The 115,343-nt window shown below is 62.0% G+C and carries 81 protein-coding genes and 1 pseudogene (2 of these 82 cut by a window edge); 27 read left to right on the top strand and 55 right to left on the bottom strand.

The features are described from left to right. A protein-coding gene (locus ABEA58_RS03935; protein ID WP_345549053.1) for an NAD(P)/FAD-dependent oxidoreductase crosses the window boundary here: on the bottom strand, window positions 1-1,059 show its 5' portion. It extends 249 nt beyond the left edge of the window; only the first 1,059 of its 1,308 coding nucleotides appear in the window; the start codon lies at window positions 1,057-1,059; its stop codon lies off the left edge, out of view. 234 nt (window positions 1,060-1,293) lie between these two features. Beyond that, window positions 1,294-3,534: a selenide, water dikinase SelD gene (selD, locus tag ABEA58_RS03930; protein WP_345549051.1), complete on the bottom strand. Its 2,241-nt coding sequence runs from the start codon at window positions 3,532-3,534 to the stop codon at window positions 1,294-1,296. Between the two features lie 239 nt (window positions 3,535-3,773). Here selD and ABEA58_RS03925 point away from each other — a divergent pair, with 239 nt between their 5' ends. Next, window positions 3,774-9,209 carry a DUF748 domain-containing protein gene (locus ABEA58_RS03925; protein WP_345549049.1) on the top strand — a complete coding sequence of 1,812 codons (5,436 nt, stop codon included), beginning with the start codon at window positions 3,774-3,776 and terminating at the stop codon, window positions 9,207-9,209. Window positions 9,210-9,388: 179 nt separating this feature from the next. Here the strand turns inward: ABEA58_RS03925 and ABEA58_RS03920 are convergent, their stop codons facing one another. Then, window positions 9,389-10,186: an ABC transporter permease gene (locus ABEA58_RS03920; RefSeq protein WP_345549047.1), complete on the bottom strand. Its 798-nt coding sequence runs from the start codon at window positions 10,184-10,186 to the stop codon at window positions 9,389-9,391. Next, window positions 10,177-10,800 carry an ABC transporter ATP-binding protein gene (locus tag ABEA58_RS03915; RefSeq protein ID WP_345549045.1) on the bottom strand — a complete coding sequence of 208 codons (624 nt, stop codon included), beginning with the start codon at window positions 10,798-10,800 and terminating at the stop codon, window positions 10,177-10,179. The genes ABEA58_RS03920 and ABEA58_RS03915 overlap by 10 nt, the downstream gene beginning before the upstream one ends. Before the next feature lie 265 nt (window positions 10,801-11,065). Here ABEA58_RS03915 and ABEA58_RS03910 point away from each other — a divergent pair, with 265 nt between their 5' ends. From ABEA58_RS03910 to ABEA58_RS03900, 3 genes are all read left to right on the top strand, one after another. Beyond that, the gene (locus tag ABEA58_RS03910) at window positions 11,066-11,701 is read left to right on the top strand and encodes a hypothetical protein (protein WP_345549043.1); all 636 of its coding nucleotides are present in this window, start codon (window positions 11,066-11,068) and stop codon (window positions 11,699-11,701) included. Window positions 11,702-12,050: 349 nt separating this feature from the next. Next, window positions 12,051-14,297 (top strand): DNA topoisomerase IV subunit A, encoded by a 2,247-nt coding sequence (parC, locus tag ABEA58_RS03905; protein ID WP_345549041.1) that lies wholly within the window; start codon window positions 12,051-12,053, stop codon window positions 14,295-14,297. Window positions 14,298-14,692: 395 nt separating this feature from the next. Beyond that, entirely contained in the window at window positions 14,693-14,968 is a 276-nt protein-coding gene (locus ABEA58_RS03900) for a putative quinol monooxygenase (RefSeq protein WP_345549039.1), read from the top strand. A gap of 1,346 nt (window positions 14,969-16,314) precedes the next feature. Here the strand turns inward: ABEA58_RS03900 and ABEA58_RS14395 are convergent. The 6 genes and pseudogenes from ABEA58_RS14395 to ABEA58_RS03870 form a co-directional block, all read right to left on the bottom strand. Further along, window positions 16,315-17,646: pseudogene (locus ABEA58_RS14395) on the bottom strand (prealbumin-like fold domain-containing protein); the annotation flags it as partial. A gap of 819 nt (window positions 17,647-18,465) precedes the next feature. Continuing rightward, entirely contained in the window at window positions 18,466-20,049 is a 1,584-nt protein-coding gene (locus tag ABEA58_RS03890) for a hypothetical protein (protein WP_345549035.1), read from the bottom strand. 5 nt (window positions 20,050-20,054) lie between these two features. Further along, window positions 20,055-26,252, bottom strand: a complete 6,198-nt coding sequence (locus ABEA58_RS03885) for an OmpA family protein (RefSeq protein WP_345549033.1) — start codon at window positions 26,250-26,252, stop codon at window positions 20,055-20,057. A gap of 147 nt (window positions 26,253-26,399) precedes the next feature. Continuing rightward, entirely contained in the window at window positions 26,400-27,515 is a 1,116-nt protein-coding gene (locus ABEA58_RS03880; protein WP_345549031.1) for a hypothetical protein, read from the bottom strand. Between the two features lie 98 nt (window positions 27,516-27,613). After that, window positions 27,614-28,093 (bottom strand): hypothetical protein, encoded by a 480-nt coding sequence (locus ABEA58_RS03875; protein ID WP_345549029.1) that lies wholly within the window; start codon window positions 28,091-28,093, stop codon window positions 27,614-27,616. A 17-nt stretch (window positions 28,094-28,110) separates the two neighbouring features. Beyond that, entirely contained in the window at window positions 28,111-29,112 is a 1,002-nt protein-coding gene (locus ABEA58_RS03870; protein ID WP_345549027.1) for a hypothetical protein, read from the bottom strand. Window positions 29,113-30,173: 1,061 nt separating this feature from the next. On the opposite strand from ABEA58_RS03870, the gene ABEA58_RS03865 reads away from it, so the two are divergent. Beyond that, window positions 30,174-30,731 carry a GNAT family N-acetyltransferase gene (locus ABEA58_RS03865; protein ID WP_345549026.1) on the top strand — a complete coding sequence of 186 codons (558 nt, stop codon included), beginning with the start codon at window positions 30,174-30,176 and terminating at the stop codon, window positions 30,729-30,731. Window positions 30,732-30,836: 105 nt separating this feature from the next. Here the strand turns inward: ABEA58_RS03865 and ABEA58_RS03860 are convergent, their stop codons facing one another. The 4 genes from ABEA58_RS03860 to ABEA58_RS03845 form a co-directional block, all read right to left on the bottom strand. Further along, the gene (locus ABEA58_RS03860) at window positions 30,837-31,631 is read right to left on the bottom strand and encodes an SDR family NAD(P)-dependent oxidoreductase (RefSeq protein WP_345549024.1); all 795 of its coding nucleotides are present in this window, start codon (window positions 31,629-31,631) and stop codon (window positions 30,837-30,839) included. An 85-nt stretch (window positions 31,632-31,716) separates the two neighbouring features. Then, on the bottom strand, window positions 31,717-33,600 hold the full coding sequence (locus ABEA58_RS03855; RefSeq protein ID WP_345549022.1) for an MFS transporter: 1,884 nt from the start codon (window positions 33,598-33,600) through the stop codon (window positions 31,717-31,719). A 612-nt stretch (window positions 33,601-34,212) separates the two neighbouring features. Continuing rightward, entirely contained in the window at window positions 34,213-36,318 is a 2,106-nt protein-coding gene (locus ABEA58_RS03850) for a M13 family metallopeptidase (protein ID WP_345549020.1), read from the bottom strand. Between the two features lie 283 nt (window positions 36,319-36,601). Then, window positions 36,602-37,810, bottom strand: coding sequence for a TonB family protein (locus ABEA58_RS03845; protein ID WP_345549019.1), 1,209 nt, complete (start codon window positions 37,808-37,810; stop codon window positions 36,602-36,604). A gap of 439 nt (window positions 37,811-38,249) precedes the next feature. Here ABEA58_RS03845 and ABEA58_RS03840 point away from each other — a divergent pair, with 439 nt between their 5' ends. The 4 genes from ABEA58_RS03840 (at window position 38,250) to ABEA58_RS03825 (ending at window position 44,672) form a co-directional block, all read left to right on the top strand. Next, complete coding sequence (locus tag ABEA58_RS03840; protein WP_345549018.1) at window positions 38,250-38,852, top strand: cyclic nucleotide-binding domain-containing protein; 603 nt, start codon at window positions 38,250-38,252, stop codon at window positions 38,850-38,852. A gap of 201 nt (window positions 38,853-39,053) precedes the next feature. Next, a complete protein-coding gene (locus tag ABEA58_RS03835) occupies window positions 39,054-40,250 on the top strand; it encodes an efflux RND transporter periplasmic adaptor subunit (RefSeq protein WP_345549016.1) in 1,197 nt (398 codons plus the stop codon). After that, window positions 40,247-43,414 carry an efflux RND transporter permease subunit gene (locus ABEA58_RS03830; RefSeq protein WP_345549015.1) on the top strand — a complete coding sequence of 1,056 codons (3,168 nt, stop codon included), beginning with the start codon at window positions 40,247-40,249 and terminating at the stop codon, window positions 43,412-43,414. The genes ABEA58_RS03835 and ABEA58_RS03830 overlap by 4 nt, the downstream gene beginning before the upstream one ends. Before the next feature lie 319 nt (window positions 43,415-43,733). Then, window positions 43,734-44,672, top strand: a complete 939-nt coding sequence (locus ABEA58_RS03825; protein ID WP_345549013.1) for a phosphoribulokinase — start codon at window positions 43,734-43,736, stop codon at window positions 44,670-44,672. A 585-nt stretch (window positions 44,673-45,257) separates the two neighbouring features. Here ABEA58_RS03825 and ABEA58_RS03820 read toward each other — a convergent pair. After that, window positions 45,258-46,106 carry a hypothetical protein gene (locus ABEA58_RS03820; RefSeq protein WP_345549011.1) on the bottom strand — a complete coding sequence of 283 codons (849 nt, stop codon included), beginning with the start codon at window positions 46,104-46,106 and terminating at the stop codon, window positions 45,258-45,260. Window positions 46,107-46,368: 262 nt separating this feature from the next. On the opposite strand from ABEA58_RS03820, the gene ABEA58_RS03815 reads away from it, so the two are divergent. Beyond that, on the top strand, window positions 46,369-47,172 hold the full coding sequence (locus ABEA58_RS03815; protein ID WP_345549010.1) for a hypothetical protein: 804 nt from the start codon (window positions 46,369-46,371) through the stop codon (window positions 47,170-47,172). A gap of 239 nt (window positions 47,173-47,411) precedes the next feature. Here the strand turns inward: ABEA58_RS03815 and ABEA58_RS03810 are convergent, their stop codons facing one another. Continuing rightward, on the bottom strand, window positions 47,412-47,807 hold the full coding sequence (locus ABEA58_RS03810) for a hypothetical protein (RefSeq protein ID WP_345549008.1): 396 nt from the start codon (window positions 47,805-47,807) through the stop codon (window positions 47,412-47,414). A 523-nt stretch (window positions 47,808-48,330) separates the two neighbouring features. Here ABEA58_RS03810 and ABEA58_RS03805 point away from each other — a divergent pair. Further along, the gene (locus tag ABEA58_RS03805) at window positions 48,331-48,783 is read left to right on the top strand and encodes a methylglyoxal synthase (protein WP_345549006.1); all 453 of its coding nucleotides are present in this window, start codon (window positions 48,331-48,333) and stop codon (window positions 48,781-48,783) included. A gap of 187 nt (window positions 48,784-48,970) precedes the next feature. Further along, window positions 48,971-49,393, top strand: a complete 423-nt coding sequence (locus ABEA58_RS03800) for an ExbD/TolR family protein (RefSeq protein WP_345549005.1) — start codon at window positions 48,971-48,973, stop codon at window positions 49,391-49,393. 259 nt (window positions 49,394-49,652) lie between these two features. Here ABEA58_RS03800 and ABEA58_RS03795 read toward each other — a convergent pair whose 3' ends face one another. After that, complete coding sequence (locus tag ABEA58_RS03795) at window positions 49,653-50,435, bottom strand: tryptophan 2,3-dioxygenase (protein ID WP_345549003.1); 783 nt, start codon at window positions 50,433-50,435, stop codon at window positions 49,653-49,655. Between the two features lie 129 nt (window positions 50,436-50,564). Between ABEA58_RS03795 and ABEA58_RS03790 the strand changes: the two genes are divergently transcribed. The 3 genes from ABEA58_RS03790 (at window position 50,565) to ABEA58_RS03780 (ending at window position 53,947) form a co-directional block, all read left to right on the top strand. Beyond that, the gene (locus ABEA58_RS03790; RefSeq protein ID WP_345549002.1) at window positions 50,565-51,812 is read left to right on the top strand and encodes a Zn-dependent hydrolase; all 1,248 of its coding nucleotides are present in this window, start codon (window positions 50,565-50,567) and stop codon (window positions 51,810-51,812) included. A 68-nt stretch (window positions 51,813-51,880) separates the two neighbouring features. Further along, on the top strand, window positions 51,881-52,798 hold the full coding sequence (locus tag ABEA58_RS03785) for a dimethylarginine dimethylaminohydrolase family protein (protein WP_345549000.1): 918 nt from the start codon (window positions 51,881-51,883) through the stop codon (window positions 52,796-52,798). 369 nt (window positions 52,799-53,167) lie between these two features. Next, complete coding sequence (locus ABEA58_RS03780; RefSeq protein ID WP_345548999.1) at window positions 53,168-53,947, top strand: enoyl-CoA hydratase; 780 nt, start codon at window positions 53,168-53,170, stop codon at window positions 53,945-53,947. Window positions 53,948-54,302: 355 nt separating this feature from the next. Here ABEA58_RS03780 and ABEA58_RS03775 read toward each other — a convergent pair whose 3' ends face one another. The 16 genes from ABEA58_RS03775 to ABEA58_RS03700 all read right to left on the bottom strand — a co-directional run bounded on the left by ABEA58_RS03775 (window position 54,303) and on the right by ABEA58_RS03700 (window position 72,714). Beyond that, window positions 54,303-54,545: a hypothetical protein gene (locus ABEA58_RS03775; RefSeq protein WP_345548998.1), complete on the bottom strand. Its 243-nt coding sequence runs from the start codon at window positions 54,543-54,545 to the stop codon at window positions 54,303-54,305. Window positions 54,546-54,940: 395 nt separating this feature from the next. Then, the gene (locus ABEA58_RS03770; protein ID WP_345548996.1) at window positions 54,941-55,330 is read right to left on the bottom strand and encodes a DUF1622 domain-containing protein; all 390 of its coding nucleotides are present in this window, start codon (window positions 55,328-55,330) and stop codon (window positions 54,941-54,943) included. A 167-nt stretch (window positions 55,331-55,497) separates the two neighbouring features. Then, window positions 55,498-56,700: a glycerophosphodiester phosphodiesterase gene (gene glpQ, locus ABEA58_RS03765; protein ID WP_345548994.1), complete on the bottom strand. Its 1,203-nt coding sequence runs from the start codon at window positions 56,698-56,700 to the stop codon at window positions 55,498-55,500. Window positions 56,701-56,919: 219 nt separating this feature from the next. Beyond that, the gene (locus ABEA58_RS03760) at window positions 56,920-58,551 is read right to left on the bottom strand and encodes a long-chain-fatty-acid--CoA ligase (RefSeq protein ID WP_345548992.1); all 1,632 of its coding nucleotides are present in this window, start codon (window positions 58,549-58,551) and stop codon (window positions 56,920-56,922) included. A 331-nt stretch (window positions 58,552-58,882) separates the two neighbouring features. After that, window positions 58,883-60,346, bottom strand: coding sequence for a M48 family metalloprotease (locus ABEA58_RS03755; RefSeq protein WP_345548990.1), 1,464 nt, complete (start codon window positions 60,344-60,346; stop codon window positions 58,883-58,885). Window positions 60,347-60,360: 14 nt separating this feature from the next. Further along, window positions 60,361-61,029 carry a hypothetical protein gene (locus ABEA58_RS03750; RefSeq protein WP_345548988.1) on the bottom strand — a complete coding sequence of 223 codons (669 nt, stop codon included), beginning with the start codon at window positions 61,027-61,029 and terminating at the stop codon, window positions 60,361-60,363. Between the two features lie 130 nt (window positions 61,030-61,159). Continuing rightward, a complete protein-coding gene (locus ABEA58_RS03745; RefSeq protein WP_345548986.1) occupies window positions 61,160-61,849 on the bottom strand; it encodes a hypothetical protein in 690 nt (229 codons plus the stop codon). Window positions 61,850-61,874: 25 nt separating this feature from the next. After that, window positions 61,875-62,879 (bottom strand): vWA domain-containing protein, encoded by a 1,005-nt coding sequence (locus ABEA58_RS03740; protein ID WP_345548985.1) that lies wholly within the window; start codon window positions 62,877-62,879, stop codon window positions 61,875-61,877. Beyond that, window positions 62,876-63,958 (bottom strand): VWA domain-containing protein, encoded by a 1,083-nt coding sequence (locus tag ABEA58_RS03735; RefSeq protein WP_345548984.1) that lies wholly within the window; start codon window positions 63,956-63,958, stop codon window positions 62,876-62,878. Before ABEA58_RS03735 ends, ABEA58_RS03740 begins: the two co-directional genes overlap by 4 nt. Beyond that, entirely contained in the window at window positions 63,948-65,252 is a 1,305-nt protein-coding gene (locus ABEA58_RS03730; protein WP_345548982.1) for a hypothetical protein, read from the bottom strand. Before ABEA58_RS03730 ends, ABEA58_RS03735 begins: the two co-directional genes overlap by 11 nt. A gap of 96 nt (window positions 65,253-65,348) precedes the next feature. After that, window positions 65,349-66,143, bottom strand: coding sequence for a MotA/TolQ/ExbB proton channel family protein (locus ABEA58_RS03725; protein ID WP_345548980.1), 795 nt, complete (start codon window positions 66,141-66,143; stop codon window positions 65,349-65,351). A gap of 121 nt (window positions 66,144-66,264) precedes the next feature. Then, complete coding sequence (locus tag ABEA58_RS03720) at window positions 66,265-66,609, bottom strand: hypothetical protein (RefSeq protein ID WP_345548978.1); 345 nt, start codon at window positions 66,607-66,609, stop codon at window positions 66,265-66,267. A gap of 66 nt (window positions 66,610-66,675) precedes the next feature. Beyond that, on the bottom strand, window positions 66,676-68,766 hold the full coding sequence (locus tag ABEA58_RS03715) for a PEGA domain-containing protein (RefSeq protein WP_345548976.1): 2,091 nt from the start codon (window positions 68,764-68,766) through the stop codon (window positions 66,676-66,678). Window positions 68,767-69,088: 322 nt separating this feature from the next. Next, entirely contained in the window at window positions 69,089-70,657 is a 1,569-nt protein-coding gene (locus ABEA58_RS03710; RefSeq protein ID WP_345548974.1) for a tetratricopeptide repeat protein, read from the bottom strand. Window positions 70,658-70,723: 66 nt separating this feature from the next. Then, complete coding sequence (locus ABEA58_RS03705) at window positions 70,724-71,947, bottom strand: hypothetical protein (protein WP_345548972.1); 1,224 nt, start codon at window positions 71,945-71,947, stop codon at window positions 70,724-70,726. A 17-nt stretch (window positions 71,948-71,964) separates the two neighbouring features. Then, complete coding sequence (locus ABEA58_RS03700; protein WP_345548970.1) at window positions 71,965-72,714, bottom strand: hypothetical protein; 750 nt, start codon at window positions 72,712-72,714, stop codon at window positions 71,965-71,967. Between ABEA58_RS03700 and ABEA58_RS03695 the strand changes: the two genes are divergently transcribed. Further along, the gene (locus ABEA58_RS03695; protein WP_345548968.1) at window positions 72,689-73,249 is read left to right on the top strand and encodes a hypothetical protein; all 561 of its coding nucleotides are present in this window, start codon (window positions 72,689-72,691) and stop codon (window positions 73,247-73,249) included. The two genes, ABEA58_RS03700 and ABEA58_RS03695, sit on opposite strands and share 26 nt — an antisense overlap. A gap of 153 nt (window positions 73,250-73,402) precedes the next feature. Here ABEA58_RS03695 and ABEA58_RS03690 read toward each other — a convergent pair whose 3' ends face one another. Then, window positions 73,403-74,707, bottom strand: coding sequence for a hypothetical protein (locus ABEA58_RS03690; RefSeq protein ID WP_345548966.1), 1,305 nt, complete (start codon window positions 74,705-74,707; stop codon window positions 73,403-73,405). Window positions 74,708-75,350: 643 nt separating this feature from the next. Between ABEA58_RS03690 and ABEA58_RS03685 the strand changes: the two genes are divergently transcribed. Beyond that, a complete protein-coding gene (locus ABEA58_RS03685; RefSeq protein ID WP_345548964.1) occupies window positions 75,351-76,418 on the top strand; it encodes a branched-chain amino acid aminotransferase in 1,068 nt (355 codons plus the stop codon). A 471-nt stretch (window positions 76,419-76,889) separates the two neighbouring features. Continuing rightward, window positions 76,890-77,486: a Yip1 family protein gene (locus ABEA58_RS03675; RefSeq protein ID WP_345548960.1), complete on the top strand. Its 597-nt coding sequence runs from the start codon at window positions 76,890-76,892 to the stop codon at window positions 77,484-77,486. Between the two features lie 201 nt (window positions 77,487-77,687). Here ABEA58_RS03675 and ABEA58_RS03670 read toward each other — a convergent pair whose 3' ends face one another. Continuing rightward, window positions 77,688-78,320 carry a hypothetical protein gene (locus ABEA58_RS03670; protein ID WP_345548958.1) on the bottom strand — a complete coding sequence of 211 codons (633 nt, stop codon included), beginning with the start codon at window positions 78,318-78,320 and terminating at the stop codon, window positions 77,688-77,690. 221 nt (window positions 78,321-78,541) lie between these two features. Between ABEA58_RS03670 and ABEA58_RS03665 the strand changes: the two genes are divergently transcribed. Next, window positions 78,542-79,852: a parallel beta-helix domain-containing protein gene (locus ABEA58_RS03665; RefSeq protein WP_345548956.1), complete on the top strand. Its 1,311-nt coding sequence runs from the start codon at window positions 78,542-78,544 to the stop codon at window positions 79,850-79,852. Beyond that, window positions 79,845-81,008, top strand: coding sequence for an SO2930 family diheme c-type cytochrome (locus ABEA58_RS03660; protein WP_345548954.1), 1,164 nt, complete (start codon window positions 79,845-79,847; stop codon window positions 81,006-81,008). Before ABEA58_RS03665 ends, ABEA58_RS03660 begins: the two co-directional genes overlap by 8 nt. 67 nt (window positions 81,009-81,075) lie before the next feature. Here ABEA58_RS03660 and ABEA58_RS03655 read toward each other — a convergent pair whose 3' ends face one another. From ABEA58_RS03655 to ABEA58_RS03615, 9 genes are all read right to left on the bottom strand, one after another. After that, window positions 81,076-83,496 (bottom strand): transporter substrate-binding domain-containing protein, encoded by a 2,421-nt coding sequence (locus ABEA58_RS03655; protein ID WP_345548952.1) that lies wholly within the window; start codon window positions 83,494-83,496, stop codon window positions 81,076-81,078. Window positions 83,497-83,641: 145 nt separating this feature from the next. Further along, window positions 83,642-84,349 carry a TetR/AcrR family transcriptional regulator gene (locus ABEA58_RS03650; protein WP_345548950.1) on the bottom strand — a complete coding sequence of 236 codons (708 nt, stop codon included), beginning with the start codon at window positions 84,347-84,349 and terminating at the stop codon, window positions 83,642-83,644. Between the two features lie 284 nt (window positions 84,350-84,633). Further along, window positions 84,634-85,347: an electron transport complex subunit E gene (locus tag ABEA58_RS03645; RefSeq protein WP_345548948.1), complete on the bottom strand. Its 714-nt coding sequence runs from the start codon at window positions 85,345-85,347 to the stop codon at window positions 84,634-84,636. After that, window positions 85,347-86,030 (bottom strand): electron transport complex subunit RsxG, encoded by a 684-nt coding sequence (gene rsxG, locus ABEA58_RS03640; RefSeq protein ID WP_345548946.1) that lies wholly within the window; start codon window positions 86,028-86,030, stop codon window positions 85,347-85,349. The genes ABEA58_RS03645 and rsxG overlap by 1 nt, the downstream gene beginning before the upstream one ends. Beyond that, window positions 86,030-87,082, bottom strand: coding sequence for an RnfABCDGE type electron transport complex subunit D (locus tag ABEA58_RS03635; protein WP_345548944.1), 1,053 nt, complete (start codon window positions 87,080-87,082; stop codon window positions 86,030-86,032). The genes rsxG and ABEA58_RS03635 overlap by 1 nt, the downstream gene beginning before the upstream one ends. Next, a complete protein-coding gene (gene rsxC, locus ABEA58_RS03630; RefSeq protein WP_425563513.1) occupies window positions 87,082-89,169 on the bottom strand; it encodes an electron transport complex subunit RsxC in 2,088 nt (695 codons plus the stop codon). Before rsxC ends, ABEA58_RS03635 begins: the two co-directional genes overlap by 1 nt. A 71-nt stretch (window positions 89,170-89,240) precedes the next feature. Next, window positions 89,241-89,861, bottom strand: a complete 621-nt coding sequence (gene rsxB, locus ABEA58_RS03625) for an electron transport complex subunit RsxB (RefSeq protein ID WP_345548939.1) — start codon at window positions 89,859-89,861, stop codon at window positions 89,241-89,243. A gap of 10 nt (window positions 89,862-89,871) precedes the next feature. Further along, on the bottom strand, window positions 89,872-90,447 hold the full coding sequence (gene rsxA, locus ABEA58_RS03620) for an electron transport complex subunit RsxA (protein WP_345548937.1): 576 nt from the start codon (window positions 90,445-90,447) through the stop codon (window positions 89,872-89,874). A gap of 374 nt (window positions 90,448-90,821) precedes the next feature. Beyond that, on the bottom strand, window positions 90,822-91,961 hold the full coding sequence (locus tag ABEA58_RS03615) for a lipase family protein (RefSeq protein WP_345548935.1): 1,140 nt from the start codon (window positions 91,959-91,961) through the stop codon (window positions 90,822-90,824). Window positions 91,962-92,535: 574 nt separating this feature from the next. Here ABEA58_RS03615 and yghU point away from each other — a divergent pair. Beyond that, window positions 92,536-93,411, top strand: a complete 876-nt coding sequence (gene yghU / locus ABEA58_RS03610) for a glutathione-dependent disulfide-bond oxidoreductase (RefSeq protein WP_345548933.1) — start codon at window positions 92,536-92,538, stop codon at window positions 93,409-93,411. A gap of 283 nt (window positions 93,412-93,694) precedes the next feature. Continuing rightward, on the top strand, window positions 93,695-95,434 hold the full coding sequence (locus ABEA58_RS03605; RefSeq protein ID WP_345548931.1) for an N-acyl-D-amino-acid deacylase family protein: 1,740 nt from the start codon (window positions 93,695-93,697) through the stop codon (window positions 95,432-95,434). Window positions 95,435-95,469: 35 nt separating this feature from the next. Here the strand turns inward: ABEA58_RS03605 and ABEA58_RS03600 are convergent, their stop codons facing one another. The 7 genes from ABEA58_RS03600 to metG form a co-directional block, all read right to left on the bottom strand. Next, window positions 95,470-96,354 (bottom strand): NAD-dependent protein deacetylase, encoded by an 885-nt coding sequence (locus ABEA58_RS03600; protein WP_345548929.1) that lies wholly within the window; start codon window positions 96,352-96,354, stop codon window positions 95,470-95,472. 108 nt (window positions 96,355-96,462) lie between these two features. Next, window positions 96,463-97,680, bottom strand: a complete 1,218-nt coding sequence (locus ABEA58_RS03595; RefSeq protein ID WP_345548926.1) for a GNAT family N-acetyltransferase — start codon at window positions 97,678-97,680, stop codon at window positions 96,463-96,465. A 184-nt stretch (window positions 97,681-97,864) separates the two neighbouring features. Continuing rightward, on the bottom strand, window positions 97,865-98,119 hold the full coding sequence (locus ABEA58_RS03590; RefSeq protein WP_345548924.1) for a hypothetical protein: 255 nt from the start codon (window positions 98,117-98,119) through the stop codon (window positions 97,865-97,867). Continuing rightward, complete coding sequence (locus tag ABEA58_RS03585; RefSeq protein WP_345548922.1) at window positions 98,097-98,798, bottom strand: hypothetical protein; 702 nt, start codon at window positions 98,796-98,798, stop codon at window positions 98,097-98,099. The genes ABEA58_RS03590 and ABEA58_RS03585 overlap by 23 nt, the downstream gene beginning before the upstream one ends. Before the next feature lie 249 nt (window positions 98,799-99,047). Further along, a complete protein-coding gene (locus ABEA58_RS03580) occupies window positions 99,048-99,326 on the bottom strand; it encodes a hypothetical protein (protein ID WP_345548920.1) in 279 nt (92 codons plus the stop codon). A 586-nt stretch (window positions 99,327-99,912) separates the two neighbouring features. Next, window positions 99,913-100,860 (bottom strand): D-2-hydroxyacid dehydrogenase, encoded by a 948-nt coding sequence (locus tag ABEA58_RS03575; protein ID WP_345548919.1) that lies wholly within the window; start codon window positions 100,858-100,860, stop codon window positions 99,913-99,915. Window positions 100,861-101,090: 230 nt separating this feature from the next. Then, window positions 101,091-103,136, bottom strand: a complete 2,046-nt coding sequence (gene metG, locus ABEA58_RS03570; protein ID WP_345548918.1) for a methionine--tRNA ligase — start codon at window positions 103,134-103,136, stop codon at window positions 101,091-101,093. 173 nt (window positions 103,137-103,309) lie between these two features. Here metG and apbC point away from each other — a divergent pair, with 173 nt between their 5' ends. Together apbC and ABEA58_RS03560 are read left to right on the top strand one after the other, a co-directional pair. Next, complete coding sequence (gene apbC / locus ABEA58_RS03565; protein WP_345548917.1) at window positions 103,310-104,458, top strand: iron-sulfur cluster carrier protein ApbC; 1,149 nt, start codon at window positions 103,310-103,312, stop codon at window positions 104,456-104,458. Between the two features lie 436 nt (window positions 104,459-104,894). After that, window positions 104,895-106,184, top strand: coding sequence for a permease (locus ABEA58_RS03560; protein WP_345548915.1), 1,290 nt, complete (start codon window positions 104,895-104,897; stop codon window positions 106,182-106,184). 114 nt (window positions 106,185-106,298) lie between these two features. Here ABEA58_RS03560 and trhO read toward each other — a convergent pair whose 3' ends face one another. Next, complete coding sequence (trhO, locus tag ABEA58_RS03555) at window positions 106,299-107,300, bottom strand: oxygen-dependent tRNA uridine(34) hydroxylase TrhO (protein WP_345548914.1); 1,002 nt, start codon at window positions 107,298-107,300, stop codon at window positions 106,299-106,301. 209 nt (window positions 107,301-107,509) lie between these two features. Here trhO and ABEA58_RS03550 point away from each other — a divergent pair, with 209 nt between their 5' ends. Beyond that, the gene (locus ABEA58_RS03550; RefSeq protein ID WP_345548912.1) at window positions 107,510-107,758 is read left to right on the top strand and encodes a hypothetical protein; all 249 of its coding nucleotides are present in this window, start codon (window positions 107,510-107,512) and stop codon (window positions 107,756-107,758) included. 885 nt (window positions 107,759-108,643) lie between these two features. Here the strand turns inward: ABEA58_RS03550 and ABEA58_RS03545 are convergent. From ABEA58_RS03545 to ydiJ, 3 genes are all read right to left on the bottom strand, one after another. Beyond that, complete coding sequence (locus ABEA58_RS03545) at window positions 108,644-109,048, bottom strand: 3D domain-containing protein (RefSeq protein ID WP_345548910.1); 405 nt, start codon at window positions 109,046-109,048, stop codon at window positions 108,644-108,646. 636 nt (window positions 109,049-109,684) lie between these two features. Continuing rightward, on the bottom strand, window positions 109,685-110,422 hold the full coding sequence (locus ABEA58_RS03540) for a tetratricopeptide repeat protein (protein ID WP_345548908.1): 738 nt from the start codon (window positions 110,420-110,422) through the stop codon (window positions 109,685-109,687). A 77-nt stretch (window positions 110,423-110,499) separates the two neighbouring features. After that, window positions 110,500-113,562 carry a D-2-hydroxyglutarate dehydrogenase YdiJ gene (gene ydiJ, locus ABEA58_RS03535; RefSeq protein WP_345548907.1) on the bottom strand — a complete coding sequence of 1,021 codons (3,063 nt, stop codon included), beginning with the start codon at window positions 113,560-113,562 and terminating at the stop codon, window positions 110,500-110,502. 228 nt (window positions 113,563-113,790) lie between these two features. Between ydiJ and ABEA58_RS03530 the strand changes: the two genes are divergently transcribed. Both ABEA58_RS03530 and ABEA58_RS03525 read left to right on the top strand, forming a co-directional pair. After that, complete coding sequence (locus ABEA58_RS03530; protein ID WP_345548905.1) at window positions 113,791-114,768, top strand: YbgA family protein; 978 nt, start codon at window positions 113,791-113,793, stop codon at window positions 114,766-114,768. Between the two features lie 91 nt (window positions 114,769-114,859). Then, a protein-coding gene (locus ABEA58_RS03525) for a MerR family transcriptional regulator (RefSeq protein ID WP_345548903.1) crosses the window boundary here: on the top strand, window positions 114,860-115,343 show its 5' end (the start). The gene runs 521 nt beyond the window's last position; 484 of the gene's 1,005 nt are visible here — the first part of the coding sequence; its start codon is at window positions 114,860-114,862; its stop codon lies beyond the right edge, outside the window.

Below are 115,343 nucleotides of genomic sequence, written 5' to 3'. Positions count from 1 at the left end.
CCGCCCTTCGATCTGCGCAATCAGGTTGTGCTCGGCAACACCCGCCATCTGCTGGGCCGCCTGTGCCCGTGGCGGCACCCGCTGCCCGGCGGAATCGACACAGCCGGCGCAATCGCCGAGGGCAAAAATCTTGCCGTCGCTGACAGACTGCAGCTGGGTGTTGACCTTGATCTGGTTGATGCGGTTGGTGGTCAGGCCATCCAGCCCGCGGAGAAACTCTGGAGCCTTGACTCCGGCCGCCCACAAGCGGATGGCCGCGGGGATTTTGTCGCCGGCGGCGGTGACAAATCCCTCATCGCTGGCTTCCTTCACCGCGCAGCCGGTCATTACCCGCACACCCATGCGGGTGAGTTCCCGCTGTGCGTTGTTGCCGAGCCGCGCTGGCAGTGCCGGCAGCAGGTGGGCGCCCGCTTCGATCAAGGTCACTTGCAAAGCGTTTGGGGGAATATGGCCATAGCGCGCCATTTGCCCGCTAGCTTCCACCAGCTCCGCCGCCAGCTCCACACCGGTGGCGCCGCCGCCGACGATGGCCACGTCGATGGTTGCTGCGGTGTGGGTTTGCAGCTGCAGGAATCGGTCCAGCAGCTGCTGGTGAAAGCGCTGCGCCTGTTGCGTGCTGTCGAGGAACACGCAGTGCTCGCGTACGCCGGGGGTGTTGAAGTCATTGCTGTGGCTGCCCAGTGCGATCACCAGTTGGTCATAGGGCAGTTCCCGCGCCGGCACCAGTTGGCGGCCGTCGGCGTCCTCGACCGGAGCCAGTTCAATCACCTGCCGCTGGCGGTCGAGTTTCTGCAGGTGGCCCAGTTCGAAGCGGAAACCATTTTTGCGCGCGTGCACATGGTAGTTGAGGGCGTCGAGGCCAGAGTCCAGCGAGCCGGTGGCCACCTGGTGTAGCAGTGGCTTCCAGATATGCGTGCGGTTGCGGTCGACCAGGGTCACCCGGACATCGGGCGCAGTACGCCGCCGGCGCAGGATGGACTTGCCAGTGAAATAGTGGCCGAGCCGGGTTGCCAGCTGCAGGCCGCCGGCACCACCGCCGACGATAACGATATGTTGCATAGGAGGTCTTCCTGTCGGTTTATGAAAACTCGACTCCCCACTCTGTGAAGACCCATCGAAGAGAACGCCGTGGCCGTTGCTGCCGGCTCTTATGGTTGGCGCTGTTGGCCACAGTATCCCGATTGTGGCGCTGTGGCAATTTTGTGGCGAGCGAAGGCAATTGCATCCCGGAGCTTGCCCGGGCTGGGCAGCATATGGCCCGTCGTTCAGGCCGTTCTGATCAGGCCGTTCAGGTTAGAGGGCTCCGCTCAGCCTCACCGGGGTGTTGCGCGCTTGCTCTTCAAGGGCCTCCACCTCGCCAATCACCGCGGCCTCGGCATAGCCGGCCTTGCGCAGCGCCGCTATGCAAGCCTGCGCCTGCTCTGCCGGCACTGTGGCCAAGAGCCCGCCACAGGTCTGTGGGTCCACCAGCAGCGGCCAGCGCGCGCCGGCCCGCCAGGGTTCGGGGTTGGCAATGCGCTCCAGGGCGCGGGCGTTCTGCGGCTGCAGGCTCGACAGCCAGCCGCGCCCGGCGCAGGTTTCCGCGCCGGGCAGCAGGGGCAGCGCGTGCATCAACAGGGTGGCGCCCATGGGCGCCTCGCCGGCCAGGGTTTCCAGCAGGTGGCCGAGCAGGCCGAAACCGGTGACGTCGGTCAGCGAGTGCGCCTGGTGCTGCGCCAGTATTTCGGCGGCAGCGGCGTTGCTCTGCAGCATGATTTCGTGCGCGGCGGTGACCCAGCGCGGGTTGGCCCTGCCCAGGCCCTCGGCGGCGAGAATGGCGCCGGTGCCGAGCGGCTTGCACAGGATCAGCTGGTCGCCGGGTTTTGCGCCGGTCTTTGCCAGCAGCTGCGGCGCATCGGCGAAGCCGTTGACGGACAGGCCCAGTTGCAGCTCCGCGCCCTCCGAGGTGTGCCCGCCGCTCAGCACGCAGCCGTGGCGGTTCAGCTCCAGCACCGCGCCGGCCAGCAACTGCTGCAGATCCCGCCGGGTCAGGGGTTCCGCCGCCAGCGGCAGGGTCACCAGTGTCTGCGCCGTGGCCGGCCGCGCGTGCATGGCGAACAGGTCGGAGAGGGCGTGCAGGGCGGCCATGCGCCCGAACAGCCAGGGGTCGTCCACCAGTGCCCGCAGCTGGTCGGTGCTCTGTACCAGCAGCTCCCCCGCGGGCACCTGCATCACGGCGGCGTCATCGCCGATTCCGCGCTGCAGCAGTGGTGAGCGCTGCGGCGGCAATGAGGCCAGTGCGCGGGACAGGGCATCGGCGCCCACCTTGGCGCCGCAGCCATTGCAGCGCATCGGCGCCAGGTGCTGGCCGTCGCGCTGGCTGATGATCTCCCCGGGGGTTGCGCTGCCGGCAACCATCTCCACTGGCAGCTCGCTGAAGCGGGCCATGAAGCGTCTGTCGATATGGTCTTTCCACTGCCACAGGGGGCCGCCGGCGAGGGCGAGGCCGTTGCGCACCGCTACGGCGCGGCGGTCGCCGCAGGCCAGCAGCCGCAGGAAATCCCGCTGCGGGCGGAAGCGGCGCAGGGGTTGGCCGGTGAGGGTCGCGCGCAGGTTGTGAAACAGCACCGGCCCCTGACGCACGGCATAGACGCCGGCCTTGGGCAGCGGCCGCCCGTCAAAGCTGGCCACATCGCCGGCGGCATAAATATGTTCGTGCCCCGGTGCGCGCAGATAGCTGTCGACTCGCACAAAGCCGGCCGGGTCCAGTTTGAGGCCTGTATCGGCGAGCCAGGCCGGGGCGCCGGCGCCGGTGCACAGTATCACCCGGTCCAGCGGCAGGGTGCGGCCGTCCGCCGCGCGCACCGTGTCGGCCTCGATCGCCGCCACCGCCCAGCCGGTGTGCACCTGCACCCGCAGGCGCTGCATTTCCCTCGCCACCAGAGTCTGCGCCATCGGCGGGAACTGCTCCGGCACCCGCTGGCCGCGCGTCAGCAGGTGGACGGAAGCGCGGCCGGCGCGGATTGGCGCGGCCAGTGCCTGGGCCATGGCCATGGCCAGCTCGCAGCCGCCGGCGCCGCCGCCAATCACACCCAGCGCCAGCGGCTGCTGCGCCGTGTCGATATCGCTCCGCAACCGCTGCCACTGCCGCCAGAAGCCAGCCACCGGCTTGATGGGTATGGCGGTTTCGGCGCCCGGGATGGTGTGCGCCGGCGTGGAGCCCACGTCGATGGAGAGCAGGTCGAATTCCAGTCCCGGGCGCCCGGTCATGGCAATGGTGCGCAGCTCCGGGTCGATAGCGGTGACCGCCGCGCGGATAAAGCGCGCGCCGGCGGCGCGGCACAGGCGTGCCAGGTCGATATGGGCATCGTCGTGCTGGTAGTGGCCGGCCACCATGCCCGGCAGCATGCCGGAGTAGGCGGTCTGGGCCTCGGGCGAAATCAGCGTCAGGCGCACGCCGCGCAACGGGCGCATGGCCCACATCTGCAGGACGAGGGCGTGGCTGTGCCCGCCGCCGACGAGGACCAGATCCTGGTAGTTGGGGTATTGCTGCATGCTTGCTGGCCGGGTGTTCTTTCGCCGTGTTGTATCCCTGTGTCGCGGCCGCGGGCCGCGGGGATGAACTGAGGCGGCAGAGCATACCTAAAGTCAGCGGTGCTGGTCTTTACTTACGGGGCATAAATGCACCCGTATTCCGCCCGGTCCATTTCCGCGTCAGGCATATTTTCTGTGTGCCATGTGAAAAACCAGCGGAGGCGAGGTGCCCGATTCACCGCAGCCGATGAACTGACTCCATGCCGCAGCCGTCCGCCGGTTCCGCTTCCCGCGCCTATCGCCCGCTGTGGTGGCTGCTGGGCGTGCTGTTGTTGTGCGGGGCGCTCGCCATCGGCCTGTCCGCCTGGCTGCACAGCCGGGTCGAAGATGCGCTGCGCCAGCGCGGGCTGGAAGCGGAGATTGGCCGCCTGTGGTTCTCGCTTCCGCGCCTGGCGCTGCAACTGCGGGATGTGCGTGTGCGCAACCGCGAGGGGCGGGGGCTTGAGGCCGAGCAGCTGGTGTTGAACTACGGCTGGCTGGAGCTGCTGCGCGGGCGGCTGCACCTGCAGGATGCGGAGCTGAGCGGCATCGATATGGACCTGACCTCCACGGTCAGCGCCGGCGGCCGGCGCTGGGAGGTGGCCGGCTGGCTGATCGGTGGCGATGGTGATGAGGATGGCAATGGCGATAGTCGCGCCTCGGGCCAGAGTCTGGAGCAGGACCTGAACTTGCACCTCGGCATCGGCCGCCTGCGCATCCGCGACAGCCGCCTCTGTTATCTGGATCGGCCCCTGTGGCAAGCGCCCAGCTGTCTGACCTTTAGCGACCTGACCGCGCGAGACTGGTCCCTGTCGCTACAGCGTTCCGGTGGCGGGCCGCTTGCGCTGCGAGTGGGCGCCGGCGGACTGGATCTTCGCCAGCTGGCGGTGCGGCATCAGGGCGGCGCGCGCGCCCATACGGTGGTCGCCAGACTGGTTTTACAGGAGGGGCTGTTCGCCCTGCCGGGCAATCACCTGAGTATCGACGAGCTGGCGCTGCGCGGTTTCGGCAGCTGCCCGCCGGCGCGCTGGGCGCAGGTGCTGCCGGTCATTGGCCAGCTGGTGGGTCACTGCGCCAGTGCCCGCCAGCTGAGCCTGGCCGGCGATGTGCAGGCCAGCTTCGGCGAGGGTGCGGCAGTGGCCTGGCAGCGGGCGCAGGGGCAGGGAGTGCAGCTGCGTTACGCCGGCAGCCGCGGGCACAACTGGCGGGCGGAAACCATCCAGCTGAGGGAAGCGCGCTTTATTCACAGCGAACACCGCCTGCGCTGGTCGCAGGCGGGCGCCACCGGCTTCGACTGGTGTCCCGAACGCCTGCGCGATAGCCGCCATCACCTGTGCCTGCGCGCCGGCAGCCTGTCGCTGCCCGAGCCGGTGGCCTTCGACTGGCGGGGCAACCTGACAGTGGCCGCTGGCGCCGCGCGCCTGCAGCAGACCGAGCTGCAGGATCTGACGGGGCAGATTCGCGATCCGCTGACACTGCACGATATCCGCCTGGCCTCGCTCGACTACGCCGAGCGGCGCCTGACCCTGGCTGAATTACAGCTGCAGAGCGCTTCCGGCTGTGTGCCGGGAGGCCTGTGGCGCTTGCCGGACCACTGCCTGCGTATCGCCGGACTGCGCGGCGAGCGGGAGCTGCAGGTGCAGTTTGCCGATGAGGAAAGCGCGCTGCCCTGGGGTTTCGCCAGCGGCCCCCTGGCCATTGACCGGTTGCGGCTGGCGCAGGCGGATGGGGGGGGAAAGACAGCGGCGCAGCCGCTGCAGCTGCGAAAGCTGCACTGGCAGCAGTTGCGGGCCCTCGGTGGGCCGGCCTCCGCTGCGGAGCCGCTGCTGCTGCAGGACCCGCAGCTGCTATCGCTGCAGGGCTGTGTGCCCGCGGCGCTGCTGGCGGAGCGCCTGCGCCCCCTGTGCGCGGAACTGGAGAGCCTGCAAGGGCGCGGCAGCTTCGCCTGGTCCGGGGGCGAACAGGGCTATCTGATTTTCGGCGACCTGCAGTTGCAGCGGCTGCTGCTGGGGGCTGGTCAGCTGCCTGAATCTGGCCGGGCTAACAGAACCGGCGGCAGCGCGGGTGGGGCTGGTGATGGGCGAGGTGGTGCAGAAGCGGGCGGCGGACTGCTGGTGCAGCAGCTGGCGCTGGGGAGCGGCTTCCTGCGCCCGCAGGCGGGCGGCGGCAGCGGTGCTAGCGCCGGTTCTATGCGCTCCGCCGGTGGCGTGCCTGTTAATAATGATCAAGACGGGCTGGAAAAGGGGCAATTGCCGCAGCGCTCGCCAGCACAGGCCCAGCTTGCCGGGGCCGGCGCGGCTGCTCCGCTGCCGGATTTATCCGCCCCCAATCTGTACCTGTCCAGTCTCGCGCTGCGCGCTGTGGACGGCTGCCTGCCGCCCGGCTGGGCGCAGCTGCTCTACCCCCAGCCGCAAATCGTACCCGGCTGTTTCGACCTGCGCGGGCTGGTTATTGCCGCGCCGTTGCGGCTGGTGTGGCGAGAGGGTTTCGGTTTTGAGGCGGGTGCGCTGGCGCTGGAGCGGCTCGGCATCGGCGGCGCCGACGGGAGTTCCCTGCTGGAGCTGGAGCAGCTCGACCTGCCCGATGGCCGGCTGCAGGTAGCCCGGGATGGGCGCCGCTTGCACCTCTCCCTGCCGGGGCTGTCCCTGCGCCGCCTCGACGGCTGCCTGCCCTTAAGCCAGTCAGCGGCAAGCGTTCTGCTTTCCCCGCTCTTTGTGCGCTGTGTGGCAGTGGCAGACCTGCAGCTTGGCCCCGCCGCCAGTCTCAGCAAGACGCAGCGGCGGCTGGCGCTGCAACTGCATAGCGCTGAACTGGCGCGCCTGCAGTTGACCGGTCTCGGCGAAAGCGCGGCGCTGGAGTTGCGGGATTTTGTCGCCGGGCAAGTACGGGTGGACTGGCCCGGTCCCCCGGCAGCCGCCGGCGCGCTGCAATTGCGCGGACTGAAGCTGGCGAACTTGAGCGCCTGCCTGCCGGTGGAAAAACCGGCCAGTACGGGGCAGGGCGGTCAGGGCACCGTCGCGCTTCCCCGCTGCCTGGATATCCGCCACCTGCACAGCACCGCCGACACCGGCAGCCTGGTCGCCGGGCCGGTGAGCCTGAGCAGCGCGCCGGCGGCGGCCCCCCTGTGGCGTGCGCAAACGGTGATATTTGGCCGCCCCGCTGTCACCGCCGACACGGTGCAGCTGGATGCCGTGCGCCTTGAAGGGGTGCGGGTCTGCGGTCTCGACGCTCTACTTGGGGGCAAGGCTCCGCTGCCGGCCAATAGCGCGGGCGGCTGTGTCACCTGGCCCTGGCTGCAACTGGCGGCGGGCAGCCGCATCATGTTCACAGCCGACGGCCCAAGCGTACGGCTGGCGGCGCTGGAAACCGCGCCGCTGATTCTGGGCGATGGACGCCATCCGGCGCTCGCCTTCGAGAGCCTGGGCTGGTCCCGGCTCAACTGGGATGGGGGGGCGAGGCTGGCGCTGGCGGATTTTGCCCTGCGCGGCCTGCGCGCCTGCCGGCTGAACGACGACGCTAAACCCCGTTGTGTGTTTCTGCGCGAGCTGGCGCTGCCCGGCGCGGAATCCTTCTCTGTCTCCGGTCCCTTTTCCGTCAGCGGCAATATTCGCCTCAAGGGGCTGGGTTTTGGCCCGGCGGGGGCGGACGCGAAAGCTGCCGGCGCCTCTGTCAGCATGCGCGGGGCTGTCTATCGCGGTTCCGGTGCTGGTAGCGGAAATGAGACTGGCGGGGGAGCTGGCACAGCGATGGAAGACGCCGTCGGCGAACTGGCGGAGATCAGCGGCTGCGTACCGGCGGGCTGGCTCGGCGGCGATCGCCTCGCTCCCTGTTACGAAATCGGCCGGGTGGAGCTGAAGGGAATCGAGCGTGTGCAGACCGATGCCGGTACGGTGACCGAGCTGGTGGGGTTGGCCATCGATGGCCTGAGTCTGCGCCAGCCGCCGGAGGCAGGGCTGTCGAGGCAGGCTGCAGGGCTGTCAGCGGAGTTGCTGCAGCTGCAGCATGCGGCTGTGGCGCGGCTGGCGTTTGGCGGTGGGCGCGTGGCCTTCAGCGGTTTATCCCTGCAGGGGGTCGCCGGCTGTCTGCCGCCGGGAGATGTCGAGCGGCCGAATCATTGCCTGAACCTTGGCGATCTTACCGCCAGCGGCAGTGTCCACACTGGTCGCGATCTGCTGCAGCTGGCGCGCCTGGAGCTGTCTGATCTGCAGCTGCTGAGCGATGATGGCCAGCGCCTGCTGCAGACGGAAGCGGCCCTGCTGCAACAGCTGGCGCTGGAGCGTGGGCGTCTGACGCTCGGGGAGCTGCGGGTGCGCGGTTTCGGCCTGTTCGGCCGTGGCGAAGATGCACCGGAATACCAGCGCCACACCTGGCAGCTGGAGAGCGGCGATGCGCTGATTCAGCGGCTTGTGGTGGATATTGATGGGCGCCAGCTGGATTTGCAGCACGCATCTTTTTCCGAGCCCCGCATTATTCTCGCGCGCGATGCGCAGGGAAATTTTACCTTGCGCAAGAGTCTGGGGGATCTGTTCGCTGAGTCCCGGAACCCGTCAGCGAAGGCCGCGGAAAAGGCGATTCGCGCCGCGCACGAGCGCAGGCCATTTCGCTACCGACTGGGCGAACTGTACGTGGACAACGGGCGCTTTACCTGGATCGACCGGCAGAATCTGATGCGGGCAAGGCTGCCCATCCGCCAGATTAACGTGGTCGTCCGCGGCGCCAGCAATCACCCGGCGGACCCGCCAGCCGAGATTCTCCTCGGTGGCCATCCGGGAGGCTTTGGTGAAGTGCATATGGCCGGCGAGCTGGATTATCTGGCGACGGAAAAGTGGGATGCGCAACTCATTGGTTATCTCGCCAACGCCAATCTGATTCCCGCTCAACCCTATATCGCCGAACTGCTCGGCTACAAGATTCTGCAGGGACAGCTGGATTCGCGCTTCAATATTGAGGTGCGAGCCAATGAAGTGGATGCGCTCGCGCATATACGCCTCAATAAAATCCGATTGCGGCGCCTGCGCAACAGCGACCAGTTGCCGGTGGAACCGCCGCTGATTCCGCTGGATATCGCGCTGCTGCTGATGGAAGACCGCCACCGCAATGTGAATTTTCTGCTGCCGGTGAGCGGCGATCTCTACGACCCGACTTTTTCCTTCAGTTACATTTTCAGCGACCTGCTGCAGAAAGCCATCATGGAATCGCTGTTCGCTTACTTCACCCCGGTGGGCGTTTACATTCTGGCGAGTCGGGCCTGGAATCGTTTCCGGACCCTGGTGTATCTGAATCCCATCGACTTTGCGCCGGGCAGTTTTGCCCTCACTGCCGAGTCGCGGCGACAGCTGGACGAGGTGGTGGCGACGCTGGAGAAAAAACCCCAGACTCGCCCGGGAATCTGCGGTATCGCCAATGCCCGCGACTGGATGGCGCTCTACCCGGACAGCACGCCGGGCATGCGCGGCAGCCGCAGGGTGAGGGAGCGTTTTTATCGCAACCCGCCGGCAGAGATTTACTGGAAAATGCAGGAGCTGGCGCACAAGCGTGGCCGCCAGGTGGAGCGTTACCTGCTGGAGCAGGGTATTTCCGCAAACGAATTTATCCAGTGCGCGCCGGACTATGACGGCAGCGATTTTAAAACGCCGCGGGTGGAATTCTCCCAGTGAAAACTGTTGCAGCTTTTCCTCTATTGGCAAGCCTGCCAGTTATCAAAAAACAGCCCCGTTTATGACTGCATGGATGCGCAGCGGGAGTTTCGTCAGGAAGCCGGCGCGCTCAAACCTGTTACCGCGAGCGAACGGAACTGCGGCCACAATCTCGGGGAGTAAAGTGCGAGCTAGTGACGTCAGGCAGTTTTAAGGCGATCCAGCCGCAGACGTTCGTGGCCGTCGAACAGTCGCCGCGAGGCGACGCTGACGGCGATAAAAGTGCCGAAGCCGGTGCCGGCGGCAATGGTGAACATGATCAGGATCTGGTACTTCACCGCCAGCGCCGGCGCGGTGCCGGAGAGGATCTGGCCGGTCATCATGCCCGGCAGAGACACTAGGCCCGCCGCCGCCATGGCGTTGATGATGGGCATCAGCCCCGCGCGCATCGCCCCCCGGCGCAGCTCAGCGCAGGCCTCGCGCCAGCTCTGCCCCAGCATCAGGCGGCCCTCAACCAGCTGGCGCTCGCGGCGCACGCCCTCGCTGAGCCGGTCCAGGGCCAGGGCGATACCGGTCATGGTGTTGCCGAGCAGCATCCCCAGCAGCGGGATGGCGTACTGCGGTGAATACCAGGGGCTAGGGCCGATGACCACGATCAGTGTCAGCACGGTGACGCTGAAGGCCGACACAAACATGGACAGGGTGCCGATGGCAAAGCCCCAGCCGCCGCGCAGGCGGTAACTCTGCCGCGCCATCACCTCCCGGCCGGCCAGCAGCAGCATCGCCAGCCCCATCAGTGCCACCCACAGTGGCCGCCCGAGGGCGAACAGGGCCTCCAGCACAAATCCGATCAGGGTCAGCTGCACGGCGGTGCGTGCGGCACTGAGCAGCAGCGCGTTGCCGACGCCGAGCCTCGCCCGGTAGACACAGGCGGCGAGGGCGATCACCAGTGTCGCCGCCATTGCCAGTTGCCACCAGCTGAGTGCGATCACATCCATCCGTTCTGCCCCCCGGCGCTTTCGTTCAAGCGACCGCCCTCGATATGCAGGTGGCGGCTGGCCACCCGCTCGATCTGCGCCCGGTCGTGGGCCACCCACAGGGTTGGCAGTGCGCGCTGGCGAATTACCTCGCACAGCCAGCGCTCGGTTTGCCGGGTGGTGTCGGGGTCGAGATTGGCGGTGGGCTCATCGAGCAACAGCGCGCGGGGTTCATGGGCCAGGGCGCGCACCAGAGCCAGGCGCTGCTTCTCCCCCGATGACAGGCGGTCGATGGACCAGTCTGTGACATCGGCGGTAAACCCCAGTTGTCCCAGTGCCGCATCCATGGGCTTGGGCAGGTGTTCGCCCACGGTTTCATGCCACCAGGCGCTCTCCGCCGGCACCATCATCACCGCCCGCCGCCAGAGATGGCCGCGCAACGTCTGCTGGGTTTCAGCGCCGAGACTTGCGCTGCCGCCGTGGGGGTCCAGGTCGGCGACCGCGCGCAGCAGCCGGCTCTTGCCGCTGCCGGAAGGGCCGGACAGGCAGAGGATTTCGCCGGCGCGAATTTGCAGCGATACAGGTTGCAGCAGGTCGGTGCTTAGCTGGATCAGGGAGAGCGGCGGTGTTTTCAAGGAGCCTTCCAGTCTGTGCTTATCGTGGTGTCAGTGAGGTGCTTAATGGGGTGTTTAGTGGGGCGCTGTGAATGAACTGCCGCAGCGGTGTGATCATTAGTCAAAAATCTTAGGGCGTTTTATTTGTTGGCAGGAAAGCATTTTGCTTTAATCACGTCGTCTATTTAATTTCACATAATAACTTTACATATTAAATTTACATATTTTAGCTCTATACAGTTTCGCGCATCTGCGTGTTAACTCTGTATATTAGAGGAACGCTTGGATGGCTATCCTGAAAAAACTGCAACCGGCCCTGCTGGCCGCAGGCCTCATTATTTTACCTGCCGCCCTGCTCGCCACACCCCTCGCGGCGCAGACAATTTTCGACACGGGGTCCGTATACCAGAGCAGCTGGGGTGTGCAGGGTGAGAGTATCACCATCAACAGCGACACGGCACAGTTCAACGGTATTGGCGACAGCGGCTTTGGTATCGGCGGCAGTTACAATGGCCAGCAGGGTCTGCTCAATTTTTCCGTTGGCGTTACGCTGTTTTTTATCGACGACGAGGCGCAGTTCTCTCAGGGCGTGCAAAATAATCTGACCGGCGACCAGTCCACGGAAAAATCCAGCATTGACGCCGGCTCCCTGTATGTGGACGGCGGCATTGTTTACCCCTTCAGCGAGCGTTTGCAGGCCGGCGTGAATCTGGGCTGGCGCTATTTCGATGTCGAGCGCGGCATCAGTAACTGCAGCGACTGCTACAGCGAGAGCGTCGGCATCGACAGCGACACCTACATCAAACCTTTTGCACGATTCTCGTTCAACGAGCGCTACAGCGGTTCCCTGGCCTATTACAGCTACACCGGTGACAGGGGCATGGAGAACTCAGTGCAGTTCTCGTTCGAATTCCGCCGCTGAGTCCCGCAGCTCGCCGAGGGCAGGCAGGGCCGTAGTGTGTGAGAGTGAGAGTGAGAGTGAGAGCGCGAGTGCATGATGGCACTCGCCGCACTGGCGCCGCACCGGTCCCTCTTAACCTCTTACCCTTTGTACCCCTCATGTACTCCTTGTGCCCCTCTTGCTCTTCCCGCCCCTCGCCCCTTCTCTAGCGGTGCCGCCCGTTGCGGTAGCGCAGAAGCCGCCCCTGAGCGACCCCGTGACTGCCGGGAAGGCGGGTTGCCGGACACTAAGCTCCAAGTGGGCTTTGAACCCCTCGCCGCTTGCCGCCATAATCCGCTACTTCCGAACAGAATAACGAGACGGATGCAGTATGACCGAACCCTCCGTGTACGACGCGACAGAGCGCCTGCCGCTGAAGGAATATACCGAGAAGGCCTACCTGGATTACTCCATGTACGTGATCCTGGACCGCGCCCTGCCGAATATCGGCGACGGTCTGAAGCCGGTGCAGCGCCGCATCGTCTACGCCATGAGCGAGCTGGGCCTCAAGAACAGCGCCAAGTACAAGAAGTCCGCCCGCACCGTGGGCGACGTGATCGGTAAGTACCATCCGCACGGCGACAGCGCCGTGTACGAGGCCATGGTGCTGATGGCGCAGCCCTTCTCCTACCGCTACCCGCTGGTGGACGGGCAGGGCAACTGGGGTTCGCCGGACGATCCCAAGTCCTTCGCCGCCATGCGTTACACCGAATCGCGCATGGGCAAATACGCCGAGGTGCTGCTGTCGGAGCTGGGCCAGGGCACCGTGGACTGGCAGCCCAACTTCGACGGCACCATGGACGAACCCGCCGTGTTGCCGGCGCGGGTGCCCAATATCCTCCTGAACGGCACCACCGGTATCGCCGTGGGCATGGCCACCGACATTCCCCCGCACAACCTGCGCGAAGTGGTGGACGCCACTGTGCATATGCTGGAAAACCCCAAGGCCACGGTTGCCGAACTGTGCCAGTTCATACAGGGGCCGGATATGCCCACCGAGGCGGAACTCGTCACCCCCCGTGCCGATATCCACAAGGTCTACGAGACCGGTCGCGGTTCGGTGAAAATGCGCGCGGTGTGGAACAGGGAAGATGGCGATATCGTCATCACCGCACTGCCCTATCAGGCCAGTGGCGCCAAGGTGCTGGAGCAGATCGCCGCGCAGATGCAGGCCAAGAAGCTGCCCATGGTCACCGACCTGCGCGACGAGTCCGACCACGAAAATCCCACCCGCCTGGTGATCGTGCCCAAGTCCAACCGCGTGGATCTGGAGCAGGTGATGAACCACCTGTTCGCCACCACCGACCTGGAAAAGAGCTACCGCATCAACCTCAATATGATCGGTGTCGACGGTCGCCCGCAGGTCAAGTCCCTGGACGTTATCCTCAGCGAGTGGCTCAGCTTCCGTACCGAAACCACCCGCCGCCGCCTGCAGTTCCGCCTCGACAAAGTCGAGAAGCGCCTGCACCTGCTGGCCGGTTTGCTGATCGCTTTCCTCAATATCGATGAGGTGATCGAGATCATCCGCACCCACGACGAGCCCAAAAAGGCGTTGATGGAGCGTTTCGAACTCACCGACACCCAGGCGGAATACATTCTCGACACCAAGCTGCGCCAGCTGGCGCGGCTTGAGGAAATGAAGATTCGCGGCGAACAGGCGGAGCTGGAAAAAGAGCGGGATTATCTCACCAAGACCCTCGACAGCCCCCGTCGCCTGAAAACCCTGATCAAAAAGGAGCTGCTGGAGGCCGCCGCAGAGTTTGGCGATGAGCGCCGCTCGCCGCTGGTGGAGCGCGGCGAGGCCAAAGCCTTCGATGCCGCCGATTTGCTGTCTTCCGACCCCATCACCGTGGTGCTGTCCGACAAGGGCTGGATTCGCGCCGCCAAGGGGCACGAGATCGACCCCACCTCGCTCAATTACAAGGCCGGCGACCACTTCAAGCTCGCCGCCCGCGGCAAGAGCAACCAGATGGCCCTGCTGCTGGACAGCACCGGGCGCAGTTACGCCATCGCCACCCACACCCTGCCCTCGGCGCGGGGCCAGGGCGACCCCCTGAGCGGGCGCATCAACCCGCCTTCCGGCGCCACCTTCGAGGGCCTGCTGATGGGCGCGGATGAGCAGCGCATACTGCTGGCTTCCGATGCCGGCTACGGTTTCGTGGCCAAGCTCGGCGATCTGCAGTCCCGCAATAAGGCCGGTAAAGCCATGCTGAGCCTGCCCAACAATGCCCGCGTACTGCCGCCACGGGAGATCCAAAACCCGGATGAGGCTATGCTGGCGGCGGTCACCAGCGAGGGCCGTATGCTGGTGTTCCCGGTATCGGAACTGCCGGAACTGTCCAAGGGCAAGGGCAACAAGATCGTCAATATCCCCTCCGCCCGCGCCGCCAGCCGCGACGAGATCATGGTCGGTGTCGCGGTACTGGAAGGCAACGCCCAGCTGGTGATCCACGCCGGCAAGCGTCACACCAAGATCAAAATCTCCGAGCTGGATCACTACATCGGCGAACGCGGCCGCCGCGGTAACAAACTGCCGCGAGGGTTCCAGAAAGTAGATCGCATCGAAGTGCTGAACTAATTTTTCAGCCATTGCCAAAAAATGCCCGGCGGGCCGCGTGTCTGCCGGGCATTGTCTGAAAATAATAATCACGCGCGGTGATTTCAGCGCTGAAAGCACTGAGACTTATCTGTATATCCCCCGCAATCCCATTAAACCCGCAGAAAAAATTCCAGAGAGTCTCCCGCATAGCCTGCCTCAGTGAAGACGGCAGACCGCGGAATTTTTATTGAACAAAGGCTGATCGGCCACTTACCCTGGGAAACATTAGCCCCACTGATCCGAGGGCTTGGGCTTGGGCTTGGGTTTGGGTTTGGGTTTGGGTTTGGGGCTGGGTTTCGGGCTTGGTGTTTAAACAGTGCTGGGGGAGAAAACAGGATTCTGAAAATAGAGATTTCCGCGCAATAAGGAAGCTTATGTCCAAAGTAACCTTGCGGGGTTATATCCTGGTTCCGGAATCGGAGCTTGAAGTGGTAAAAAACGAGCTGGACAATCATAAACGTCCCACGCTCGAAGAGCCCGGCTGCCTGGTTTTCCGTGTCACGGAAAACCCGGAAAACCCCCTTCGCTTTGACGTTTATGAGGAGTTCGCGCATCGGGCGGCGTTTGACCTGCATCAGCAAAGAGTCAGGGCATCTCGCTGGGGGCAAGTGACGCTCAATATTGAGCGCCACTATCAGATTCATGTGTAAGGGCATTCGAGTCGGCCGCCTCTTTACTGAATCCGCGCCTTGACTGAATCCGGCCTTTACTGAATCCGCACCCTGAACGCGAATTCCGCCCAGCTGGCGTTATCGCCGGATGCCGGGGCCATGCTGCCGCTGGGGCGCATACGGATATGGCGCACCGATGCATCGAAGCCATCGGCGCCGGGGGTGGGGACGTAGCTCCAGTCTGTACCATCCCGGGAAAATTCGAGCCCATCGCTGTCGCTGTCCAGGGCGATGAACTGCCAGGACAGGGCGCTTGAGGGGGAGCCATCGGTGAATGCCACCGGCCCCTGGCCCGCGCCATTAAGATCACCCACATACAGCTCCACTGCAGCCGGCAGTGCGTCGGTTACCACCAGGCTGTCAGCATCCACTTCGCCTTCGCCGGCATTGCTGAGGCGAATGGTATAGCGGCTGTAGGATTGGGGTATGGCCTTGGGGTTGTTGCTGTTGTTGATGGGGTCCCACTCCACCTGTGCCTGTTTCACCACCGACAGTTCCGGCAGTTTGAGGCTGTTGGTGGCGGTACAGCTGATGGCGGTATCGCTGCCACCGATGGTCAGGCTGTTGCCGCTCACACCGCTGGTGCCGGAGCAGTCGAGGGTCAGCTTGTACTTGGCCGGGTCGCCGACCGAGTAGGTTTCGGTGAAGGTGGCGGACTCTCCTGCATAGACCCTGACCGGCGCACCGGTAACGGTATTGTTGCCATTGGCCTCTACCGCGCCGGTGGTGGTGTCGTTGATAAAACCATTGGAGGTGACGGTTGCGGTAACGCCATTGGGGGCATTGACCCAGGTTTTACTCAGGGTCAGGGTGGCGGAGCGGCGGGTATTGGTAAAGACACAGGCCACATCCGCATTGGGCATGGTCAGGCTGGCACTGCTGCCAGTGCCGGTGGTTTCCGGGCTGGTATCGCAGCGGTAGCTGGCATCGTAGTTTTCCAGTGCCGTACCGGTGCCGGCTTTCTCCGCAATGCTCGGGTTGCTGCCGACGTCTACTAAAGTGCTGACACTGGTGCCGTCACCGCCCGCGGCGCTGTCGGTGCCGTTGGCGCTCATGATAAACAGAGCGTTATCGCCTGCCGGCCATGGCTCCAGGGCCCGCACATAGGGTCCGAAGAATAAGCAGTTGTTGCTGCCGTCCGGGCATTCTGGCCTGTTCTCATCCCAGTGATCGTACAGAGCCTCGCGTTCCTGCTGTGTGCTCAATGATTGATCGGAACTCTCTCTCCAGCGTAGAGATCGAAAAAAGCCACTATCAGGATACGGCGGATACAGGGGAATGAGGTTTTTCGTCACGGTCAGCGTGCGCTGGCGCACGTTGGTGAAGGTGCAGTCAATATCCGCGCCCGGCTCGTTTACCGCCGCCGCATCGAGGGTGACCTTGCCGCTGGCGAGGTCGACGGCGGCGCTGCCGCCGCTGCCGAGGCCCGAGCAGCTGATATCCGCCAGCCGCCAACCGGGCTGGATTTGCTCGACCAGTTCGGTGGGTACGGCGAAATTCGCCAGGGGCCTGGTGGGGCTGCTGACCGCACTGCCCGGGGTGGTGGTGGTCAGTGTTTCGCCGCCCCAGCCGTTACCCGCGGTAAAAGAAAAACTGCCGGTATCGCCGTTGCTGACCTTGTTGACGGTGAGGGTGGGCAGCTTGCGGTTGATGAAGGTACAGGCAGCGGCAGAGTTACTCTCATCCAGCTGTGCCGACACGGTGCGGTTGGCGCTGTCGATGGTGGTGGGGGGCGCACCGCGCTGGGCGCTGCAGCTGATGAGGGCGGGGGCATCCCAGCCCGGGGCCTTCTCCTCCACTACGGTCAGTGTCTGCGCCGAGGGCAGCGCAGTGATATAGGCGCGGGCGGTCTGGCCATCGGAGAGGGTGAAGGTCGCCTGACCGGTGGCGCTGTTGAGGTCCGAGGTGAAACTGCCGTCCGCATTGCGCACGATCACCTTCGAGCCAGCCGGTCCACTGGCGGTGTAGGTGAATAGCTGCCCTTCACCACCGGGCTGGGTCTCTTTGGTGATGTCGATATGGGCACCGGCGGACACCGGCACCACGCCATCCACAAGGGCATTATCGCCCTGACACTTGGATTTGCCGCCGGGCACCACGTCTGCCGGCGATGAACACTGGCCGCCGGATTTTTGCTCGTAGGTCAGCACGTAGGGCACTTGCAGGGCGCCGGTGGAACCGTCCCCCTGACAGACCACCTTGATCTCGGTGACCCGTATGGTGTCGTCGCCGCCATTGTAAAAATCCCCGCAGGCGTTGTTATCGGCACTAAACCAGGGCGCGGGCGCAGTGGGGAAAGTCGCCACCGAGCAGCTGTTGCCCGACACCGTCGCTTGTGGATCGTTGCCCTCCTGGCCAACAAACAGGCCGATATTGTAGCGGTCGGCATTGCTGTCATAGAGCCGCACATCCACCACGAATTCGAATTCGGCACCGGCCTCGCAGAAGGGGGGGGTGCCCGGTTCGGCACTGAAGGAAGGGGAAACGGTAAATTCCTTCGCGGTACAGTTTGGGCTTGAGATGCGTTGGGCCAGGCAGGTCTGGTCCTTCCATGCGGGAGTGCCGGTGGGCGCAGTCTGGGCGAGAGAAGGCAGAGCCAGCAGGGCAAGCAGCGTCAGGCCCGCCCATCTGCAAACATCGATGCTGCGCTGTGTCATCACGGCCAACTTTATTCTCGCTAAGCTCGTTCTCGCCAACTTCGTCTTTGCCAACATCATTTTTCCCGTTTCCCTGCCTGTGCCGAAGCGGGTGTTCTGGTCGAATTTAAATCCCAGCTGCAGGTAAGGACCCTGGGCGGTATCGCGGGCGGCTTGAAATCCCGGTTGCGGAAGCCGCTCAGGTTCCAGCCCAGGGTCACCCAGCCGTCGCCGGCGGGGAGAAGCAGACCTGCCGGCCTGCGCTCCAAGAGGTTACTGCGCTGGACCAATCCAGCCAGAGGGGTTGGTCACGGCGCACTGCCCGGCCCCGCATGGTCGGTGTGGCTGGCGAATTCCTGGCCATCAAAGCTGGGCAGTACATACCTGACGTGGCAATACAGTCACCACTGCCTGCGCCCATAGCCTTGTAACAGGCTGCCGCTGCGGTTTTCTGTATCACACGGGGGGATACCCGGTTGAGGGCGAAGCTGTTGACCAGTTGGCGGCTCTGTACATCGTTGCCGGTACCGCAGTTGACGCTGAACAGACCGCCGCTGGCGGAATTTGCATCGATATGGCGCGATTTAACCGGCTTTCACCACGGAATTCAAGCTGGCTCAGCCGCGGCCTGTGGCATTCCTGCGGGGCCGCAGCCTCGATATGCTTGGCGGGAGGGGTTTCCGTGTCGGGATACCTTGTTTGGGGCTTGGGGCTTGGGGCTTGGGCCGGCGTTTGACCTTCACCAGCAGAGAGTCAAAGTGTCTCTTTGGCTAGGGCGATACCCAATGCTGAGATTGATCATAAGCTCGCCGAGTGGGCGCACCGGACTCTGCCGCCCCTTCACTTGATCCGCACCCTGAATTCGAACTCCGCCCAGCTGGCGTTGCCGCCGGATGCCGGGGCCATATTGCCGGTGGGACGAATGCGGATATGGCGTACCGATGCGTCGAAGCCATCGGCGTCGGGGGTGGGGACGTAGCCCCAGTCTGTGCCGTTCTGTGAAAACTCTACCCCGTCGCTGGCGCTGGCCAGACCGCTGAACACGTATGAGAGGGCGCTGCTGGGGGAGCCATCGGTAAATGCGATCGGCCCCTGGCCTGGGGCGGTAAGGTCGGCCACAAATAGCTCCACCTCATCCGGCAGTGCGTCCGTTACCACCAGGCTGTCCGGATCCACCCCACCTCCGCCGGAATTGCTCAGGCGAATGGTATAGCGGTTGTGGGATTGGGGGATGGCTTTGGGGTTGTTGCCGCCGTTGATGGCGTCCCACTCCGGTTGCGCCTGTTTCAGCAGCTCCAGAAGCGGCAGCTTAAAGTTGGTGATGGTGCAGGCGAGGGCGGAGTTGTTCTCGTCCAGTTGCGCGGAAACCGCGCGGCTGGCTTGGTTGATGGAGGTTGCGGGAGTGCCCCGCTGGGAGCTGCAGCTGATCTGGGCGGTGGAGTCCCAGCCCGGGGTCTGATCCTCCGCGATGAGCAGGGTCTGCGCCGTGGACAGGGCGTTGATATACACGCGCGCGCTCTGCCCATCGGACAGGGTGAACGTCACCTGGTCGCTGGCACTGTTGATACCCGAGGTAAAACTGCCGTCCGCATTGCGCACGATGACCTTGGAACCCGCCGGGCCGCTGGCGGTGTAGGTGAATACCTGCCCATCGCCAGCGGGGTCGGTCTGTTTGGTAATGTCGATATAGGCTCCGGCGGACACTGCCACCGCGCCATCCACATGGGCCGTTCCCCCCTGACACTCGTCTACCTCCACGTCCTGGGTTGATGGGCAGTTGTCGCTTCCGCGTCCTCCCTTTTCAAAAGTCAGTGCGTAGGGAATCCTTAGGGCCCCGTTCGCAGCGTCGTCCCCCTGGCAGAGTACTTTGAGCTGCTTGATCCGCACCGTGTCGCTCGCGCCTCTTCTGAAGTCCCCGCAGGCGTCTGTATCCTCATTGAACCAGGGGGATGTGAGCGTGTTGCTATTGGGATCTAGCCAGTCGGCTGTGGAAGTGGTGGGGAAGGTCGCCACAGAGCAGGATGCGATCCCCTTGTCGGTCGTTATCGGGTCGTTGCCAACCTGGCCAACGAACAGGGCGACATCGTTGAGCAACGGCTTGTTATCGGTGGGGTCGCCACTGAACACGAGATCCATATCCAGCCCGAAGACGAAATCTGCACCGGCCTCGCAGAAAGGCGCGGTGCCCGGCTCGGCGCTGAAGGATTGGGGCGGGGCAAACTCCAGCACATCACATTTTGGCTTTCCTCGGCCATTGCGGTCGTCCAGGCAGGTCAGCCCCTGTACCGCGGTCGTCTCGGTGGGGGCATTGGTCTGGGCGAGGGTCAGGTGCGCCAGCAGGGCAATCACCACAACCACAGCCAGGAATCGCAACGCTCCCGGCCACCTGAAAAAACCGATACAGCGTTGCGTCATTCCTGTCATTGTCATTATTCCCCTGAATCGCTGCCTGTACCGAAGCGGGTGTTCTGGTCGAATTTAAATCGGAGCTGCAGGTAGGGGCCCTTAGCGGTATAGCGGGCGGCCTCGAAATCCCGGTCGCGGAAGCCGCTCAGGTTCCAGCCCAGGGTTACCCAGCCGTCGCGTACGGGGGAGAAGCCCACCTGCGGGCCAAAGGAGAAACTGTGGGTGCCGGCGCTCCAGGAATTGAGGGCGCTGGCCTGCAGGCCGAGATCCAGCCAGGGGGTCAGGTCATGGCGCACTTCCAGGCCGAGCATGTCGGTATAGCCGCTGTACTCCTGGCCATCGAAGCTGTCCAGCACATACTTGGCGCCATAAAACAGTGACCACTGGCTGCGTGTATAACGCTGGAACAGGTTGCCGCTGCGCTCTTCCGCATCCCAGGGGCTGGATACCCGGTTGAGGGCGAAGTTGTTGATGAGCCGGCGGCTCTGCACGTCGCTGCCGGTGAGACTGTCGAAGCCGAACAGGCCGCTATTGAGCGTATCGACGCTGGCCGGGCTGAACAGGCTTTCGTAGCGGAATTCCAGCCGGTTCAGCAGCGACCAGCGGCTGTCCAGCGGGCGCCAGGCCCAGGACAGGTCGAGGCTCGCCAGTCTCCCCTCCACACCGCTGTCGGAGGCGTCGTGGAAGGCTTCCAGCTGGCTGGAGAAGGCGACGCCGGCGCGGGCCTGGCGCAGGAAGCTGCTGGTCAGGCCGAAGCGCTCGCTGCTGTCCGAATTCCGGGATTCCAGCCGCCCGCGCCAGCCCCAGAGGTCGCCGCGCCAGGAGGCGCCGGCACTCAGGGCGACAAAGTCGTCGCTCACCGCCGTGGCGCTGGCCTGGCCGAAGGGGCTGCTGCCGGGTTCGCTGTCCACGCTCGGCAGGGGGGCGCCGCCGTCCAGGGTGTTGCTGCTGTCGAGTCCGAATTCCAGGCGCCACTGCTCGCCGAGGGCGGCTACCTGCGACAGGCCCAGCTGGCTGTAGTGGCGGGGATCAAAGTCACCGGTGCGGCTCTGGTTGAGGGTGGAGGTGATGCGCGCCCCCTGCCAGGGCGTGACCTGCACGCCGAAGCGGGTGGCGGTGGTGTCCTGGTCGCTGCCGTCGGTGAACTCCCGCGCCAGCAGCACGCGGGTGCTGTCCGTCAGCGCGTAGGTGGCGCCCAGCACATAGCGGTCGGGGTAGTCCGCGCTCTGCGCCTGGCCGCTGTCGAGGGTGGTTTCCGCCTGCAGGGAGACATCCATGCGGCCGTCCAGCAGGCGGCGGCTGACGGCCACCAGTGCCTGGCTGGAGGCCGCTTCCTCCGCTGTGCCCAGGTCGCCGGGGAGTTTATCGGCGATATGCTGGGCGCCCAGGCTCAGGCTGCCGGCATCGCCGTCAAAGCGCAGCTTGCCGATGGCGGCATTTCTCTCGGCATCGCTGACCAGATTCTGCTGATGGTAGGCCTCGGCTTCCAGCGACCAGCGCTCGCCGAGGCGCAGCTGGCCCTGGGCGCCGGTTTTGCGCTGGCCGGCGTTGCCCAGGTTCTGCTGGTTGAGGCCGAAGTCGGCGTCCTGATGGCGGCTGTAGGCGAGCAGGTCATAGCGGCTGCTGTGGTGTTCGAGCTCCGCCAGCCAGGCCTCGCCGCTGCGCCCTGTGCCGGCGCTGCTGCCTTCGCTCTGCGCGGTTTCCAGGCGCAGTTCCGTGTCGTCGGCAAAGCGCCAGCCGAGGTCGGCGCCGGCGAGGTCGGTGCGGCCCAGGCTGCTGTCGTCGCGAAGCGCACTCACGCCCAGTTCCAGGGTGTCGTCGAACAGCTGCAGGCCGATGCGGCCACCGCCGTTGAACTGGCGGTTGTCGGCGGCGCTGGTTTCATATTCGGCGACGATATAGACCGGGTTGAAGTCGAGGTCGCGGCTGTATACCGGCTCGCGGAAAAACAGGGTGCCGGCGGCGTAGTCGATTTCGTAGTCGAGGTAGGGGGTCAGGTTGCGGGTCTCCAGCACCCGCTGCTGCTGCACGCGATCGCGGATTTCAATGCGCACCCGCTCGCTGTTGAGGACAATGCCGGGGAAACTGAGCGGGTACAGGCCGGAGGTGCCGTTGCCCTGGATCTCATCGCGGGCATAGCTCTGTTCGGTTTCCGCCGCGAACACGTTGAAGACCAGCGGGCCGGCGCCATTTTCCGCCTTGAAGCCGTTCAGTGCGCGGCTGTAGCGGGACAGCTGGGTGTTGACCAGGCCGGTTTCGTAGTCGCCGAACAGGGCGTAAAACTGGCCGCGCTCCATTTTCACGTACAGCTTGTCGCGGCTGGGGGCGCCGTAGACCGGGGTGGTGCCATCGCCGTACAGGGTGTAGTAGCGCGACGGGTCGATGGGCGACAGCAGGCCCTCCTCGCGGGTCTTGTCGCTGTCGTAGGCCATGGTCAAAAGCCAGCGCCCGAGCACCCGGCCCTTGGCGTAGAAGCTGATCTGGCCATCGGTATAAACCCCTTCCTCGTCGCCAGCGGCCAGCGGCTGCATATTCTGCTCGAGGGTGTTGTAGCCCAGGGTGCCCTCGGCGAAGCCCACGACCACCCACTCTCGCGCCGCCGGCGCCATCCACCCCTGCAGCTGCTGGGTGCGCACGCTGTCTGTGCCGGTGCGGAAGCGGAAGTCGAGGGTGAAGGCGCCGGAGTTGGTGGTGGGGGCCAGCTCGATGCGGGCGATGCCCTCGTCGCCCTGGACCAGGTACTGGGGGCGCAGGGCCTCCATGCCCGCCAGTTGGCGCTGCTGGCGGTCGTCGTTGCTCTGCCAGGTCTCGTAGGGGGCGCTGATGCCGAGAGTGCCGGTGATACCGTCCCGCACCGGATAGCCGTCGCGGTCGAGAATGCGCACCGCAATCTGGGGACGGCTGACACCGTCCGCCACCAGCCGGGACTGCTCTTCCACCAGCACCGCCCGCGCCGGGGTGTTGGCGTAGTGCACATTGCGGCTATAGCGGGCCAGTTCGCGTCCGCCGTCGTCCAGCACCCGCGCTTCCAGCAGGTTGTCCCCTTCTTCCAGCGGCAGCGCGCGCCACTTGCTGATGGCGCTGTTGCCGGAGGCCGCGGTTTCGACGCCATCGAAACTGAGCGCCGGGGCCGGCTCGCCATTGATAGAGAGTTCCACTTTCTCACCCACCCCATGGGCGATCACGGCGCGCACGGCGGGGGCGCGGGGATTGTGTTTTTCCGGCGGGAACAGCAGGCCGCTCTGGCCTCTGGCCCGCGCCAGCCAGTTCACATCGCCACCGGCGGCACTGATGGAGGAGGCTTTGGCGGGTTCGCTGCTGTCACCAGTCTCCGCCCCGGGCGCGCGGGCGCCTTTGCCATTGCCGGTGGCGGTGAGGGCGACCGCGAGGCGACCGCTGTCGAGGGTGGTGGTGGCCACGCCCGGCTCGCGGGCGCCTTGCTCTGCGCCGCCTTGCTGTCCGGTACCGGCGGGGCTGCTGCCGCCGCCGTTGTGGTCGGCGTCCCCGGGCAGCAGGGCGTCTGTCGGGCAGCCGAGGCGGTTTTCCGCCAGCGGCAGACGCAGATTCTTGCCCAGCGGCGTATCCACCAGCGCGTTCACTTTCAGGCTGGTGTCCTGCGCGCAGGTTGCGGCGGCGGTGTCGTCGCGGCGCTGCAGGGATTCGGTCTGGAAGGTGAAGTGGCGGGTGAAACGCTCGTCTCTGTCTTCATTACCGCTGGCAACTGTGTCCGGCAGGCGCCACAGCAGCATGTTGTCCATCTGGCGCGGGTCGGCTACCGCCACGCCGTCCAGTTGCGCGGTGCCGGGCAGGTAGCGCAGGCCCCCGGGCAGCATGGCGGTAATGCGCAGGTTGGAGAAGTCCCCCACGCTGGTGTCGAGGCGCAGTTGGTGGCGCAGCTGCAGGCGCTTGCCCACCACCTCGGTGGGCGGCCCGGTGCGCCCGTACACGGTTACTTCCACGCGGCGGTTCGTGGCCATGCCGGCGGCGCTGTCATTGCTGGCCAGCGGCTGATCGGGGCCCATGCCGCCGACGGTGATGCGTTCGGCGGAAAGACCCAGCGCCGCGCCGAGGGCGTCGGCGATGGTGGCGGCACGGGCCATGGCCAGGCCGTAGTTGTCCTGGAATTTGGCCGCCGCCCGCGCCGACAGGCGCTGGCTGTCGGTGTGGCCGACCGCCTGCAGGGTCAGCACCTCGCCGGTTTGCAGTTCCCGCAGCAGCGCCTGCAGCTCGGCCAAAGATTCCGGCAGCAACTGGTCATCACCGGAGGCAAAACGGCCGCGAAAGGTGAAGTTGCGCGGCGCCACCGGCTCGATCAGCGGGCTGGCGGCGGTGGTTTCGGTCTGCAGGCGCAGGCCCGCCTCGCCGGGGCGCAGCTGGAAGTCGACGCGCCACAGGCTGCCGCCGCGGGCGTCGACGAAGCGCGAGTAGCTGCTGCCGGCGGAGCGGGTGTTGTCGACGCAGGACACCGGCTGCCAGCCATCCGGCAGGTGGTCGATATCCAGCTGCACCACGTGGGTGCCCGGGCGCACACCCTGAAAGTGGTAGCGGCCGTCGCTGTCGGTGACCACATGGCTGCCGTCTTCGAGCAGCACGCGCACACCGGCGATGCCCTGGCGCTCGGCCGCGGGCGTGTCGCAGTCGCCGCCCAGCACGCTGCCCACCAGGGTAAAGCGGTCGCTGATAAAGGGCTGGCGGATGTTGACGGTTGCCTGCGCCAGGTTGGAATTCAGTGGCCGCCCGCCGGGGCCCTGGGCGCTGGCGCTGGCGCGGTTGACCGCCTCGCCGTTGGCGGTGCCGGCGGCGACTTCCACCACATAGCGCACTTCCACCTGGCCGGCGGGGGCGAGGGGGTCGAGGGGGATTTCCAGCACGCGGCCATCGGCGCTGATGGCCGGATCGGCCCGCCGCACGCCATCGATGGCCAGCGAGCCCTCGCGATAGCGCATGCCGGCGGGAAGCGTGTCGCTGATGCGACCCTGGGTGGCTTCGCGGGCGGTGAGGTTTTCCAGTTGCAGCCGGTATTGCAGGAAGTCGCCGATGGCGGCGCTGCTTTCCGACACGCTTTTTTCCAGCAGCAGGCCGCTGTTGCCCGGGTCCACCGGGATATCCACCACCAGTACCGGACCCGGCACCAGGGTGAAGACCTGGCCGCGGGAGGCCGGCACCACCTGGTAGGGGCTGCCGTCCGGGGCCGGCGGCATATCCGCATCCGCCACGGTGGATGGGGCACTGTAACCGGCCGGCGGGGTGACCAGCAGGCGGTAATCTCCCGGCGGCACGAAGGGGAAACGGAAGCCGACCATGCCATTGGCACCGGTCTGCTGCACGTTGGAGATGGGGGTGACGCCGTCATCGGCGAACACGGGTGCCGCCGAGCCGTCTGCGGCGCGCACCAGCGACACGGTGGCACCGGCCAGCGGGGTGCCGTCGACGGAATCGAACACCACGCCAAGGGGGTCTACCAGAATCGCGGTCTGGGCCGATTCCCCGTCGCACATGGGGTCGCCGTAGTCGAACTGCAGCCGCGCATTGATCCCCAGCACCAGCTGGCCGTCGCCATCCCGGGGCGTATATTGGCCGTCCGCCAGCCGGCTCTGAATCGCGGCACTGAAAATACCGGTATCGGCGCCGGTTTCCCGCAGGTAGAGGATTTCACGGTCGGGGGCGGCGCTGCTGGGATTATTGGCGCCATCACCATAAGCGCTGGCCAGGCTCACCTGCACCAGCTCGCGGATGGCCGGGTCGAGATTGCGGTTGGCGTCCTCGAGCGTCAGCAGTATCGGCTCGCCGGCGTGATACACCGTCGCCGGCACTGTGGCCAGCGCCGCCAGTGACAGGGCGCTGCCGTCCAGTGCGCTGGGCGGCGGCAGCGGTGCGTTGGCCGCGTCCGGGTCGGCGTTCGGGGCATAAGCGCCCCCCTCGAAAGCGCGCTCACGGGCGTCCGCCAAAGACTGCGCGGCGGGTACCTGCTGGTAGAAAAAGGCCGTGGACGGGGTGCAGGCGGGCACTTGCAGCAGCGGCAATGTCAGCGCGTTGGAGTCCTTTTGCACCGGAATGCCCGGGCTGCCGGGGTAAAACCAGCTGGCGCGGGCGGTATTGGTGATGCTCGGCTCGGTGGGCTGGCTCTGATTCTGAGCCTGGGCCGCGCTGGGTGCGAACAGGCTGATCAGGCTGAAAAAGAGGAAAACCAGCGGCAGCCAGACGTGCGCAGGTGCGGACACGGCTTTGTGCCCGGGCGTAGGGAATGCCGGGTGCTGCTGGGATACAGGCATGCTTGCTAACGCGGAAACAGCGGGCTTTCGTGAGCGCAGCTTGGGATGAGAACCCGCTCGACGAAAGACCGCTGTCAGATACCCGCTATGGCGTGATCAGTTGATGGTCACTTCGAAGGTGGCCCACACGCTGTTGCCTGCAGTCACATCACCAAAGTTCACAGTGATGGTTCCAGAGGATTCACTGCCCTTTACGGGATCATCGGCATTGGTGCCACAGGTGTCCCCGGTGCCGGTAGCGATACTGCTGGTCACAAAAGTGGTTTCGGCCGGAATGGCATCGGTCAGGGTGACGGTCTCAGCGGTTGCATCACCGGTGTTTTCTACCACCATGCAGTACTCAACGGTTGCTCCGGGGATGGCCTTGGGAAATACCGAGGCAGATGCGGCACCATTAATGGGATCATCGAGCACAGTGGAGCTTTTAACGATGCTCATGTCGGCATCGGTAATGATATAGGCGCCCTGGACGGTAACAATGGGGTTGCCTGAGGTGTTTTCGTCGAGGCTGTTATCAAAGACCGTTTCCAGAGCGTCGGTGTTAGCAGCATCTGTTTCCGTCAGGTCTGTGCCATCCGATGCCTTGGCGGTGGCGGTGAGTTCGACACCGATAATATCGCCGCTGTCAGCACCGGTGCCGTCGCTCGCGCGGGCTGGTACCGTGATCACAACAAATAACACGGCACTATCGCCGGCTGCGAGATCATCGACTGTGGTAACCAGCGTGTCGTTGCTGTCGTAATTGCCATCGGGGCTGCCGGTGTTAGCGGCGTCGTTGGTGTCAAGGAAGATTTGAATACCGCTGGCATCCAGATTGTCGGTGCCGAGGGAGTTTTCCAGCGCCGTGCTGTTGGTCACGTTAAGGGCCCCGAGGCCAAAATCCAGCATGTCGTTGGAGAGGTTGGTCAGGGTGTACTTGGTTGCGACGCCGGTGGCTTCCGGTGTGGTGTCGACAGGGCTGGAGCCGTCTTCGGTCAGCGTCATGTTCACGACGCGGTCAACCTGGAACTCATAGTCGTTACTGTCTACGGACTGTGAAGAGCCGCCGCCGACGGTAAAGGTGGCGCTGGCGGTATTGGTGACGGTGGTATCAGCCGCGGTTTGGGTTGAATAATCGTCACCGAGATCGGCAAGCGCCGGTGAGGTGAGCCCCAGCATCGCCAGCCCGGCCGCGGCGGCCAGAAGTGAACGGTTTTTGTTATAGGAAATCATGGTTAATCTCATCCCTTGTTGTTGATTCAGTCGATATCTGTTGTTTTGCATGCTTTACAGCGGTGGGCATGCCGCCCTATGTATTCCCGCACCGCGTGTTATTTGAGTACCGCGCGGTAGCGCACGGTGCCGGAGGTGCCCGGTGCCACAGCGCCTTCAATGGTCCAGCGCAGGGCGGTGACATCCGCCGCTTCCGCCGGGCGCAGTGCGCCATCGGCGGTCGGCACCCGCAGGCTGGCGAGGGGGCCGAAGGTGCTGCCGTCCACGGACATGGCGATCTGCGCCCGCTCGCCTTCGGCCGAGCCGCCCACATACTCCATTTGCGCCGGCACCTGGTTGTTGACCACCAGGCCCTGGGCCGGCTGGTCTCCGGTGTTGCGGTAGGTGATCACGTAGATGACTTCCTGGCCGGGGGCGGCGCTCTGCAGGGGCTCCAGCCTGGTGACCTGCTGGCCAGCGGCGTTGGTGGCGGCCACTTCGCGGAAGGCCCGGGTCTCCAGCTCCACTGCCGCCAGTGTCGGCAGGGCAGCACCGAGCAGGACGGCCGCGAGCGTTAATGAAGAGACAAGCTTGTTCACAGGTTGCTCCTGGTTGCTCAGTTGATTTCGACCTGGAAGGTCACGGTGTGGGTGGCCGGTGCGGTGACCGTGCCGATATCCACCCGGATCTGCTTGGGGGTGGTACTGCTGTCGAAAACCGCCTCGTCATCGCTGGCGGCATCGGTCTTAACTGCGCCATCGAGGGTGATGGAACCGGGCACATAGGTGGTGTTGTCGGGAATATCGTCGCTCAGGGCCAGGCCGGTGAGGTCGCCACTGCCGCTCGCTTCAAATTCCAGCGTGTAAGTGATTACCGACCCGCGAACCGCGGCGGTGCCACCAAAGGGGTCGCTGACACTCTGGCTCTTGGTGAACGTGGTTTCTACCTGGATCAGCTGATAGCCGCCCTGGTCCGAAGCGCGGGCGCCGCTGCTGCCCACGATGGCGTCGACACCACTGTCACCCTGGCCGGCGAATACACTGCCGGGGTTGTCTGCACCCACCGTCGCCTGGGCGGTGATGGATTCTGCGGTCAGCTCGACGAGGCCGATATCGCCGTTGTTGAGGGCTCCCGGAATGGTGGAGACCACAAAGACCACCAGTTTCTGGTCCGCATTCAGCTGCGGCGGCGTGGTGGTGCCGACAATAAACTGCTCGTCCGCGGCGTCATACACTTCGTCGCCATTGGTGTCGAGGAACAGTTGTACGTCCAGCGGGTCGAACTGGTCGCTGGTGAGGCTGGTATCCAGAATCAGGTCATAGGCCTCGGTGCCGTTACCGGTATTGGTGACCGTGAAGGACAGGAGGGCGCCGGTATCATCGGGCAGAACCGAGACATTGCCGGAATCGTTGCTGGACACCGTGACGTCCAGCAGCTCATCCACCGTGAGGCTGGTGGTGTTGGAGGTCACCGTGCGCGGATTGTTGTCGCTGTCGGTAAAGGTGGCGGTGGCGGTATTGGTAATCGGGGTGCCCGCACCAGTGCCCCCCGCCAGCGTTAGCTGTGGCAGCAGCAGGGTGGCGCATCCCAGCATCCAGCCGCACAGTTTCTTATTCATTTTGCTTTCCTAAAACGGTACTCAGCATGCCGCGTTGATTTGTGCGACACAAGTCACAAAAAAGACGGTTGATTTTCGCATTATCCCGCATTTAGACGCAGTTGGCATCTTTGGTCGTTACGGACGGACGTGAAGGGTGGATGAACGGTTGGTCGATTTCTGGTTTTTAGCCGCCACTGAGCGCCGGGAGTTCGGAATGGGGGGAATGACCGCTGGGCGGTCGGCTTTGGAATCACAATCCAGCGGTTTTACCGTGCCCGTCTTTGGTAGTCATTCATGGTGGTTTCTGCGTTTTACGGAGGATGCTTGGGGTAGTTCAGGGTCACCCGTCTCGCGCAAAGTGGAAAACGGCCATTTAGTGATAACCGGATAGCGGGATAAAAGAGCTAAAAAAAGCGATAAACAGCCCGGCCGGGGTCTGACTGCCCAGATGCGTATCCGGCCTTTCCTGACCCGTATCGACCGCGTGTTGATTACAAAAACACTACTGTTGGCAGCTGTCAGTACCGAACTTTATTCCTAAGGTTCTGGGTTCTGGGTTCTGGGTTCTGGATTCGGGATTGATCGGCAAGTGGCACGGGATAAACGACCAACTGGAGGATTGGTCGTTTATCCCATGGGTTGCCCGTGTGATCAGCGCGCGGGGCGCAGCACACAGACCTGATCACCGTAGTAGTTGTCCTGATAGTTGCACTCGCAGGTTTGGTTGCTGTTGCCTGTTGCTGGATTCAGTGTCATTGCGATTTCCTTGTTGGGTTGACCAATACTCTGTTAACGGGACAGCCCTGATGCTAGTGGGCTGATTTGAAACATTAAATTCAATCTTTTCTCTGGCTCTGATAATTTTTAACTATGGCTATGGCTATGGCTATGGCTATGGCTATAGCGCGGTATAGATACTGATGCTGGAGTGGCAGCTGGCCTGCTCGGCCTGCCGGCTGCGCCGTGGCCCATACTCAAAACTGCAGCGCCGCGCCGGGAGGCTCTCTGTCTGCCCGTATCCTTGTTTACCATCACTAACCGCTCAGTGACTTACTGCTGAATATCCGGGAGGAAAACCTATGGCGATCACCATGCGGGAGATAGGCGTGGCGAAGGCTGACGCGATCCGGGCCATCTGCCTGGATGCCTTCGGTACGGAAGGTGAGGAAGGCGAGGGCCCCGCAGTGGCCAGTCTGGCGGTGGCGTTACTGGCGGACGAGACCGCGCAGCCATGCCTGGCGCTGCTGGCGGAGGAGGAGGGCGAGCCTTGCGGCTGCGTAATCTTCAGCGCCGTGCGCATAGAGGGCGGCGACCCCATCAAAGCCCCCATCAAAGTTTCCATTCTGGCGCCTCTGGCGGTGAGCCGTCACCGCCACGGCGGGGGGATTGGCGGCAGCCTGGTGCGGCGCGGTCTCGAATTGCTCCGGGAGCGCGGTACTGAAGCGGTGCTGGTTTACGGCGACCCGGCCTACTACTCGCGCTTTGGTTTCAGCCACCGGCACCAGATTCAGGCGCCGTACCCGCTGTCATACCCTGCTGAGGCGTGGATGGCGCTGGAGCTGCGGCCCGGCGCGCTGGACTCCGTGACCGGTGTGGCCCGCTGTGGGCAGGCGCTGAGTGCGCCGGAGCACTGGTGATGGCAGGTGGCGATGGTTAAGGGTTTTTAGGGGCGAGCGCAGGATTTCCCGGTCCTATTATTGCTATTGGCATTGGCATTGGCATTGGCATTGGCATTGGCGGTCCTAGACAATCGATTTAATCAGGCCGCCCTCGGCTTTGATGCTGGCGCCATTAATGGCCGAGCTGAGGGGGGAGGCGATAAAAGCCACGATGCTGGCGATCTCTTCGGGCCGGATAAAGCGCTGGATCAGCGAGGTCGGCTCGGTTTTCTGGAAAAACTCGGCGACGAATTCCGCTTCGCTCTTGCCCTGCACCTGGGCGCTCTCCCTGAGCCAGTTTTTAACCCCCTCGGTGAGGGTCGGTCCGGGCAGCACCGAGTTGACGGTAATGTCCTTGCCGCTGCCCTGGGTCAGGTTGGCGAGCCCGCGGCCAATCACAATCTGCGCGCCCTTGGTCATGGAGTAGTGCACCATGCTCTCAAGCCCGCGAATGCCCGCCTCGCTGGCGATATTGATGATGCGGCCGAAATCCCGCTGCAGCATCCCGGGAAAAAAGTGGCGGCTGAGGCGCACGGTGCTCATGACGTTGACGTCAAAGAAAGTCTGCCACTCGCCGTCATCGATCTCGGCGAAGGGTTTGGGGTTAAAAATCCCCATGTTGTTGACGAGAATATCCAGCGGGCCAATGGCATCGATTTCCCGGCAGATGCGACGGGTGTCTTCGGGGTCCGCAAGGTCGCCCTCCAGCGCCAGCACATCACCGCGCCCGGCGAGGCTGTCCGCCTGCGCCTGGGTGCCACTGCGGCCGTTGAGGATCACGCGGGCGCCCTCGTCCAGCAGCGCCTCGGCGATGGCCAGGCCGATGCCCTTGGTGGAGCCGCTGACAAAAACAAGCCTGCCCTTCAATTGAAGATCCATTACCGCCACCCTCAGGTTTTAGAAAAATACCGTGAGGGCAGTATAGAGTGGCCGGCCGCCGGTGCCCCGTGAGGGGCAGTGATGACTAGCGCTGCTCTCCGCGCAGCCCCAGCACCAGCTGTTGCAGTTTTTCCGCCCGCGCGGAGGCCGCATCCAGCGGCTTGCCCGCCACCACACTGACCCGCGACCAGAATCGCCGGGGCCAGGTGCTAAAGGCGTGGCCATCCTTGTGGCTGAAGAAACTGCCCCACAGGCCGCGCAGCGCCATGGGGATCACTGGCACCGGCTTGTTTTGCAGGATTTTCTCGATGCCCGCCTTGAATGGCGCCAGCTCGCCGTCCTTGGTCAGCTGGCCCTCGGGGAAAATGCACAGCAGGTCGCCATCGCTCAGGGCCTGCTCGATTTCCTCGAAGGCGCGGGCATAGCCTTGCGGGTCTCGCTCTTTGGAGCAGATAGGTATGGCGCGGCTGGTGCGGAAAATAAAGTGCAGTACCGGGATCTCGTAAATGGGCTTGTACATAATGAAGCGGATCGGCCGCCGCACGGCCCCCGCCAGCAGCAGGGCATCCACGTAGCTGACATGGTTGCAGGCGATGATGGCCGGCCCGCTCTCGGGGATCTGTTCCAGCCCCTCGTGTCTGACCCGGTACATGGTGTGGGAGAGAAGCCACACCAGAAAGCGCATGGCGAACTCCGGCACCCGGTTGAAGACGAATACCGCCACCGCCGCATTCATCAGCGCGATCACCAGAAAGAACTGCGGAATGCTGAAATCGAGCAGGTTCAGGAAGGTGATGCCGAGGATGGCGGACACCACCATAAACAGCGCATTGAGAATATTGGTGACGGAGATCACCCGCGCGCGCAGCGCCTCCGCGCTGCGATCCTGGATCATGGCGTACAGCGGCACGATATAGAAACCACCGAAGATACCGATCAGCATCAGGTGGGCCAGAAACGCCTGGGCGCCGTCGCTGTGCCAGAAGTTGGCCAGCCCCGGCTCCTGCAGCGGCGTCAGGCTGCCGCCGATCACCGCCAGCATGATGCCGCCGTAGGTCAGCCCGGCGGCGCCCAGGGGCACCAGCCCCAGTTCGATGCGCCCGCCGGACAGGCGCTCGCACAGCAGCGAGCCGATGGCGACGCCGATGGTGAAACTGCACAGCAGCAGCGCCACCAGACTCTCGCTGCCGGCCAGCACATTCTTGCTGAAACTGGGGATCTGGGTGAGGTAAGCGGCGCCCAGCAGCCAGAACCAGGAAATACCGATGATGGAGTAAAAAATGGCGGGGGTTTTGACGATTTCCCGCAGCAGCCGCGTGGTCTGGCGCAGCGGGTTCAGGTCGATGCGCAGCTCCGGCACCGGAGCCGGCGCGGCGGGAACCTGGCGGCTGACGAGATAGCCAATTACCGCCACCGCAATGATCACGGCGCCAATCCACCAGAGGCCGTCACCACCGTCACCGAGGGCAAACAGGGTGGTGCCGGCGATGGTGCCGGAAAGAATGGCGACAAAGGTGGCCATCTCGACCAGTGCATTGCCGCCGACCAGCTCCGAGCGCCGCAGATGCTGGGGCAGGATGGCGTACTTGATGGGGCCGAAAAATGCCGACTGTACGCCGAGCAGAAACAGCACCAGCAGGCTGAGACGGTTGCTGCCGCTCAACAGCGCATAGACCCCCAGCAGGGCAATGCCGATTTCGGCCAGTTTGATGCGGCGTATCAACAGGGTTTTGTCATATTTATCCGCCAGTTGGCCCGCCGTGGCGGAAAACAGGAAAAACGGCAGGATAAACAGCCCGGCGGCCAAATTATTGAGGGCGTTGGCCTCATCCGCCGCCAGCCGGAAGGCGATCATCACCATCAGTGCGCTCTTGAACACATTGTCGTTGAAGGCGCCGAGAAACTGGGTGGCAAAAAAAGGCAGGAATCGACGGCTGCCGAGCAGCTGGAATTGATTGTGGTGGGCCATTGCGGGGCTCCCCCTGTTATCAGGTGCCCTCTATAGTACGGAAATCCCCCGCAAATGAAATCTGGGTCAAGCCCACCTTTGTCATCCGTGCAGTCAGCGCTTTGGGGCTATGGAAAAACATGGTCGAGGATAAAAGACCGTTTCACGGTTTTCCCGAGGACAGGCAGTCGCTGGATAGAGCGATCACTAAGCCCGGGTGTTGGCCGGCCGCTGATGATGTTGCAGGGTGAGCGTTGAAGGGGAAATGTTGATGGGTAAGGAAGTTACGTCACGGCGCTAAAGGCTAAAGAAAACATCGCCCTGTTTTGGCGTGAGGCAAGAGTCCTAGACTTTTTCAAAGCCAAGGCCAAGGTCCAAGTGGCGATCATGCAGTGTGGCGTTATCGTTCAGAACAAAGGGATGCCCTGCTGAGATTCACTTGGGCTCCCAACAAAGCAGAAAGCCCCGCTCGCGGGGCTTTTGTGGTTACAGCCTACTGTGCCGACAGACCGGCGATAACGGTTCAGTTATCGCTGTCCGCTTGTGGCGACCGAGTGTTGCGACCGGTTGTTGCGGCCTGGCTGTGGCGACCCGGCTGTGACGGTCAGGCCGGTGTAACGCGGATCGCTGGATTTACCAGATCACAACGCGCTCCGCCTTCGGCAGGTACATGGCGTCGCCCTCCTTGACATCGAAAGCCGTGTAGAAAGCGTCGATATTTGGCACTACGCCCTGCACGCGGTACTTGGCCGGGGAGTGAGGGTCGGTCTTGAGCCGCTCGCTGAGCGCCTCGTCGCGCATCTTGCTGCGCCATACCTGAGCCCAGCCCATAAACACCCGCTGGTCACCGCTGAAGCCGTCGATCACCGGCGCCTCTTGGCCATTCAGGGACATTTTGTAGGCCTTGTAGGCGATGCCGAGGCCGGAGAGGTCGCCGATATTCTCGCCAAGGGTCAGTTCACCATTCACCTTTTCGCCTTCCAGCGGTTCAAAGCCGTTGTATTGCGCCACCAGTTTGCCGGTGAGTTGTTCGAAGTTGTCGCGGTCAGAGTCGGTCCACCAGTTGTTGAGGTAGCCCCTGCCGTCAAACTTGCTGCCTTTGTCGTCGAAGCCGTGGCCGATTTCGTGACCGATCACACCGCCGATACCGCCATAGTTCACAGCGTCTTCCGCCTGCATATTGAAGAAGGGCGGCTGCAGGATGGCGGCCGGGAAGACGATTTCGTTCATCGCCGGGTTGTAGTAGGCATTGACGGTCTGCGGACTCATGCCCCATTCGCCGCGATCGAGAGGTTTGCCGAGTTTGTTGCGGTCGTGGAGGCTCTCGAACAGGTTGGCAGCGAGAACATTGCCGGTCAGGTTGTCGGCGCTGACTTCCAGCGCGCTGTAATCGCGCCATTCATCCGGGTAGCCGATTTTGGTGGTGAAGTTGGCCAGCTTGTCCAGGGCCTGCTGTTTGGTTTCCTCGCTCATCCAGGTGAGCTCTTCGATGGATTCGCGGTAGGCGGCCTTGAGGTTGTCCACCAGCTGGACCATGCGCGCCTTGGCCTCGGGCGGGAAGTATTCCTGTACATAGCGCTGGCCCACCAGTTCGCCCGCTGCGCCATTGACGAACTGCACGGCGCGCTTCCAGCGCGGTTCCATTTCCTGAATGCCACGAACCGTGGTGCCGTAGAAGTCGAACTGCGCCTGGGCCAGCTCGCCGTGCATATAGGGCGCCATGGCGGTCAGCACCTTGACCTTCAGGTAGCGTTTCCAGGTGTTGAGGTCGGTATTGGCGATGATGTTGCTGGCGGCCTCGAGGTATTCGGGCTGACCGACCATAAAGAATTCGGCTTTTTCCAGGTGGGCCTGCTGCAGATAGCTGTCCCAGTCCACCGCCGGCATCATCGCTTTCAGGTCGGCGACGCTTTTCTTGTTGTAGTACTTTTCCGGGTCGCGGTTTTCCACGCGGCTGCGGTGATTCTCCGCCAGGCTTTTTTCCAGTGCGAAGATTTTATCCGCGTAGGCCGGGGCCTCTTCGAGACCGGCGATATTCTGGATGTTGATCAGGTAATCCGTGTATGCCTGCTGCAGTTTCTGCCCTTTGTCGGATTGGTCGAAGTAATAATCCCGGTCGGGGAGGCCGAGGCCGGCCTGCCACATGACGGTGATGTAGTTTTCCACCTCCTTCAGGTCCTGCCAGATGCCGGCACCGAAGGGTACGTCGTAACCGACGGTGTCGGCGTAAGCGAAGAAGTCGGTCAGGTCTTTCTGCGACTGAATAGCATCGACTTTGGCCAGCTCGCCGGCGATGGCGGAGAGGCCCTGTTTCTCGATCAGGGCTTCATTCATAAAGCTGTTGTAGAGATCCCCGATCTTTTTCCCGCTGTCGCTGTCGGCATGTTCGCCGGCCGCCATAATCAGCGCCTTGACCTCTTCAGTGGCTTTGTCGCGCAGGATGCTGAAGCCGCCCCAGCGGGATTTGTCCGCTGGAATCTCGGTGGTCTTGAGCCAGTTGCCGTTTACATAGGAGAAGAAGTCGTCCTGCGGGCGCACGGAGGTGTCCATGGCGTTGAGGTCGATGCCGGAGCCCAATTCGACGCTGGAGTCCTGTTCGAGAGCGGCGTTGGACTCGGTGATTTCGATGGCGGGACTTCCAGCTTGATCGGCCATTTGCGGCGCTTCGGATTTGGAGCAGCCGGTGATGGTGGCGGAGGTGGCGCCGGCGATGGCCAGGGAGAGCAGTAGTTTTTTCATGGTGACCGTGGTTTTCAATGAATTTTTATCCTGCCCGAGTGTAAGCCCGCTTTGAGCGCAGCGGCAACCGAGTCGCGGTCAGTGGTACGGCGGGCACGGTGAATGTCCCGGACGATAAAAGCTCAGGGTTTAAAGCTTACGTTTTCGATTGGAGGGGCGGGTAATCACAGTGAGCGGGAAAAGCTCTGTGGCTGGCGCGGCTTTAAAGAATAGGGGGCTTTGAGGCGTCAAAAAAGAAACCCCGCGTAAGCGGGGTTTGCTGTGGGGTTGGTCGCTGCAGCGATTAGTTCGGCAGGCGGAAGGTGATCGGCATGGTGAACTGGTAAGACTCTTTTGCCAGTTGCGGCGGCGCTGCCGGGTAGGGGCTGGCCCGTTCCACCGCTTGGCGAGCCTCGCGGTTGAGGCTGGTATAGCGGGATTCCTGCAGGGGCTCGATGTTGAGGATGCGTCCCTCTTTGTCGATGGACACGCTCAGGCGCACGCTGCCTTCCTGGCCACGGTCCTGGGCACGCTGCGGATAGCGAATGAATTTATAGGTGTGGCGCAGCAGCATGGATTGATAAATCTGCTGGGCGAGGATCATGTCGGCAGTCAGCGGCGCCTCATCCTCTTCCTCCTCTTCCTCCTCCATTGGCGCTTCAGCAACCTGTTTTACCGGCGCGGGTTTGGGCGTGGGCGCGGGTGCGGGCGCAGGCTGCTCGGCTTGTGGCTGGGTCGGGGCCGGTGTGTCAGGAGTCTCGCTGGGGGTATTGCCCGCAGAAGCCAGAGTGGGCGCGGGGATGCTTCCTGCCAGTGGCGGCTGTGCCGGCACAGGTCCATCCACTGTCGGTGCGGCGGCCACTGAAGTCTCATCGGCTGCGGGTTCTGCCACATCGCTTTCAGCCTGGGGTGCTATGCTGGATTTTATCTTGGCGACCCGTTCTGGCGCGGGCTCCAGCAGTTCATAGGTGCCCAGCAGGCTTGCATCGACATTGCCGCTGGCGAGCAGCCCATCGCGGAAGTCAGTGGACGGGGGAACCGGGCCTACCCAGGCGCGCAACAGAATATTGAAGAAGTTGCGATCGCTGACCTGCGCCAGATTCACTCCGTTCAGGGAGATGGTTGTGATCCCGCTGTTGCCGTCGAACGCGACGGTGAAACTGTCGCCTTTATACAGACGCCCCTTGAACACGTTGGCAAAGGTGACCATGTTCTCGGCCTGGCCACTGAGGGTGTTGCCGGAGTTGTTGATGGCGACCCCTTCCATCCACTGGTTTCGGAAGCGGCGTGCGGACAGGGAGTCGGCGATTATGCGCACTTCCAGCTGACGGTTGGTGTTGTTGTTAAGCAGGACGTCTGGCCTGTCTGCCAGTGTGTCCGAGTAGACTGCGGCGATGTAGCGGTCTTTATTGAACTGTTGCTCGAGCGCCAGTCCGTTCATTAGTGGTGCGGCTTTGGCAGAGATGGCCGTCGCGAACACCATGAGGGCGATGAGAGTTTTTATCGTTTTCATGGTTTGCTTTTTCTTTTATTTCGGTCGGGACGTTCCGGTGAGTTAAGACGGTGGGCACGCCTCATTATCACCGGGGTATGCCCACCAGATTACCTTTTTATTATCTCTATGTCGGGGGTAAATCTGTTGAATGCTTCTCAACTCTACTGTAATTGGTAGCTTGTTCAAGCTTAAAATGAGTACCGCATCACGTTTTTTTAAATATAATGTCGACAGGACACCCGTCAGCCTGCTTCTGGAACGCTTCTTCGAGGGCTTTCTTTTTGGCATCGAATCGATAGGGATCGATCACGCATTCAATTCACGATAAAGAAGATGCAAGTGCCGAATGAACATTACACCGCTTAGTGACTATTCACGAGATACCGTAGATCGGCTCTTAAGGGTCATTCACTTATTTCGTGACGTTCGTGCCATTAGTGAATGGCAATACGATATATTGCTGAAGCGATCACACCTGACCACGCTTGCCCCCGGCGAAAAACTGCTGGCGCTGGGCGACGGCGTGGGCGAAATGGATCATTGGGTCTACTTCCTGCTGCGCGGTGAGCTGCAGGTGCATGTGAACTCCCCGACGGGTGGGCGGGCGATGCGGCCACTGGCGACCGTTCGCCCCGGCGAGCTGTTCGGTGATCTGGCAATGTTGCTGGCGGAGCCGCGCAGCGCCGATGTGATCGCCGCGTCTGGCAACCTCGAGACCCAGGTGCTGGGTGTGGACAGCACCCTGTTTTCCGACCTGGAGGACTTCTCTCTGCTGACCCTGCCCACCAAACTGGTGTTCTACCGCAACATGGTCCATTCGTTGCGCTGGAAGCTGGAGGTCTACCGCTCCCAGTATTCCTCCCACCCACTGGCCAACAGCCACCGCAAGCTGAAGCTCTATACCGGTGCCAAGAATTGCGTCGAGGAGCTCCGCGCATTGGCAGATCAGGCCCGCGCCCTGGGCCGGATACTGCTGCAGTGGAATGCGGAATTTTGCAGTGGCGAACTGATGGACGAGAAGACCGAGATGGCTGATTTTCTCAAGGCAATGCTGAGCTGAAGCTGGCCTTCGCGTCGCCTCCCGCAAGCGGATAGAACCCCCGTCACATCACACCCCTTAAACCCTTCTCAATTTCGTTTTCCGTTGGCTTTTGTCAACAGCCCTCGTCACAATGCAGCGCTACAATCCGCTGCTCGCGCCCGTGCGTAAACAGCAACGCTTTATCCTTCGCTCAACAGACTAGATGACAGGCCTCTCCCTATGAATGTGTTTGCGAACCTCTGGCAACAGCGCAACTACCGGATCGCTATTATCGTGGCGCTGCTTTCCCTGCTGTGGCTGACCAGTGGCCTGATCGTACCGCAGGAGAGCGCTGACAGTGAGGGCAGTGCCGGGGCGCAAGCGGCCAATGCCCAGGGGGAGTCTCTGGTGGTGCAGGCGCGCCGGCTGCAGGCGCAGCCCTATACCACGCGGGTGGTGGTCAATGGTCATACCGAAGCCAATCGCGTGGTGCGGCTGCGCGCGGAGCTGGATGGTGTTATTTCCTCCCTGCCGGTGGCGGAGGGGCGAGCGGTGCGGCAGGGCGAAGTGATCTGCCGTATCGAGGCAGAGGACCGGCCGGAACGCTTGGCCCAGGCCAAGGCCGCCTTGCGCAAGGCGGAGCTCGACTATGCCGGCGCGCAGAAACTGCGGGACAAGGGACTGCAGTCGGAAACGGATATCGCCCAGCGTACCGTCGCCCTCGCCAATGCCCGCGCCGACTACAAGCGCGCGCAGGTGGCGATGGAGAACCTGGAAATTACCGCCCCCTTCGATGGGGTGGTGAACCACCGGGCGGTGGAATTGGGCGACTTTATTCGCCGCGGTGAGGAATGCGCCACCCTGCTCGACCTGGACCCGGTGCTGGTGGTGGGCGAGGTGTCCGAAGCCGAAGTGGGCAAGCTGATACCCGGCGCCCCGGCCAGTGCCCAGCTGCGCCAGGGGGACCTGGTGCGGGGAGAGCTGCGCTATGTCAGCCAGGAGGCCCACGAGGTAACCCGCGCCTACCGGGTGGAAGTGGCGGTGAATAATCGTGGCGGCAAATTGCGTGGTGGCCTCAGCGGCCGGCTCGCTCTGCCAACCGGGGAGGTGAATGCGCACCGCATCAACGCCTCTCTGCTGACCCTCGATGACCGGGGCGACCTCGGCGTGCGAATCCTCGACGAGGAAAACCGGGTGCAGTTTCGCAATGTGACGCTGGTCAGTGACGGCGACACCGGGGTCTGGGTGACCGGGTTGCCCAATCCGGTAACGCTGATCACGGTGGGGCAGGAATATGTGACCGTGGGCGAGACCGTAGAGGTGAAAATCGACGAGGCCGCCGGTGATCTGCCCGCGCCGAGCCAGGAGCAGGAGGAGGCCGCCGGCACCACGGTGGCGGAGCGCGCCGATGTCACCGAGCGGGGTGCGTCGCAATGAAGATACTCGACAAGGCGGTAGACCGGGCCCGCAGTACCATCAGCTTTATGCTGCTGGTGGTGCTGATCGGAATCGTCGCCCGCGGCATGATGACCATCGAAACCAACCCCGAGGTCAACCCGCCGTTTGTGATTGTGCAGGTGCGCCACGAGGGGATTTCCCCCGAGGACGGTGTGCGCCTGCTGGTGCGGCCGCTGGAGCAGGAAATCCGTTCCATCGAGGGTGTGGTGGAAACCATTGCCACCGCTCGTGAGTCCCTCGCCTATGTGGTCGTCGAATTCGATGCCGCCATCGACGTGGATATGGCGGTGGACGAGGTGCGCAACGCCGTTGACCGCGCCAAGGCCGAATTGCCGCGGGATGCGGACGAGCCGATCGTGGAGGAGGCCGCGGCACAGCCATTTCCTGCCATCGTCGTCACTCTGGCCGGCGAACAGGTGGGCGAGCGCGTATTGCTGCAGAGTGCGCAACACCTGAAGCGCAAGATCGAAAATATTGCCGAGGTTTTGAGTGCGGATATTCAGGGCAACCGCGAAGAAGTGGTGGAAGCGACCATCGACCCTGTGCGCCTGGAGCACTACCAGATCACCAGCAACCAGCTGATCGGTGCCATTACCGGTAATAATCTGCTGATTCCCGCCGGTGAACTGGAGATGGAGAGCGGCCGCTTCTCGGTCAAGGTGCCCGGGCTGATCGAGACCGCCCGCGATGTTTACGATATCCCGGTAAAAACCTCGCGGGACGGCGTGGTGACCCTCTCGGATGTGACGGACATCCGCCGCACCTTCAAGGATGCGTCCAGCTACACCAGCGTCAACGGCCGGCCGGGGCTGGCGATCAACGTGGAGAAGCGCAACGATGCCAGCTCGGTGCAGCTTGCGGACGCGGTGCGCGAGGTGGTACTGGCGGAGCGCGCCAGCCTGCCCCGCGGCGTGGAGCTGAATTTCGTTTTCGACCAGTCGCAGTTTGCCCGCGATATGGTCAGTGAAATGCAGGGGAATATCCTCACCGCCATGCTGCTGGTGATGATTATCGTGGTGGCGGCACTGGGCTTCCGTTCGGGAATGCTGGTGGGACTCGGTATTCCGTTTTCCCTGCTGTTCGGTTCCATCATCACCTGGTACCTCGGCTACTCCTTCAACTTCATGGTGATGTTCGGCATGCTGCTGGCGCTGGGCATGCTGATTGATGGCTCCATTGTTATTACCGAATACGCCGACCGCAAAATGGCCGAGGGCATGTCCGCGCGCATTGCCTATCTTCTCTCGGTGCGCCGCATGTTCTGGCCGGTGCTGGCATCCACCGGCACCACGCTGGCGGCGTTCCTGCCCATCATGTTCTGGCCCGGTGTGGTCGGTGAATTTATGCGCTACCTGCCGGTAACGGTGTTTGCCGTGCTGGCGGGATCGCTGGTGTACGCACTGTTCTTTGCTCCGGTGCTCGGCTCCCTGTTCGGCAAGGGCAGCCTCGATATGGCCACACAGGACTACCTCAAACAACTGGAGCACGGCGAGCCGACAACCCTCTCCGGCATCACCGGCTGGTATGCGCGGCTGCTGCAAGCGGTGGTGCATCGCCCCATCACCGCCTTCGCGACAACAATCATTTTGCTGTTTGGCATTTTTGTCGGTTTTGGCCGCTTTGGCGCCGGGGTGGAGTTTTTCACCGATACCGAGGAGCAGTACGGCAACGTGGAAGTGCGGGCCCAGGGCAATCTGTCGGTGGCGGAAAAGCGCGAGCTGGTGGCTCAGGTCGAGGGGGCAATTCTGGCGGTGCCGGAAGTGCGGGTTGCCTACACCGCGATTGGCTCCACAGGCCTGACCGGTAACCGCGATCGCGCCCCGGACCAGATCGCCAATATTCTGGTGGAGTTGATTCCCGCCAAGGAGCGCCAGCGTCGCAGCGGTGACATCTTCGCCGACCTGCGTGCGCGCTGCGCGAACTTCCCCGGCATTAAAGTAACCGCCAATGAGTTCGAGGGCGGCCCCCCCATCGGCAAGGACATCGTGCTTGAGTTGCGCGGGCGCGACTATGATGCGCTGCTGGTGGAAACACGGCGTCTCACCCACGCTCTCCTCCACGAATTCGACGGCCTGCGGGATATCACCAACACGGCGCCGCTGCCGGGTATCGAGTGGGAGGTGAAAGTCGATCGCTCCAAGGCCGCGCTCTATGGGGCCGACCTCACGGAAGTGGGGCGGGCGGTGCAGCTGGTCACCAACGGCGTGCGAGTGGCTGAATACCGCCCCGACGACAGCGACGAGGAAGTGGATATTCGCATTCGCTATCCAGAGGCATCCCGTGGCATCGCCGCGCTGGACCAGCTGAAGGTAAATACCCCCGGCGGCGCTGTGCCGGTCAGCAGTTTTGTGCGCACCGAGGCGCACCCGAAGGTGGACAAGATCGAACGGATCAACGGCATCACCCGTATGCAGGTGAAGGCGGATGCCGAAGAGGGGGTTCTGGCGGATGACAAGGTGCGGGAGATTCGCGCGTGGCTGGCGGAGAACCCGGTGGACAGCCGTGTGGAACTGCTGTTCCGGGGCGCCGATGAGGAGCAGAACGAATCCCTGACCTTCCTGGGCATCGCGTTCCTGCTGTCGCTGTTTCTGATGTATATCCTGCTGGTGACCCAGTTCAACAGCTTCTATCAGTCCCTGCTGATTCTCTCGTCGGTGGTGATGTCGACGCTGGGTGTGATGCTGGGCCTGCTGCTGACCCAGAGCACTTTCAGTGTGATCATGACCGGCGTGGGCATTGTGGCGCTGGCCGGGATTGTGGTGAACAACAATATCGTTTTGATCGATACCTACAATTATGTGCGCAACGCCGAGCCGGGCCTGTCGCCGGCGGCGGCGGCGGTGAAGGCCTCGGCACAGCGGCTGCGGCCGGTGTTTCTCACCACCGCGACCACCATCCTCGGCCTGCTGCCTCTCGCCCTCGGCGTGAGTGTGGATATGGTCGGCCGCGATGTAGTGGTTGGCGGCGTGGTGGCGTCCTTCTGGGTCAAGCTGGCCAGCGCCATTGTCTATGGCCTGACATTCTCGACGGTACTGACACTGGTGGTGACACCGGTGATGCTGGTGCTGCCGGGGCGCATCCGCGACCTCTTCGCCAGCCTGCTGCCACCGCCGATTCGCGGCACCCAGTGGGGCGAGGGTTGATCCCCCGCTGTGGGCATAACCGCTTTACCATGGGGCCGGCACGGAACCTGCATTGCTTCCTCTAGGCAGGCGCCAGCGCCGGCTGCAGAGCGCTCTCTTCGGATGGCGTATCGATAATGGCGCAGCGATAGTGGCGCATCGATAGTGGCGCAGCGATAGTGGCACACTGCTTGTGCCACAGCGATTGTGGGTGCGGTTGAGGCGCAGCAGGTGAGTCGCTTCAATTGAATCGCATAGAAAGCGCTGAACTCTCCCGGCCGGGAGCGGCAGCGGCTTTTAGCCTGGTAGCCTTTGAAACCCATGGGAAACGGGGTGACGCATGACATCCAGCTGGCCGGAAGCGATCCTGCAGCGTGCGCGGGCACTGCGACAGGCTTTAGAGGAGCCGATCGCAGAGTTTATCGCCGAGCAGCAGCTGCCATCCTCCTTCAACCGGGCGATTGATCAGTACCTGCTGCCTCTGGCCATCTGGCTTGAGGAGCAGCGGCATCAAGACCAGACCCGGCAGGAGCAGACACTGGTGGTTGGTCTCTGTGGCGGCCAGGGCTCCGGAAAATCCACGCTGACCGCATTTCTAACGCTTGTATGGGGACTCATAGGTGTTCGCAGTACAGGCTTTTCCCTCGATGATCTCTACCTGACCCGCGCCGAGCGCTTGCGACTGGGGCAGCAGGTACACCCGCTGCTGGCCACCCGAGGCGTACCCGGCACTCATGATGTGGCGCTCGGTATCGATACGATCCAGCGTCTCTGTCGCAGCGGCGAGGGCGACCAGACGCCGATCCCCCGCTTTGATAAATCCATTGATGACCGTGCGGCGACTTCAACCTGGAGCCACTATCGTGGCCCGGTGGATATTCTGCTGTTCGAGGGGTGGTGTGTCGGCGCCCTGCCATGGCAGGGCGCTGAGGAACCGATCAACAGTCTTGAGCGCCTTGAAGACCCCGAGGGGCACTGGCGGGATTACATCAATCAACAGCTGCAGGGGCCCTACCGGCAGCTGTTTTCCATGCTCGATGTGCTGGTAATGCTGAAAGTGCCGGATATGCAGAGCGTGCTCGCCTGGCGCACTCAGCAGGAGCACCAGCTGCGGGCTGCCCGTGGCGGCGGAATGTCGGATGCGGAGATCGTCCGCTTTGTACAGCACTATGAGCGTATTACCCGCAATCTGCTCGAAGAAATGCCCGGGCGCGCTGACTGTGTACTGGAGCTTGGCCGGGATCACGCTATTGCGGGGCTGCGGCTTAATCGCCCCTAGGGGGCTGTTGCTGGCCCGCTGCTGTGGCGAGCTGTTAGTGCCAGTTGGATACTGCCTGCTGGCCAGAAGCATTCGCCTGGTGAGCGCTGCTTTCTAAACCTGCGCCGCTTTCATAGTCTGCGCCGCTTTCATAGTCTGCGCCGCTTTCATAGCCTGCGGCGCTTCCATAGCCTGCGGCGGTTCAATAGCCCACGGCGGTTTAATAGCTCACGACGGTTTAGTAGCCGCGGCGCTGGCTAAATCCATACCGCTTTCCAAGCCCGGGTATCTCCCGAGCCTGCGCTACTGTCTAAGTCAGCGTTCTGAATCACCGTTCTAAGTCAGCGCTGCCTTGCCGGGGCAACAGTGTTTCCGGGTTTGCACAAGCCCCAGCCGACAAAAGCAATCTTCCCGCAATCGGGGCTGCTCCCTGCAGGAGGCAGCGTAAAAGCGAGTGTAAAAGGGAGTGTAAAAGGGGGGGCGAAAAAGGCGGTAGCAAGATAAGCAAAAGAGAGGAGGCGGAAAAATGAAAAACCCCGGCATTGGCCGGGGTCATGCGGTGATAGGCAACGGGGCCGGAGCCCCGAGATCCCACTGCGCGTTACTTCAGTCTTGCTTAGCCTTTGGCGGACGTCCGCGGCGGCCTGGGGTCTTTTTGGCGGTAGCGGCTTTCTTAGGGCGACCGGGAGACTTTTTAGCTGCAGCTTTTGTGGCGGCCTTCTTCGGGCGACCCGGAGACTTCTTGGCGGCTGTGGCTGCTTTCTTCGGGCGGCCGGGGGACTTCTTGGCGGTGGTGGCTGCCTTCTTAGGCCGACCGGGCTTTTTCTTGGCAGTGGCCTTTTTGGCTTTTGCCTTGGCTTTCTTGGCAGCGGCGGCAGCCTTTTTCTTGGCTGCAGCAGCTTTTTTCTTCTCGGCGGCAGCTTTCTTCTTGGCGGCAGCGGCGGCTTTCTTCTTCTCGGCGGCAGCTTTCTTCTTGGCAGCGGCGGCGGCTTTCTTCGCTTCGGCGGCAGCCTGCTTCTTGGCTTCGGCAGCCAGTTTCTTCGCTACAGCGGCTTCTTCCTTGGCGACAGCCTTGGCGACTTTAGCCGCGAGCTTGTTGTCTTGTTTGAGGACTGCAAGCTGTTCTTTGGCTTCCTTGGCTGCGGCTTTGGCACTGGCTGCCGCTTTCTTGGCGGCGCTTGCTGCGGCTACGGCACTTTTCAGCTGGCGCTGTTGTGCGGGGGTTTTCTTCTTCGCGCGGGTAGCTTTAACTTTAGCGGCTTCTTTATCAGCCTTGGCAGCAGCTTTGGCGGCATCCTTGGCCAGCTTGTCGGCAGCCTTGGCTGCGTCTTGTTCCTGTTTCTCGCGGGCCTTTACCAGCTGATCTTTGAGTTTGCTGAGTTCAGCTTCCAGTTTGGCAATCGGGCTTACCGCTGGGGCGACCGTTCTGGTGCTGGATTTCTTTCTTGCAGCCATAAAATATCCCTGTCTGTCAGTGTTGTTTTAGCTTTTAAAAGAAAAATAAACGAAGTGTAGAAAACATCGCGCTAATTGCAGCTTATTTATATACTTGATTGCAAGTTTTTCCGGGTATTTTTACCAGTATATGAGCAGAATCAAGGTATTTTTTACTTTCGTGGCTTTTATTTGGCTGTGGAGCTGCGGTTTTTGGGCCTTGTGGCAATATTTTCACGGCGGAGAAGTTGCCTGGCTGGGAGTATTTTTGTGCGCATGGGCCGTGCCTATATGGATGCTGCTGCGCTTCTTCCTGCCGGCAAGATTCGCCGGTGAGCAGTGGGAGCCCAAAGGTTTTGCGGTGCAGTTGATCGGGCTGGCGATCACCCTTCTTACCGCCAGTGAGCAGAGCCTGCCGTTGCAGCTCAGTCTCTATAACCTGTTTGTTGTGCTTGTCTATTTTTTCCATTGGAGCGCCTTGAACCACCCTGTGATGCAGTCCATCGACCAGAAAATACCCTCGCTCACACTCGCCGATGGCAGCTGCTGGCCGAGCGCAGGCCTCCTCAGCGACCACTGCGAAAATGATTCCGAGGGCGAATCTCCACTCGAAGCAAACGGTGGCTATCTGGTGGTATTTTTGCGCGGTACTTTTTGTGCGGACAGTCGCGCACAGCTCTATCAGCTGGCGCAGGGGCAGTATCGACTGGAAAAGAATAATGTAAAACTGGTACTGGTCAGCACCGAACCGGCAGAGCGCTGGCCGCAACTGTGGCCGGGGGAAAGCGCACCGGCGGTGTTGCAGCTTTCATCCTCGGCGCCGGCCAATAGGGCCTTTATTGCGCCTGCCAGTGTGCCGATCTGGTTCCGCCTGCTGGGGCCTTGGGTAAGACGTTGGGCAGGATCAGGGCAGGTTCGTTGTGCGGATAGTGTCACCGCTGCAGCCAGTGGCGGCGCCGCCTGTCGGCCCAGTGCCTGGTTGCTGGATGATGCCGGCTATATTGTCTGGCGTTACCTGCCGGGGAACTACCGGATGCCCGGCAGCGGCGAGTTTCTCTGCGGGCAGGTTTCGCGTCTGGAGGACTGAGTGCCAGAACATTCCATCTCAAGCCTTTTCACCAGCGTACCCGGCGTACTGTGGCTTGGCGGGTATTCGCCAAGCCATTATCACAGCGGTCGCAGCCATGCAGCCATGCAGCCATGCAGCCATAAAGAGGGCCTGGGTCTAAACCGGCTTATAGCGCAGCGGGACTGGTCATACGTCGGGGTATATAGCCCAGCTGGGCTTTATCGTAAAAGCCGCGGGCCTGGGGCGGGCCTTTATGGTCACAGCAGCGGGCCGTATGGCAGGTAGCGGTTGTCGGAGTTTTGCCGTATCCACAGCAGCTGTTCTTTTGACAGGGGCTGCTGTCGTTGGCGCAGGGCTTTTGCCAGCGGAATCACCGCAGACTCTGCACCAGCTTCCCAGCCTGGCAGTTGCGCCTCAGCCAGGGTGAAAAAACGGATCAGTTGCCAGATCTCGTCGGCCTGCCAGGATGCGCTCTCATCCAGCCAGGTCTGGCCGGGCAGCCGGTTCAGAATTGAGGCTGTGCGGTCCTGCGCACCCAGGGCTTCCTGCAGGGGCTGCGCCGACGTAATGGCAGCAATAAAGCGTTGCAGTTGCTTTCGGTCGATTTCCATTCTGGCTGTGGGCTGTTCCGGCTCCCAGGCTCCAACACTCATGGTGTGATTCCTTACTTCTTTATATGGGGTTTACATCTATAGGCATTATGTTGTGCCTCATTATAGATGCGGGCTGCCCACTGATGCAGCACCGTTAGTCGTGTGGTCGGGCTGATGGTGTGGCCAGGTTCATTGCGCGGTGCGGAAATCAGGGGCGCGCGCGAAGGTTTGGGGTCTGCTGGAGTTCACTCGGTTTGATGGGGGTATGGATTTGCGGTGCCGGTGGTATTCACTCTGTGGCGTTTTTCTAGCGTTTCCCTCTATTCCTCCACTCCATCGTTCCTCTCTATTCTCCCTCTCTATCGCTCCTCTCTTCTCCCTCTTCATCGCTCCTTTCTATTCTCCCTCTCTATCGCTCCTCACCATCGATCTTCTCTATTCCCCCTCTCTAGCGCTCAACTTCTATTTTGCTTCCTTTATAGGCGTTTTCATTGTGGCTCTGCTTGCTGGGCTCTTGTCTTCTGGCGGGGAAACTGCATCAATAGAGGGGAATATTTAAGGTCCATGATCCCGCGGAGTGTTCATGCAGTACATCTCGAAAACCATACCGGCCAGCAAGCGGGTTGCCCTGGTGGCCCACGATAACCGCAAGGGGGATCTCATCGAGTGGTGCGGCCGCCACAAGCTTCTGCTTGAACAGCACCAGCTGCTGGGCACTGGCACCACTGGCGCGCGCCTGGAGGCGGCCACCGGCCTGTCGGTGCAGAAATTGCTCAGCGGACCGCTGGGCGGTGACCAGCAACTGGGGGCTCGGATTGCCGAAGGGGAGATCGACCTGCTGGTTTTCTTCTGGGACCCCTTTGAGCCGATGCCCCATGACCCGGACGTCAAGGCGCTGCTGCGCATAGCGGCGGTGTGGAACATCCCGGTTGCCTGCAACTCTGCCAGTGCAGATATGATGGTCCGGTCGGTTCTGATGGGCGCCGCATTCGAGCGGCCGGTGCCCGATTACGCGGGCTACCTGGCCGCGCGCTGAGCGCTTGCTGGCCTGGCTGAATAGTGAGCGCACACTTCGATGGCGTCTGTAACCGCTTGATATATAAGGGGTATTGTCCCGTTTGGCAGGTTTCACTTGCAAAGCGGGCAGTTTCGCGGCAATCTTGCCCACCTGATTAGACCGGTCCATCCGGCGCCATTCGCATTAGATAACTGTACGGTGTTTTATGAGTAGACGACGCGGTAAGGCCGTAGAAGAGGAAAGAGCCGATATCGACCTGACGCCCATGCTGGACGTTGTGTTCATCATGCTGATCTTCTTTATCGTGACGGCGTCCTTTGTCAAGGAGAAGGCGTTGGATGTCAATGTTCCCGACCCGGATCAGACCGAACAGACTCCGCCGGACCCCGACAAGCAGAACATCCTGCTGACCGTCAATGCCAATGATGAAATCATGATGGGCAAGAGCCGGATTGATACCCGTGCGGTACGGGCGCGTATCGCCCAGCTGCACGCGGAAAACCCGCAGGCGATTGTGATTGTGCGCGCGCACATCAAATCCAGCGCCGATACCTACGTGCAGATCGCCGATGCTGCACAAGAGGTGAAGCCGGGTATTCAGGTGTCCCTGGTGCCTTACGAGAAGTAAGTCGGGAAGCCTCCTTCGCGCCGCCCCTGCAGGCGAGCCGAGATACAAAAAAGCCAGCTCAACGCTGGCTTTTTTGTGCCTGTCATATTTGTGTCCGTCTGGCGCCGCTCTCTGAGGCGCCTAGGAACTCTCCTGTGGCTGGCGAACCCCCGGTCCGGTTTTTTCTGGGCGAATTCTCATTTTGGCCAGCCAGCCAGCCAGCCAGCCAGCCAGCCGCAGCGCATGTCCGTTCACTTCCGTACAAGCGCTCCGCAAGCCCTCAGAACTCGGAGCGAATCGCCCAGAGATCGGGAAACACCGGGCGGAACAGGGTGCCCTGCAGGTAGCCTACACCGGTTGAACCGCCAGTACCCATCTTGCTGCCGATGGTCCTTTCCACCATCTTCACATGCCGGTAGCGCCACTGCTGCAGCGAAGAGTCGATATCCACCAGGGCCTCGCAGATCTCGCTGAGCAGAGGGTCGTGGCGGTAGATATCGATCAATACCCGCTGAACCGGCAGCGATGGCTCTGCCACCGCGGAAAAATCGCGGTTCAACACCTCGTCGGGGATATCGCGCCCCTGGCTGGCGAGGAATTTCAGGAAAGCATCCCAAAGGGTAGGGCTGTCGAGGCGTTTTTGCAGGCGCTTACGGTGCTCGGAGCCCTCCGGGTAATTCTGCAGTTTGGTCGCGTCTTTGGCACCGTAGAGGAATTCCAGTTCGCGGAACTGGTAGGACTGGAAGCCACTGGCGGTGGAGAGCCGGTCGCGGAAAGACATGAATTCCAGTGGGGTCAGGGTTTCCAGAATGTCCACCTGCTGGATCAGGGTGCGGTAAATGGCGTCGACGCGTTTCAGTGTATGCAATGCGCGGCTTTGCTCGCCCTGGTTGAGCAGGCGAATCAGGAAGTCCAGCTCGTGCAGCAGCTGCTTGAACCACAGCTCGTAGCTCTGGTGGATGATGATAAACAGCAGTTCGTCGTGCTCGGGACCCTCCGAGAGCGGGTGCTGGCACTGGAGCAGGTCGTCGACCTTGAGATAGGAGCTGTAGGTTACAGTCATGAAACGGGTACACCTGATGGAGTTTTGATCAGCGACAAAATAATGCGCACTTTGCGGGGTGCGGATCAAAACTTAAATTGCGGAAAACAGCTTAATATTGGCGGCATTATAGGGTCCGGAGTCTATCGAATGGAAAACACAGTAGAACACCTGCGAGTAGACGGCGCCCGCCTGTGGGAAAGCCTGATGGAAATGGCTCAGATCGGCGCTACGCCAGCCGGCGGCTGCAACCGCCAGGCGCTGACAGACGAAGACCGGCAGGGGCGCGACCTTTTTGCGCGCTGGTGCGGCGAGATCGGCTGCGAAATTCGCATGGACAAAATGGGCAATATCTTTGCCCGCCGCGCCGGCAGCGAGGAGCTGCCGCCGGTGATGACCGGCTCGCATCTGGATACCCAGCCCACCGGCGGCAAGTTCGATGGTGTCTACGGCGTGCTGGCGGGCCTTGAGGTGCTGCGCACTCTGGAGCAGAACCAGATTAAAACCCGCGCGCCGCTGGAAGTGGTGGTGTGGACCAACGAGGAGGGCGCGCGCTTTTCCCCGGCCATGATCGGCTCCGGGGTCTGGGCTGGAGAGTTCAGTCTCGAGTATGGCCACACTCGCACCGATAAAGCGGGCAGGACCATCGGCGCGGAGCTGCAACGCATCGGCTACCTGGGTGATATGCCCGCCGAGGCGCAGCCGGTCACCGCCGCCTTCGAGGCGCATATCGAGCAGGGTCCGATTCTGGAGAAGCAGGAGCAGGTCATCGGTGTGGTCACCGGTGTGCAGGGGATCCGCTGGTACGACGTGACCTTCCACGGCACCCCCTGTCATGCGGGGCCGACGCCGATGGAGGATCGCCGCGATCCGGTGCAGGCGCTGTCGCTGCTGTGCGAGAAACTTTACGCGCAGGTGAAAGCGTTCAGCGTCGATGCCCGTATGACCTGCGGTGATCTGCGCGCAGAGCCCGGCAGCCGCAATACCGTTCCGGAAAAAGTGGTGCTGGCGCTGGATCTGCGCCACCCACAGCCCGAGGGGCTGGAACACTTGCACCAGAGCCTCCAGCAGCTGGTGAAAGAGGTGGAGCGGGCGACAGGCACCCGTATTGAAGTGCGCGAAGAGTGGCATTCCCCACCCGTTGCTTTTAATGAGGATTGCATCGCCGCGGTGGATAGAGCGGTCCGTGCGCTCGGCTACAGTCACCGGAAAATGGTTTCGGGTGCCGGTCACGATTCCGTCTACGTTTCACGGGTGGCGCCGGTCTCCATGATCTTCGTGCCCTGCGCCGGTGGCCTCTCCCACAACGAGGCGGAATCCGCCGAGGCGCGCCATCTGGAAGCGGGCTGCAATGTGCTGCTGCAGGCCATGCTGGATCGCGCGGGCGTTGTCGCCTGATCAATACGGGAAAATATCGCTGGCCTGAGCGAAATCTGGCTGGCCAAACAACCACTGGAAGTGAAGTCATGAACGAATTTGTCATGCGTCGCCGCGAAGACAACGGCGGCACCAAACCTCTGGAAAAATGGGGCATGGACTCCGAATACGGTACCTTGCGGGAAGTGTTGATCGGGCCGGTGGACAACTTCAGCTGGCGCACGGGGAACTCCAGTTCGCGTCGCGCGGTGCGCCTGGGCATGCAGTTTGATCACAAGGTCGCGGCGGCCCAGCATGCGGAGATGCTCGACGCCTATCGCCACGCCGGTGTGAACACCCATCTGATACCCGCCGACAGCACCCTGCCGTACCAGATTTATGGCCGCGACTCCTCGGTGATGACGCCGTGGGGGCCGATCGTGACCCAGATGTACAGTCCATGGCGCCGAGGCGAATGGGCGCCCATCGTCAAAAAATATATGGAACTGGATATTCCTCTGTACGACATCATCACCGCCGGCTCGCTGGAGGGTGGCGATTTTATGGTGCTGGAACCCGGCGTCATCCTGTGTGGTTATTCCGGTGAGCGCACCAGCCCGCAGGGTTTTGCGCAGATGAAAAGCTGGGTCGAGAAAGAGGGCTGGGAAGTCAAAGGTTACCAGTTCGACCCCTTCTTCCTGCATATCGATGTGATGGTGGCGATGCTGGCGGACAAGCTGGCGGCCATCTGTATCGACGCGGTGGAGCCGGAGCTGGTGCAGTGGTTCCGCGATCGCCATATCGAGATTATCGACATTCCCTTCCCGCAGGTACTGGAGCTGGGCGTGAACGTGGTGGCGCTGGGTAACGACCGGGTGATGCTGCCAAAAGCGAATAAAGGCCTGGCGGAGAAATGCCGCGCCCACGGGCTGGAAGTGATCGACCCGGATATCTCCATGATCACTCCCGGCGGCGGTGGTGTGCACTGCATGTGCCAGCCCCTGCGGCGGGATTTTGTCGGCAAATAATGTGCTTCGAGAGGCGCCCCGGGGCGCCTCTTTGCTTTATAGGGGCCTTGTGGCGACCGCGGGCTGGATGGCGACACAGCATTTTCTGTCTTCGTATCACCCCTTCCACCGTTCTGTCCTTCTTCTGTTTTCTGGTTTTTCCTTGCGCAGATTGCCTGATTCCCGGCTCAGTATTCGTTATCGAAAAAATGTCCAGCCGGTCGCGCCGAACAGGCAAGGGCAGTCATTCAATCTGAGCGATTCGGAACTGCCATTCGCAGTCGGAGCCGTTACCATGGGGCTATAAAGGGGGCGGCCAATGGGTGCTGCCCCGATTCGATCAATGCCCCCCGCTCAACGAATAAAGTGGAGACTCCGATGCAGAATCCCATGCAGAGCTCATGTGCAGAAGTGCAGGCGCAGCTGAACGAGCGCGTGCTGGAAATCACGATTAATCGTCCCGAGCGCAAAAATGCACTCACCATGGCCATGTATTCCTCTATGGCGGAACTGCTCAACAGTGCCGCTGAGAATGCGGAAGTGCGGGTGGTGATCATCACTGGAGCGGGGGGAGTCTTTACCAGTGGCAACGACCTGATGGATTTCCTCGGTGGTTCCGCCGCCGGTGAAGAGTCGCCCGTGTACCAGTTTATGATGGCGCTGTATGAATTCCCCAAGCCGGTGGTGGCGGCCATCAATGGCCCCGCGGTGGGCATCGGCACCACCATGCTGCTGCACTGCGACATGGCGTTTGCCGGTGATGACGCCCTGTTCAAGATGCCGTTCGTGGATCTGGGACTCTGCCCAGAGTACGCATCGAGCTTTTTTATGCCGCGCATGATGGGCCATGTGCGCGCCTCAGAGCTGCTGCTGTTGAGCAAGAAATTCGATGCTGCGGAGGCGGTGGCTCTGGGACTGTGCAATGCCGCACTGCCGGCTGCCGAGGCGCTGACTCAGGCGCGTATGGCCGCGGCGGAGCTTGCGAGCAAGGCGCCGGAGGCGGTGCGACTCACCAAGCGGCTGTTGCGCGCCAGTACCCGCGAAATTGGCCTGCAGGTGATTCAGGAGGAGGCGCAGCATTTCCAGAAACGCCTGGGATCGGAGGAATTCAAGGAAGCGGCCACCGCTTTTATGGAAAAGCGACCGGCGGACTTTTCCCGTTTCGAGTGACGCTGCCTGTCGCTGTCTTTCTGTGATCGCGCCTATGTGATCGCAGCGCTGACACCATAACGGTGTCGTCACGCTTAAGGCAGGCCACCGCTGCTGTTGACGCTGCTGTTGACGCTTTGTTGGGGCTGTGGCCGGGCAGGCTCGGGAATGTGGCGGGGCAGGCTCGGGAATTTAGCGGGGCTGCGTCGGCAATGCATTGGGTCTTGGGCCCGTTTACTCGGCCCGCTGCGGTTTCTCTGTGCTCACTCTACCCGTCTCTTCTCTACCTTTCCCCTCTCCTCTACCTTTCCCCTCTCCTCCAGCCCCTTCTCCACCAGTCCCCTCTCTCCCAGTCTCTTCTTTATCAGTCTTCACTCTACCTGCTCCCCCTGCGGCGCAGGGGTTTGCGTGAATAGGTGGGCTGTTGGTAGGGGCTGCCGTCAATCCGCTCGTAACTGGCATTGAGCGGGTTTTCCGTCCTGCGCTCGGCGATACTCTTGTTGAAAACAGCCCGGTGACACGGCTCTATTAAGTCAGCGAGCGCGGCGTTATCCGTCAGGCCTAAAAACACCCCGGCCTGCATAAATCCCTCCAGCCGATGCCGCTCCTGTGCTGGCACGCGATAACCACTGCGCGAGGTGAAAAAAGGCGCATCAGCCTGGCTTCCACTGCGGATAAAAAGTGTGCTCGATCCGCTTCCATATTCGGTCCTTATGTTTTTTTTATCTCAGCTCCTGATGATTGAATCGTCTTCTCCACAATGGATCGACGAGCCCGGTGTGTTCACTGGAGTACTTGATCGATCCGAAAACGGTGGCGGTGTTATTCCGCAGCAGCCCTGTAACAACTGTATCCTCGGGGCTCAGGTTGCTCTGCTGCAGATGGGGAAGACGGTATTGGCTTGCCTTGGTCATTTTAACGCCAAGGTGCAGACGCAGGGGTTAGCGCGGGCTTTAGGTGCGGGATCTAGGTGCGGGGTTTAGGCCCGTGGGAACCTGAGGCAACCTGAGGCAATTAACGCTGCGCAGGCGGCTGGCCTGATTGCTTCTGCCAGGGCCAGCGTCCCTCGACTTCAAGGTGCAGGGTAATGCTGAGGAATGTGCGGATAAATATGATCAGGGCGAGAATGCCGACGTTTTCCAGCGTTTCCGCCACTACCACTGTCCTGACGATATCGCCAGCGATCAAGAATTCCAGGCCGAGAATAATGCCGCGACCGAGATTGCGCCGATAGCGGGTGTAGGATTCCTCGGGGCTGACGGTGCCGCGAGTTTTCACGAAGTGGACCGTGGACTGTGCCGTGGCGACGATCATCACCAGTACGCCGAAAACCTCGATGGCGTAGCCGGCAACCTCGACGATGGCTGTGGTTGAGTGCAGGAGCGACTGCAGTTCGTTTTTCATTGTGGAGGGCCCCGCGCCGGCGCTGCTCCGGGTGGAGCTCCGGTGTCGTCGCCCCAGTATAGCCGGCGCTGTCAGCCCCTGCTGGGCTGAAACCTGGCTGAGCTTAAACCCAGTTGGATTTAGGGCTTGCTGGATTTCAGTCACGTTGGGCTCAAGCCCCGCAGGTTTCAAGGCGCGGGGTGAGGTGACTGGGATTGAGGCTGGGATTGAGGCTGGCGTTGAGATTTAGATTGCGACTGGGACTCAGAAGAGCGCGCATCGAGAAAGGCGCGCACCCGGTCGGGGTTGTCGGTGAAGAAGCCATCGATGGCCAGTGGGCCACTGAACAGAGACAGTATGTCTTCAAAAGAGAGAAGGCCCCGAATAGCCTTGGGCAGGCTGTCGGCACGGAAGGTATAGGCGTGTATGGGCAGGCCCAGTTTTTTCGCGTGCCGGTGCAGCGGGCTTGCGGTCAGTCCTGTAATACCCAGTTGTGCCAGCATCATTGCGGATGGACCAATAGCATCGGCGTAACCGCTGATTTTTTTCAGGCCCTCTGGCGTGTGCATCCAGTCGTAACGGTAATTGCTCAGGATGCCGTCGTGTTCTACTTTCTTTTCCCCCCAGCTGGTTTCCGCAATCAGCTGCACCAGTGGTATATCCATATTCATTTGTGGCATCAGTTCCCGGTCGATACGCTGCAGCTCCTCGGCATCAAAGCTCTGTAGATACACTTTCTGTTGCCGGTCTCGGTAGCCGTATTGCTGCAGCACCTCCAGGGTGCGCTTGGCGATATCGCGCTTCTCGCGGTGGTGAAACCAGGGTTTCTTGATTTCTGGGTAAATGCCGATGTCGTAACCCAGTGACTGATTGAGTCCCTGGATGAGTTCGATTTCCTCATTGAAAGTGGCCAGCTGGAAACTGGATTTCCACAGCGGAAAGCGCCCGGGGTGCTTCTGGGTCAATTCGCTGCCGTTGCGTTCAAAGGCTTCGGTGACGCACAGCTGTTTCAATTCCGGCAGGGTGAAATCGATGGTGTAAAAGCGCCCATCCTCCCGCGCGCGGCCGGGGAAACGCTCGGCCACATCGGTGATCTGATCGAGATAGATATCGTGCATCACGATCAGGTGACCGTCCTTGCTCAATACCAGGTCCTGTTCGATATAGTCCGGGCGCATACCGTAGGCCAGTGCCTTGGCCTCGAGAGTGTGCTCAGGCAGGTACGCGGATGCGCCGCGATGGGCAATCACCAGCGGGGTGGAAGTGGTGGTGGCCACCGAGGGCAGCGCCAGAACCGGGGAGAATAGACCGCAGGCCAGCAGCAGAAGGACGAACGCAGGCCAGAAGCGCCGCGGCAAGAGCGGGTGAGGGGGCAGGATTCGGTTCAGCATGACGGCTCCGGTGTGGCACATTAATCCACTTATACCAGAGCGCGGTGGCGGGGGGAACGTCCACCGAGGTCGCAACCGGCAAGGCCGGATAAACAAACCAGGAATCGAAAATAAAAAGCCCGTGATGAGAGATAAGGAATGAGAAGTAAGAAGTAGGAAGTGAGGAAGGAGAAATGACGGCAGCCAGGTGCGGTACCTGGCTGCCGTCACGGCAAAAAATTAAACGGCGGCTTCCTGCGGCCAGCGGTGCCCGACAAACTGTTCCCGCAGATCTTTCTTGCTGACCTTGCCGGTTGCGGTGTGGGGAATCTCATTCACCACGACGCAGTCGTCGGGAATCCACCACTTGGCCACCTTGCCTTCGAATGCTCTGAGCAGCTTGTCTGCATCCAGCTGGGCGCCGGGCTTGGCTGTGACGACAAGCAGTGGCCGCTCGCTCCATTTATCGTGGGCCACGCCGATGACCGCGGCCTCGGCAACGCCCGGCTCGGCGATGGCGATGTTTTCCAGTTCGATGGAGGAAATCCACTCGCCGCCGGATTTGATCACGTCTTTGGTGCGGTCTGTGATCCCCAGATAGCCCTGCGGATCGATGGTGGCCACGTCGCCGGTGTCGAACCAGCCATCCTCGCTGAGGGCGGACTCCTCGGCCTTGAAGTAGCGTTCACAGACCCAGGGGCCGCGCACCTGCAGGGCGCCGGAGGCGATGCCGTCGCGGGGCAGTTCTTTTCCCTGGTCGTCAACGATGCGCATCTCCACACCATAGGCGGGCAGGCCCTGTTTCAGGCGCAGCCTGCGTGCCTCCTCTGCCGGCAGGCTGTCATCCACCCGGCTGTTGTAGGTGCCGAGCGGGCTCATTTCCGTCATGCCCCAGGCGTGATGGGTATAGACTCCGTGGCGCTGTTCAAACTCTTCCATAATGCTCCAGGGGCAGGCGGCGCCCCCCACCACCACGCGGTTGAGGGTAGGGATGGTTTGGTTGTTTTCCCGCAGATAATTCAGCAGTGCCAGCCACACGGTGGGAACGCCGGCGGCGATGGTGACGCCCTCGTGTTTCATCAGCTGGCTGAGGGTCTCGCCATCGCCCATTTTCGGCCCCGGTAAAACCAGTTTGGCGCCGACCGCTGGCACCGCATAGGGAATTGACCAGGCATTGACGTGAAACATGGGTACGACAGGAAGCACCGCCTCGTCTTTTTTCAGGTTGAATACGCTTGGCAACAGCACGCCGTAGGTGTGCAGCACCATGGCGCGATGGGAGTAGAGTACCCCCTTGGGGTTGCCGGTGGTGCCCGAGGTATAACAGAGCGCGGCGGCGCTCTGCTCGTCCAGATCAGGCCAGTCAAAGGCGCATGGCTGGCTTTCGATCAGGGTTTCATAGCAGTGCACATTGGGCAGGGATGTGTCCGGCATATGGGCGCTGTCGGTGAGCAGTACATAGCCCTGCACTGAGGGCAGCTGGTCCGCGAGCGCTTCCAGCAGCGGCACGAACATGGGGTCGATAAACAGCCAGCGGTCCTCTGCGTGCTGAATGATGTAAGCGATCTGCTCGGCAAAAAGTCGCGGGTTAATGGTGTGGCAGACAAGGCCGCTGCAGGACGTGGCATAGTAGAGCTCGAAGTGCCGGTAATCGTTCCACGCCAGAGTGGCGATGCGCTCACCGGGCTGGGCTCCCAGTGCCTGCAAAGCGTTGGCCAGCTGGCCAGCACGGGCGAAGGCATCGCGGTAGCGGTAGCGGTGGTGTGGATTATCCGCGGTCACCGAGACGATTTCACTGTCGGGGAAGTTCTGCTGCGCGTGGCGCATGACACCGGTCAGTGTGAGTTGGGTTCCCATCATCAGGCCGTTCATCGCATTCTCCTTTATTGTGTTATCGACTTTTTATTATCAAATTCCTGTGACCAGCTTTTTGCTGTCGGTTGTTCTTGTTCTTGTTCTTGTTCTTGGCAGTTTTAGGGGCTGAGTTCCTTCAACCTTGGGTTCAGGTAATCATCGCTGCTATGGCCGCTTGCTCTTGATATTGGCTTGCCGCTGCTTATGCCTGTGTCTCCTGGCTTCCCATACTCCTTGATTCGCCTTCGCGTGGCTGGGTTCCCCCCTGTCCGCGCTTGCCTTATTCAATAAGTAATCCCTCATCGCGAGCCTTACAGGCAGGGCCGGTTGCCATACTGATGCCTCGCGATTACTGCACGATCTTGATCCACTCGCCGGGCTTGGGTTCACCCCGCGGGTAGTAACCATTGAGCAGGCGCAGCTGTTCTTCCGCATAGTCGCCAATATCCATATGCCGCGCCAATGACGAAAAGGTGGTCTTGTCATTGGCCTGAACATACTTCACCCGCTTGATATCCGGTGGGTTGATATCGGTCCTGCGCAGGGGGCGGAAGGTGCGGATGCTGGTCAGGAACAGGTTGTCGTACTGCTCTCTGGTTTCTTCGTCTACAGGCGCGCTCTGGATCTTTCCTTCCAGCATGTACTGGCGGCTGCCGAAGTAGAGCACGGCCACCCGCTCGGGAGTGTCCGCGCTTGTGGCGGGGAGTTTGCCGGTATGTCCGGTCAGGCGATATTGGCTGAGGGCCTCATCCTGTTCCAGCTCGCGCACGTCATAGAGCTCCCGCAGGGCCATATCCGCCGGCTGGTTGCCATTGCGCGAGGCGACCTTGATGGTGATGCTGGCACTTTTGTCAGGAGCGATACCGACAATCGCCGAGCGCTGGTTTTCCACGGCCCAGCCCGTCGGGAACAGCATGGAAAACCCGAGGCGGCGATGGTTGTAGCGGTTCTTGTCGGTCTGCAGCGTATTGCGACCGTAGACAATGCCCTCGGTCTTTTCCCGGTAGTATTCCACCTTGGTGACTTTTTTGTCTTCCGGCAGCTCGCCCGCCGCCTGTACGACTTCTTGCAGGCGAATATCGTTGCGTGGGTGGGAGGAGAAGACACCGTGGTAGGTCTGGGGCTTCTTGCCTTCGACACGGGCCTTGCGGCGGGCAAACGTTTCCTGATCCTTGAGAATACCGATGACGTTGATCATCGCCTGCGGGTCGTAACCGGCACTGTACATATACTGGGCGCCAAAGCGGTCCGCCTCCAGTTCCATCTCGCGACCGTAGCCTTTGACGGCGGCGGTGCCCCAGAGATTGGCCACGTCGCCCACAACGCCGCTGCCAGTGACCAGCACCGACAGCACCGACGCCACCCCGGCGCCGGTTGCCGCGGTTTTCTGGCGCACCGCGTGGCGCGCAGTGACATGGGCAACCTCATGTGCCAACACGGCGGCCATCTCCGCCTCGGAGCGCAGGTAGGTGAGCAGCCCGCGGTTGATATAGATATAACCGCCGGGCAGGGCAAAGGCGTTGATGTCCTGGCTATCGATAATGGTGAAGGTATATTCCAGATCCGGCCGGTCGCTGGCCTGGGCAATTTTCTGCCCCACATGTTCGATATAGGCGCTGAGAATTGGGTCTTTGTAGATGGGCGTGCTGGCCACCAGCTTCTCGTGCATCTCCTTGCCGATCTTGATTTCCTTTTCCTGGGACATCAACACCAGGTCCGGCCGGTTGGTGGCCGGGTTGAAGGCGCAGCCAGCTGTGCTGGCGAGCTGAAATGCGAGTATGGCTGTGAGGAGAATTTTATTAAAAGTATGCATAGGTCCTTCCCTCCCTAGGACTTTTGTTTGTTGGCCTCAGCGGGCAGTAAAAATTCCTGCAGTTGCAGGGCCATGCCCTTGCAGGCGTTGTTTTGCACCCGCGCAATCAGGGGAATGGGTATCACAATGGCGGGCATGTATGACGTGCCCTTGGCGTCGGCGCTGAGTTTTCCGGAGAGTTCGCGGTCGCGGAAATCCCACACCGAGGCCTCGTAATCGGACTCCTTGTCCCAGGTGCCAAAACCAAAGCAGCCGGCACCGCCGGTGCCGATGGAGCAGCCGATGGAGCCGGCGCTGGCGGTGGTTTCGGTGGAACCATCGATCCAGATGATGTATTTCACCCCGTAGGCATCGAGTCGTTCACGCAGCTCCTTGTTTTCCATCACGCGGTCCAGAGAGCGCAGGTGCATGGGGGCGGTGCGTGGTTCGAACCACGGATACATGGCGTCGACAAACTTTTTTTCCGGAATGATGTTCACGCCGGCATCGGGGTTGTGCAGCTGCCTGCCCACGCAATCGATCAGGTCTGGCTCTGTCTCGTAGTCGCTGGAATGTCTGCGGCCGAGGATGACGACGCTGTCGCCCTGAGCCAGTTCGCCATCGCTGCGCCGATACTCGTCGATAACCACGGTGGTGCAACCACTGAGCAGCACCAGCGCAAAAGCAAATAGAGTTCTAAGCACAGCAACCTCCTGTTAAATGGTTCGCCCCCGCAGCGCTATCGCCCGGGGGCCTGGGTGCCGGCGAGCTTCTGACTGCCGGCAGGGGCGGGCCGCGCTTCGCCACCCGCAGAGTCGCGCACTATCCCACCGGCTATTCCACCGGTGCCTCGACCGCACTGGCGGTGTCGGTTGGCGACGGGATTTTTTCCAGGGCGATAGCCCGCCGTTTTTCCTCCAGCAGTGCCTGCAGTTCCGGCACCATGGCAAAGCCGGTGAAGAGCGTGGCGCCCGCGTCTCTCAGTGCGACATTGATCGCCTGCGCGAGAGCGGCCTCGCGGGACTTGAGAAAGGCGGTCGGTGTTTTGCCGTAGGCGGTGATCACCCAATTGGCGACAGCGTCGCCATTGGGGGCATAGGCCTGCATGTCGTACTTGATCCACACCTCGAAGATATTGACCCGGGTTTCGCGGGGCATGGTGAATTGCAGTTCGCGTACCTCCGGCACGATCACCAGTTCCACATCGCCAGGCAGGTTGTCGGGGTACTGGCCCAGGGGAACTGTCTCGACGAACATGGACCCGAGCACTGTCTCAAACAGGTTCTCCTGTGCGCGGCCGGTGCTGATGTTCCACTCCTCCCGGTCCTCACTGTCCTCGTGATAGGTGAACTCGCGGAAATCCTCACTGAGGTAAACGCCGACTTTAAGAGGGTGCTGCGGTCCCACTGGCTGGGGAAACTCCCCGTCTACCTGGACCGTATGCGTGCAGCCGCCAAGTAGCAGCAGTAATGAGGCGAGGGCTATTCGCACTGCCGAGAGAAATCTGTTCCTGCTGTTAGCCATAATCAGCTCCTGAGCTGGCCATTTGCTAGCGGAAATCGTTGAGGCCGACGAAGGTGCCACCATTGCGATAGGTTAATTCCCGCATCAGTGCTGCAAAGCGTAGACCGGTGGTCTGCAGGTGTGGGGGGCGGGAGAACTGGATTGGGAAGCCGATGGCGTGAATGCGCACGTTACGCTTGCCCTCACCGTGCTGGGCGTTGACGCGATCCACCGCCAGCATGACCTGCCGAATCGATTTGCCGGTAAATTCATCCCCGAGAACATAGATACTGATTTTCTTGTTGGGATCGTAAAAACTGCGTACGGCCTTCTGGATACCTTCCACCGGGCTGGAATTACTGAACGGGTTCCAGGAGCGCAGTCTCTTCAGGATCGCATCACGGCGCCCCGGGGTATCCGGTATCCACTTGCTGCGATAGTTGGAGAACATATAGTCCCCCATGTCGTTCATCACCTGAATGCCTTTGACGTTGGGATAGAGGTTCAGCGTGTTGACCATCTCGTTCATCATCCGGTCCCAGCCGTAGTTGAACATGCTGCCGGAGGTGTCGATGATGAACAGGATATATTCACTGTCGACGGGAATGCCGCCGATGACATTGTTCTTGCGCTGGTAGTTCTCGCCCAGCAGGCGGCGCATTTCCGCGGTCATCGATTGCAGGGCGACGGTCAGCTCGCCGCGGATTTTGCCTTCCTCTGATTCGCCTTCGGTCATGCGCGCAAACTGGGTCTGCAATGTGTCCAGCTCTCCCTTGAGGATGGCGATGCGCTGGCGTTCGATGTCGAGTTGCTCCCGCTTTGCGTTCAGGTCCCGGTTCAGCACGGTGGTTTCGCCGCGAATTTCGGCCAGCTGCTGTTGCAGCTCCTGCACCTGCCCGTCGAGATCCAGTTCCGCCTCTTCGAGAATGATGGGTGAGGTGGTCTTGGCGATCATCAACAGCAGTACGATGGCGCCGAAGCCACAGCAGATGACATCGAGAAACGAGATGCTGAATTCTTCCTGTTGCCTTTTGTTGCGGTTGCGTCTCATGGCCAGTCTCTCGAAGGTGCCAGGAAGGAGCCCCGGGTTTCCATGGCGAGTTTCCAGAATTCGCTGGCGGCATAGGGGTCGCCTTCCATGGGCGCCAGGATGACGTTCACCGGCACGTTTTGCGGCAGTACCTTGACCGCGCGCTTGAACAGGTCGAGGCGCTGTTTGCCGGAAATCGTGTTGCCGCGGGGCTTTTTCATGCCCTGCGTGGGCAGGCCGTCGGTGATCAGGATGATATTGTCCGGCAGTGGACTCATGCCGTTGACGCCGTTAAATACCCGTTCGAGGCTGGTGCCGCCCTCCGGCACAACTTCGCCGAGTTTTTTGATGGCCTGGTCCATCTGCTCCCGGTCGTCCACGTTCAGCCAGCGGCTCTCAGTGCCCGGTATGACGGCGCTAAAGCCTGTGTTGAAAGTGAAGATCTGGTACTGACTGTTCTGCGGGAACTGGGCGGTGAGCCATGACACCGTGGTAATGGCGCGCTGCCACTTTTCGGTTTCACGCTTGACCCGCGATGACATATTGCGCGCGCGGATGACCTTGATCAGCTCGTCGCCGAGCATACTGGCGGAGGCGTCGACAAGAATCAGGATGCGATCGCCACCCAGGCGCAGGCCGGTGAGGTACTGCCGATCCCCTTCGCCGACAAATTTGCGCACGTTATTGCCGAGTTTTTTATTTTCAGCCTCCAGTTCTTTTTTGGCCTGCTCGAGTTTTTGCAGTTTTTCCTGCAGGCGCTTGATGTCCTGCTCCTCGGTGTTGCTGTCTATCTCGGCGATATTGCCCTTGATCTCATCAATCTGTTCCAGGATGCGCCGGGCCAGCCCCTGGGCATCCGCCAGTTCATCGCTGGTGACATCGAGGGTGTTCCGCGCCAGCACCAGATGCTCGCGGCCGAAAGCCACCTCCTCCTGCAGCAGGTTGACCTCGGCGGCGAGCTCGGGGTTTTCCACCTGTATGTCCTGATCGGAGCCGTGGCGGATGATCAAAAAGATCAGCGCCACAGCGCCGAAGCCGCAGGACATGATGTCGAGAAATGAGAGGCTGAAGGCGGAAAAACGCCTTTTTCTACGCGCCATAACGCTCCACACAGATTGCGGTAATGACGTCGTCCAGATCCGCCGCGCCGATCCGGTCGCCGGCGGCGAGGGTGACCGGCGTGGAGATCTCCTGGCCGTTCAGCATCAGCCGCGCGCCGGCATCCACGCGCAGCGCCAGCCGGCCCGCGTGACTGGTAACGGTGCCGGCGGGATGCTCTGGCGGAGTTGGTGTGATGTTGAGTTTACCTTCCTGCCAGCTGACAAACAGTGGCTGCTGGGCGGCCAGCGCCCGGTGGCCGAATAACAGGTGGGTGGCGGCCGCTTCGGCGGCGCTGTTGACCTGTACCGCCACTTCGCTTGGGGGCGCGGCGTCGAGCATATTGACCAGTGGCAGGGCTTCTGAAGAGCTGTATATCTGCTCCCAGCGGCCGGCCACCGCCTGTGCCACGCAGTTGTGCGGCAGCAGGTGAATACGCTCGGCGAGCTGAGCCCCGGCGGGGATTTCTGCCCAGCGGTGGGAGACAAACACAATGCTGGTGGGATCGGAAAGATTGTCGATCAGTGCCCGCACGCGGGAAAGGATCGGTGTGCTGGCATCCTGCAATTGGCGCAGGGTGACCTTGGCGGTGCGGTCCTCCATTTCCGCCATGACTTCACCACCGCGCATGGCGCGGTTGACCCACTGGGGCATGAGGTCATAGAGCTGCTGCTCCGCCTCGGCCGAGTGCAGAGGGTCGAAACGGCACTGCATGATAAAAGCGTCGGTAAATACCCGCGCCCAGGCGTCCTGAAAATTCTGCAGACCGGCGTCGTTGACCGTTTCGGCGATGTCCAGCACCGCCTGTTCGTGGACCGCCACGCGGCTCACCAGTGTCTGCTGGCGCTGCAGCTCTACGTGCAGGTGGACTCCGCGAGGTGCGCTGCTACTGATGCAGGCGGTGGCGGAATCCACCAGGCCCACGGCGTTGATGGGGCTCTCCTTGATGATCCCCAGCAGCAGCGCGAGCTGCTCGCGAGTGAAATTACCGGGCACCGCCAGGGCCAGCTGCTCTGGCAGGTCGCAGTGTTCGGCCACTTCCCGCAGGTGGCAGTAAGCCAGGTCGGCATGGTGGCGACAGCTGGCGTTGCTGGATTTCAGTGTCTCCAGGCTGAGGCGACGCCAGAACTGGTTGTTGACCTGTGTCGGGTGGCTGCGCGCACGCATCTGCGCGGCAGTGCCCACCAGTATCTTGTTGGGCTGAACCACGGCCACACCGGGACTTTCGAGAATCTCATCGGTGCCGGTAAATACCCGCAGTCCGCAGTCGTTGATTTCAAGGACACCTTGTCCCATAGGGGATTCCTCTTTTCTCTCATGCGCCCGGGGCGGGTTTACCGCGCTGCGGGCTCAGCGCTGTTCTGGGCCAGGTTGTATTACCTGCGGCGTTGCTCAGCTGACTTTCAGGAAGCGCAGCAGGTTGTTGTCGCAATAGTTCTGAGTGTCCAGTACCAGCCGTTCCTGCATCAGTTGCAGCTGGTGGGTAAAAAACATGATTACGATGCTGATGACCAGCGCGATAAATGTGGAGTTGAAGGCTACGCCGAGGCTGACTGTTACCCCCGCGATATCGCCTTCCACAGCGCGGTGCGCCTGCGAGAGCGCCTCGCCGATGCCGCGCACGGTGCCGATAAAGCCAATCGACGGAATGGCCCAGGTGATGTAGCGCACCATGGCGAGCTCCGAATCCAGTCGGTCGCCCTCGGTTTCACAGACTTCTTTTACCGAGTTTGACACCGCAGCGACGTTCTTGGTGGAGGCAAAGCGCTGCAGTGCGGTCAGCAGCGCGCGCGGCAGCAGGTAGCTGCGCTCTTCTTCCGGCAGCGCCTGAATCGGTCGCGAGAGGTCGCGCGCGTCCTCCGGCAGGATCGGGGTGCCCTCGCTGACATTGAGCAGCGCCTTATCCAGCAGTTTGCGCTCGCGCATGCTGCGCTGTGCCTTGAGACCCATGATCGCCATGGCCCAGAGCATCAGTACGAAGCAGGCCTCCTGCTCGTAGTCGCGCATGACGATATACAGTGAGCGCTGCTGGATATAGGTTTCGCCGGCGGCTTCGCGTGCCAGCTGTTCTTCGATCAAGGCGTCGGCATTGGGGCGAATGACGGCCACATAGACCGCATGCACGAGGATGACCGCTGCCAGCAGGGCGAACAGCTGGAAGACAAAATCGGATGACTTGAGTTTCATAGTGCTTCTCGCTCAGTTACCGGGGTGGCCGATCGGCTCCGCCCTGTAGTTTTTCTTCGTTAATGCCTTCGCTTACGAGGTTGTTTTCCGGGCCGCCTTCTACGCGGTAAAACTGCCGCGCCTAAATATCCACCGGGAAGGAGACCGACAGGTCTTCGGAGATTTCTTCCGAGGCCTCATAGTCGTCGGCACCGCTGCTGTCGTCAGTGGATTTTTCCCCAATCTGGGCAACCTGTACCGGTGCTTGCTGCTCTGTGCTTTTTTCCCGGCGGCTGTCTGTGCGACTTATATCGAGATTCTCTGAGCTGCGCCCGGTTTTGTTCTCGGTGCTGCCCGCGTCGGTTTCCTGGCCGCTCGCCATTCCGCTGGCCAGCGCGAAGGTGGTACACAGCAGAAACGCGAGCAGAGCGTTTTTTGGCGTCGCCAACAGGGCTGCGCGGGTTTGCTGGTGAAAATGGGTTTTCATTGCGCTCCTGCCACTCATGCCGAGTTTTCCAGTTCTGCCAATTTGATATTGCTTCACAGTTGTCTCCTAGTTGACCCAGCGCGCCACGCGGAAGCCCACATCGTTGCGCGGCTCGGCACCGTAATCCCGATAGGAAAGTCTCAGCTCGGTAAGACCGGAGTGGCGCCAGCTGGAGCCGCGAATTACGTGATAGTCCCCATCCTGGGGGCCCGTCGGGTTTTCTTCCCGGCGCAGGGAGAGTCCGGTGCCGATGGTGTACAGGTCGTGAATCCACTCCGAGACATTGCCGCCGAGGTCGTAGAGACCCAGTGAGTTTGGCTGGTAGCTGGCCACCGGCGCCGTGGCGGCATAGCGGTCGGTATAAGTGCGCAGCACTGCGGGAACCAGCTGTGCCGCATTGTTATCGGCGAAGTTGCCGGAATTTTTCTGCACTGGCAGCTCATCGCCCCAGGGGAATTTTTTCATGCTGCCGGCCTCGTAACGGGCAGCCCAGGCCCATTCGGTCTCGGTGGGCATGCGATAGCCATTGGCGCTGGTATCGAACCCCACTACACGATCGCCCTCGGTGCGGTAGACGGGCCTGAGTCCGTCGCGGCCGCTGAGCCAGTTGCAGAACAGGGCCGCATCCGTCCAGCTGATATTCACAACCGGCAGATTGTCGTTATCCAGGCTGACGCCATTGACATGGCTTGAGGTGTGCATGCGCTTAAAGCGGCGGAACTCGCGGTTGGTGACTTCCGTCGTGCCTATGTAGAAAGGCCGGGTCAATGCGACCTGGCGCAGGACCTCATTGGCGCGGCGACCCTGCTCACGCCGTGAAGAGCCCATGGTGAACTCTGCATTGGGGCGCATCAGCAGCATGCGCCCGCCGGCGCCGTGGGTGAATTCCGCAGGCACCTGGCTCCAGCGGGCTTCCTCGGCGGTGAGCAGCACCGCGCGGATGCTCTGCTCCAGTCTGGCGCTGGGCACTATGGTGGTCTCGTAGTCTTCGAAGCCCTCTTTGCGCACGACGATGCGGTGACTGCGGGCGGGCAGGGTGAAAGTCTCGCCGGCGGCGCCCGCCAGGCGTCCGTCGATATAAACCGCCGCATTGGCGGGGTTGCTGGTAATCCGGACTCTGCCGAACACCGCGGAGAGGTCGATGCTGAGCTGGCGCTCGACGCCGGCGCCGATATCAATGGTGCGCTCTACCGCTGAATAGCCATCCTTGAAAAGGCGCACTCGGTGGGCGGTGCCGGGCTCCAGTTCTACGTCCATGGGCGTGCGCCCGCGGAATTCACCATTTACGGTGATGCTGGCGCCTGATGGGGTGCTGGCGAGGCGCAGGATGCCATCTGCCGCGGCGAGATCAACCGACGCCAGTACCTGGTCCACACCAGCGGTAACCGCCACCGGTATCCTGGCGGTTTTATGCTGAGGCTTGGATATCTCGACGATGCGATCACCCTGAATCAGTTGGGCGGTCAACGGGGTTGTGCCCAGTACTTCGCCCTCAACAGTTACGGTTGCCCCGGCCGGGTTACTGCTGATGCGGACATCGGCCCAGGCGGGGCGCAGTTTGGCCTGTAGACGCTGGGTGTTATCCAGGCCCTGAATGTCGATTTCCCGGGTAAACGGCAAGTAGCGGTCGGTGAGAATGGTGACCCGCTTGCGCCCTGCGGGAATATTTCTGGCCAGCCCCTGGCTGCTTTCCACCTCGGCGCCATCGATAAGAACGCGCACGGCCACAGGCGGATCGCTGAGCACCTGCAGATGCCCCGGCAATCGCTCAAGTTTTACCGCGTGGCGGCTGTTCTTATCGCCTGAGACGGAAACTTCACCGCTCTTTGGCAGGTAGCCGGTAGCGCTTACCGTATATTTATACTCGCCCGGCAGGACCAGGTGCCCGTCCCCCAGCGGGAGGGCAAAGCCACTTACGCGGACGTCTGCATCGACGGGTTGGGTTTCGATGATGAGGGATCGGGAGACAAGCAGGTAAACCAGTATCAGCAGGCCGAGCAGCATGCCTCCGGCAATGATCAATGCGCGAGGAGAAAACAGCAGGCGCCGCGCGCGGTCTTCTACCTGAACGGGGGTGAAGCCGACGGGCTGAATGACCGGAAAATCATCGTCTGCGCGATCGCCATCACGGACTGGTACCGCTTCCTTCGCTGTCATTTATGCATTCCTGTTACTGCGCACTTATCTGAATTATCGCAATGGCGGCAGCAGCTGCCGCGCTCAGGGGACTACCTAGCGGAAATCTTATTTCCGCGCTCTACAGCTTAGTCCGCAACCCCGCCCGGCATAGCGGTCGCCTGATCCTTTGGTGCAAAAAGCCTCTTTTTGCGGACACCGGCGTCGCCATTTCGTTCAGCATCTGGTGGCGATAATTCCCAGCCCTGTATAAGCGCCATCGGTTTACCGGCAGTGCGGAGGCCCGATGGTTTCAACAGCGGCCTGATGCTTGGATCGGAATTTCTGGTAACGGTTCTTTGGTTCAGCTGTTATTGGCACTGTTTATTTTTTCTGCACACCGGATTACAACCACTGGCGGCTCCTCACCTGGCACCACGGTAAATTCACGCCGCACATCGCGATAGCCGGCACGGGTGCCCACGGCGGTATAGCGGCCCGGCTTAAGGGGGATTTCTCTTTCGCTGAAATTACCCAGCCGACCGACATGGTAAATAGTGACCAGGGTCGTGGCGTCAGACTGCAGTTTGACCGGGACAGGAATCACCGCCTGGGTGAGCGCTGTCTCCAGTGACTCGATCTGTTGCTGCAGCTTTGGAGAGTCAGCGCGAATTGCGCGGGCGTCTTTTAATACCGTGCGGGCGTATTGGTTTTGCTGTCTGCCGCCGAGTGACAGTGGATCGTCCAGCAGTTCGGACAGCCGATCATCCAGCTCCGCTCTGGCATCGGCCCGCGCCTTTCCGGTGATGGCGGCAACCAGGCTCCTGTCTATTTCCAGCAGCTGTTCATAGCTCTTTGCCGCTGAATGCCAGTCTTCCGAGGACTCCTGTTGGCGCGCCCGGGAAAAAAGGCGGTCGATTCGAGTCTGGGTCAGCCCGCTTTTGGCCTGCTGTAGGCCGATGGCCGGGTCTTCCTCGTGGGGCTTCAGTTTTTCTGCGTTGCGAAAAGCTTCCAGTGCCGCGGCAAAATCCCCCTCTCCGATGGCGGCGTAACCCGCTGACATGGCCGCGCTGTAGTCGCGGTCGTTGATCGCAGCGAGCACCTGGGGCAGTAGAGATTGGGCGGGGCGTGTTTGGGCGTCCACCGCCAGCGATTGCTGCAGAGCGTCCCGCGCGGTATCCAGGTCCTGTTCGGCGAATGCCTGCTTGCCACGGGAAAAATGCTGCCAGGCCTGTGGCAGTAGCTCCGCTCTGGCTTTGCCTTTTACGCCCCGGGGGTGATCCTCGGAGATCGTCAGCACCAGGTCGAATGCCCGCTGTGCGCCTTCTGCATCGCCGCTGTCGAGGGCGTCGTTACCCTCAGCCAGATGTTGTTCAATTCGCTCGGGGATGCTGTCGCGGATTTTCTGCAGGGCCTGTTTGGAGGACCGGTACAGTTCCAGTGCCTGCATAAATTTCCGCTGCCGGTAGGTGGTGTCGGCTTCCTCTGCCAGGCCTCGCGCACTGCCGAACTCCTCCGCTGCCCAGACATCCACCTGCCGCTCGCGCAGCTCTTCCTGCAGGACCAGTATCTCCTGCAGGATTTTTTGTACTTCACGGCGCTGTTGCGCGATTTCCGCGTCGCTGAATGGCGATGCCTTGATGGTTGCGGCGGGAGCGCCGGCAGCAGAATCCTGTGCGCCACCGGGGGAGGCAATGGGGGGCTGTGTTGCGGGTTTCTCGACGACTTGGGGCAAAAGCCAGAAGACGCCGATCAGCCCGAAAACCAGTGCGGTGCCAATTGCCAGCGGGCGGTAATCGCGGTCGCTGTGTTCGGTTTTCGGGCCGGCAGTTTTGCGATGCGCTGGGCGCTGCGGCTGCTCGGCGCCGCCGAAACTGAAATCTGCGGGACGGATAGCGCCCTTGTCATCCGGACTCTGGTCGCGGTGTTGCATAGTGTTTCCGCAATGTCGTGGTTATTGTTCCCGGGTACCCAGCGGCGGCGTGCTCCGCTGTGCCGGTCAGATGCTGCCGTCGAGATCGCCGGTCTCGGCCTGATAAATCTCTCGCAGCAACTCGCGCCACTGGCGGTACTGGTTCTCCACTGTGCCACTCAAGGTGATCGTGCGGTCTTCCAGTTCGACAATTTGTGGCTCGACCTCGGCCTGCATGGAATCTCCCAGTTCCTGCAGTGCCTCGATGTGCATTTTCGCTTCGCTGCGACGGTCAAATCCGCTTTTTACCAGATAGCCACCGCCGGCCACGGCGACATTGGCGGCCTGGCGCGCGGCGCCGCCACCGGCACCGGCCGCAGCGATACCACCGACGATGGCCGCAGCGCCCATGATGGTGTGGTTGCGGGCTTTGCGTTTCAGCTCGCGCATTTGCTGCACTTCCTCAAAACTCAGCGCTCGCCACTCCTGATAGGGCGCCTCCATGGATTTGACGAAGGTCCCGTAGTAACTCTGCAGGGTGTCTACAAACAGGTAGTCACGCTCGCGAATACGCCGCACACGCTGCAACATGGGGTCATTTTCCGCGGGCAGTGCGTTCAGCTGGTAGATGCCGTCTTCGGTGCTACTGAGGTAGCGGGAGAAGGCGTCGGGCGAGAAGCTGCGGGCAAACTTGATTTCCGAAATCGTGCGCAGCTCGGCAATGTACTGGTCGGAGAGTTGCTGGCGGTAGACCAGCATGTCGTTGGCGATGCGGTTGTACAGGCCCTGGAACGCATCCCCCTCGGTGGGATGTTTGCGGTCATAGGCGTAGTGCGAGGCTTTCTCGCTGTATTCCTTGGTGAACCAGCGCTGGCCGCGGGAATCCCTCACCGTCACTTCCAGCGTGAGCGTTTCGCCATCGGACTGCAGGATGCGGCCGCTGACGGTCACATCGATATTGGTGCGCTCACTGGGGATTACGCGCACGGCGCCCCAGCCCTGACTCGATTGCAGTGACTCGGAAAGGGTCACGGCGATATAGCGGGACTCAGCCTGGCGCAGCTCGGGGAACACCAGATCCTCCTCGCTGACCTCGGCGGTGTCGAGACCGGGATCGAACTGGACGATCCCCACGTCCAGAAGTCTGTCCTCCGCGATGGCCGTATCCTCGACGGTGAGCGGGGTATAGGCCGTGGTGCGCACCTCGGTCGAGGCGCAGCCATATAGCGTCAGGGCGGCGAGCAGCGCCATGGCGCGACCGAGTGCGCGGATTAAGCCGGTTTGCGACGGGTTTGCGTTCAGTGACTGCATTGGGTTTCCCTGCGCGATTACTGCTGCGCTTTCTTGTATTTCCGATATTCCTCCCAGAGCTTCTCACGAAGTTCCGGGTCCGATTCCCGCATGGCGGCTTCGCGGATCTGCCGCGCCACGACATCGTCGTCATCCCCCTGGGGAATGTCGGCGGGAACCACAGCCGTGGCTCCTGCGTGATCATACTCACCCCTGCGGCCTGCGGTGGGCATGCCCGGGCCGGTGGCCTGGCCGCTGGAGTTGTTCTGCTCGGGGCCGTCTCCTCCATTGCCTCCCGGGGGCTGGGGAATTTCTGCCTCGGCGGACTCGATCAGGTCCTCCAGGGATTCGCCCGGAGGTGGCTCGTCCATGTTTTCGGTTTCTTCCTCCACGGCGCGGCGGTTGCGCACGTAATCGCGCTCGCGCAGGATCATGCCGTCGTAGCTGGCCATGGTGGCTTCAAATTCACCTTCCAGCTGCTCTACGCGCTCGGCGGAAGTGGGTGGGGCCTCGTTGGGTGCGCTGCCACCGCTGGCCGGTGCGCCAGAAGCACTGCTGGCAGAGGCGGCGCTGCTGCTTGAGGAGCTGCTACTGGACGCACTGCTGGAGGACGAGCTGCTAGAGGATGATGCGGCCTGTTCCTCTTCGGAAAAATCGATCTCGTCCGGTGGTTCTCCCTCGCTGTTGGTGGAGGGGTCCGGGGGCATATTGCTCTCCTCCGGGCGGCGATCGGATTCGCTGTAGGCCGGCGAAGAGGGCTGATTGTTGCGCGCACTCGGGTCTGGCATCGAATCGCTGGCGGAGCTCTGGCGTTGGCTTTGCTCCTCCCCGCTGTTGGCGGCGGTGCTCGCATCGGGGCTGGACTCACGGCCGGATTCAACCGAGGGCATACTGGTGTTTGCGCGGCTGTCGCTGCTGCCGGGCATGCTCTGGCTCGACGACGAGGGCGAGCTGGGGGAGGGCATGCTGCTGGCGGTCTGCGGCTGGCTCTTGCTGCGGCTCGAAGAGGCGCTGCTGGAGCTTGGTTGCGACTGCGACGGCGAGCTGGAGGACGGCGGTGACTGTGATGGCTGCGCCGGCGGCTGCTGCTGGGTCTGCTGGCTTTTGCAGCCGCCAACGACAGCGCTCAACACCAGTACCGACGCCAGCGTGCGCCAACCCAGTGTGCGCCCCGCAGGTGCCCGATGCGCCGATTTTTGTACTGCTATCCGTAGAGTCATTGTTCTCTCCTGGGACCCGGGTTCGGCCCGGGCAGATGTCGTGCCTGTGTGTGCGGCGGCAGTCCCGTTGCGGCTTTCCCGCTACGGGACCAAACACGGCTAAAGGCGCCGCTCCACAGCGCACAGCGCCGGGCATTGCCCGGCCTGAGTCTGGTTGCTTCCACGCCCTGTCTCCGACCTATGGTCTTCGACAGCACCTGTTATCCGTGGTTTGGCTGTCTTTGAGAATGGGCGTGAAAATCGCGCTCTTTATCTTTCAGTCGAATACGAACCTTTGCACGATGCCTGTCGTCTCCACCGGTTCGCCATTTTCGAAGCGGGGCCGGAACTTGGCGCGCTTCAGTACGTTGCGAACCTTGGAGCTCATGGCGACGCTGTCCGCGGGTCGCGCATGCAGTATCTCGATATTGCGCACCTTGCCAAAGGCGGTGACATCATAGGATACCGTCACATAGGACTCGGCCATTCCGGGGTTTTCCTCATCGAGCATGGGCAGTGCCGGCAGGGCCGCGGGCCGGCCGAATATGGCGTCGATTTCCTGATTGGTGGCGCCATTATCCCAGAGCGCCTGATAGGCCTCGCCATAGGTTTCCCTGGCGGAATGCCATTTGTTGAACATCATATACCAGTCACCCAGCTCCACTTTGGCCATGGCGGACGCGGCCGGAGGTGAGTGCGGGTTCTTCTGGTAGACATCGACGATCCGGGCGATGGCCTGCCTGCCGGAGCTGAAACTTTTCAGTCGGTAGTGGTCCAGCTTGTTGCGCTGCGCCGACTCCATATCCGGGGCGCCGCCAAAGCTGGTGTTGATCACCACCGCCTGCTGGGGTTCCCCGCTGTAGGTGGCGAGATAGTAATTGGTGGCCTTGAGTCCGCGCAGGGCTTCCACCAGGCGCAGGTCATTGGCGCCGAAATTCTGAGTGATGATGTCCACTGCCAGACTGTAGAGGTCTGTGGCGCTGATCAGGTGTTCGAACAGCGTGCCGCCTTTCTCCTCTTTATAGGCCTGCAGGTGCCAGCGGCTGAGGTTGTCGATCACTGGCAGCATACGGGGGTCGCTCTCACCGTAGTTGCGCGTGTGCAGCCAGTAGAGATACTGCTGGTTGTCGTTGGCGTCTTCCCACTGGTTGAGGGCGATCTGGCTCTCGATCATGCGCTCGATCATGGGCACCTGATTGAGGGAGTAGAGTCCCTCGTTGACCCGGTTGATCAGCATGGCGCGGCGGAATTCGCTGATGGCTTCGTCGTGGGCGCCATTGCGCTGCAGGGCCGTCGCCAGCCCCACCAGCTGTTCATCGATGCCCGCGCCGTAGGCGCCGTGCCGCGCCTCCAGTTCCTCTATCTGTTCGCGATAGCTGTCGACCACATCAGAGGGTTGTAGCTGGCGCCTGGCCAGTTGCAAGGGCCTGGACGCGGCTTCAAGGTAGGCGGGAGGTGGAGCGCTGGATTCTGTCACGGATGGGGCCTGAATGACTTCCGCGCAGGCGTTGCCACACAGCAGAGCTGTGGCTGTAAACATCAAGCCGATAGCAATGTCTTTGCTGATTTCTGTCTGTGTCACGATTGAACCACTTCTGTTCCATGTTTTGCTTCACCCGTCCCCGAGGCTTCTGCGGCCAGGAGTCGAGCACTTACCCCGCTTTGGCGCTGGCGCCGTGCGGATTTTCTCTCCCTGAAGTGTGGTTCTCTCAATCCCTGACAGTGCCCGGAGTGCTTTAGATCCGGAATAGGATGCGGCGGAAGGTGGATCAGCGCGCCGTGTCCTCTATTGGCGCCCAGTCCCTGTTATTAGGCACCCTGACAAAATCAGTATAGCCAACGGGGTATTCCTGCCGGGCAGCCTCGGCGATGAAATTCGCCTTTGCCGGTGGTTTTCTTATGGGTTCATTTACGTTGTCACTCCTTCAATCGGTTTAGCAGTCCCCGGGTCTTGGGCGATGGCGCATGGTTTCAATATCAGGAAATCGGCGCCAATATTTTTGTGCTCAGGTTAATACATTGGTATGCGGGTGCAAGTTGCGCCGGACTTTCGTGCGACAGCATGGCCGCGCAGCGGCGCTGCAGCGTCAGCGAGATGATCATCCTAATGCCGGGGTCAATTTAATGTGCAGGGTGCGCATTTTTCGACTTGTGTGGTGAAAACATTTGGAGGGATTGTCCCCAAGCGCCATAATCAGCGCAGAGGATAATGAGGAGAAATTAAGGTGACGGTATCCATTGATCCCGCAGTGGCGGCGAGTCTTCGAGGGTTTGAAGTGCCGGAGAAGTTGGGGTTTGGCAGTGTGATGGCGCCGGCGATGTTTCGCGCCAGGTGTCAGGATGGCGTCTGGAGCGGCGGCGAACTGGTGCCCTATGCTCCCCTGACTCTGGACCCGGCCGCCAAGGTGCTGCATTACGCCCAGTCCTGTTTCGAGGGCATGAAAGCCTACCGCACTGCCGATGGCATCGCCCTGTTCCGGCCTGATCGCAACGCCCGACGCATGGCCTACTCTGCCGAGCGCCTGTGCATGCCCGCGGTACCGGAATCACTCTTTATGGAGGGCGTGACTACCGTCACCGCATACTGCGCCAATCTGGTGCCGGCCAATAGCGGTGAATCCCTGTACCTGCGTCCGTTCCTCATTGGTACCCAGCCGGACCTGTCCGTCTCTGCCAGCACATCTTACGAGTTCTATGTGATCGCCAGTCCCTCTGAGGCCTATCACGCTGGCAATATGCGGGTCTGGGTGGAGCGCGAAGATGCCCGCGCCGCCGTTGGCGGCACCGGTGACGCCAAAGTGGGAGGTAACTACGCGGCATCCCTGCAGAGTATCGCTCGGCTGAAAAAGCGTGGCTTCGACCAGTCCCTGTGGCTGAACCCGGGCAACCGCCATACGGTGGATGAACTTTCCGGAATGAATTTTTTCGCGGTGATGGATGGTGAGCTTCACACGCCGGCTTTGAACGGCGCCATTCTTGAGGGTGTCACCCGGGACTCGCTGCTGACACTGGCGCGCCAGCTGGGTTATACGGTGCATGAGCGGCCGATCGATATCGATGACCTGCTGCAACTGGTGAGCTCCGGCACCTGTAGCGAGGCATTTGCCTGCGGTACCGCGGCCATCGTAAGCCCAATCAGCGTGATGGGGGACGGCGATGCGGTTTATGAACTCTCCGCAGCTCCCGGCCCGGTTGCCGAGCGGCTGCGCGCTGCCCTGCTGGATATTCAGGAGGGTAGAGCCGAAGACCCGTTTGGCTGGATGGTGCCGGTTGAGATAACCGATCTCGATTGAGTTCTGCCGGCGCCGCGATCCTCCGGCGCCGCGCCAGTTCGCTCTAGGTGTGGGGGTGGGCGTTATTGCTCGCACTTGTGTATGGGTGAATGCACGCGTTAACGCACCCATCACCGCACCCACCAACGCATCCTCCAGCGCACCCACCAACGCACCCACCAACGCACCCACCAACGCACCCACCAACGCACCCACCAACGCCCCACGGGGCCGCGGCGATCCGGGTTGATCGGTAGCATCCTCTCTCAGGCCATTGTTCCCAGCGGAAACGTCGATAAGGCCTTGTGCGACAATTCCCCGCAGCCCGTTGACTCCCCCCGGTAAGCTGCGACAAGCTGAAAATGCAAAATAAAAAAGCTGGAACTTCGGGAATGGCCCCAGTGGTATTCCTCACTTTGACGCGTAGTCTCCAGATCAATTTGAGCAAATAGGTCTCGCCCGCGGTTCCTCGCACAGCGTGAGGAAAACAGGATGTTGAGCCATATGTTCGGACTGCTGGTACAGCCTAGGAGGCAGTGGCAGCAAATTGGTAACCTGTCGGAAAAGAATCTGCGCCGACAGATCCCCTATGTGATCGTGCTGGCTTTGTTGCCGGCTCTGGCCTGGTACTTCGGAACGACTGAAGTGGGCTGGTCCATCGGCGACGGCAACACGCGCCGGATCACCCACGAGAGCGCGCTGTCTCTGGTGGCCGTGTTTTACGTAACGATGGTTATCGCCGTGATGGCCATTGGCTATTTTATTCACTGGATGGCGAAAACCTATGGGGCAAAGACTTATCCCATGAAGGGCATGGTGATCGCCGGTTTTACCGCAACGCCGATTTTTCTGGCGGGTGTTGCCGGTTTCTATCCGGTTCTGTGGCTGGATATTCTACTGGCGACACTGGCGGTCGCCTATGCGATATACCTGCTCTACATGGGGATACCGATTGTGATGGGCGTCTCCGAGGAGCGTGGGTTCCTGTTTGCCAGCGCCATTGTGACTGCATCCCTGGTGGTGGCGGTGATGGTGATGGTGGGGACGGTGTTGTTCTGGAGTTTTGTGACGGCCCCCGTATTCCACTAGCGGCTCGTCACATCGAAGCCGGTTGTCAAAAGCCAGAAGCCAGTGGGGCAGGGCGGTTTGCCGCCCACCCCGCATCTGTCAACTTGTCATCACTCGCTTGTAATCATCGGTTCTCGGCTCTCGGCTCTGCTGCGAATTTTATTGCGCGTGGTGCGTGGTGCGTGGTGCGTGGTGCGTGAGTGTGGAGTATCCGTGCGGGCCTCAGCCCTCTTCGATCTCTGTGCTGCCGGCATCCGCCTGTTGAGCGGCCTGTTCCCGGGTGTGCTCCTGTGTCTGCATTGCGCCACCTGTGCCGTTTGTGCCGATTTCCAGTCGCGACGGGTCGCTGTCGCCTGGCTCGCGGTTGCTCGGCTCGTAGTGGAGTTCCACCGCGTAGCCGCTGGGCAGCTGGAAGCGCTGCGATTGTGTGCGGCCTCGCTCCAGCGTTATTTCGCCGAGAGCATGCACAACGGTTTTTGGGGCCGAGTCAAAACAGTGGACCTGCATCGCGGCAATATTCACATCTTCGCTCACTACAGAATACTGCAACAGTTGCAGGCGCAGCTGCGTGTCATCCGCCGTCAACCGGAAACCGGGGCCACTGGCCAGGTCAACTCGATATTTGACCGCACCCCAGGCGCTGTCACAGCGGATCGCACTGTACTGGCGGGTGTTGCCCATGCCAACCAGCGCCTCCGAGTCATCGTTTTCCAGCGTGGTTGCCAGTTCCCGCAGGGACTGGAACTGCTCGCCGTCAGGGGTGGTAATGGCAACCTTCAGGGTTTCCCCGGCAAATGCCCCGTGAGCGAAGGCAAAGAGCGTCAGTATCGAGAGGGTCAGTGTGCGAATGCGCATGGTTTTCTGTTCTCACCGGCTGTCGGCATGACACTACCGTGGCGGCGCGGTCCCGGCAAGCGAGCGCCTTGCCGGGGGATGGGGGATTGGATAGTATCGAACGACTGTCTGCCGGCTGGTTTGTTTTTCGCCAGCCAATTGGTACAAGCGTACATATTAGGTGTCCGGTAAGCCTCGAGGGCCGGACGCTGAACCAATAATTCGAATAAAAGGATGACTTCATGAAGAACTCTGCGTATCTCGGCGTGGTACTGGCGGCGCTGCTGGCCGCGGGTTGCTCCGAGAAGCCCGACACCGAGGTGGCTGCCGCTAATCAGGAGCAGGCGGCGACCTTCCAGAAAGACTTGCTCAAGCGCCTGATCTCGGCCAAGCCCGGCGATGTTATTGAGTTGCCAGAGGGCACCTTCCCAATCAATCGCAGCCTGTCGTTGAATGTGGATGGTGTGACTGTTCGCGGTGCGGGTATGGACAAGACCATTCTCTCCTTCAAGGACCAGATTCAGGGCGCCGAGGGAATGCTGGTCAGCGCCAATGATTTCACCATCGAGGATCTCGCCATTGAGGACACCATCGGTGATGCCCTCAAGGTCAATGAGGGGGAGAACATTGTCATCCGCAATATCCGTGTCGAGTGGACCAATGGACCCGCCACGGAAAACGGTGCCTACGGTATTTATCCGGTGCAGACGCAAAACACCCTGATTGAGGGGAGTGTGGCGATTGGTGCGTCCGACGCGGGTATCTATGTGGGGCAGTCCCGCAACGTCATCGTGCGCAACAACCGTGCCGAGTACAACGTCGCCGGCATCGAAATTGAAAACACCATCGGCGCCGATGTCTATGACAACGTGTCCACCAACAACACCGGCGGCATCCTGGTGTTCAATATGCCCAACCTGCCTCAACCGGGCCACAGCACCCGGGTTTACGACAACCGCGTCTTTTCCAACAATGTCGAAAACTTTGGCCATGAAGGCACGCCGGTGGCGGCTGTGCCCGCAGGCTCCGGCATCGTGATTAACTCCAACGATAATGTGGAGATTTTCAATAACGAGATCGCCGATAACAATACCGCGAACATCATTGTCAGCAGCTACTACACCGCGGGTTACTACTCGGACAAGTCCACCCAGGAAGCTTTCGACCCCTACCCGGAAGGTATCTACATCTACGATAACCAGTTCACCGGTGGCGGCAGTTCGCCTGATCACCTGGAATTGAAGGCGCTGAAGCTGGCCAAGTTTGGCCTCAGCGGCAGCCTGCCGGACATTCTCTGGGACGGTGTGGTCAACGCCGACAAACTGGTCGATGGTGAACTGCCGCAGGCTTTGAGACTCTGCATCGACAATGGCGATGCCGGCATCATCAATGTTGATGCCTCCAACGATTTCAAGAATATCTCTACCGATATTGCCGGGCATCGGTGCCAGCTGGAAAAGCTGCCGCAAATCGTGCTGGATTTTGAGCAGCCGGCTGAACCTGCTGAAGCCATTGAGAGCGGCGTGGTACAACTCGAGGCGGAAGATGCGTAATCAGTTCTGGGGCCTGGTGCTGGCCCCCGTTTTCGCGGCCGCCCTGGGTGGCTGCGAGGCACCGAGAGATCAGATTCAACAGTCGGTGACGCTATTCGAGCGCGACGCCGTGCCCGATACCTTGAGTGCCTGGCACCTGGTGGAGGCAATTGACGGCGAGTTGTCCCTGAATGATGGCGTGGTGCCCTACGACTTGAACACCGCCCTTTTTACCGACTACGCCCACAAGCTGCGCACGGTCTGGATGCCGGCGGGCACTTCCGCCAGTTACGGCCAGGAAGATTTTGATTACCCGGTGGGTACCGTCATTACCAAAACTTTCTATTACCCGAAGGATGCAGAGGGCAATACCGCGGCTGTGCTGCGCACCGATGATTACAGTCGCGATTATGTGGCCGGTAAGGTTGGCGAAGCGCTGGATCTGGAAAACGTGCGCCTGATGGAAACCCGGGTACTGGTTAAGCGCGCGGATGGCTGGCAGGCGCTGCCCTATGTATGGAATGCCGAACAGACCGATGCGGTGCTGGAAATCGCCGGTGATGCGGCCCGCCTGCAACTGGCCGGTGAGCGCGGTGACGTTACCGCCTTTACCTATGTGGTGCCCGATGCGAACCAGTGTGCCGGTTGCCATGCCGACAATCACACCAACAAGGCCATTATGCCCCTCGGCCCCCGGGCACGGCATCTGAACAAGCACTACACCTATGCCGGTGGCGCCGAGAACCAGCTGTTGCACTGGCAACAGGTCGGTTACCTGAGCGGCTTGCCGGAGTTGGCCGACATTCCAAAAAACGTGCATTTTCAGGATGCCAGTGCGCCACTGGAAGAGCGGGCCCGCAGCTACCTCGATATCAATTGTGGCCACTGCCACAACCCGTCCGGCGCGGCCGACACGTCCGGTTTGATGCTGCACCACCTGGAACAGGATCAGCGCAAGCTGGGCCTGTGCAAGCCGCCGGTGGCGGCGGGCACCGGCAGCGGAAATCGCCTGTTCGCCATCGTGCCCGGCGAGCCGGAGGCGTCGATTCTCAACTTCCGTGTGGAGACCACCAACCCCGGCGCCATGATGCCGGAACTCGGCAGGAGTTTGCAGGACGAGAAGGGGGCCGCACTGCTGCGTGAATGGGTGGCAAGCATGCCCGGCAGCTGCTCCTGATTGAAGTGGGCGGGCCTCTGATGGCAAAGCCGGCGGGCAGACCGCCGGTTTTTTGCGTTTATGGAGGTTAGAGGGCGAATGCCTGGGTTGCGGCTGGCTGGCAGCTTGTGAGGTGTTCCCGCAGCCAGCTCGGCAGCCCCGGGCAGGTAATCTGCCCCACCTCCTGCTGGCGCTGGTAGGCTTCCAGCAAGGCGGCGTACGTGCGGAAGCGCTGGGAAATCTTGCGCACATACTCGTAAGGTTCGCGACCGCGGGCATAGCCATAGCGGGCTTTTGAATAGTACTTTTTTTCCGATAGCAGCAGCATCGCGTTCTCGACATTGCCGAACCAGACGTTGCGGTCCCAGCCTTTTTCCTCCGCCAGGTCCTGGGCGTCGTAAACGTGACCCAGTCCGGCGTTGTAAGAGGCCAGAGTAAACCACATCATGTTCTCTGGGCTGATGCCCTTGTCTTCGAACTTTCGGTGCAGCCATTCGAGGTATTTGAATCCGGCGCGCACACTGGTTTCCGGGTCAAAAAGATTCTTGCTTTCCCCAACCTGTTTGCCGGTATCCGGCATTACCTGCATCAGGCCCCGCGCGCCCACCCAGGACTTGGCTTTGGGGTTGAAGCTGCTCTCCTGAAACATCTGAGCGACCACCAGACGCCAGTCGAAGTCGTACTCCTCCGCGTATTTCTTCACAAGTTTATCGTAGGGGGAGATCTCCCCTTTCTCGCTCAGGGTCTCGATTTCATCGCGGGTACGCTTGGGCTCTTCGAAATATTTAATAAATAGAGACTCGCGGAACTTGATGTTTTCCGGATCGTTGAAGAATTTGTTGATGGCCTGGAGTAGTTTCTGGTTACTGTCGCGCACCATCCAGGCGTAGACATTGTCTTCGATGGTGAGGTTGTACAGGTTGACGATATCGTCGCGCCAGTGATGCTCCAACCTCACAGTCACGTCATCGGCAATAGTGAGGTCGTAGTCGCCCTCGGCAACACGGTCGAGAACCTGTGGGATGGTCAGCTCTTCCGGAACAAGTTCTACTTCAACGTCGATGTCCTCGTGCTTCTGCAGCAGTTTCATCAGCACTTCATACTGGCTGCTGGAGCGAAGCAGGTGAATGGTTCTTCCATCGAGATCCTGCAGGTTTTCTATCTTGTCGTGTTTGCGCCCGACAATGGATACCTCCTCCTGCATGTAGGGCGGGCCGAAATCCATGCCGGCTTCATCGCGGGTTGTGGTTGCGGAAATCAGGCTGGCGGCGATATCCGCTTTGCCATCCCTGATCATGGTAAAAACTTCCTTGTGCGTTGGCGCGACGACGATTTCCAGCCGTACCCCCAGCTCTTTGGCAAACTTTTGCAGGAGTTCATATTCGTAGCCCATTACGCGCCCCTTCCACATAAAGTAGGTGCCGGGGTGGTTGCGGGTTACCGCTCTCAGTAGGCCGCGTTTGCGGATTTCATCCAGGTCGCCGATGGAGCGGTCGTCGGGTTTGGTGAGCTGGAAATGGCGCACGGCCCTGTCGAGCGCCTCCTTGAGATCAGCGGCGTCTTTGCGCAACCCCCATGCCATTGGTCGGTCAACATCGCCCATGACGTTCGCTTTCAGGTTGTCGCGATACTGGGAGATCATTCCGTAGGCGGATTCGGTGGTAATGGTGAAGTCGATCTTCCCCTGTGAAACCTGTTCCGCCAGCGCGACATCGTTGGCGTCCACCGCTTTGATTTTCACACCCGGAAATTCTGCGGCCTTCTCCTTTGCAATTTTTTCAAAATGCGACCCTCGCGTGACGTGGACGGTTTTACCCCGCAGGGAATCCCCCTCTTTGATATCCGGGGTGTCTTTGCGGGAAAGCAGCAGGTAGCGCGATTTGCCCACGGGGATGGAAAAGCCGATCTGCTGGAGCTGCTCGTCGGTAATCGCCATGTGGTTGGCGATAAGGTCGCCCTTGCCTTCGATCAAGAGCGGGATGAGCTGGTCATAGCGGTCCACATACAGCACCACCGGCTCCAGCTCGAGGAACTCGGCCATGCGCTTGGCGCGCTCGATCTGCCGGTCCTGGGGCGTGGCTGCCCGGTGCAGGGAGTCCGTATTGGCGACGTTGACCAGAATGCGCAGCTTGCCGCGCTTTTTGATGGCGTCGAGATCGCCTGTCTCGATGTAGTTGTTGTAGGCGCCGATGGGGTATTCGCCGGTGGTATCCGGTGGCCACACGGCTTCTGGGCGGGTATCCCCCTCTCTGGCGGCACGGCCGGCAAATTTGCCGAGGCCGCCGGATTGGCCTTTATCGCTTGTGGCGCCTTCAGTGGCGGTGCGTTCGGCGGGCTCTCTGGCTCTGTCGCCTGTGGCTGAGGGAGCGTCTGCACTCGCCGCCGGAGAGTCCGCGCTCTGCTGCTGGGGGTCGCCGGGTTGCCGGTCAGTATCTTTTTGGCAGCCGGCTGCCGCCAGCAACAGGAGCAGCGGGAGGATCTGGATAAGGGCGCGCAGGCAGTGCGGCATGAGTGCTCCCGGTACCGCTCGATTCCACAGTTCCTCTAAGTCTAGTCACTGTTTGCGACCGGGCTGGGCAGCGGCTGATGGCACTGTTCCTTGACCGGGTGAGCGGTGTCTGGGGCGGTTCAAGGCTCTGCGGGTGAACTGCGCTTCAGTTGAGGTGAGAGGGCTGCGGCACGTTGGTGGCAGTCGGGATAAGCCCGCGCATCAACATGGTGACGGTGCGCTCCAGCAGGGGTGAGTGGATATCCTCGGCACCGCTCAGGATCTGGTATTCGAGGTGCAGGATGGTGCCGTGCACAATCTGTGCGGCGGCATGGGGGTCGACCAGCCCCAGTAGCTCGAAGAATTCGCGGATCATGGATTCCACCGCCTGGTTGGCCATGCGCATGGCCTGGGTCAGCTGCTCATTGCGCAACGCCTCGTTGCGAAATGCCAGTTCGATGAGGCGCGAATCCCGGTCGCCGGCCTGGGCGCGGATATGGGAGAGAATAAAACGGGTCAGTTGCTGGGTGAGCAGCTTGCGCTCCGCATCGGAATTGCAGCCCTCGTCGTTCAGGCGCTGAGCCGCGGCCAAACTGTCACGCTGCAGCTGGCTGGTGTGTTCCAGCCCCCGCTCCACGAAGTAGGTGAAGGCGTCGCTGATCAGGTCGTTGAGGTCTTTGAAGTAGTAAGTGGTGGCGGCCAGGGGCACCGTTGCCTCGCGGGCCACAGCGCGGTGACGGATTCCGCGGATACCTTCCTTGACGATCAGCCGCAGGGTGGCTTCGAGAATGGCCTTGCGGCGCTGGCGGCTGTCGGCACGCTGGGCTCTGCGGCCCTGGTAGACGAGTTCTGGCACTCCAGTCTCGGTGGTCATGAATAAACCCCTGTTCTTATTCTTCGGCGCGGGCTCGGCTGCACACAGCTTGGTGGAAGTTGGCACGGCGGTGCCGTGAGGGGGATTCATTCTAGCGGAATGGCTTTGAATGGCTAGGCGAGCCGGTCGAAGGGCCCGCCAAATCCATTACGCGTCATTACAGCGCCCGACAGCGCGCACACAGTCTCTCAACGTTCACAAGCTCCGCAACTCGCCAGAGTTCCCCGATGACCGGGGCGAGCCGACAGCCTCGATGGTGGCAGGAGGGCGCGCCGGAGCTGTCGTCAGGTGATCTTGCCGGTTGTGCGCACCCGCTTGGCGCCGGGCACGATTTTCACCTGCTGGCTGCGGCGGCGTTCGATACCGGCATCAATGGCGTTCTTGGCCGCGATCAGCAGGCCCGTCACCAGAAAGGCCCCCGGGGGCAGCACTGCCACCAGAAAGCCCGGATAGTCGGCGCTCAGCACATTGAAGCCCCAGTCGGCGGCCATGGGGCCGAGCAGCAGGTCCATGCCGGCAAACAGGGTGCCCTGCCCGAGCACTTCCCGCACCGCGCCGATGGTGATCAGCACGGCGGTAAAGCCGAGTCCCATGGTGAGGCCGTCGACGATGGACGGCAGCACCGGGTTTTTGCTGGCGAAGGCGTCGGCGCGCCCGAGGATCGCGCAGTTTGTGACGATCAGCGGAATAAAGATGCCCAGCACCAGATAGAGCTCGTAGGTGAAGGCCTTCATCAGCAGCTCAATGCAGGTGACGAAGGTGGCGATGATCATGACCGACGCCGGCAGGCGCACGGTGTCCGGCATCTGCCGGCGCACCAGCGACACGGCCAGGTTGGAGCAGATGAGCACCACGGTGGTGGCGAGCCCGAGCCCGATGGCGTTGACCACGGTGCCGGTCACCGCCAGCAGGGGGCACAGCCCCAGCAGCTGGACCAGCGCGGGGTTGTTGTTCCAGAGGCCGTTGCGGCTGATTTCGCCGTAACTGGGAGTGGCCATTACTGTGGCTCCTGAATCTGGTTTTGTGGCTGTTCCACCTCGACCGCCCGCTGGGAGACCGGTGCGGAGAACAGGGGTTCCCGGTGCGAAGCGACAAACTCCAGCACGCTCTGAACCTGATTGACGATCGCCCTCGGGGTGATGGTTGCGCCGGAGAACTGGTCGAAGGCGCCGCCGTCTTTCTTGACCGCCCACTGGGCCGGCGCCGGGTCCTGAAGAGACTTGCCGTTGAAGCCGTTGACCCAGTCGCTCTTCTTGATCTCGATCTTGTCGCCGAGGCCCGGCGTCTCGCTGTGGTCGGTCACCCGCACACCGGCGATGCTGCCGTCGCGGTTGACGCCCACCAGCAGCGAGATAGGCCCGCTGTAGCCCTCGTAAGTCACACTGGGGATGATCACCGCGGTGATGGTGCCATCCTCCTCGCGGGCCAGGTTGATATTGCCGCCCTGTTTAAGGCCCAGCTGGCTCCAGTAGCTTTTGGGGATCGGGTAGGTATCCACCAGCAGGTCGTTGCTGTGGCGCTCGAGCGGGATGATCTCCAGCAGAGCGCGGGCCTCGGCTTTGCGGATGGCCCGTTCGATGGGCTCGCGGGTGGAGATCTGGGTCACCGCCAGGGTGCCGGCGGTGACCAGCGCGAACAGGGTCAGGACCGCCGCATTGGTGGTGATGGAGCGTTTCAGCATTAGTGCTCCTCCACGTCGGTGGCTTTGCGCGCGGCCTTGTGGCCATAGGTGCGCGGCAGGGTGTAGTTGTCGATTGTGGGGGCGGCGAAGTTCATCAGCAGCACCGCAAAGGCGATGGCGTCGGGGTAGCTGCCCCAGGCGCGGATCACATAGGTGATGAGGCCGACGCCGATACCAAAAATCAGCCGCCCGCGGTTGCTGGTCGCGCCGCTGACGGGATCGGTAATGATGAAGAAAGCCCCGAGCATGGTGGCGCCGGAGAACAGGTGCAGGATGGGTGAGCCCTCACTCAGGCTGCTGCCGCTGTCGTAGAAAAACAGCGACAGTACCGCCAGCGTGGCCAGCATGCCCACCGGTGCGTGCCAGGTGATAAAGCCCCGGTACAGCAGGTAGAGCCCACCCACCAGGAAGCCCGCGTTGACCGCTTCATAACCGAAGCCGGCCAGATTGCCGCGCGCCAGCAGCGGCTCGGCTTCGTAGAGCTGTGACAGCATTACCGACTGGTTCAGTCGCAGTATTTCCAGCGGCGTGGCGCCGGTGAAGGCGTCGATACTGTCGCTGCCAAACACCAGCGCGAAGGCGTCAGCGATGCCCGGCGGAGTGGTGATCAAATCCCCCGGCCCCACCCAGCGGGTCATCTCCAGCGGAAAGCTGATGAGCAATACCACATAGCCGACCATGGCGGGGTTGAAGGGGTTGTAGCCGATGCCGCCATAAAGCTGCTTGGAGAGGATGATGGCGGCCATGCTGCCCACCACCGGCAGCCACCAGGCGCAATAGGGGGGCAGGGCGATACCGAGCAGCAGGGCGGTGACGAAGGCGCTGTAGTCCCTGAGGTAGAAAGCCACCGGGCGCCGGCGCAGTTTCATGACGCCGGCCTCGCAGAGCAGGGCGGTGACGGTGCACAGGGCGATATTGATCAGTACGCCGATACCGAAATACACCACCAGCGCCAGCACGCCGGGAATGGTGGCCAGCGCCACTTGCTGCATCACCCGGGCGGTGCGGTCGCCGGAGCGGGCATGGGGGGAGGACATACGCATCAGTGCCATCAGCTTTCCCCGCCGCGATTGTTCTGCTCGCGCATTTTCTGTTCCAGTTTGTTCTGCATTTTTTCCAGCGCGGTGGCAAAGGCGTCGACGTTGGCATCGTTCTCGGCGCGGGCTTTTTCCAGGCGGGCCTCGGCCTTGGTCACCCGCGCCTTGAGCGCCTCCAGCTCGGCGGCGAGCCTTTCCTCGTCGCTCATGCTGGCGCGGGCCGCTGCCGCAGCCTTGGCGCGCTCGATAGCGTCCTGCGCCTTGTCGGCGCTGGGGCTACTGTCGCTGCTGTCAGCGGCAGCCTTGACCGTGGAGGGGCCAGCGGCGCTGTCGCCGGCGGATGCCTCTGCCTCGGCGAGTTTCTGCCGCGCTTCCGCGGCCTTGATCTGGGCCGCCTTGAGTTGCGCCGCCAGCTGGCCGCGCTGGTCCTCGGGGGCCTCGTTGAGTTTTTTCTGCAGGCGCTCGACGCGCTGCTCGGCGCTGGTCAGCGAGCGTTGGGCCCGGGCCAGCTGCTGCTCGGGGGATGCCTGTTTGGCTTTCACGCGCGCCAGTGCCGCGGCGACCACGTCGGCTTCCTGCTGGGCGGCTTTAGCTTCAGGGGCGTCGGTGTTTTCCTGGCGCTGCTGGCGGGCCTGCTCGGCAGCCTCGCGGCGGGCCCGGCGTTTTTCCTCTTTTTCCTTTTCGGCTTTCTCGATGCGCAGCTTGCGGAACTCGAAGCGTTCGCGGGCGCGAGCGGACTTTTCCTTCTCCTCTTCGGCGCTGCGGATATCGCCCTTGGCGGCGCGGTAGTACTGCACCAGCGGAATGCTGCTGGGGCAGACATAGGAGCAGGCGCCGCACTCGATGCAGTCGAACAGGTTGTAGGCCTGCAGCTTCTCCCGGTCCTCGGCGCGGGCATACCAGTACAGCTGCTGCGGCAGCAGGGATGCGGGGCATGCCTCGGCGCAAAAACCGCAGCGAATGCAGGGCTGCGCGGGCGGTGGCGGCGGCAGCTCTGCGTCCGTGGGCACCAGAATGCAGGTGGTGGTCTTAATGACCGGGGCGCTGTCGTCCTCGAGGGTGAATCCCATCATCGGGCCACCGTGGATGATCCGCTGCATGCGGCCGCGGTGCACGCCGTGGTGTTTGAGGATGTGGCTGATGGGGGTGCCGATGGGCACTTCGATATTGCGCTGGCGCTCCAGCGCCTCGCCCACCACGGTGGTGACGCGGCTGATCAGCGGTTCCCCGAACCGCACCGCGCGGTAGATGGCGCGGGCGGTGCCGGTGTTGTGGCAGATAATGCCGACGTTGGCGGGCAGCCCGCGGTTGGGCACCTCGCGGCCGGTAAGGATCTGGATCAGCTGTTTTTCGCCGCCGGATGGGTATTTGGTCGGGTAGACCACCACATCGAAGCGGGTGCCCTCGGCGGCCTTGCGCATCGCCGCGATGGCTTCCGGCTTGTTGTCCTCGATGCCGATCAGCACGCGCTGCGGCTCATCGAGGATATAGGCGAGGATTTCCACCCCGGCGATGATCTCCGCCGCGCGCTCGCGCATGGTCATGTCGTCGGCGGTGATGTACGGCTCGCACTCGGTGCCGTTGATAATCAGGGTGTCGATTTCGGTACCGGTGTGGGGGGCCAGTTTTACCGCCGCGGGGAATCCGGCGCCGCCGAGGCCGGCGATGCCGCAGTCGCGGATCTTGTCGAGCAGTTCCAGCGGCGCCAGCTTGCGAAAGTCCTCGCACGGGCGCAGCTCGCACCATTGCTCTTCGCCGTCGGTACGGATAACCACGCCGTCTACCGGCAGGCCGGAAGGGTGGGGCATGGGCACCGGCTCCAGGGCCACCACGGTGCCGGACGAGGGGGCGTGCACGGCGCAGCTGATCAGCCCGTCCGCCTCGCCAATCATCTGGCCTTTCAATACCCGCTCGCCGAGTTTGACCAGTGGCAGGGCGCTGGCGCCCACATGCTGTACCAGCGGCACGAACAGGGTCTCGGCCAGTGGAATGCTGCCGATAGGTTCGCCGGTGGACTGGTGCTTGTTCTCTGGCGGGTGAACGCCGCCGTGAAAGTCATTCGGCTTCAGTGCGCGCTGGTGCTCGCGGGCGATCAGCTGCACCTCGCGGCTTGCGCGGCGTTCACTCTCAGCGTCGCCGCGTTGTTCGCGCCGGGTGATTTCCTGTTCGGGGCTCAAGCTGCGTCCCTCTTGTCACTTGCGCTGCTGCCATGCTGCTGGCGGTCGCTGGCAATCAGCCTGACGCCGTCAGCGGGGATTTGCGGGTGCCAGTCCTGTAGTGAGGCTTCCAGTGGAATCATGTCGATACAGTCCACCGGGCAGGGCTCCACGCACAGGTCGCAACCGGTGCACTCGTCGGCGATCACCGTGTGCATGTACTTGGCGGCGCCGACAATGGCGTCCACCGGGCAGGCCTGAATGCACTTGGTGCAGCCAATGCACTCGGCCTCGCGGATAAACGCCACTTTTCTCACGTCCTCCACGCCGTGCTCGGCATCGAGGGGCACCGGCTCCATGTCCAGCAGGTTGGCCAGCTCGTTGATGGTGGCCTGGCCGCCGGGAGGACATTTGTTGATGGTGTCGCCGTTGACGATGGCTTCGGCGTAGGGGCGGCAGCCCGGATAGCCGCACTGGCCGCACTGGGTCTGGGGCAGCAGGGCGTCCACCTTCTCAACCAGCGGGTCGCCCTCGACACGGAAGCGCACCGCGGCAAAACCGAGCAGGGCACCAAAGGCCAGAGCCATGCCGCCCATTACCAGTACCGGCGTGGAGATTGCGGTAAACCATTCCAACATCGTGCGCTCCCTATACCAGTCCGCTGAAGCCCATAAACGCCAGCGACATCAGGCCCGCGGTAATCATGCCGATGGCGGCGCCGCGAAATGGCGTCGGCACATCGGCGGCGAAGAGCCGCTCACGAATGGCGGAAAACAGAATCAGCACCAGAGAAAAACCCACGGCGGCGCCGAAGCCATAGAGTGTCGACTGCACGAAGTTGTGGGCCTTGATGGTATTTTGCAGCGCCACACCGAGTACCGCGCAGTTGGTGGTGATCAGCGGCAGAAAGACTCCCAGCACCCGGTACATCAGCGGACTGGTCTTCTCGATAAACATGCGCGCGAACTGCACCACTACGGCGATCACCATAATGAACGAAATGGTGCGCAGGTACTCGAGGCCGTTGGGTTCCAGCAGGTAGGTGTTGACCAGGTAGGAGCAGATGGAGGCCAGCGTCAGCACGAAAGTGGTCGCCCCGGCCATGCCCACTGCGGTTTCCAGTTTGTTGGAGACGCCCATAAAAGGACACAGGCCCAGGAACTGCACCAACACATAGTTGTTGACGAGGATGGTACTGAGCAGGATGACGGCAAATTCGGTCATAAGGAGTCCGGTTTGGGCCTGGTGGCTCGAAGTCCGGCGCGCCGTTGCTGCGGCAACGGCACCCGGGGGCATGGCTTGTCAGTACAGCTAGTGCAGTTAAAGGGGCGTCGGTGGTGTGCTGCCCTGCTGCCTATCCATCGGCAGGGAGGCGCCCGCTGCGGTCAGAGCCGGGCAGTATGAACCGTGAACAGGACTGCCTGAATCGGCTGCCTGAACAGCACTGCCTGTGAAGCCGACTGCCGCCTGAACCTGCCGCCTGAAAAAGCCTAGCAGCCGCGCCTCGCGCGGCGGGGCGCTATTATCTGCGAGTCGCAGTAGTGGTTCAACACGCGTTGACTGGCTGGTTCGGGCCCGGCTGGTTGCCAGGAAAAGGTTTAAACCTGTTCTGCTGCATCGACCCCGGCTGTTCTGCCTGCGCCCGCCGGGCGCCTGTCCGCGGTGTCGCCGCCCTCCGGCACAAGGTCCTCGCGGTTGCGCCGCAGCATATGGGCGCACAGCATCTGGCTGTAAAGCTCGATGGCGTGGAAGCCGGCAATCTGCCGTGGATAGGGAAAGGTGCCGAGCCAGGCGCGCCAGATATGCTGTACCCGCCAGAAAATATTGCCGGAGAAGGAAACCTGCATATTGCGAAATCCCAGATTATGGGCGTCGGGCTCGTTGGGCGCGTGGCGGATAAAGACCCGGAAACCGGTGTGGCTGTAACCCAGCAGCTTGCGCCGCAGCCAGCGCGCCAGTTGCAGGGTGCCGTTCAGGGGAATCAGGCGCAGCAGGGCGAGAAAAAAACTGAAGCCGTGACCGAACGGCAGCAGCGGCACCGGATCGCCGCCGATTTCCAGGCGGTAGATGGGGGTTTTGACTCTTTCGAAATATGCCCGGTCGCCGGTACGCGGCGTGCCGTAAACATAGGTGGCGCCATTGCCGCGCTGGTTCAGCTCCTTGGTGCAGATCAGGGCGAGGGCGCCGCCAAGGCTGTGGCCGAAGGTGAACAGCGGCTTCTGCCCCTGCTTGCGCAGGTCGGCCTCGATCAGGTTTTTCACCCGCTCGAAGGCCTGCCGAAAGCCCCGGTGCACTCTTCCCCGCTCACCGAAGGGCTCCAGCGAGAATTTCAGGTCGGTGATTATGTCCCAGGCATTCATTTCCGTGCCGCGGAAACACAGCAGCAGCACCGACTGGCCGGCAAGATCCATCTGCGCCAGCAGGGCCTGTGTTTCACTGACATCGTAAAAATTGATCGGCTCGAAGTGATGCTCAAGCAGTATCTGGCGGATACCGCTGTCCATGCCGCACTGGCCGCTGCGCAGCTTCGCGCTCCACTGGGCCAGCAGCTGCCGGCGTTCGCTTTCACTGGTGGTTTTGCCCAGCCTCTGCAATAAAGCCGTGAGGTCGGCATCGGGCGTGAATGGCTCGTAGACCAGCCGCGAGAGTTCCGCGCCCAGATAAGCCATGCGGTCGCTGTAGGCGGCGCGACCGTTGGGCAGGCCGGGCAGGCGATTCAATCCTTCGAAATAGTGCATGGGTTTTCCTTTGCTGTTTGTCGATGCGCACCCGCCAGCGTTGTAATCCATAGCGGCCGGCTGCTCAACACTCTACCCTAACCAACACGCCGCTTTAACCTGCAGCGTTGACTGTGCGCATCATGGCTGCGGGTTTGGCTGTGATGTGGAGTATGTGATGCGGAGGATGTGATGTGGTGGGTGTGGCGCGGTGAATTTGGCTGTGCAAGCGAGCGCGCTGCGCGAATTAAAAATTTTCATTCACAGTTTTGGGTTTTCGGGCTGGCGATGGCTGGTCGGATGAGCGGGGATGATACGGAATGGCGGAGTCATAGGGGGGCATAGGGAGTCATAGGGAGCCACATGCAGTCATTAGGGAGGAAAGCCCACCGGCAAGGCGGCAGACGATTGGGCAGGAGGATTGGGCTGTAGGGGGCTTTGCAATTACACTGAGCCGTTTACTGGCGCTCTGCGTAAGTTAATGAATGCGTGTAATTTGCGTTACCTGCCTGGGCGAAGCTCGTCGGGCCCAAATTCAGCCCCAGCGTAACCGCCAACAATCAGCCCCAACAGTTTTCGATCTCGGAGTGATGATATGTCCAACGACACCTATACCCCACCAAAAGTCTGGAAATGGGATCAGAGCAGCGGGGGCAAGTTTGCCCATATCAATCGCCCTATCGCCGGCGCGACCCACGAGAAAGATCTACCGGTGGGCAAGCATCCGCTGCAGCTTTACTCCCTGGCCAGCCCCAACGGCGTCAAGGTCACTATTATGCTGGAGGAGCTGCTGGCGCTGGGGCAGGAGGGCGCGGAGTACGATGCCTATCTGATCGATATCCTCGAAGGCGATCAGTTTGGCAGTGGGTTTGTCGCGGCGAATCCCAATTCCAAGATTCCGGTGATGGTGGACCACAGCACCCACCCGCCGATCCGGGTGTTCGAGTCCGGTTCCATCCTGCTTTACCTGGCGGAGAAATTCAGCGATTTCCTGCCGCACACCCCGCAGCAGCGCACGGAAACCCTGAACTGGCTCTTCTGGCAGATGGGGTCGGCGCCGTTGCTGGGCGGTGGTTTCGGCCACTTTTATGCCTATGCGCCGGAAAAATACGAATACCCCATCAACCGCTACACCATGGAGGTCAAGCGACAGCTGGATGTGCTGGATCGCCAGCTGGCGCAGCACCGCTATGTGGCGGGCAGCGAGTACACCATCGCCGATATGGCCATCTGGCCCTGGTACGGGGCGCTGGTGATCGACAATGCCTACGAGGCGGCTGAATTTCTCGAGGCCCATACCTACAAGAACGTGATTCGCTGGGCCGAGGAGATCGGCGAGCGGCCGGCGGTGCAGCGGGGGCGCATGGTCAACCGGGCCTGGGGCGAACTCAGCTCACAGCTGCGCGAGCGCCACGATGCCAGCGACTTTGAAACCCGCACCCAGGACAAACTCGCTGGTGCAGGCGAATAAGCGGGTGAAAGTGAACAAGTTGATGAAGCCGGCGAATGCGCTTGCGGTGAAAAACCGCACAAACTAGCCGCAGTCGTCGCATAATTACCCCAAAGGGCGATGGCAACATCCCCTTTTTTAATGCCATTTTTTTATTGTCGGCGTCGTCGGCGTTTAATTATCTCTCCTGGAATAATTGGTATAGGGAAATGGCGGAGATCCTCTCTGGTTCTCGCCGCGTAAACCTCATAACCTGAATCGCGATAGCTGGAAAATAATAAACAAATCCTGGGAGTAAGCGCCCATGGCAAAGTACGATGTGGTGATAGAGAGTGGTCGTTATTTCGATGGCACCGGTGCACCGTCAGCAATCAGAAATATCGCGATCCGCGACGGGCGCATTGCCCGCGTAACCGCGGAGCGCATCGACCGCAGTGACACAAAAGAAGTTATCGATGCGCGGGGAAAATGGGTGACACCGGGCTTCCTCGATACCCATACCCATTACGATGCAGAGCTCCTCGTCAGCCCCAGTCTGTCGGAATCCGTGCGTCACGGGGTGACCACGGTGCTGGTGGGCAGCTGCTCTTTGAGCATGGTGTGCAGTGAGGCCGAAGATGCCTCCGACATCTTCACCCGCGTGGAAACGGTGCCGCGGGAAAAGGTACTGCCCATCCTGCGGGAGAAAAAAACCTGGAGCTCGCCGCGCGAGTGGGTCGAGCACCTCGCCACCCTGCCGCTCGGTCCCAATGTCGTCAGCCTGCTCGGCCACAGCGACCTGCGCGCCAGCGTCATGGGCCTCCAGCGCGCCACGGATCGCGCCGTGCGTCCCAGCGAGGCGGAATTACAGGCCATGGAGGCGCAGTTAGCCGAGGCCCTGCAGTGCGGTTTTCTCGGCCTCTCCACCATGTGCCTGAAGTGGGACAAGGTGGACGGTGAGCGCGAGTGGTCGAAAAGCCTGCCCAGCACCTACGCCCACTGGCGCGAGGTGTCCCGCCTCAACCGTATCGTGCGGCGCTACAACCGGGTGCACCAGGGCGCGCCGGACGCCTCCCGCCCGCTGCAGATTACCCAGTACCTGCGCGAGTGTATCGGCTGGCTGCGGCGCCCGCTGAAAACCACCCTGATCAGCCAGATGGACCTGAAAGGCAGCGGCTACCTGAACCTGCTCACCCGTCTCGCCTCCAACCTGACCAACGCACTGCGCGGCAGTTTCCGCTGGCAGGTATTGCCGACGCCATTCACGGTGTATGCCGATGGCATCGACGTGGTGTTCTTCGAGGAATTCGGGGCCGGGGAAATGGCGCTGGATCTGAAGAACGCGGTCGAGCGCAATCAGTTACTGCAGGATGAGCAGTACCGGCGGGAATTCCGCCGCTACTATGGCGAAAAGCTCAGTCCGCGGGTCTGGCAGCGGGACTTCGGCGATGCCGAGATTGTCGACTGCCCCGACAAAACACTGGTGGGCAAAAACTTTGCCGAGGTGGCCGCGGAACGTGGCATCCACGTGGTGGACCTGTTCCTCGACCTGGTGGTGGAATACGGCACCAGGCTGCGCTGGTACACCACCGTCGGCAACCACCGCAAACAGGTACTGCGCAAGTTGGTGAGCGACCGCAATGCCCTGATTACATTCAGCGATGCCGGTGCCCATATCCGCAACATGGCTTTCTACAACCTGCCCCTGCGGCTGCTGAAACTGGTGCAGGAGTCCATTGACGAGGGGCGCCCCATCATGACCATGGAGCAGGCGGTGTGGCGCCTGACCGGGGATCAGGCGGACTGGTTCGGTATCGAGGCGGGCAGGATTCGCGAGGGGGATCGCGCGGATCTGGTGGTACTCGATCCGCGCGGTTTTGCCCAGGATCTGGAGCAGGTGCACTGGGCGGAGATGGAGAATTTCGGCCTTGAGCGGCTGGTGAATCGCAACCCGGGCATCGTCAAGTATGTGCTCATTAACGGTCGCGTGGCGATCCGCGATGAGCAGATACCGCCGCAGCTGGGCCGGGAGTTCGGCTTCGGGCGTTTCCTGGCGGCGGGTTAAGCCGCTTAGGTTGAGCTGAGCGGGCGAGGACCCGGCTAGCGTAGCTGCTGCAGTGTGACGGCCAGTGTCTCGCCGATACGCGCGTCGAGCTTCAGCTGCAGCAGGTCGTCGGCGCGCGTGCGGCCCAGGTTCAGGGCCGCGATGGGCTTGCCCCACTCCCGCGCAAGTCGGCAGAAGCGAAAGCCGGAATACACCATCAGCGATGATCCCACCACCAGCAGGCCATCGCAGGCGCGCAGCGCCGCCTGCACCCGCCCGGCGGGCACGCTGTCACCGAAGAACACCACATCCGGCTTCAGGATACCGCCGCAGCGGGGGCAGTCGAACACGCGGAAATCGCTGAAGTCCACATCCAGGTCGGCATCGCCGTCCGGCGCCACCGTGGCCCGGTACTGTCGGAAGGCCGGGTTCAGGTCGAAACACTGCTCGTGCACCTGTTGGCGGTCACAGTGGTAGTCGCAATCCATACAGCGAATCCGGTCGGCGCGGCCATGCAGGTCGATGACCGATTCGCTGCCGGCGCGCTGGTGCAGGCGGTCGACATTCTGGGTCACCAGCAGTTCTACCCGCCCCCGCCGTTCCAGCTCCGCCAGGTGATGGTGGGCCGGGTTGGGTTGGGAGAGCCGGATCAGCGGCCAGCCGATCAGGCTGCGGCCCCAGTAGCGCCGGCGGGTGTCGAGGCTGCTCATGAAATCCTGATGCTGCACCGGCTGTTTGCGCTTCCAGGCGCCGTCTTCGTCCCGGTAATCGGGGATGCCGGAGTCGGTGCTCACCCCGGCACCGGTCAGCAATATCAGGCGCGGGTGCCGGCGCATAAAATCCGAAAGAAGCGCCGCAGCCCGCTGCGGCGCGAGGGCGGATGAGCGGCGCTGGGCCTGTGTCGGGGGTGGAGCTAATCCGGGGCTGGGGGGGTGAGTCATCGCGGATTCCGCTACTGCGGGCTCTTCGGGAGCCGGAGGTCACCACTGTAATGCAGCGTATTCGCAACGGAAAGGCTGAGCGGAAACCTTGCGCGCCGAGCGGATAGCTTAGTCGCCGCGCAGCAGCAGTTTACGCGCGCGGCCATACAAACCCGTCCGCTGCAGGATGCGACGACTGCCGCGATCAACTCCCTTGACCAAAGCATCGAGAGCGCGGGCCACACGGGCCGCCGGTGTATGGCTGTAGAGGTGCAGCGTGGCGATCTCCCGGCGCCAGGTGCCGTGGAGTTCCTTGTAGGGGGCATCGCCGAAACCGAAATCGAGCCAGCGCAATCCCTCCGCCTGCAGGCGCTCGATCATGCGGCGGATCAGATAGGCACCCGGTGCCTGCTGACGGTATTCAGGCAGGAAAGAGGTGGCCATGAGGGTAAAAGTGTTGCCCTTGGCCGGGCCCACCGCGTAGGCGACGGGCTTACCCGCGGCTTTGAGAAGGTAGCCGCGCAGGTAGCCGTTAGCGGCCAGTATGCGCAGCACCGTGTGCCAGTGGTGGGTGCTCTGCACCCCGACGCCAATTTTCCCCTGGTAGCTGCGCCCGCCGATGTCGGCGGCAGCCTCGATAAAGGCGCCCACCTCGGCCGGCCGCCGGCACTCGTGGATTTCCACCGCGCCACCGAAAGCCTGTTCCAGTTTGCGGTCCTTGCGGCGGAAGGAGCTGCGGGTTTTGGCGGAGTTGCTGACCAGGGCTTTGCCCTCGGCATCGGTCAACTCCGCAAACCACTGGCCCGCCACCAGGGGGTTGCCGTCACCGGGCTCGCGCAGGCCCCCGTAAAGCGCGCTGCCGATCTCGCTTGCCAGTGGCAGGTGATGCACGGAGATACAGTCCACCGCCTTGGTTTGCAGCAGTTCGCGCAGGTAGTCCGCCTGCAGGCTGGCCACTTCTGCGCTGGCCGCTTCCAGCCCGCCATAGGCGATCTCCAGTGTACGCAGCCGGGGCATAGGTACTTTGAACGGCCCGATCGACAGCCGCGGCCGCTCGAAACTGCGCCGGCCCACGAGAATGCCCGCGGCCTGCTGGCCCTGGCGCCAGAGCACCACATTGGGGTGGTGCTCACCCTCGCGGGCGCTGAGAAATGGCAGGAAGAAGCTGGCATCGCTATCAATGGAGCCCGGTGCGTCGCTGTCCCGTGTTGTGCTCCAGCACTCCAGCAGCGCCCGGGCCGACTCTCGGTCATTGCCGACCTGTGGAAATGTGTGGGTGTGAAATGAGTGCGTAGTGGTTTGGGGGCTGGTGCGGTCTGCGCTCCGGTGGGCGATCGGCGCCTCCATTTGAGAACCTCTTATAAATCCAGTGGTAAATCCTGGAGTTGTAAATCCTGGATTGGCGTGAACGGTATGCCAATGGCCGAACGGCTGGCTTTGCCATTGCTGAGGGGAGTTTAGTGATTGCTGCCGGACAGGTGAGACAAGCAATGCCAAAAAACGATTCTTCCCTGCGAGATGAAGTGGCCGATCAAAAACCCCGCAAGGCAATTGCCAGCCGGATCAATTGCGATGAACTGGGGTAATGAAACAGACGCTCCATCAGGAAGCCGCTTACCAGTGCGACACCCAATGCCACAGGAAAAATAACCGGCAGCGGCGCGCCGGCAAGTTGCTGGCGAACACTCTGCCGTTGTTGGCGCAGCAGCACGAGAAGGTCGTGGCGCTGGCAGTCCATGGCTTTGCTGCAGGCGTCGATGCGCCTATTTAAATGTTGCACGGACATCGTTGATGGCCTCCATTACCTGCTGTCGGGTCTGGCTAAAGCCCAGCAGTTTCTGCAAACGGGATTGATACAGCACGATAGAGACAATCACGCACAACTGGGCCAGCAAGAACACGGAAAAGCCCAGATAAATAGACTGGGAAAAGTAGTACCCCAGAAGTCCCGCGCCGGCACAGGCGCTGAGAATCAGCGCGATCACCAGTGGTAACAGCACCAGGCCGAGCGCGACAATGCGCTTGCCCGCCACCAGCGTTCGCTCGAGCTCCAGCCTTATCAGGGTCTGCAGGTTGCCGCTCCAGGCGGCCAGCAGCGTCAGCGCCGCCTCCGCCCTGGCCAGGCTGGCGTGAGTTGCGTTAGAGGCGTTCTCGGTGCTCTTTTCTGCGGTGTGGTCTGTGGTGTGGTCTGTGGTGTTGGCAGTGGTGCGGCCTGTGACCTTGTCATCGCCCCCTGCGTATTCCGAAGCAGGCGCTGGTTCTGAGTTCAGTTCCGCGGCGGCAGGTTTAGCATAAGGGGCGGATTGATTTTCACCCGGATTTTCTGCCTCTTCCCCGTGCTTTTTTTCACCCGCCTTGGCCGCTGTTTTTCCTTGCTGCCTTATCTCCTCTTTTCCTTCCTCTTTTCCTTCATTTTTTCCTTTCTTTTTTGGGTCGCTCATCTCGTCACCCATCTGCTTGCCCATCAGCTGAGGTACATTTTTTGGAGTGGCAAAAACCGCTGTAACCGTCAGTTACAGAAGCTGGCTGCAAAACCTGGCTGTAAGTGCTGGCGGAAAGAGCAGGCGGAAAGAGCTGGCAAAGAACCGATAACACAAAACCGCTAACACAAAACCCCATTTCAGCCGCCGCTGATGGCGCTGGGTCCTGGGGTATTTTCCGTCTTGCCGCTGCTCAGTCGGACCCGCGCACCCGGTGCACACAGGGGCCAGCGATTACTTCAAGAGTTTGGATATCAACCAGCCGGCGGCGAAGGCGCAGCCGACGCTGACCAGGGGGTGTTTTTTGATGGATTCCTCGAGGCGCTGTTCCATATCCGTGGCGTGGTCCTTGCCGCGCTTGACCGAAGAGCGGGCTTTGTTCTTAAGCTGCGAGGCGGTGTCCGCAGCGGCTTCGCCAGCCAGGTTGTAAGCCTGCTGCAGCTTTTCGCGGCTGGAAGCGGTATTGGGCGCGCTATTGGGTTCGGTTGTGTATGTGGGCTTGGCGCTGGCCATAGAAAACTCCTGCACGGAATTGCGATTGTGGGAGAAGGGTAGAGTCGCGGCGCGGCAATCCCACGAAATTCTGCACGCTAGCGGCAGGGGCGGCAGGGGCGGCAGGGGCGGCAGGGGCGGCAGGGATGATGGGGTTGCTTTTGTTGGTAAGTCGATACGTTGACAGCGTTGACAGATTGAATCTGCCACTCGGGAAGAAGCGGGGCAAAATGTGCTGTGTGCTGTGTGCTGTGTGCTGTGTGCTGTGTGCTGTGTGCTGTGTGCTGTGTGCTATGTGCTATGTGCTATGTGCTGAACGCGGGTTATGGGCCGGTGGCGGGTTGCGGCTGGATGTGGTGTAACGACGCTGGAAGCACTGGTAAGCCCGGGACAGTCCGCAAAGAAGGGGCGCACGCTGAAAGTGAATGTCGGCCGGGCGGGGGAGAAATCCACTCTGCCGCTCAGCCATTGACGATATTCGCGCCCGGTGCGTCCGGGAGTGTTGAGGAGATTGGCTGCTGGGTGAGCGGCTGCGTCAGTGCCTCACCTAGCTCCTTGCTGCACCATCTACTCCACCGCTTGCTCCACGACTTGCTCCACCACTTGCTCAGTCGTTCGCGGAACGCCATTGGCGGATATTGTCGATCACGCCGTTTAGCAGCCGCTGGCGGCTTTCACGGCTGATCCAGGCGGTGTGCGGGGTGATAATCAGATTGGGGATGTCGTCAGCCAGCAGCGGGTGATTCGCCGGCGGAGGCTCGGCACTGAGCACATCGAGACCGGCGCCGCCAAGGGCACCGCTGCGCAGCGCCGCCGCCAGGGCCGGCTCGTCCACGAGCCCGCCGCGGGCGGTATTGATCAGCAGCGCGCCGGGCTTCATGGCGACGAGAAAATCCCGGTTCACCAGCTGGTCGGTCTCCTCCGTCAGGGGGCAGTGCAGGCTGACGACATCGGCCTCGGCCAGCAGCTGCTTGAGGGGCACACGGCCTTGCCGCTTTTCACCGGTGAAGGATTCCGCCACCAGCAGGTTCATGCCCAGCGCCTTACCCAGCTCCGCGGTTCTGCGGCCGAGGTTTCCGTAGCCGATGATGCCGAGGGTCTTACCCGCCAGTTCCATCACCGGGTAATCCAGCATGCAGAATATCGGCGACTGGCTCCAGCGCCCCGCTTTCACATCGCGGTCGTACTCGTGCAGCCGGGTGGCCAGCGCCAGTATCAGTGCCAGGGTGTGCTGGGGCACCGAGGCGCCGGCATAACCCTGCACATTGCGCACCGGGATATTGCGCTCGCGGGCGGCGTCCAGGTCGATATTGTTGGTGCCGGTGGCACAGATGCAGATGAGCTTGAGATTGCCGGCGCCCTCGATCAGCGCGCGGTCCAGCACCACCTTGTTGGTGATCACCACATCGGCTGCGGCGATCCGCTCGGCTACCTGTGCGGGTGCCGTGGTTGGAAAGAAGTCCCACTGCTCGAGACTCGATTCCAGTGCCGAGGTGTCGAGTTCCTCCAGTTTCATGGTCATGGTATCGAGAAAAACACCGCGCATTATCGCCATCTCCCAGTCGTTTATGCCGCCTAATGGTTTATGCAGATGGTAGCGTGATCCACCGCTGGTGGCAGAAAAAGAAAAGGGTGAACGTGGTGTTCACCCTTTACGGCCTATTCTTCCGTATCCATTTCTTACTGGCTGCGGTTAAGAGGCCACGCTTAACTGCCTTTCTAACTGTGCGCTGACGATGCGCTGTTAACGGCCGTTTGGTGACTGCTTCATCAATGCCGGGGCGGTTACATCACCCGCATGCCGGGCTGGGCGCCGGCGTGCGGTTCGAGAATCCACAGGTCCTTACCGCCGGGGCCCGCCGCCAGTACCATTCCCTCGGAGACGCCGAAGCGCATTTTGCGCGGCGCCAGGTTGGCCACCATCACGGTGTGCTTGCCGATCAGGTCTTGCGGACTGTAAGCACTCTTGATGCCGGCAAATACCTGGCGGGTTTCGCCGCCGAGGTCCAGAGTCAGCTTCAGCAGTTTACCGGCGCCTTCCACATGTTCCGCGTTGGCGATCAGCGCGATGCGCAGGTCCACCTTGGCGAAATCATCAAACTGAATCTCGTCGGCGATGGGGTCGTCGGCCAGCGGGCCGGATTGCTGCGCGCCGGCGGCTTCCGCCTGCAGCTGGGCCAGGGATTCCCTGGCGGACTCCAGAATCGCATCCACCTGGGGCTGTTCAACCCGCTGCATCAGCGGCTTGAACTTGTTGATGCTGTGGCCGGCCAGCGGTGTGGTGGCACTGTGCCAGTCCAGCTCGGCGCCGAGGAACGCCTCGGCTTTTTGCGCGGTTTCCGGCAGTACCGGCGCCAGCCAGGTGATCAGGGCGCGGAACATGTTGACGCCCTGGGAGCAGATCGCCAGCACTTCGTCTTCGCGGCCGGCTTCCTTGGCCAGGGACCAGGGTGCCTTGTCGGCGATCCAGGCATTGGCGGCGTCCGCCAGCGCCATGATCTCGCGCATGGCGCGGGCGTATTCGCGGCTCTCGTAAAAGTCGGCGATACGCGGCGCGGCTTCGACAAACTGGTTCCACAGGGCTTCATCGGCGAGTTGCGCGGCCAGTACGCCGCCGGACTTGCTGACAAACTTGGCGGTGCGCGAGGCGATATTGACCACCTTGCCCACCAGGTCGGAGTTCACCTTGGCGATGAAGTCCTCCAGGTTCAGGTCCAGGTCGTCCACGCTGCCGCCCAGCTTGGCGGCGAAGTAGTAGCGCAGGTATTCCGGGTGCAGGTGGTCGAGGTAATTGCGCGCGTTGATGAAGGTGCCGCGGCTTTTCGACATTTTCTTGCCGTTGACCGTGAGGAAGCCGTGCACGCACACCTTGGTGGGGGTGCGGTAGTCGGCGGAGTCGAGCATGGCCGGCCAGAACAGGGCGTGGAAGTTGACGATGTCCTTGCCGATAAAGTGATACACCTCGGCGTCGCTGTCTTTTTTCCAGTAATCGAGCCAGTCGAGACCCTTCTGGTCGCAGTAGTTCTTGAGGCTGGCCATATAGCCGATGGGGGCATCCAGCCACACGTAAAAATATTTCCCCGGGGCGTCGGGAATCTCAAAGCCGAAGTAGGGTGCGTCGCGGGAGATGTCCCACTCCTGCAGGCCCTCGTCCAGCCACTCGGACAGCTTGTTGGCCACCTCGTTCTGCAGTGTGCCCGAGCGGGTCCACGCTTTCAGGAAGTCGGTGAACTGCGGCAGGGTGAAGAAGAAGTGCTCGGACTCCTTTTCCACCGGTGTCGCCCCGGAGATCACGGAGACCGGGTCAATCAGCTCGGTGGGGCTGTAGGTGGCGCCACAGGCCTCGCAGTTATCGCCATACTGGTCCGGCGTTTTGCAGCGCGGGCAGGTACCCTTGATATAGCGGTCGGCGAGAAACAGTTCTTTTTCCGGGTCGAACGCCTGGGTGATGGTGCGCGAGGCGATATGACCGTTGTCCCGCAGGCGCTTGTAGATCATCGAGGACAGTTCGCGGTTCTCTTCCGAGTGGGTGGAGTGATAGTTGTCCACGCCGATCAGGAAGTCGCTGAAGTCGCGCTCATGCTCCGCCTGCATATTGGCGATGTGCTGCTCCGGGGTCAGGCCAAGCTGCTCGGCTTTCAGCATGATGGCGGTGCCGTGGGCGTCGTCGGCGCACATATACAGGCAGTGGTGGCCGCGGGCGCGCTGGAAGCGCGCCCAGATGTCGGTCTGGATGTATTCCAGGATGTGCCCCAGGTGCAGTGAGCCATTGGCGTAGGGCAGGGCACTGGTCACGAGGATTTTGCGGGCTTGGAGGCGCGATTCGGACATCGATTTTTCCATCACAGACAGTTTGCGGCCGCGCTGCGCGGCCCGGTAAAAAGACCGGCGAATATAGCAGATATGCGGGCTCGGCGGCACCCGCGGGGCGGCTCTGGCGTTGGCCGGGGCCATCGCGCACAATGCACGCGCAATTTACTGACAGCGATACAGGGGACAGTGTCTTGAGCGAACACGAGCATAACCACGGCGAGCTGCCCGCAGGGGCGCAGGTGGAGCTGGAGCGGCTGGCGGAGTGCCTCGGCGGCCTGCACGATCATGCCACCGGTCGCATCCTCGATGAGCTGGATGCGGATATCGAGGTGGGCTACGAGGACGGCACCGTGCTGGTGGGGATTACCCTCGGTTACCCCTGTGCCAGTCAGGAGGATGACTGGCGCGAGCGCATCCGCGAGGCCTGCATGCCCATACTGCGCGGCGGCCCACTGGGCGAGGCGGACCTGCAGTTCGAGCTGTTCTTCGAGATACCCGCCACCGAGGGGGGCGATGTGCCGGAGCCTCTGCGCGGGGTGAAAAATATCGTTGCCGTGGCATCCGGCAAGGGCGGCGTGGGCAAGTCCACTACCGCTGTCAACCTGGCGCTGGCGCTGGCGGCGGAGGGCGCCAGTGTCGGCCTGCTGGATGCGGATATCTACGGTCCCAGCCTGCCCACCATGCTGGGCACCGAGGGGGTGCGGCCGCAAGTGCGCGACAACAAGCTCTTCCTGCCGGTGCAGGCCCACGGTCTCAAGACCATGTCCCTCGGCTATCTGCTCACCGAGGATACCCCGGCGGTGTGGCGCGGGCCCATGGCCAGCGGCGCCCTCAACCAGATTCTGACCCAGACCCTGTGGTGTGACGACGGCGATGAGCTGGACTACCTGATCGTGGATATGCCGCCGGGCACCGGCGACATCCAGCTGACCCTGGCGCAGAAGGCCCACCTGGCTGGTGCCGTGATTGTCACCACCCCCCAGGATCTGGCGCTGGTGGACGCCATCAAGGGCGTGGAGATGTTCCGCAAGGTATCGGTGCCGGTGTTGGGGATCGTGGAAAATATGGCCCTGCATACCTGCAGCCATTGCGGCCACAGCGAAGCGGTGTTCGGCAGTGGTGGTGGCGAGAAGATCGCCGCTGACTACGACACCGGCCTGCTCGGGCGACTGCCGCTGGCGATGGCGATCCGCGAGGGCACCGATCGCGGCCTGCCCAGCGTGATCGCGGAGCCAAATAGTGCAATCGCCCAGAGCTACGGCGAGATCGCGCGGCGGGCGGCGGCGGAGATCTGGCTCAGCGCGGAAGACGGCGCCGGGCCGGAGATCGAAGTCGGCTGATCCCCCGGTGTGCTGACAGCCAGTGGCTGATACCTAAGCCGGCAGCGACCGAACTTGACCGATACTCAAGTCGGCCAATGCTCAAGTTGGCCGATACACAAGTTGGCCGATACCGGGGCCGCCGATCCGGCGGCCTGCAAACCTCCTCCATAAAAATCCGGCCTGTAAATGCCGCGGTAAAAATAGCGCCGTAGCGACTCATCACTGGCCGCCGCAGTTGGCGGCCAGTATCCCCGCCGCAGAGCGCTGCCGCGCTTGCATTCACCGCTGCCCCCGCTCTGTCGATCGTTAATATCATCCCATTGGTTTTAACTGCTGCTCCTTGGGGTCGTGCTTTTCTCGCTCGGCTCCAGGCTCCGCGGCTAATGCGATGCCTCCCCGTGTGCAGCGCCATCTATGCTTGATGCTAACCGTTGCGGCTGAGCGAGGCCCCGCCATGTTGGAAAATGCTGTGGTTAGCGGCTTGCATTCCCTGCTGGGGATGGTCTGGCAGATGTTCTGGCCTCTGGCGCTGGGGTTGATGGTCTCCTCCCTGATCCGCGACTGGATGCCCGCCGACAAGGTGTCGAGCCATCTCGGGCGCACCCGCCCGCGCTCGGTGGCGCTGGCCACCCTGCTCGGCATGTTCTCCTCCTCCTGCTCCTATGTGGCGGCGTCCCTGTCGAAAACGCTGCTGAGCAAGGGCGCCAGCATGAGTAACACCCTGGCCTTTATGGCCGCCAGCACCAATCTGATCCTCGAGATGTTCATCGTGATGGTGGCCCTGCTGGGCTGGCAGTTTCTGTGGGGTGAGATTCTCGGCGGCCTGGTGCTGGTGGTACTGGTGGCGCTGCTGTTTCGCTTTTACCCCAAGAAGCAGGAGGCCGCCCTGCGTCAGCGGCTGGCGGCGGAAAGCGAGGACGTGAATGCCGCCTCCTGCGGGATGGAGGGCATGGAGGGCATGGACAGCGGTAAAGGCGGAGAAATGCAGTGCGGCGCCAATATGGGCGGCGGCAATACGGGCAGTAGTAAAAGCGGGGAAATGCGCTGCGGTGCCAATATGGGCAGCGGCGCTGAGAAAAGCGCGGCGGAGGGCAGCGGCAAGCATGGCGAGAGCGGCAAGAGTGGCGAGATGCACTGCGGGGCCAAGCTGAATAAGCCCGTGCAGAAAAGCGAGCGGCTGCGACGCTCGGCCCGTTATTTCGTTATGGATATCCGCATGATCGGGCGCGACGTGACCATCGGCATCGTGGTGTCGGCGCTGGTGATCGCCTGGGTGCCCGCCGGCCTATGGCAGTCGCTGGTGCCGGCGCCGCCCAGTGGCGAGCTGCCGCTGTGGTGGGCGATGCTGGAGGTGGCGCTGGGGATCTTCCTAGCCATCATCGCCTACGTCTGTTCCATCGGCAATCTGGCCATCGCCGCCGCCCTGTGGCACGGCGGGCTGTCGTTTGGGGCGGTGCTGGCTTTTATCCTCTCGGACCTGCTGACGATTCCGATGCAGCATGTGTATCGCCGCTATTACGGTGCCGGCCCGGCCCGCAGCCTGGTGCTGCGGCTGATGGTGGCGGTGTTTATTACCGGTGTGATGATGAGCTATTGGCTGCCCGCCGCGACCACCGGCAGCGGCCACCACGCGGTGGCCACCCCTGTGCATCTGGGCACCATCGGCTGGAACCTCAACACCCTGATGAACCTGATCCTGCTGCCGCTGGCACTCTGGTATTACCGTTTGGGCCGCGGTCGCTAGGACCGCAAAGGCTAGGGCGGTAATGAATAGATCCGCAGCTAGCCGCCGGGGTCGAGCGGTTGAGTGCGGTCCCGGAACAAGAGCCGGCGGCGGTTCATCCCGCCACCGGGCCGATCAGGAGTCCCCGGCCCGCGCCCGGTCCAGTTCCGCCTGCTGGCGCCGCTGGGCATATTTCTCCTGGCGGCGCGCGGCGGTGATCTGGCGGGCATCCTGGCCGATATGCTGCTCGCCGCGCTGTTTGGCCAGCTGGATCTGCTTTTCGCGCTCGCGGTAGCGGGCGCGGTCCGCCTCGGAAACCCGGTCAAAACAGTGCGGGCAGCTCACGCCCTGTTCGAACTTTTCTGATTGCATCTCTTCTGCGGTCACCGGCATGCGGCAGGCATTGCACTGCTGGTAAATACCCCGCTGCAGATCGTGGTTGACGGTGACGCGGTCGTCGAAGACGAAACACTCGCCCTTCCACAGGGTTTCTTCCTTGGGCACGTCTTCCAGGTATTTCAGAATACCGCCCTGCAGGTGGTAGACCTCGTCGAAGCCCTGCTCCTTGAGATAGGCGGTGGATTTTTCACAGCGAATGCCGCCGGTGCAGAACATCGCCACCTTCTTGTGCTTTGCCGGGTCCAGGTGTTCCTTCACATAGTCGGGGAACTCGCGGAAGGACTCGGTCTTGGGGTTGACGGCGTTTTCGAAGGTGCCCACCTGGTACTCGTAATCGTTGCGTGTATCGATCACCAGCACTTCCGGGTCGCTGATCAGTGCGTTCCAGTCCGAGGGCTTGACGTAGGTGCCAACGGTGCGGCGCGGGTCGATACCCTCGACGCCCATGGTGACGATCTCACGCTTGAGTTTTACCTTGCTGCGCAGGAAGGGCATGTCCTCGGTGAAGGACTCCTTGTAATCCAGCGACGCCAGGCGCGGGTCGGATTTCAGGTGGGCGAGCAGGGCGTCTATGCCCTCGCGGGAGCCGGCTACGGTGCCGTTGATCCCCTCTTTGGCCAGCAGCAGCGTGCCGCGGACCTGGTTTTCCAGCATTGTGTTGAGAATGGGATCGCGCAGGGATTCAAAATCGTCCAGGGTGACGAACTTGTAGAGCGCGCAGACGACGATGGAGTTCATGGTTTTGCCTCTTGCGGGCCGGAGCGTAAATCCGGAGCAAACGGGTTCCCCGCCCACTGGCCGGGGGGTGAAAATGGCCGCGCATTCTATCCCAATAGGCGGCCTTTGTCGTACATTGGATGGGCCGCCACTGGTTGTTGACCGGGGCGCTGCAAGTTGTCAAAGTGGCGTCAACTTTCCTTCCCCCCCCCCGCAGCGAGGCTGTTGCAATGGATGATTCCTACGAACCCAAAGAGTCCCCCCTGAGCCGGTCTTACCGGGAAGGTGAGCACACCGTCCAGATCGATATTTACGAGGACGGCGATGGCGGCTGGCTGCTGGAAATCGTCGACGAGGGGGACAACTCCACCCTGTGGGAGGATTCCTTCGCAACCGAGGAGGAAGCCCTGGAAGAAGCGCTGGACGCCCTGCGCGACGAGGGCGTCGAGGCTTTTGTCGGCCCAGTGGAAGAAGACTGAGAAGCCGAATGCGGCGCTGGCAGCCCTAACGCGGTTTTCTTTTTTCTCTACGGCCAATCCCGCGCCGATTGCGCTGCGTGGCGCAACGCTTCCAGGCAGGCCTGCTATGGTTAAAGAGTGAAGGGAATCGCGACAGTGTGACAGCGCACTACCCAATCGCGGGCCGAGTGAAAACACTAAGGATTTTGTGTTTTCGCGGCCCAACTTAAGCGCTACCGGCTGGCGCTGGTGTACGGAAAACCCCGGTATCGCAAGCCCAGAAATTGAAACCGCACAAATGGATAGCCCCGGAAACGCTTCGGGAAAACCCCTGAACGCTTCGGGAAACTTCTGAAAAAGTCTCGGGCAAGACCTCGAGAAACCCCGACACGGAACATTCCGAGCTTAGGTGCAAAGCCGCGAGTCCCAGGCAGCAAGCCCTGGAATTTAAACCCCAGAAATCGCAAGCAGCGACCCTGTGCTCGCCGATGGCGGTGCCTGTGCCGGATTTGCGCTTTAGCGCTTCTCCGCTTTTCTCTCCACCTATCAGCACCTATCAGCACCTGCCAGCACCTACCAGCACTTCCAGTTCCAGACGCCTCTGCGCTCCATGACTCCCACCCACCTTCTGCTTCACCAATCCATATACCGCGCTTTCCCGTTTTCCCGCCGGCATTTGAGCCGGACCTGAGCTCAGGCCGCCCCGGCGTGGCTTCGACGGTGCGGCATGCCAGGGCGCAGGAGCGCGGCTATGGGCAGAAGAAAGTGGGTATGCGGGGTGCGGGGGGATACAAGCCGTGAGTGGTTGGGCAAAAAAAGCCCCGCTCGCAGGCGGGGCGCTCAGACTGCGGTGTACCGCAGTTTCTTAGGGTTATTCCCCTTGTTGGTTCACTGTTTTCCTGCCGGCTATTTGACCGGTTTGAAGGCGATCTTCAGCTTTTTCTTGCCCCACTTGCGGGCTTTCTTGATGTCTTTTTCCATCCATACATCGATGCGGTTCTTAAAGCGCTTGTTCATGCGGTCGCGCACGGTGTAGGTGCCGGGCAGGCCTTCAATCTTTACTTTGGCGCCGTTGGTCAGGCCGTGCTTTTCCAGGTCGCGGGATACCGCGATGACCTTGTCGCCGGGGCGCAGGCGATTGTTCCATGCCGCTACCCAGGGGTCGCTATCGGTCTGGCCGGGCACAGAGTTGTAGGCGGTTGCGTCAACGGTCATGGTTTTTTCGGCGGCGGCGGACGCGCCGAGGCTGAAGGTGGCCGCTAGCACGGCAGTTACAAAAAATACCCAATTGCGCAAAGTCTGTTTCATCATGTCTCGATACCTCCGAGATCCAAACGGTCACAAGCCAAGTGGTGCCTGTGGGGATTCCAAGTACTTTTGGAAATAACTGGTCAGTATTTAAACAGGTGGCGCTATATTACGGGGCGGTTCGGGCTTATCAAATATTTTCTGCACAGGGCTTTTGGGGCCGCACGAATCCGCGTTTTTTCGATTGGGAATGGTAAGCCATCCCGTTATGTGGATTATCTTGGGAATATTGTTCCTTAAAATTTCGCCATGGCTGATAAACCTTCAGCGAATGTCGGTGTTTGAGGCAACGAAATCCATCGTTATTCGATCACCGTGACAGCGATGTCTTTCTAAGGGGAAGGCCATCCAGCCGGGAATTTCGTTTCTAACCGCCCCGCAAAAAGTAAAAAATTCTCACAAATTATTTGGGACCGGCCGGTTGCGCACTGCCTGAGGGCGCGGCTATGGGCCGGGAAATCCGAGGTTTGCCGAAGATGTGCGGGTGCCAGCGGTGTCATTGCCGTTTATCGACGTGGTGACTACCCCTTGTCAGTACCGTCGTTGGCGCCCTGCAACTCGCTACCACCGCTTGAACGGCGGCCTGGGGCACGGGGTGCATACGGGCGCGGGGAGGCGCGGAGCTGGCTGAGGCCGGGCTCAGAGCGCGGTGGTGGTGGCGTGGGCCGAGGGGTTCAGCTGCTCGCGCAGGGCCAGCAGGTAGGCGCTGTCCTGCTCCAGGTCGGCAAAGCCGTGCTGCCGGTCCAGCGCCACGGCCTTCTCCAGCCAATCGACGGCCTCCGCCAGGTTGCCCTGCCATTCGCAGACCTGCCCGAGGTTGAAGTAGGTGATGGCGAGGTTGTGCCACTCCGCCTGGCTGGCCAGCTCGGGTACGGCGCCGCGGTAGAGGAAGTAGGCGCTGCGCAGCAGCTCCACCTGCTGGCCCGCCTCCGCGCTGGCGGCCTGCTGGTGATAGGTGTGCGCCAGCGCCGAGCGCACACGGGCCGGGGAGTGTGTCAGCGACTGGCCGCTGGCGAGGAAGTCGAGTACCGATTCGAACTGGGCCCGGGCCAGCGGGTAGAGGTCAGGGCGCAGCTCGCCGCCGAGGGCGCTGAGCACGATACCGTAGCGGTAGCGCAGGTTGTGCTGGGCTTTGGGTTGCCCGGCCAGCGAGGCGATGGCCTGCTCATAGAGGGGCAGTGCGGCGCTGTAATCCCCCTCAAGCGCCAGCGCTTCCGCCTCCGCCACCAGCTCCGGTGTCGACCCGGCAGCCGCAATGGCGGGGGCGAGCAGGGCGGCGCACAGCAGCAACCGGCCGAGGCGACTCGGCAGGCTCGGGGGGGCGGCGGGCTTCGAGCGGTTTGGCTCTGGGCGATTTTTTTGTGAGCAGTCTGGCATGGCGCTTAACGGATTACCGGGTGGCACAGCGGGGCGCGGTTGTCCGGCACCCCGTGGACATATCACTCAGTAAACTGCTAATCAGCCATTTGTGCCAGCAATCCCTGCAGGGGATGGCGCAGGCTCACACCCGCAAAGCGCTCGCTCTGGCAGCGGCAGGAGTAACCGCTGGCCAGGGTCCATTGGTTGTCGCCTTCAAGCCGTGGCGCCCAGGACTGCTGGAAGATGGTGCGCGAGGTTTCCCGGTGGGCGGTTTCATGGCCATAGGTGCCGGCCATGCCGCAGCAGCCGAGGGCTTCCGTCTGCAGCTCCAGGCCAAGCCCTTCAAACACCGTGCGCCAGTCCTTGAGGGAGGCGGTGGCATTGGTCTGCTCGCTGCAGTGGGGCAGCAGGCGGAAACTGCCGGGGCGCACCCGCCCGCGCTGCCGCTCCAGGTGTTCGCGCTGGCTGGCCAGCCACTCCTGCAGCAGCAAGACGTTGGGGGCGCCCTCCGCCAGTACCTTGCGGTATTCGGCCCGGTAAGTGAGGGTCATGGAGGGGTCGATGCCCACCAGTGGGATTCCGCTGGCCGCCAGCTCCCGCAGCATTTCACTGTTGGTCTCCGCCACCCGCCGGAATGGTCCGAGGAAGCCGTGCACGTGCAGGGGCTTGCCGTTGGCGCGGAAGGGCGCCACCAGTGGGTAGAAGTCCAGCTGTTTGAGCAGGCGCAGGGCGTCGGCCACCACCTGGGCGTCGAAATAACTGGTGAAGGCGTCCTGCACGATGATCACCGCGCGGCTGCGCTGTTGCGGACCCAGTGCCGCCAGGCAGGCGGGCTGGGCCAGGGGTACGCCCAGCTGTTCCATTTCGCTGCGCAGGCTTTTGCGCGACAGCTCCGGGCTGTCGGCGAGGCCGAGGCCCTTCTCCAGCAGCCAGCGCACCGGCGCCAATTTCAGTGGCCAGTTGTACAGCTGTGGTGCCCGCGACAAGTGGGGCATGACAAATTCGAGGGCGCCGACGAAGTAGTCCTTCAGCGGGCGCAGGTAGCGGCTGTAATACAGCTCCAGGAACTTGGCGCGGAATTCCGGCACATCCACCTTGATCGGGCACTGTCCCACGCAGGACTTGCAGCCCAGGCAGCCCTGCATGGCATCGTTCACTTCGTGGTTGAAGTCGTACTCGCCACGGGCCTTGGCGAGAGAGTTCTTGATGCGCCCGGGCAGGCCGACAAAGAAGGAGCGCTCGCGGAATTTCTGGCTGCTGGCCACCGGATCGACATTGCGGGCGGAGAGCAGCCGCAGCCATTCCCGCATCAGCGAGGCGCGCCCCTTGGGGGAGTGAATCCGCTCGCGGGTGGCCTTGTAGGAGGGGCACATGGCGGAATCCGGGTCCCAGTTGAAGCAGGCGCCGTTGCCGTTGCAGTGCACCCCTTCGCTGTAACCGTCCCAGACCTGCACCGGGATCTGCCGGTCGCGCTCGCCGCGGGTGGGCACGGTGTCCACCTTGAGCAGCCCGGAGGCGCGGCTGGGGGTGGCGATCTTGCCCGGGTTGAGCTGGTTGCGCGGGTCGAAGGCGGCTTTGATCTTCTGCAGTTCCGGGTACAGTTCGCCGAAGAATTCCGGCGCGTATTCCGAGCGCACCCCCTTGCCGTGTTCGCCCCAGAGCAGCCCTTTGTATTTCTGCGTCAGCGCCACCACCTGGTCGGTGATGGGGCGGATCAGGGCGGCCTGCTGTGGGTCTTTCATATCGATGGCCGGGCGCACATGCAGCACGCCCGCGTCCACGTGGCCAAACATGCCGTAGGCGAGGCCGGCCTCGTCCAGTACCGCGCGAAACTCGGCGATAAAGTCCGCCAGGTGCTCCGGCGGCACACAGGTGTCCTCAACGAACGGGATGGGGCGCTTTTCCCCCTCGGCGTTGCCGAGCAGCCCCACCGCCCGCTTGCGCATGGCCCAGATGCGGTTGACCTCGCCGTGGCCGCGGGCGATGGAGTAGCCGAAGCTCTTGCCCGCCTGGCCTATCACGCTGTCGATATGGGCGGTGAAGCGACCCAGCGCCTCCTGCAGCGCCTCCTCGGACTCCGCCGTGTACTCCACCAGATTGATGCCGCGCACCGGGCGTTCATCGGCGGGGAAGAATTCGCTCACGCTGTGCCAGACGATGTCTTCCATCGCCAGCTGCAGCACCTTGCTGTCCACGGTCTCGATGGAGGTGGGACCGGCTTCCATCAGGTCCTTGGCGTCGCGCAGGGCATCCTGGAAGTTGTCGTACTTGAGGTTGACCAGCGCCACGCACTTGGGAATCGGCAGCACATTCAGCTTGGCCTCGGCGATAAAGCCCAGTGTGCCCTCGGAGCCGCAGAGGACGCTGTTGAGGTTGAACCGTGCCGCATCGCCCCCGTCGTCTTTGGGGCTTTCGCGCAGATGGGCCAGGTCATAGCCGGTCAGGCAGCGGTTGAGCTTGGGAAAGCGGCGCTCGATCAGCTCGGCGTTGTCGCGGGCGATCTGGTCGCAGGTGCGGTGCACGCGGCCGACGCGGTCCTCGCGCCCGGCGACGCTCGCCAGTTCGTCATCGCTGATCGGCGCGGAATGCCACAGCTCGCCGCCGAGCAGCACGGTGGACAGCTCCAGCACATGGTCGCGGGTCTTGCCGTAAACACAGGAGCCCTGGCCGGAGGCGTCGGTATTGATCATGCCGCCGATGGTGGCGCGGTTGCTGGTGGAGAGTTCCGGGGCAAAAAACAGCCCGTGGGGCGCCAGCGCCGCGTTGAGCTGGTCCTTGACCACGCCGGCCTGCACGCGCACCCAGCGCTCGTCGGCATTGATCTCGAGAATGCGGTTCATATGCCGGGAGATATCCACCACCAGCCCGTCGGTGAGGGACTGGCCATTGGTGCCGGTGCCGCCGCCGCGGGGCGAAAGCACCACCTGATGGAATTCCTCCTGCTCCGCCAGCTGCGCCAGCAGCTGCAAATCGGCGCTGTCGCGGGGGTAGACCACCGCCTGCGGCAGTACCTGATAGATGGAGTTGTCGGTCGCCAGCACCGTGCGGCTCGCATAGGTGGGGCTCAGGTCGCCGCGGAATCCGGCGTCGCGCAGGGCCTGCAGGAACTGCAGGTACAGGGCCTGAACCGGATCGACTTCACGCAGTGCTGGAATCATGGCTGTGTCCGTGGCTCTCGGGGGGTCTGGCATTTTAGCGGTGGCGCGTTGTGACGCAAGCGGGGCGACTGCGCGGTTATCCGCGCCAGGACAATGCCGCTGGCGCCGGCGGCCTCGGGGTGGCGCCAGCTTGCCTTGGTTGTACAGGAAAAAATATTGTACAAGTCTGCTTTGGGGGTTATAACTTGTACAGAACTTTCAACGTGTACAAGCAGAGTGTGCCTTGCGATGAAAATCGAATTGCTGAGTGAAAAGATTCCCGTGGGCATCAGCCAGTGCGCCATGGGCGACGCGGTGCGTTACAACGGCGGCCACAAGCACAGCAAGGTGTGCACCCAGTTGCTGGGCCGGGTATTCGACTATGTGCCCCTGTGTCCCGAGGTCGCCATTGGCATGGGGGTGCCGCGCCAGCCGATCCGGCTGGTCAAGAGCGATACGTCCGCCGACGCGGAGGTGCGGGTGCTGGGTGTCGATGATTCCGGCCTCGATGTCACCGAGCCGCTGCGGTCCTACGCCGACAGCGTGGTTCCCGAACTGCAGCAGGTGCGCGGCTACATCTTTATGCAGAATTCCCCCAGCTGCGGTCTCAAGGGCATACGGCGCTACCTGCCGAACGGCCACGGCCACGACAGCGAGGGCATGGGGGTGTACGCCCAGCGCCTGCGCGAGCGCTTCCCGGATATGCCGATGGAGGAGGTGGGGCGCCTGAACAGCAACGAGATCCGCGAGAACTTCCTCACCCGCGTGTTCGCCTACGACGCCTGGTTCCGCTACGTGCAGGCAGACCCGCGACCGGCGCATATCATCGAATTCTTCACCGCCTACAAATACCTGCTGCTGGCCCATCACCAGGACAAGACCCGGGAACTGGGGCGGTTGCTGGCCGGCGCGAAGGGCCGCGACCCCGCCGAACTGGCGCTGGAGGTGCGCGCGCACATGATGGATATCCTCACCCATATGGCCAGCCGCAAGGACAAGACCAACGCCCTGATGCACAGCCAGGGCCACCTGAAGGGCTATTTGAGCAAAGAGGAAAAGGCCGAGCTGACCCAGCTGATCGACGAGTACCGCCGCGGCCTGAAGCCGGCCTCGGCGGTGTTGACGCTCCTGCGTCATTACCTGCCGCGCACCCCGCACAGTTTTATTCACAGCCAGATGTTGCTGGCGGCGGAGCCGGCGGAGATGGGGCTGTGCGACTTTCAGTAAGCGCGCGAGTAAGTGCCCACTGAGTGCGCGGCAGCCTCGCCGCGCAGCATTCACCACGCAATAACGGAATCGACACCGAATCGAGGTCAACGTGTCTGAAACACCTGAATCCGAAGCACTTGAAACTGAAGCACCAGCGTCTGCAGCCGAGGCCAAAAACGAAAGCCAAACCGCAGCCAAGGCGGCGACACAGGCATCAGCCCCTGAGCGGACAGACCTGGCGATCGGCGAAGTGGCCCAGCGCACCGGCGTGAATCCGGTGACCCTGCGCGCCTGGGAGCGCCGTTACGGCCTGCTGGAACCGGCCCGCACCGGCAAGGGCCACCGCCTCTACAGCGAGCGGGATGTGCTGCGCATCCGCGATATTCAGGCCTGGCTGGCGCGCGGCGTCGCCATCGGCAAGGTGCGGCCATTGCTGGAACAGCCCCATGAACACGCGCCGGTGGAAGACAGCTGGGCGCAGCTGGTGGCGGACACGCAGAAGCTGGAAGCGCGGCTGGCGCCGGCGGAACTGGAGCGGCACCTGGAGCAGCTGCTCTCCGCCTATCCGCTGCCGCTGCTGCTGGACCGCTGGC

It is taken from the genome of Microbulbifer aestuariivivens (assembly GCF_039545115.1).
GTDB classification, from domain to species: domain Bacteria; phylum Pseudomonadota; class Gammaproteobacteria; order Pseudomonadales; family Cellvibrionaceae; genus Microbulbifer; species Microbulbifer aestuariivivens.
This window is presented reverse-complemented; position numbering and strand designations above follow the sequence as displayed.

Coding starts and splice junctions, on each gene's coding strand:
- ABEA58_RS03770 (WP_345548996.1), bottom strand. CDS start 55,330: ATGAAAAACGAACTGCAGTCGCTCCTGCACTCAACCACAGCCATCGTC.
- ABEA58_RS03820 (WP_345549011.1), bottom strand. CDS start 46,106: ATGGCTGCAAGAAAGAAATCCAGCACCAGAACGGTCGCCCCAGCGGTA.
- selD (WP_345549051.1), bottom strand. CDS start 3,534: ATGCAGCAATACCCCAACTACCAGGATCTGGTCCTCGTCGGCGGCGGG.
- ABEA58_RS03655 (WP_345548952.1), bottom strand. CDS start 83,496: ATGCCGCACTGCCTGCGCGCCCTTATCCAGATCCTCCCGCTGCTCCTG.
- ABEA58_RS03800 (WP_345549005.1), top strand. CDS start 48,971: ATGAGTAGACGACGCGGTAAGGCCGTAGAAGAGGAAAGAGCCGATATC.
- ABEA58_RS03745 (WP_345548986.1), bottom strand. CDS start 61,849: ATGGCTAACAGCAGGAACAGATTTCTCTCGGCAGTGCGAATAGCCCTC.
- ABEA58_RS03560 (WP_345548915.1), top strand. CDS start 104,895: ATGTTGGAAAATGCTGTGGTTAGCGGCTTGCATTCCCTGCTGGGGATG.
- ABEA58_RS03715 (WP_345548976.1), bottom strand. CDS start 68,766: ATGACAGCGAAGGAAGCGGTACCAGTCCGTGATGGCGATCGCGCAGAC.
- ABEA58_RS03890 (WP_345549035.1), bottom strand. CDS start 20,049: ATGACAGGAATGACGCAACGCTGTATCGGTTTTTTCAGGTGGCCGGGA.
- ABEA58_RS03545 (WP_345548910.1), bottom strand. CDS start 109,048: ATGATGAAACAGACTTTGCGCAATTGGGTATTTTTTGTAACTGCCGTG.
- ABEA58_RS03740 (WP_345548985.1), bottom strand. CDS start 62,879: ATGAGACGCAACCGCAACAAAAGGCAACAGGAAGAATTCAGCATCTCG.
- ABEA58_RS03665 (WP_345548956.1), top strand. CDS start 78,542: ATGAAGAACTCTGCGTATCTCGGCGTGGTACTGGCGGCGCTGCTGGCC.
- ABEA58_RS03595 (WP_345548926.1), bottom strand. CDS start 97,680: ATGGAGGCGCCGATCGCCCACCGGAGCGCAGACCGCACCAGCCCCCAA.
- ABEA58_RS03760 (WP_345548992.1), bottom strand. CDS start 58,551: ATGAACGGCCTGATGATGGGAACCCAACTCACACTGACCGGTGTCATG.
- ABEA58_RS03710 (WP_345548974.1), bottom strand. CDS start 70,657: ATGCAACACCGCGACCAGAGTCCGGATGACAAGGGCGCTATCCGTCCC.
- ABEA58_RS03615 (WP_345548935.1), bottom strand. CDS start 91,961: ATGCACTATTTCGAAGGATTGAATCGCCTGCCCGGCCTGCCCAACGGT.
- ABEA58_RS03675 (WP_345548960.1), top strand. CDS start 76,890: ATGTTGAGCCATATGTTCGGACTGCTGGTACAGCCTAGGAGGCAGTGG.
- ABEA58_RS03650 (WP_345548950.1), bottom strand. CDS start 84,349: ATGACCACCGAGACTGGAGTGCCAGAACTCGTCTACCAGGGCCGCAGA.
- ABEA58_RS03540 (WP_345548908.1), bottom strand. CDS start 110,422: ATGCCAGACTGCTCACAAAAAAATCGCCCAGAGCCAAACCGCTCGAAG.
- ABEA58_RS03780 (WP_345548999.1), top strand. CDS start 53,168: ATGCAGAGCTCATGTGCAGAAGTGCAGGCGCAGCTGAACGAGCGCGTG.
- ABEA58_RS03810 (WP_345549008.1), bottom strand. CDS start 47,807: ATGAGTGTTGGAGCCTGGGAGCCGGAACAGCCCACAGCCAGAATGGAA.
- ABEA58_RS03550 (WP_345548912.1), top strand. CDS start 107,510: ATGGATGATTCCTACGAACCCAAAGAGTCCCCCCTGAGCCGGTCTTAC.
- ABEA58_RS03785 (WP_345549000.1), top strand. CDS start 51,881: ATGAACGAATTTGTCATGCGTCGCCGCGAAGACAACGGCGGCACCAAA.
- ABEA58_RS03755 (WP_345548990.1), bottom strand. CDS start 60,346: ATGCATACTTTTAATAAAATTCTCCTCACAGCCATACTCGCATTTCAG.
- ABEA58_RS03795 (WP_345549003.1), bottom strand. CDS start 50,435: ATGACTGTAACCTACAGCTCCTATCTCAAGGTCGACGACCTGCTCCAG.
- ABEA58_RS03575 (WP_345548919.1), bottom strand. CDS start 100,860: ATGGCGATAATGCGCGGTGTTTTTCTCGATACCATGACCATGAAACTG.
- ABEA58_RS03865 (WP_345549026.1), top strand. CDS start 30,174: ATGGCGATCACCATGCGGGAGATAGGCGTGGCGAAGGCTGACGCGATC.
- ABEA58_RS03845 (WP_345549019.1), bottom strand. CDS start 37,810: ATGAAAACGATAAAAACTCTCATCGCCCTCATGGTGTTCGCGACGGCC.
- ABEA58_RS03700 (WP_345548970.1), bottom strand. CDS start 72,714: ATGCCAGACCCGAGTGCGCGCAACAATCAGCCCTCTTCGCCGGCCTAC.
- ABEA58_RS03805 (WP_345549006.1), top strand. CDS start 48,331: ATGCAGTACATCTCGAAAACCATACCGGCCAGCAAGCGGGTTGCCCTG.
- ABEA58_RS03925 (WP_345549049.1), top strand. CDS start 3,774: ATGCCGCAGCCGTCCGCCGGTTCCGCTTCCCGCGCCTATCGCCCGCTG.
- rsxG (WP_345548946.1), bottom strand. CDS start 86,030: ATGCTGAAACGCTCCATCACCACCAATGCGGCGGTCCTGACCCTGTTC.
- rsxA (WP_345548937.1), bottom strand. CDS start 90,447: ATGACCGAATTTGCCGTCATCCTGCTCAGTACCATCCTCGTCAACAAC.
- ABEA58_RS03920 (WP_345549047.1), bottom strand. CDS start 10,186: ATGGATGTGATCGCACTCAGCTGGTGGCAACTGGCAATGGCGGCGACA.
- ABEA58_RS03830 (WP_345549015.1), top strand. CDS start 40,247: ATGAAGATACTCGACAAGGCGGTAGACCGGGCCCGCAGTACCATCAGC.
- ABEA58_RS03860 (WP_345549024.1), bottom strand. CDS start 31,631: ATGGATCTTCAATTGAAGGGCAGGCTTGTTTTTGTCAGCGGCTCCACC.
- ABEA58_RS03705 (WP_345548972.1), bottom strand. CDS start 71,947: ATGCAGTCACTGAACGCAAACCCGTCGCAAACCGGCTTAATCCGCGCA.
- ABEA58_RS03825 (WP_345549013.1), top strand. CDS start 43,734: ATGACATCCAGCTGGCCGGAAGCGATCCTGCAGCGTGCGCGGGCACTG.
- ABEA58_RS03835 (WP_345549016.1), top strand. CDS start 39,054: ATGAATGTGTTTGCGAACCTCTGGCAACAGCGCAACTACCGGATCGCT.
- parC (WP_345549041.1), top strand. CDS start 12,051: ATGACCGAACCCTCCGTGTACGACGCGACAGAGCGCCTGCCGCTGAAG.
- ABEA58_RS03790 (WP_345549002.1), top strand. CDS start 50,565: ATGGAAAACACAGTAGAACACCTGCGAGTAGACGGCGCCCGCCTGTGG.
- ABEA58_RS03635 (WP_345548944.1), bottom strand. CDS start 87,082: ATGGCACTGATGCGTATGTCCTCCCCCCATGCCCGCTCCGGCGACCGC.
- yghU (WP_345548933.1), top strand. CDS start 92,536: ATGTCCAACGACACCTATACCCCACCAAAAGTCTGGAAATGGGATCAG.
- ABEA58_RS03645 (WP_345548948.1), bottom strand. CDS start 85,347: ATGGCCACTCCCAGTTACGGCGAAATCAGCCGCAACGGCCTCTGGAAC.
- trhO (WP_345548914.1), bottom strand. CDS start 107,300: ATGAACTCCATCGTCGTCTGCGCGCTCTACAAGTTCGTCACCCTGGAC.
- metG (WP_345548918.1), bottom strand. CDS start 103,136: ATGTCCGAATCGCGCCTCCAAGCCCGCAAAATCCTCGTGACCAGTGCC.
- glpQ (WP_345548994.1), bottom strand. CDS start 56,700: ATGCTGAACCGAATCCTGCCCCCTCACCCGCTCTTGCCGCGGCGCTTC.
- ABEA58_RS03585 (WP_345548922.1), bottom strand. CDS start 98,798: ATGGGCAAGCAGATGGGTGACGAGATGAGCGACCCAAAAAAGAAAGGA.
- ABEA58_RS03880 (WP_345549031.1), bottom strand. CDS start 27,515: ATGATTTCCTATAACAAAAACCGTTCACTTCTGGCCGCCGCGGCCGGG.
- ABEA58_RS03735 (WP_345548984.1), bottom strand. CDS start 63,958: ATGGCGCGTAGAAAAAGGCGTTTTTCCGCCTTCAGCCTCTCATTTCTC.
- ABEA58_RS03900 (WP_345549039.1), top strand. CDS start 14,693: ATGTCCAAAGTAACCTTGCGGGGTTATATCCTGGTTCCGGAATCGGAG.
- rsxB (WP_345548939.1), bottom strand. CDS start 89,861: ATGTTGGAATGGTTTACCGCAATCTCCACGCCGGTACTGGTAATGGGC.
- ydiJ (WP_345548907.1), bottom strand. CDS start 113,562: ATGATTCCAGCACTGCGTGAAGTCGATCCGGTTCAGGCCCTGTACCTG.
- ABEA58_RS03720 (WP_345548978.1), bottom strand. CDS start 66,609: ATGAAAACCCATTTTCACCAGCAAACCCGCGCAGCCCTGTTGGCGACG.
- ABEA58_RS03730 (WP_345548982.1), bottom strand. CDS start 65,252: ATGGGACAAGGTGTCCTTGAAATCAACGACTGCGGACTGCGGGTATTT.
- ABEA58_RS03850 (WP_345549020.1), bottom strand. CDS start 36,318: ATGAAAAAACTACTGCTCTCCCTGGCCATCGCCGGCGCCACCTCCGCC.
- ABEA58_RS03590 (WP_345548924.1), bottom strand. CDS start 98,119: ATGTCCGTGCAACATTTAAATAGGCGCATCGACGCCTGCAGCAAAGCC.
- ABEA58_RS03725 (WP_345548980.1), bottom strand. CDS start 66,143: ATGAAACTCAAGTCATCCGATTTTGTCTTCCAGCTGTTCGCCCTGCTG.
- ABEA58_RS03580 (WP_345548920.1), bottom strand. CDS start 99,326: ATGGCCAGCGCCAAGCCCACATACACAACCGAACCCAATAGCGCGCCC.
- ABEA58_RS03910 (WP_345549043.1), top strand. CDS start 11,066: ATGGCTATCCTGAAAAAACTGCAACCGGCCCTGCTGGCCGCAGGCCTC.
- ABEA58_RS03605 (WP_345548931.1), top strand. CDS start 93,695: ATGGCAAAGTACGATGTGGTGATAGAGAGTGGTCGTTATTTCGATGGC.
- ABEA58_RS03870 (WP_345549027.1), bottom strand. CDS start 29,112: ATGAATAAGAAACTGTGCGGCTGGATGCTGGGATGCGCCACCCTGCTG.
- ABEA58_RS03600 (WP_345548929.1), bottom strand. CDS start 96,354: ATGACTCACCCCCCCAGCCCCGGATTAGCTCCACCCCCGACACAGGCC.
- ABEA58_RS03660 (WP_345548954.1), top strand. CDS start 79,845: ATGCGTAATCAGTTCTGGGGCCTGGTGCTGGCCCCCGTTTTCGCGGCC.
- ABEA58_RS03530 (WP_345548905.1), top strand. CDS start 113,791: ATGAAAATCGAATTGCTGAGTGAAAAGATTCCCGTGGGCATCAGCCAG.
- ABEA58_RS03855 (WP_345549022.1), bottom strand. CDS start 33,600: ATGGCCCACCACAATCAATTCCAGCTGCTCGGCAGCCGTCGATTCCTG.
- ABEA58_RS03670 (WP_345548958.1), bottom strand. CDS start 78,320: ATGCGCATTCGCACACTGACCCTCTCGATACTGACGCTCTTTGCCTTC.